109 protein-coding genes, 1 tRNA gene and 3 pseudogenes (2 of these 113 only partly in view) are annotated in these 110,699 nt (G+C 65.1%); 78 read left to right on the forward strand and 35 right to left on the reverse strand.

Annotation, left to right across the window (positions count from 1 at the left end):
- On the forward strand, positions 1 to 35 hold the end of the coding sequence (locus P7644_RS04165; protein ID WP_404301772.1) for a sulfite oxidase heme-binding subunit YedZ. Its footprint begins 589 nt before the window's first position; the window shows 35 of its 624 coding nt (coding positions 590-624); the start codon falls outside the window, past its left edge; the stop codon is at positions 33 to 35.
- Between the two features lie 323 nt (positions 36 to 358).
- On the opposite strand, the gene lysA is transcribed toward P7644_RS04165, so the two are convergent.
- Together lysA and P7644_RS04175 are read right to left on the reverse strand one after the other, a co-directional pair.
- The gene (gene lysA, locus P7644_RS04170) at positions 359 to 1,639 is read right to left on the reverse strand and encodes a diaminopimelate decarboxylase (protein ID WP_404301774.1); all 1,281 of its coding nucleotides are present in this window, start codon (positions 1,637 to 1,639) and stop codon (positions 359 to 361) included.
- Complete coding sequence (locus P7644_RS04175; RefSeq protein ID WP_404301775.1) at positions 1,636 to 1,842, reverse strand: lipoprotein; 207 nt, start codon at positions 1,840 to 1,842, stop codon at positions 1,636 to 1,638. Before P7644_RS04175 ends, lysA begins: the two co-directional genes overlap by 4 nt.
- A gap of 12 nt (positions 1,843 to 1,854) precedes the next feature.
- Between P7644_RS04175 and cyaY the strand changes: the two genes are divergently transcribed.
- The gene (cyaY, locus tag P7644_RS04180; RefSeq protein ID WP_404301777.1) at positions 1,855 to 2,184 is read left to right on the forward strand and encodes an iron donor protein CyaY; all 330 of its coding nucleotides are present in this window, start codon (positions 1,855 to 1,857) and stop codon (positions 2,182 to 2,184) included.
- A gap of 56 nt (positions 2,185 to 2,240) precedes the next feature.
- Here cyaY and P7644_RS04185 read toward each other — a convergent pair whose 3' ends face one another.
- On the reverse strand, positions 2,241 to 4,616 hold the full coding sequence (locus P7644_RS04185; protein WP_404301778.1) for a penicillin-binding protein 1A: 2,376 nt from the start codon (positions 4,614 to 4,616) through the stop codon (positions 2,241 to 2,243).
- Between the two features lie 262 nt (positions 4,617 to 4,878).
- Between P7644_RS04185 and P7644_RS04190 the strand changes: the two genes are divergently transcribed.
- The 13 genes from P7644_RS04190 to P7644_RS04250 all read left to right on the forward strand — a co-directional run bounded on the left by P7644_RS04190 (position 4,879) and on the right by P7644_RS04250 (position 22,614).
- Complete coding sequence (locus P7644_RS04190; RefSeq protein ID WP_404301779.1) at positions 4,879 to 5,958, forward strand: pilus assembly protein PilM; 1,080 nt, start codon at positions 4,879 to 4,881, stop codon at positions 5,956 to 5,958.
- Entirely contained in the window at positions 5,955 to 6,566 is a 612-nt protein-coding gene (locus P7644_RS04195) for a PilN domain-containing protein (protein ID WP_404301781.1), read from the forward strand. Before P7644_RS04190 ends, P7644_RS04195 begins: the two co-directional genes overlap by 4 nt.
- Before the next feature lie 2 nt (positions 6,567 to 6,568).
- A complete protein-coding gene (locus P7644_RS04200; protein WP_404301783.1) occupies positions 6,569 to 7,246 on the forward strand; it encodes a type 4a pilus biogenesis protein PilO in 678 nt (225 codons plus the stop codon).
- Positions 7,243 to 7,800, forward strand: coding sequence for a pilus assembly protein PilP (locus P7644_RS04205; RefSeq protein ID WP_404301785.1), 558 nt, complete (start codon positions 7,243 to 7,245; stop codon positions 7,798 to 7,800). The genes P7644_RS04200 and P7644_RS04205 overlap by 4 nt, the downstream gene beginning before the upstream one ends.
- Complete coding sequence (gene pilQ, locus P7644_RS04210; protein WP_404301786.1) at positions 7,797 to 9,947, forward strand: type IV pilus secretin PilQ; 2,151 nt, start codon at positions 7,797 to 7,799, stop codon at positions 9,945 to 9,947. The genes P7644_RS04205 and pilQ overlap by 4 nt, the downstream gene beginning before the upstream one ends.
- 2 nt (positions 9,948 to 9,949) lie before the next feature.
- The gene (locus P7644_RS04215) at positions 9,950 to 11,368 is read left to right on the forward strand and encodes a hypothetical protein (RefSeq protein ID WP_404301787.1); all 1,419 of its coding nucleotides are present in this window, start codon (positions 9,950 to 9,952) and stop codon (positions 11,366 to 11,368) included.
- A 66-nt stretch (positions 11,369 to 11,434) separates the two neighbouring features.
- Entirely contained in the window at positions 11,435 to 12,553 is a 1,119-nt protein-coding gene (gene aroB / locus P7644_RS04220; protein ID WP_404301789.1) for a 3-dehydroquinate synthase, read from the forward strand.
- Between the two features lie 56 nt (positions 12,554 to 12,609).
- A complete protein-coding gene (locus P7644_RS04225; protein ID WP_404301790.1) occupies positions 12,610 to 13,779 on the forward strand; it encodes a deoxyguanosinetriphosphate triphosphohydrolase in 1,170 nt (389 codons plus the stop codon).
- 34 nt (positions 13,780 to 13,813) lie between these two features.
- Positions 13,814 to 14,446 (forward strand): DUF1415 domain-containing protein, encoded by a 633-nt coding sequence (locus P7644_RS04230; protein ID WP_404301792.1) that lies wholly within the window; start codon positions 13,814 to 13,816, stop codon positions 14,444 to 14,446.
- A complete protein-coding gene (locus P7644_RS04235; RefSeq protein ID WP_404301794.1) occupies positions 14,443 to 15,318 on the forward strand; it encodes a class I SAM-dependent methyltransferase in 876 nt (291 codons plus the stop codon). The genes P7644_RS04230 and P7644_RS04235 overlap by 4 nt, the downstream gene beginning before the upstream one ends.
- A gap of 51 nt (positions 15,319 to 15,369) precedes the next feature.
- Entirely contained in the window at positions 15,370 to 16,074 is a 705-nt protein-coding gene (locus P7644_RS04240; protein ID WP_404301795.1) for a transposase, read from the forward strand.
- Between the two features lie 175 nt (positions 16,075 to 16,249).
- On the forward strand, positions 16,250 to 20,977 hold the full coding sequence (locus P7644_RS04245) for a glutamate synthase-related protein (protein WP_404301796.1): 4,728 nt from the start codon (positions 16,250 to 16,252) through the stop codon (positions 20,975 to 20,977).
- Positions 20,978 to 21,135: 158 nt separating this feature from the next.
- Positions 21,136 to 22,614: a glutamate synthase subunit beta gene (locus P7644_RS04250; RefSeq protein WP_404301797.1), complete on the forward strand. Its 1,479-nt coding sequence runs from the start codon at positions 21,136 to 21,138 to the stop codon at positions 22,612 to 22,614.
- A 92-nt stretch (positions 22,615 to 22,706) separates the two neighbouring features.
- Here P7644_RS04250 and P7644_RS04255 read toward each other — a convergent pair whose 3' ends face one another.
- Positions 22,707 to 24,212 carry a CoA-acylating methylmalonate-semialdehyde dehydrogenase gene (locus P7644_RS04255; protein WP_404301798.1) on the reverse strand — a complete coding sequence of 502 codons (1,506 nt, stop codon included), beginning with the start codon at positions 24,210 to 24,212 and terminating at the stop codon, positions 22,707 to 22,709.
- Between the two features lie 15 nt (positions 24,213 to 24,227).
- Positions 24,228 to 25,442, reverse strand: a complete 1,215-nt coding sequence (locus tag P7644_RS04260) for an ABC transporter substrate-binding protein (protein ID WP_404301799.1) — start codon at positions 25,440 to 25,442, stop codon at positions 24,228 to 24,230.
- Between the two features lie 138 nt (positions 25,443 to 25,580).
- On the opposite strand from P7644_RS04260, the gene P7644_RS04265 reads away from it, so the two are divergent.
- The 4 genes from P7644_RS04265 to P7644_RS04280 all read left to right on the forward strand — a co-directional run bounded on the left by P7644_RS04265 (position 25,581) and on the right by P7644_RS04280 (position 28,925).
- Positions 25,581 to 26,510: a LysR family transcriptional regulator gene (locus tag P7644_RS04265; RefSeq protein ID WP_404301800.1), complete on the forward strand. Its 930-nt coding sequence runs from the start codon at positions 25,581 to 25,583 to the stop codon at positions 26,508 to 26,510.
- Positions 26,511 to 26,621: 111 nt separating this feature from the next.
- On the forward strand, positions 26,622 to 27,416 hold the full coding sequence (locus P7644_RS04270) for an amino acid ABC transporter substrate-binding protein (RefSeq protein ID WP_404301801.1): 795 nt from the start codon (positions 26,622 to 26,624) through the stop codon (positions 27,414 to 27,416).
- An 83-nt stretch (positions 27,417 to 27,499) separates the two neighbouring features.
- Complete coding sequence (locus tag P7644_RS04275; RefSeq protein WP_404301802.1) at positions 27,500 to 28,153, forward strand: amino acid ABC transporter permease; 654 nt, start codon at positions 27,500 to 27,502, stop codon at positions 28,151 to 28,153.
- Positions 28,134 to 28,925: an amino acid ABC transporter ATP-binding protein gene (locus P7644_RS04280; protein ID WP_404301803.1), complete on the forward strand. Its 792-nt coding sequence runs from the start codon at positions 28,134 to 28,136 to the stop codon at positions 28,923 to 28,925. The genes P7644_RS04275 and P7644_RS04280 overlap by 20 nt, the downstream gene beginning before the upstream one ends.
- A 58-nt stretch (positions 28,926 to 28,983) precedes the next feature.
- Here the strand turns inward: P7644_RS04280 and speE are convergent, their stop codons facing one another.
- Both speE and speD read right to left on the reverse strand, forming a co-directional pair.
- Positions 28,984 to 29,943, reverse strand: coding sequence for a polyamine aminopropyltransferase (gene speE / locus P7644_RS04285; RefSeq protein ID WP_404301804.1), 960 nt, complete (start codon positions 29,941 to 29,943; stop codon positions 28,984 to 28,986).
- The gene (gene speD / locus P7644_RS04290) at positions 29,943 to 30,353 is read right to left on the reverse strand and encodes an adenosylmethionine decarboxylase (protein WP_404303113.1); all 411 of its coding nucleotides are present in this window, start codon (positions 30,351 to 30,353) and stop codon (positions 29,943 to 29,945) included. The genes speE and speD overlap by 1 nt, the downstream gene beginning before the upstream one ends.
- A 378-nt stretch (positions 30,354 to 30,731) precedes the next feature.
- Between speD and P7644_RS04295 the strand changes: the two genes are divergently transcribed.
- The 12 genes from P7644_RS04295 (at position 30,732) to hisD (ending at position 39,974) form a co-directional block, all read left to right on the forward strand.
- On the forward strand, positions 30,732 to 31,592 hold the full coding sequence (locus tag P7644_RS04295; protein ID WP_404301805.1) for an ABC transporter ATP-binding protein: 861 nt from the start codon (positions 30,732 to 30,734) through the stop codon (positions 31,590 to 31,592).
- Positions 31,589 to 32,371, forward strand: a complete 783-nt coding sequence (gene mlaE, locus P7644_RS04300; RefSeq protein WP_404301806.1) for a lipid asymmetry maintenance ABC transporter permease subunit MlaE — start codon at positions 31,589 to 31,591, stop codon at positions 32,369 to 32,371. Before P7644_RS04295 ends, mlaE begins: the two co-directional genes overlap by 4 nt.
- 34 nt (positions 32,372 to 32,405) lie before the next feature.
- Positions 32,406 to 32,888, forward strand: coding sequence for an outer membrane lipid asymmetry maintenance protein MlaD (mlaD, locus tag P7644_RS04305; protein ID WP_404301807.1), 483 nt, complete (start codon positions 32,406 to 32,408; stop codon positions 32,886 to 32,888).
- Positions 32,885 to 33,616: a VacJ family lipoprotein gene (locus P7644_RS04310; RefSeq protein WP_404301809.1), complete on the forward strand. Its 732-nt coding sequence runs from the start codon at positions 32,885 to 32,887 to the stop codon at positions 33,614 to 33,616. The genes mlaD and P7644_RS04310 overlap by 4 nt, the downstream gene beginning before the upstream one ends.
- 94 nt (positions 33,617 to 33,710) lie before the next feature.
- On the forward strand, positions 33,711 to 34,373 hold the full coding sequence (locus P7644_RS04315; RefSeq protein WP_404301811.1) for a phospholipid-binding protein MlaC: 663 nt from the start codon (positions 33,711 to 33,713) through the stop codon (positions 34,371 to 34,373).
- Between the two features lie 16 nt (positions 34,374 to 34,389).
- Positions 34,390 to 34,659 carry a lipid asymmetry maintenance protein MlaB gene (locus tag P7644_RS04320; RefSeq protein WP_404301813.1) on the forward strand — a complete coding sequence of 90 codons (270 nt, stop codon included), beginning with the start codon at positions 34,390 to 34,392 and terminating at the stop codon, positions 34,657 to 34,659.
- 77 nt (positions 34,660 to 34,736) lie between these two features.
- Positions 34,737 to 35,654: an ABC transporter ATP-binding protein gene (locus P7644_RS04325; RefSeq protein ID WP_404301814.1), complete on the forward strand. Its 918-nt coding sequence runs from the start codon at positions 34,737 to 34,739 to the stop codon at positions 35,652 to 35,654.
- Entirely contained in the window at positions 35,651 to 36,406 is a 756-nt protein-coding gene (locus P7644_RS04330) for an ABC transporter permease (RefSeq protein ID WP_404301816.1), read from the forward strand. The genes P7644_RS04325 and P7644_RS04330 overlap by 4 nt, the downstream gene beginning before the upstream one ends.
- Positions 36,407 to 36,419: 13 nt before the next feature.
- Positions 36,420 to 36,665, forward strand: coding sequence for a BolA family protein (locus P7644_RS04335; RefSeq protein ID WP_404301817.1), 246 nt, complete (start codon positions 36,420 to 36,422; stop codon positions 36,663 to 36,665).
- Between the two features lie 72 nt (positions 36,666 to 36,737).
- Positions 36,738 to 38,015 carry a UDP-N-acetylglucosamine 1-carboxyvinyltransferase gene (gene murA / locus P7644_RS04340; protein WP_404301818.1) on the forward strand — a complete coding sequence of 426 codons (1,278 nt, stop codon included), beginning with the start codon at positions 36,738 to 36,740 and terminating at the stop codon, positions 38,013 to 38,015.
- Positions 38,012 to 38,653: an ATP phosphoribosyltransferase gene (gene hisG, locus P7644_RS04345; protein ID WP_404301819.1), complete on the forward strand. Its 642-nt coding sequence runs from the start codon at positions 38,012 to 38,014 to the stop codon at positions 38,651 to 38,653. Before murA ends, hisG begins: the two co-directional genes overlap by 4 nt.
- Positions 38,654 to 38,657: 4 nt before the next feature.
- The gene (hisD, locus tag P7644_RS04350) at positions 38,658 to 39,974 is read left to right on the forward strand and encodes a histidinol dehydrogenase (protein WP_404301820.1); all 1,317 of its coding nucleotides are present in this window, start codon (positions 38,658 to 38,660) and stop codon (positions 39,972 to 39,974) included.
- 378 nt (positions 39,975 to 40,352) lie between these two features.
- On the opposite strand, the gene P7644_RS04355 is transcribed toward hisD, so the two are convergent.
- The gene (locus tag P7644_RS04355; protein ID WP_404301821.1) at positions 40,353 to 41,774 is read right to left on the reverse strand and encodes an NAD(P)/FAD-dependent oxidoreductase; all 1,422 of its coding nucleotides are present in this window, start codon (positions 41,772 to 41,774) and stop codon (positions 40,353 to 40,355) included.
- A gap of 771 nt (positions 41,775 to 42,545) precedes the next feature.
- Here P7644_RS04355 and P7644_RS04360 point away from each other — a divergent pair.
- Both P7644_RS04360 and P7644_RS04365 read left to right on the forward strand, forming a co-directional pair.
- Positions 42,546 to 43,499, forward strand: a complete 954-nt coding sequence (locus P7644_RS04360; RefSeq protein WP_404301822.1) for a GlxA family transcriptional regulator — start codon at positions 42,546 to 42,548, stop codon at positions 43,497 to 43,499.
- A gap of 546 nt (positions 43,500 to 44,045) precedes the next feature.
- Positions 44,046 to 44,444, forward strand: coding sequence for a nuclear transport factor 2 family protein (locus P7644_RS04365; RefSeq protein WP_404301824.1), 399 nt, complete (start codon positions 44,046 to 44,048; stop codon positions 44,442 to 44,444).
- Between the two features lie 618 nt (positions 44,445 to 45,062).
- On the opposite strand, the gene P7644_RS04370 is transcribed toward P7644_RS04365, so the two are convergent.
- The 3 genes from P7644_RS04370 to P7644_RS04380 all read right to left on the reverse strand — a co-directional run bounded on the left by P7644_RS04370 (position 45,063) and on the right by P7644_RS04380 (position 49,340).
- Positions 45,063 to 46,067 carry a Bug family tripartite tricarboxylate transporter substrate binding protein gene (locus P7644_RS04370; protein WP_404301826.1) on the reverse strand — a complete coding sequence of 335 codons (1,005 nt, stop codon included), beginning with the start codon at positions 46,065 to 46,067 and terminating at the stop codon, positions 45,063 to 45,065.
- Between the two features lie 407 nt (positions 46,068 to 46,474).
- Positions 46,475 to 47,458, reverse strand: a complete 984-nt coding sequence (locus P7644_RS04375) for a Bug family tripartite tricarboxylate transporter substrate binding protein (protein WP_404301828.1) — start codon at positions 47,456 to 47,458, stop codon at positions 46,475 to 46,477.
- A gap of 16 nt (positions 47,459 to 47,474) precedes the next feature.
- Positions 47,475 to 49,340, reverse strand: a complete 1,866-nt coding sequence (locus tag P7644_RS04380; RefSeq protein ID WP_404301830.1) for an amidohydrolase — start codon at positions 49,338 to 49,340, stop codon at positions 47,475 to 47,477.
- Positions 49,341 to 49,501: 161 nt separating this feature from the next.
- Between P7644_RS04380 and P7644_RS04385 the strand changes: the two are divergent.
- A pseudogene (locus P7644_RS04385) lies at positions 49,502 to 49,632 on the forward strand (hypothetical protein); the annotation flags it as partial.
- 33 nt (positions 49,633 to 49,665) lie between these two features.
- Positions 49,666 to 50,209, forward strand: a pseudogene (locus tag P7644_RS04390) (transposase); the annotation flags it as partial.
- A 48-nt stretch (positions 50,210 to 50,257) separates the two neighbouring features.
- Here the strand turns inward: P7644_RS04390 and P7644_RS04395 are convergent.
- Positions 50,258 to 50,440 (reverse strand): annotated as a pseudogene (locus tag P7644_RS04395) (IS481 family transposase); the annotation flags it as partial.
- Between the two features lie 113 nt (positions 50,441 to 50,553).
- On the opposite strand from P7644_RS04395, the gene P7644_RS04400 reads away from it, so the two are divergent.
- The 6 genes from P7644_RS04400 to hisA are packed head-to-tail and all read left to right on the forward strand — an operon-like array spanning position 50,554 to position 54,547.
- Positions 50,554 to 50,823, forward strand: coding sequence for a DUF6364 family protein (locus P7644_RS04400; RefSeq protein WP_404301831.1), 270 nt, complete (start codon positions 50,554 to 50,556; stop codon positions 50,821 to 50,823).
- The gene (locus P7644_RS04405; protein WP_404301832.1) at positions 50,820 to 51,263 is read left to right on the forward strand and encodes a PIN domain-containing protein; all 444 of its coding nucleotides are present in this window, start codon (positions 50,820 to 50,822) and stop codon (positions 51,261 to 51,263) included. Before P7644_RS04400 ends, P7644_RS04405 begins: the two co-directional genes overlap by 4 nt.
- 20 nt (positions 51,264 to 51,283) lie before the next feature.
- Entirely contained in the window at positions 51,284 to 52,390 is a 1,107-nt protein-coding gene (gene hisC / locus P7644_RS04410) for a histidinol-phosphate transaminase (RefSeq protein ID WP_404301834.1), read from the forward strand.
- A complete protein-coding gene (hisB, locus tag P7644_RS04415) occupies positions 52,387 to 53,019 on the forward strand; it encodes an imidazoleglycerol-phosphate dehydratase HisB (protein ID WP_404301836.1) in 633 nt (210 codons plus the stop codon). The genes hisC and hisB overlap by 4 nt, the downstream gene beginning before the upstream one ends.
- 49 nt (positions 53,020 to 53,068) lie before the next feature.
- Positions 53,069 to 53,746: an imidazole glycerol phosphate synthase subunit HisH gene (hisH, locus tag P7644_RS04420; RefSeq protein WP_404301837.1), complete on the forward strand. Its 678-nt coding sequence runs from the start codon at positions 53,069 to 53,071 to the stop codon at positions 53,744 to 53,746.
- A gap of 57 nt (positions 53,747 to 53,803) precedes the next feature.
- Positions 53,804 to 54,547: a 1-(5-phosphoribosyl)-5-[(5-phosphoribosylamino)methylideneamino]imidazole-4-carboxamide isomerase gene (gene hisA / locus P7644_RS04425; RefSeq protein ID WP_404301838.1), complete on the forward strand. Its 744-nt coding sequence runs from the start codon at positions 53,804 to 53,806 to the stop codon at positions 54,545 to 54,547.
- Positions 54,548 to 54,556: 9 nt separating this feature from the next.
- Here hisA and P7644_RS04430 read toward each other — a convergent pair whose 3' ends face one another.
- The 8 genes from P7644_RS04430 to P7644_RS04465 are packed head-to-tail and all read right to left on the reverse strand — an operon-like array spanning position 54,557 to position 68,030.
- Positions 54,557 to 55,435, reverse strand: a complete 879-nt coding sequence (locus tag P7644_RS04430) for a spherulation-specific family 4 protein (RefSeq protein ID WP_404301839.1) — start codon at positions 55,433 to 55,435, stop codon at positions 54,557 to 54,559.
- A 54-nt stretch (positions 55,436 to 55,489) separates the two neighbouring features.
- Positions 55,490 to 56,863 (reverse strand): exopolysaccharide Pel transporter PelG, encoded by a 1,374-nt coding sequence (gene pelG / locus P7644_RS04435; RefSeq protein WP_404301840.1) that lies wholly within the window; start codon positions 56,861 to 56,863, stop codon positions 55,490 to 55,492.
- Entirely contained in the window at positions 56,863 to 58,395 is a 1,533-nt protein-coding gene (gene pelF / locus P7644_RS04440) for a GT4 family glycosyltransferase PelF (RefSeq protein WP_404301841.1), read from the reverse strand. Before pelF ends, pelG begins: the two co-directional genes overlap by 1 nt.
- Positions 58,392 to 59,390 carry a hypothetical protein gene (locus P7644_RS04445; protein ID WP_404301842.1) on the reverse strand — a complete coding sequence of 333 codons (999 nt, stop codon included), beginning with the start codon at positions 59,388 to 59,390 and terminating at the stop codon, positions 58,392 to 58,394. Before P7644_RS04445 ends, pelF begins: the two co-directional genes overlap by 4 nt.
- The gene (locus P7644_RS04450; protein WP_404301843.1) at positions 59,383 to 60,768 is read right to left on the reverse strand and encodes a PelD GGDEF domain-containing protein; all 1,386 of its coding nucleotides are present in this window, start codon (positions 60,766 to 60,768) and stop codon (positions 59,383 to 59,385) included. The genes P7644_RS04445 and P7644_RS04450 overlap by 8 nt, the downstream gene beginning before the upstream one ends.
- A gap of 7 nt (positions 60,769 to 60,775) precedes the next feature.
- Positions 60,776 to 61,333: a penicillin-binding protein activator LpoB gene (locus P7644_RS04455; RefSeq protein WP_404301844.1), complete on the reverse strand. Its 558-nt coding sequence runs from the start codon at positions 61,331 to 61,333 to the stop codon at positions 60,776 to 60,778.
- Between the two features lie 21 nt (positions 61,334 to 61,354).
- The gene (locus P7644_RS04460; RefSeq protein ID WP_404301845.1) at positions 61,355 to 65,176 is read right to left on the reverse strand and encodes a tetratricopeptide repeat protein; all 3,822 of its coding nucleotides are present in this window, start codon (positions 65,174 to 65,176) and stop codon (positions 61,355 to 61,357) included.
- A gap of 31 nt (positions 65,177 to 65,207) precedes the next feature.
- Entirely contained in the window at positions 65,208 to 68,030 is a 2,823-nt protein-coding gene (locus tag P7644_RS04465) for a bifunctional glycoside hydrolase 114/ polysaccharide deacetylase family protein (protein WP_404301846.1), read from the reverse strand.
- A gap of 163 nt (positions 68,031 to 68,193) precedes the next feature.
- Here P7644_RS04465 and galE point away from each other — a divergent pair, with 163 nt between their 5' ends.
- The 10 genes from galE to tatC all read left to right on the forward strand — a co-directional run bounded on the left by galE (position 68,194) and on the right by tatC (position 74,431).
- Complete coding sequence (galE, locus tag P7644_RS04470; RefSeq protein WP_404301847.1) at positions 68,194 to 69,207, forward strand: UDP-glucose 4-epimerase GalE; 1,014 nt, start codon at positions 68,194 to 68,196, stop codon at positions 69,205 to 69,207.
- A 49-nt stretch (positions 69,208 to 69,256) separates the two neighbouring features.
- Positions 69,257 to 70,036, forward strand: a complete 780-nt coding sequence (hisF, locus tag P7644_RS04475; RefSeq protein WP_404301848.1) for an imidazole glycerol phosphate synthase subunit HisF — start codon at positions 69,257 to 69,259, stop codon at positions 70,034 to 70,036.
- Between the two features lie 104 nt (positions 70,037 to 70,140).
- Positions 70,141 to 70,530, forward strand: a complete 390-nt coding sequence (gene hisI / locus P7644_RS04480; protein WP_404301849.1) for a phosphoribosyl-AMP cyclohydrolase — start codon at positions 70,141 to 70,143, stop codon at positions 70,528 to 70,530.
- An 8-nt stretch (positions 70,531 to 70,538) separates the two neighbouring features.
- Complete coding sequence (locus tag P7644_RS04485; protein ID WP_404301850.1) at positions 70,539 to 70,916, forward strand: phosphoribosyl-ATP diphosphatase; 378 nt, start codon at positions 70,539 to 70,541, stop codon at positions 70,914 to 70,916.
- The gene (locus P7644_RS04490; RefSeq protein ID WP_404301851.1) at positions 70,913 to 71,299 is read left to right on the forward strand and encodes a DUF4870 family protein; all 387 of its coding nucleotides are present in this window, start codon (positions 70,913 to 70,915) and stop codon (positions 71,297 to 71,299) included. Before P7644_RS04485 ends, P7644_RS04490 begins: the two co-directional genes overlap by 4 nt.
- Entirely contained in the window at positions 71,292 to 72,320 is a 1,029-nt protein-coding gene (locus P7644_RS04495) for a patatin-like phospholipase family protein (protein ID WP_404301853.1), read from the forward strand. Before P7644_RS04490 ends, P7644_RS04495 begins: the two co-directional genes overlap by 8 nt.
- A 31-nt stretch (positions 72,321 to 72,351) precedes the next feature.
- Positions 72,352 to 72,708, forward strand: a complete 357-nt coding sequence (locus tag P7644_RS04500) for a histidine triad nucleotide-binding protein (protein WP_404301854.1) — start codon at positions 72,352 to 72,354, stop codon at positions 72,706 to 72,708.
- A 101-nt stretch (positions 72,709 to 72,809) separates the two neighbouring features.
- The gene (tatA, locus tag P7644_RS04505; protein WP_404301855.1) at positions 72,810 to 73,055 is read left to right on the forward strand and encodes a Sec-independent protein translocase subunit TatA; all 246 of its coding nucleotides are present in this window, start codon (positions 72,810 to 72,812) and stop codon (positions 73,053 to 73,055) included.
- Between the two features lie 30 nt (positions 73,056 to 73,085).
- On the forward strand, positions 73,086 to 73,568 hold the full coding sequence (gene tatB, locus P7644_RS04510; RefSeq protein WP_404301856.1) for a Sec-independent protein translocase protein TatB: 483 nt from the start codon (positions 73,086 to 73,088) through the stop codon (positions 73,566 to 73,568).
- 68 nt (positions 73,569 to 73,636) lie between these two features.
- Positions 73,637 to 74,431 carry a twin-arginine translocase subunit TatC gene (gene tatC / locus P7644_RS04515; RefSeq protein WP_404301858.1) on the forward strand — a complete coding sequence of 265 codons (795 nt, stop codon included), beginning with the start codon at positions 73,637 to 73,639 and terminating at the stop codon, positions 74,429 to 74,431.
- Between the two features lie 74 nt (positions 74,432 to 74,505).
- Here tatC and P7644_RS04520 read toward each other — a convergent pair whose 3' ends face one another.
- A complete protein-coding gene (locus P7644_RS04520; protein ID WP_404301859.1) occupies positions 74,506 to 75,645 on the reverse strand; it encodes a Do family serine endopeptidase in 1,140 nt (379 codons plus the stop codon).
- Positions 75,646 to 75,741: 96 nt separating this feature from the next.
- On the opposite strand from P7644_RS04520, the gene P7644_RS04525 reads away from it, so the two are divergent.
- Together P7644_RS04525 and pdxA are read left to right on the forward strand one after the other, a co-directional pair.
- Positions 75,742 to 76,494, forward strand: a complete 753-nt coding sequence (locus P7644_RS04525) for a Nif3-like dinuclear metal center hexameric protein (RefSeq protein ID WP_404301860.1) — start codon at positions 75,742 to 75,744, stop codon at positions 76,492 to 76,494.
- Positions 76,495 to 76,574: 80 nt separating this feature from the next.
- Positions 76,575 to 77,615 (forward strand): 4-hydroxythreonine-4-phosphate dehydrogenase PdxA, encoded by a 1,041-nt coding sequence (gene pdxA, locus P7644_RS04530; RefSeq protein WP_404301861.1) that lies wholly within the window; start codon positions 76,575 to 76,577, stop codon positions 77,613 to 77,615.
- Between the two features lie 71 nt (positions 77,616 to 77,686).
- Here the strand turns inward: pdxA and mscL are convergent, their stop codons facing one another.
- Complete coding sequence (mscL, locus tag P7644_RS04535) at positions 77,687 to 78,118, reverse strand: large conductance mechanosensitive channel protein MscL (RefSeq protein ID WP_404301862.1); 432 nt, start codon at positions 78,116 to 78,118, stop codon at positions 77,687 to 77,689.
- Between the two features lie 140 nt (positions 78,119 to 78,258).
- On the opposite strand from mscL, the gene petA reads away from it, so the two are divergent.
- The 6 genes from petA (at position 78,259) to P7644_RS04565 (ending at position 82,451) form a co-directional block, all read left to right on the forward strand.
- On the forward strand, positions 78,259 to 78,858 hold the full coding sequence (gene petA, locus P7644_RS04540) for a ubiquinol-cytochrome c reductase iron-sulfur subunit (protein ID WP_404301863.1): 600 nt from the start codon (positions 78,259 to 78,261) through the stop codon (positions 78,856 to 78,858).
- A gap of 15 nt (positions 78,859 to 78,873) precedes the next feature.
- Complete coding sequence (locus tag P7644_RS04545; protein ID WP_404301864.1) at positions 78,874 to 80,295, forward strand: cytochrome bc complex cytochrome b subunit; 1,422 nt, start codon at positions 78,874 to 78,876, stop codon at positions 80,293 to 80,295.
- 16 nt (positions 80,296 to 80,311) lie between these two features.
- The gene (locus P7644_RS04550) at positions 80,312 to 81,067 is read left to right on the forward strand and encodes a cytochrome c1 (protein ID WP_404301865.1); all 756 of its coding nucleotides are present in this window, start codon (positions 80,312 to 80,314) and stop codon (positions 81,065 to 81,067) included.
- A 94-nt stretch (positions 81,068 to 81,161) separates the two neighbouring features.
- Positions 81,162 to 81,773: a glutathione S-transferase N-terminal domain-containing protein gene (locus P7644_RS04555; protein ID WP_317701513.1), complete on the forward strand. Its 612-nt coding sequence runs from the start codon at positions 81,162 to 81,164 to the stop codon at positions 81,771 to 81,773.
- Between the two features lie 22 nt (positions 81,774 to 81,795).
- On the forward strand, positions 81,796 to 82,308 hold the full coding sequence (locus P7644_RS04560) for a ClpXP protease specificity-enhancing factor (RefSeq protein WP_404303114.1): 513 nt from the start codon (positions 81,796 to 81,798) through the stop codon (positions 82,306 to 82,308).
- A gap of 67 nt (positions 82,309 to 82,375) precedes the next feature.
- A tRNA-Thr gene (locus P7644_RS04565) sits at positions 82,376 to 82,451 on the forward strand.
- A 44-nt stretch (positions 82,452 to 82,495) separates the two neighbouring features.
- Here P7644_RS04565 and P7644_RS04570 read toward each other — a convergent pair.
- A complete protein-coding gene (locus tag P7644_RS04570) occupies positions 82,496 to 82,795 on the reverse strand; it encodes a hypothetical protein (RefSeq protein ID WP_404301866.1) in 300 nt (99 codons plus the stop codon).
- 243 nt (positions 82,796 to 83,038) lie between these two features.
- Between P7644_RS04570 and secA the strand changes: the two genes are divergently transcribed.
- The 4 genes from secA to P7644_RS04590 all read left to right on the forward strand — a co-directional run bounded on the left by secA (position 83,039) and on the right by P7644_RS04590 (position 88,463).
- On the forward strand, positions 83,039 to 85,801 hold the full coding sequence (secA, locus tag P7644_RS04575; protein WP_404301867.1) for a preprotein translocase subunit SecA: 2,763 nt from the start codon (positions 83,039 to 83,041) through the stop codon (positions 85,799 to 85,801).
- 74 nt (positions 85,802 to 85,875) lie between these two features.
- Positions 85,876 to 87,105, forward strand: coding sequence for a bifunctional glutamate N-acetyltransferase/amino-acid acetyltransferase ArgJ (gene argJ, locus P7644_RS04580; RefSeq protein WP_404301868.1), 1,230 nt, complete (start codon positions 85,876 to 85,878; stop codon positions 87,103 to 87,105).
- 51 nt (positions 87,106 to 87,156) lie between these two features.
- The gene (locus P7644_RS04585; protein WP_404301869.1) at positions 87,157 to 88,029 is read left to right on the forward strand and encodes an ATP-binding protein; all 873 of its coding nucleotides are present in this window, start codon (positions 87,157 to 87,159) and stop codon (positions 88,027 to 88,029) included.
- Positions 88,026 to 88,463 carry an NUDIX domain-containing protein gene (locus tag P7644_RS04590; RefSeq protein ID WP_404301870.1) on the forward strand — a complete coding sequence of 146 codons (438 nt, stop codon included), beginning with the start codon at positions 88,026 to 88,028 and terminating at the stop codon, positions 88,461 to 88,463. The genes P7644_RS04585 and P7644_RS04590 overlap by 4 nt, the downstream gene beginning before the upstream one ends.
- A gap of 63 nt (positions 88,464 to 88,526) precedes the next feature.
- Here P7644_RS04590 and P7644_RS04595 read toward each other — a convergent pair whose 3' ends face one another.
- From P7644_RS04595 to P7644_RS04625, 7 genes are all read right to left on the reverse strand, one after another.
- Positions 88,527 to 88,748, reverse strand: a complete 222-nt coding sequence (locus P7644_RS04595) for a DNA gyrase inhibitor YacG (RefSeq protein WP_404303116.1) — start codon at positions 88,746 to 88,748, stop codon at positions 88,527 to 88,529.
- Between the two features lie 8 nt (positions 88,749 to 88,756).
- Positions 88,757 to 89,512, reverse strand: coding sequence for a cell division protein ZapD (gene zapD, locus P7644_RS04600; RefSeq protein ID WP_404301871.1), 756 nt, complete (start codon positions 89,510 to 89,512; stop codon positions 88,757 to 88,759).
- Positions 89,513 to 89,539: 27 nt separating this feature from the next.
- Positions 89,540 to 90,175 (reverse strand): dephospho-CoA kinase, encoded by a 636-nt coding sequence (gene coaE / locus P7644_RS04605; protein ID WP_404301872.1) that lies wholly within the window; start codon positions 90,173 to 90,175, stop codon positions 89,540 to 89,542.
- Positions 90,176 to 91,060 carry a prepilin peptidase gene (locus P7644_RS04610; RefSeq protein WP_404301873.1) on the reverse strand — a complete coding sequence of 295 codons (885 nt, stop codon included), beginning with the start codon at positions 91,058 to 91,060 and terminating at the stop codon, positions 90,176 to 90,178.
- A complete protein-coding gene (locus P7644_RS04615) occupies positions 91,060 to 92,277 on the reverse strand; it encodes a type II secretion system F family protein (protein WP_404301874.1) in 1,218 nt (405 codons plus the stop codon). The genes P7644_RS04610 and P7644_RS04615 overlap by 1 nt, the downstream gene beginning before the upstream one ends.
- Before the next feature lie 21 nt (positions 92,278 to 92,298).
- A complete protein-coding gene (pilB, locus tag P7644_RS04620) occupies positions 92,299 to 94,038 on the reverse strand; it encodes a type IV-A pilus assembly ATPase PilB (RefSeq protein ID WP_404301876.1) in 1,740 nt (579 codons plus the stop codon).
- A gap of 145 nt (positions 94,039 to 94,183) precedes the next feature.
- Positions 94,184 to 94,408, reverse strand: a complete 225-nt coding sequence (locus tag P7644_RS04625; RefSeq protein ID WP_404301877.1) for a twin transmembrane helix small protein — start codon at positions 94,406 to 94,408, stop codon at positions 94,184 to 94,186.
- A gap of 15 nt (positions 94,409 to 94,423) precedes the next feature.
- On the opposite strand from P7644_RS04625, the gene P7644_RS04630 reads away from it, so the two are divergent.
- From P7644_RS04630 to P7644_RS04650, 5 genes are read left to right on the forward strand one after another with little or no spacing between them, the layout of a single operon-like run.
- Positions 94,424 to 95,188 (forward strand): SURF1 family protein, encoded by a 765-nt coding sequence (locus P7644_RS04630; protein ID WP_404301878.1) that lies wholly within the window; start codon positions 94,424 to 94,426, stop codon positions 95,186 to 95,188.
- On the forward strand, positions 95,130 to 95,828 hold the full coding sequence (locus P7644_RS04635) for a hypothetical protein (RefSeq protein ID WP_404301879.1): 699 nt from the start codon (positions 95,130 to 95,132) through the stop codon (positions 95,826 to 95,828). Before P7644_RS04630 ends, P7644_RS04635 begins: the two co-directional genes overlap by 59 nt.
- Entirely contained in the window at positions 95,825 to 97,000 is a 1,176-nt protein-coding gene (locus P7644_RS04640; RefSeq protein WP_404301881.1) for a heme A synthase, read from the forward strand. Before P7644_RS04635 ends, P7644_RS04640 begins: the two co-directional genes overlap by 4 nt.
- The gene (cyoE, locus tag P7644_RS04645) at positions 96,997 to 97,941 is read left to right on the forward strand and encodes a heme o synthase (protein ID WP_404301882.1); all 945 of its coding nucleotides are present in this window, start codon (positions 96,997 to 96,999) and stop codon (positions 97,939 to 97,941) included. The genes P7644_RS04640 and cyoE overlap by 4 nt, the downstream gene beginning before the upstream one ends.
- 9 nt (positions 97,942 to 97,950) lie before the next feature.
- Positions 97,951 to 98,562 (forward strand): SCO family protein, encoded by a 612-nt coding sequence (locus tag P7644_RS04650; protein WP_404301883.1) that lies wholly within the window; start codon positions 97,951 to 97,953, stop codon positions 98,560 to 98,562.
- A 28-nt stretch (positions 98,563 to 98,590) separates the two neighbouring features.
- Here the strand turns inward: P7644_RS04650 and P7644_RS04655 are convergent, their stop codons facing one another.
- Both P7644_RS04655 and rpoH read right to left on the reverse strand, forming a co-directional pair.
- Positions 98,591 to 99,595 (reverse strand): Bug family tripartite tricarboxylate transporter substrate binding protein, encoded by a 1,005-nt coding sequence (locus P7644_RS04655; RefSeq protein ID WP_404301885.1) that lies wholly within the window; start codon positions 99,593 to 99,595, stop codon positions 98,591 to 98,593.
- Positions 99,596 to 99,673: 78 nt separating this feature from the next.
- On the reverse strand, positions 99,674 to 100,609 hold the full coding sequence (rpoH, locus tag P7644_RS04660) for an RNA polymerase sigma factor RpoH (protein WP_404301886.1): 936 nt from the start codon (positions 100,607 to 100,609) through the stop codon (positions 99,674 to 99,676).
- Positions 100,610 to 100,889: 280 nt separating this feature from the next.
- Here rpoH and P7644_RS04665 point away from each other — a divergent pair, with 280 nt between their 5' ends.
- From P7644_RS04665 to cutA, 5 genes are all read left to right on the forward strand, one after another.
- Positions 100,890 to 101,030, forward strand: coding sequence for a hypothetical protein (locus tag P7644_RS04665; RefSeq protein WP_404301888.1), 141 nt, complete (start codon positions 100,890 to 100,892; stop codon positions 101,028 to 101,030).
- Positions 101,027 to 101,299, forward strand: a complete 273-nt coding sequence (locus P7644_RS04670; protein WP_404301889.1) for a VF530 family DNA-binding protein — start codon at positions 101,027 to 101,029, stop codon at positions 101,297 to 101,299. Before P7644_RS04665 ends, P7644_RS04670 begins: the two co-directional genes overlap by 4 nt.
- A 49-nt stretch (positions 101,300 to 101,348) precedes the next feature.
- Complete coding sequence (locus tag P7644_RS04675) at positions 101,349 to 101,747, forward strand: hypothetical protein (RefSeq protein ID WP_404301891.1); 399 nt, start codon at positions 101,349 to 101,351, stop codon at positions 101,745 to 101,747.
- Between the two features lie 217 nt (positions 101,748 to 101,964).
- Positions 101,965 to 103,032 (forward strand): alcohol dehydrogenase, encoded by a 1,068-nt coding sequence (locus P7644_RS04680; RefSeq protein WP_404301893.1) that lies wholly within the window; start codon positions 101,965 to 101,967, stop codon positions 103,030 to 103,032.
- 50 nt (positions 103,033 to 103,082) lie between these two features.
- Positions 103,083 to 103,412, forward strand: coding sequence for a divalent-cation tolerance protein CutA (gene cutA, locus P7644_RS04685; protein ID WP_404301894.1), 330 nt, complete (start codon positions 103,083 to 103,085; stop codon positions 103,410 to 103,412).
- 73 nt (positions 103,413 to 103,485) lie between these two features.
- Here cutA and ftsY read toward each other — a convergent pair whose 3' ends face one another.
- Positions 103,486 to 104,601, reverse strand: a complete 1,116-nt coding sequence (gene ftsY, locus P7644_RS04690; RefSeq protein ID WP_404301895.1) for a signal recognition particle-docking protein FtsY — start codon at positions 104,599 to 104,601, stop codon at positions 103,486 to 103,488.
- A 29-nt stretch (positions 104,602 to 104,630) separates the two neighbouring features.
- Here ftsY and P7644_RS04695 point away from each other — a divergent pair, with 29 nt between their 5' ends.
- The 4 genes from P7644_RS04695 to coaD all read left to right on the forward strand — a co-directional run bounded on the left by P7644_RS04695 (position 104,631) and on the right by coaD (position 108,670).
- Positions 104,631 to 106,061 carry a M16 family metallopeptidase gene (locus tag P7644_RS04695; RefSeq protein WP_404301897.1) on the forward strand — a complete coding sequence of 477 codons (1,431 nt, stop codon included), beginning with the start codon at positions 104,631 to 104,633 and terminating at the stop codon, positions 106,059 to 106,061.
- Positions 106,062 to 106,075: 14 nt separating this feature from the next.
- Complete coding sequence (locus P7644_RS04700; protein ID WP_404301898.1) at positions 106,076 to 107,434, forward strand: M16 family metallopeptidase; 1,359 nt, start codon at positions 106,076 to 106,078, stop codon at positions 107,432 to 107,434.
- A complete protein-coding gene (rsmD, locus tag P7644_RS04705; protein ID WP_404301900.1) occupies positions 107,431 to 108,051 on the forward strand; it encodes a 16S rRNA (guanine(966)-N(2))-methyltransferase RsmD in 621 nt (206 codons plus the stop codon). Before P7644_RS04700 ends, rsmD begins: the two co-directional genes overlap by 4 nt.
- A gap of 130 nt (positions 108,052 to 108,181) precedes the next feature.
- Complete coding sequence (gene coaD / locus P7644_RS04710; RefSeq protein WP_404301901.1) at positions 108,182 to 108,670, forward strand: pantetheine-phosphate adenylyltransferase; 489 nt, start codon at positions 108,182 to 108,184, stop codon at positions 108,668 to 108,670.
- A gap of 49 nt (positions 108,671 to 108,719) precedes the next feature.
- On the opposite strand, the gene P7644_RS04715 is transcribed toward coaD, so the two are convergent.
- Together P7644_RS04715 and P7644_RS04720 are read right to left on the reverse strand one after the other, a co-directional pair.
- Positions 108,720 to 109,034 (reverse strand): BON domain-containing protein, encoded by a 315-nt coding sequence (locus tag P7644_RS04715; RefSeq protein WP_404301903.1) that lies wholly within the window; start codon positions 109,032 to 109,034, stop codon positions 108,720 to 108,722.
- A 72-nt stretch (positions 109,035 to 109,106) separates the two neighbouring features.
- Positions 109,107 to 110,465: a CHASE3 domain-containing protein gene (locus tag P7644_RS04720; protein ID WP_404301905.1), complete on the reverse strand. Its 1,359-nt coding sequence runs from the start codon at positions 110,463 to 110,465 to the stop codon at positions 109,107 to 109,109.
- Between the two features lie 113 nt (positions 110,466 to 110,578).
- Between P7644_RS04720 and P7644_RS04725 the strand changes: the two genes are divergently transcribed.
- Positions 110,579 to 110,699 carry the 5' portion of a response regulator gene (locus P7644_RS04725; protein ID WP_404301906.1) on the forward strand. It continues 512 nt past the right edge of the window, so only the first 121 of its 633 coding nucleotides appear in the window; its start codon is at positions 110,579 to 110,581; the stop codon falls past the right edge of the window.

Consider the following 110,699-nt stretch of genomic DNA (forward strand, 5'->3'; position numbering starts at 1 on the left):
GGGGTCGATTCAAGGTTAGATCACTATCATTGTGATAGCTATTGACGCTTGTGTATTGGCTGTTTGGGCCTGATTTGGTTCAAATTCTCTGGGCGGTTGCGGCAGTGGCTCCATAGCCGCCGTCGGTATCCGCTAGGCACGCTTGTCGAACAGATTGATGCTGATGCCGCACACCAGGCCGTAGAAGGGGTTGCCCTCACGGAATGCATGCACTACGCGGGCAGCGGCGCCAGCTCGTGGCGCCCCAGCGGCAGGCGCGGCCACCGGCGTCGGGTAAGCCGAGGCGCTAGATGAGCAGCCGCCATACGAATGGCCCCTCCATGGTGCTGGCTTGCTGTCTGGCGGGCAGAAACAGGTGTCAGGGGAGCAGTTTCTCGCTGCGGTAGATGTCGCTCACGCTTTCGCGAGCCCGGATCACATGCACGCTGGCGCCATCGACTAGCAGCTCGGCCGGACGCGGCCGGGTGTTGTAGGTGCTGCCCATGGAACTGCAGTACGCCCCCGTGGACAGCACGGCCAGCAGCTCGCCTGCGGCCACGGCCAGGCTGCGCTCGCGCCCGAGCCAGTCACCGCTTTCGCAGATCGGGCCGACCACGTCGTAGACCTGCGGCTCGTGGGCAGTGCCCGCATCCAGCGGCACGATGCCGTGGTAGGCCTGGTACATCGCCGGGCGCGGCAGGTCGTTCATGGCGGCATCGACGACGCAGAAGTTCTTCTGCTCGCCGGGCTTCAGGTACAGCACCTCGGTCAGGCACACGCCGGCATTGCCCACCAGGGAGCGGCCCGGCTCAATCATCAGCTGGCGCTGGCCATAGCCGCGCGCATCCAGCTTGGCCAGCAGCTTGGCCCACAGGGCATCGGCCGCGGGCGGCGTATCGCCGTTGTAGTCGATGCCCAGGCCGCCGCCGAAATCAATGTGGTGGATGTTGATGCCCGCCGCCTCGATGGCCTGCACCAGGTCCAGCAGGCGGTCCATGGCGTCCAGATAGGGCGTCTCCTCGGTGATCTGCGAGCCGATGTGACAATCGATGCCCACCACGCGCAGGCCGGGCAGTTGTGCCGCGCGCCGGTAGGTGTCCACGGTGCGCTCGTGGGCGATGCCGAACTTGTTGCCCTTCAGGCCCGTGGAGATATAGGGGTGGGTCTTGGCATCCACGTTCGGGTTCACGCGGATGCTCACTGGCGCGCGCAGGCCCATGGCCTGGGCAACCTCGCTCAGCACCTCCAGCTCGGCCTCGCTCTCCACGTTGAAGCAGCCGATGCCGGCCTCCAGCGCCTGGCGCATCTCGGCGCGTGTCTTGCCCACGCCCGAGAAAATGACCTTGGATGGGTCGCCGCCGGCGGCGAGCACGCGCGCCAGCTCGCCGCCCGAGACGATGTCGAAGCCGCAGCCATGGCGCGCAAACAGCTGTAGCACGGCCAGCGACGAATTGGCCTTCATGGCGTAGCAGATCTGCACCTTGCGCCCGGCAAAGCCGCGCTGGTAGGCCGCCAGCGCCTGCAGCATGGAGGCCTGCGAATAGACATACAGCGGCGTGCCGTGCGCGCGCGCCAGATCCGACAGGCGCTGGTCTTCGAGGTAGAGGGCTTGGTCGCGGTAATGCAGCTGGGGATGGCCGGGCAGGGAGCGGGAGGTCATGGATGGGACGATGGTGCGGTGGATGGTGTGGCAGGCATCGGCGCGCGCGAGGCGGCCGGGTTGAGTGTCTCGGGCAGGGTGGCGCGCTGCACCGCCGCCGGATCGGTCGGCAGATACAGCGGACCACGCTGGCCGCAGCCCAGGGCCGCCGCGCTCAGAGCAAGGGCAATCGTCCTGACTAGAATTTGGCGAGCTCTCAACATATGCAAATTGTAATGATCGACCTTGAATTCATGGACCGTGCCGAGCAACTGCTGCTGGCGGTGGAGCAGGGCTGCGACCGTATCAACGACGATACCGATGCGGACCTGGACAGCCAGCGCTCGGGCGGCATGCTCACCATAGTCTTCGCCAACCGCAGCCAGATCGTCATCAACCTGCAAAAGCCGCTGCACGAGGTCTGGATGGCCGCGCAGTCCGGTGGCTATCACTACCGCTTTGACGGCACTCGCTGGATGGATACCAAGGGCGACGGTGAATTCTTCGCGGCCCTGAGCCGCGATGCCAGCCGGCAGGCGGGCCAGGCGCTGCAGTTCACGGCATAACCTGGCGGCCCCGGGGCGCCGCCGTAGCGGTGCCACCGCAGCCGTAGCAGCGCCAATCAGTTGCGGAACAAATCGAGGATGCGGCTGCGCTCCTCCTGCGCCGGCGCCACGGCGGGCGCGGTGGCAGCGGGCGCATCCATACCCAGGCTGGGGATGCCGGCGCTGCGAGCGTACTCGTCGTAGAACCACTCGCCGCTCACGTTCACCACGCCGGGGGGCACGGTGGGCTCGGCCACGGGCACGCCCTTGAGCGCCTTGTCCATGAAGCTGATCCAGATGGGCAATGCCAGGCCGCCACCGGTCTCGCGGCTGCCCAGGTTGCGCGGCTGGTCGTAGCCAATCCAGGTCACGGCCGTCAGCGTGGGCTGAAAGCCGGCGAACCAGGCATCCACCGAATCGTTGGTGGTGCCGGTCTTGCCGTACAGATCGGGACGCTTGAGCGTGGCCTGCGCACGTGCGGCCGTGCCCGAGCGCGTGATCTCCTGCAGCAGGCTGTTCATGATGAAGGCGTTGCGCGCGTCGATGGCGCGCGGGTTGTCCTCGGTGGCCGGCGGCTGGAAGTTGGACAGGATGCGGCCCTTGTGATCGGTCACGCGGGTGATCAGGTAGGGGTTGACGCGGTAGCCGCCGTTGGCAAACGCCGAATAACCCGTCGCCATCTGCATCGGCGTGACCGAACCCGCGCCCAGCGCCATCGTCAGGTAGGCCGGGTGCTTGTCGGCGTCAAAGCCGAAGCGGCTCACCCATTCCTGTGCGGTCTTGGGGCCCACGGCCTGCAGCACGCGGATGGAGACCATGTTCTTGGACTTCGCCAGGCCCGTGCGCAAGGTCATCGGGCCGTCGTATTTGCCGTCGTAGTTCTTGGGCTCCCAGGGCTGTGCGCCCGTCGCACCGGCGCTGAAAAATATCGGCGCATCATTGACGACCGTGGCCGGCGTGAAGCCTTTTTCGAGAGCCGCGGAATAGATGAAGGGCTTGAAGGACGAGCCCGGCTGGCGCCATGCCTGGGTGACATGGTTGAACTTGTTCTTGTCAAAGTCGAAGCCGCCCACCAGCGCGCGTATGGCGCCCGAGCGCGGGTCAATGGCCACGAAGGCACCCTCCACCTCGGGCAGTTGGGTGATCTCCCAGGTCTTTTTCGGCGTCTGTAGCACGCGAATGACGGCGCCGCGGCGCAGCTTGATGTTCGGCGGGGCCTTGTCGCTCAGCCCCGACTGGGCGGGCTTGAGGCCCTCGCCGGTGATCTCGATCTGCTCGCCATCGGCGCGTGCGGCAACGATCTTCTTGGCGTTGGCCTCGAGCACCACGGCCGCCAGCACATCGCCGTTGTCGGGGTGGTTGGCCAGTGCGTCATCAATCGCGTCCTCGACCTCGGCGGCGCTGCTGGGCAGGCTCACGAAACGCTCGGGGCCACGGTAATGCTGGCGTCGCTCGTAATCCATGATGCCCTTGCGCAGGGCGGCGTAGGCCACCTCCTGCTCGCCCGCATTCAGGGTGGTGTAGACGTTCAGGCCGCGGGTATAGGCCTCGGCGCCGTACTGGGCAAAAATCAGCTGGCGCGCCATCTCGGCGACATATTCGGCATGCACGCGGGTGCTGTCGGTGGACGAGCGCAGCCTGAGATCTTCCTGCTTGGCTGCGGCGGCCTGTGCAGCGGTGATGAAGCCGTTGTCCAGCATGCGCTCGATGATGTAGAGCTGGCGCACGCGGGCGCGCTTGGGGTTGCTGATCGGGTTGTAGGCCGAGGGGGCCTTGGGCAGGCCGGCCAGCATGGCGGCCTCGGCGATGGAGATGGACTTCAGCGGCTTGCCAAAATAGGCCTCGGAGGCGGCTGCAAAACCGTAGGCGCGATTCCCCAGATAAATCTGGTTCATATAGATCTCGAGAATCTGATTCTTTGTCAGCAAATGCTCAAGCTTAAAAGTTAACAATATTTCATATATTTTTCGCGTCAATGTTTTTTCTGATGAGAGATAAACATTGCGCGCCACCTGCATGGTGATGGTGGAGGCGCCCTGGCTTTTCGCCCGGCCCAGGTTGGCCAGGGCCGCGCGCAGCACGCCCTTGTAGTCCACGCCGCCATGCTCGAAAAAGCGCGCGTCCTCAATGGCCAGCACGGCCTGGGTCATCACGGCCGGAATGTCCGCGATGGGGGTGAGGTTGCGGCGCTCTTCGCCAAATTCGCCGAGCAATGCGCCCTCGGTGGAGTACACGCGCAGCGGCAGCTTGGGGCGGTAGTCGGCCAGATCGGAAACGTCGGGCAGATTGGGGTAGGCCATGGCCAGGCCTACGCCCACCACCAGCATGGCCGCCAGCGCACCCGCTGCGCCCAGGCCTGCGAGCCAGACCACAGCGCGCAGCAGCCAGCGTAGCCAGCGTGGCGAATGGGCGGGGGGTTTGGGGGAGGGGGCTTTTTCTCGTGAATGCGGCATAGGGCTCAATCGGCAAGCAACCTCACATTATAAAAATTCGAGGCTTGCCCATCCCTGATGGGATGTGTCAGATGGTGTTGGTAGGCAGACCTGAAAGCGACTCGAAAATTCCCTTATCAATAACAGAAAAATCGTCGGCTTTTGACAACGCAACAGATGTATCAGTGGCGTAAAACTCTTTGCTGGTGTAGGAGCATACTGATAGGATTCATGTGAAGTGTTAGGTTTTGTTGCGTCATATCGGTAAGTTACGGGGGGAGCCGTGATCTCAATGGGGTCGTTGTTCAGTCGTCAGCCGGCTCCATTGTTAGGGGTCGACATCAGCTCTTCCAGCGTCAAGCTGGTGGAGCTTGGGCGTGATAAGGGAGGTGCCCTGGTTCTCGAGTGCTGTGCCATCGAGCAACTGGAACGAGGGTGGATCACCGATGGCAACATCGAAAAATTCGACGAGGTTGCCGACGCCTTGCGCCGGCTGGTGAAAAAAAGCGGCACCAAGACGAAGAACGTGGCGCTGGCCTTGCCTCCGTCCGCGGTGATCACCAAGCGCATCAGCCTGCCTGGCGGCATGACCGAGCAGGAGTTGGAGGTGCAGGTCGAATCCGAGGCCAACCAGTACATCCCGTTTTCACTCGATGAGGTGAGCCTGGATTTCTGCGTCGTCGGCCCGAGCAAGAATGCGCCTGGCGATGTGGATGTGCTGATTGCCGCATCGCGCAAGGAAAAGGTCCAGGATCGCCAGGGCCTGGCGGAAGCCGCCGGCCTCAAGCCCGTGATTGTGGACATCGAGTCCCATGCCGCGCGCCTGGCCGTCGGTCGCCTCATCGAGGCCCTGCCGAACCGCGGCACGGATGCGGTGGTGGCCCTGTTCGAGGTGGGTGCGCTCACCACCAGCATGCAGGTCATCCGCAACGACGACGTGCTGTATGAGCGCGACCAGGCCTTCGGCGGCGCGCAGCTGACGCAGCTCATCGTGCGCCAGTACGGCTTTTCCCAGGAGGAGGCCGAGAGCAAGAAGCGCAACGGTGATCTGCCGGAAGACTATCAATCTGCCGTGCTGAGCCCCTTCGTGGACAGCCTGGCCCAGGAGGTCGGGCGCGCCCTGCAGTTTTTCTTCACCAGCACGCCCTATCACCGGGTGGATCACATCATGCTGGCCGGCGGCTCCGCTCCGCTGCATGGCCTGACCCAGGCAGTGACCGAGAGCACCGGCTTTGCCTGCAGCATCATCAACCCGTTTGAGGGCATGGACGTAGGTGGCGCGGTACGTCTCAGGAAAATGGCGCGCGAGGCGCCGTCCTATCTGACGTCCTGCGGACTGGCGATGCGGAGGTTCGTGCAGTGATTCTGATCAACCTGCTCCCGCACCGGGAAGTTGCACGCAAACGCCGGCGCGAGACGTTTCAGGCCATCATGATGGCCTCGGCTTTGGCTGGCCTGGTCATTGCCGCGGTGATTTACTGGTGGTTCCAGATGATGATCACCGATCAGCAGGACAGGAACAGTTTTCTGCGCGGCGAGATTCAGGTGCTGGAGCGCCAGATCAAGGAAATCGCCAACCTCGAAGAGGAAATCACCGCGCTTCAGGCACGTCAGAGGGCCGTGGAAGACCTGCAGTCCGATCGCAACCTGCCGGTTCACCTGCTCAACGAAATGGTCAAGCAACTACCTGACGGCGTGTACGTGACCAGCCTCAAGCAGGCCGACCAAATCGTCACCATGCAGGGTATGGCGCAGTCCAATGAGCGGGTTTCCGAGATGCTGCGCAACCTGAGCAACAACACGCCCTGGCTTGCCAAGCCCGAGTTGGTGGAAATCATTGCCGCCAATGTGTCCTTGTCCCCCAAGGACCAGCGCCGCGTGGCGTCGTTCAATCTGCGTTTCCGCCTGGTGCGCAGCTCCGAGGCGCAAAAGGCGATGGGCGCTGCAAGTGAAGCGGCGGCAGGGAAATAGACATGGCCAAGAAGAAAGCGCCGAAGGTTGACTTCGCCAGGCTGCAAGGGGATTTGCAGCATCAGTTCCAGAACCTGGATCCCAAGGATCCGTCGCAATGGCCGGTATTGCCGCGCACCTTGCTGTGCGTGCTGATCGCCGTCGGTGTGGCCACGTTTCTGTGGTTCTTCAAGCTCTCTGAATTTGAAGAGGAGCTGACCGCAGAGCGCAATACCGAACAGACCTTGCGTGCCGACTATCAGAAAAAACTCGTGAAGGCAGTCAGCCTGGATGCCTTGAAGCAGCAGCGTGAGCAGATTCAGCAATACGTGATCCAGCTCGAAAAGCAATTGCCCAGCAAGGCGGAAATGTCGGCCCTGCTGTCCGATATCAACCAGGCCGGCCTGGGGCGCAGCCTGCAATTCGAACTGTTCCGCCCGGGCCAGGTGGTGGTCAAGGATTACTACGCCGAACTGCCCATTGCGATCCGCGTGGTGGGCAAATACCACGACGTGGGTGCATTCGCATCCGATGTGGCCAATCTCTCGCGCATTGTGACCCTGAACAATCTTTCGCTGGCTCCTGCCAGCAAGGATGTGCATGGCAACCTGACCATGGAGGCCACGGCCAGAACCTTCCGCTACCTCGATCCCGAGGAGATACAGGCCCAGAAGGCCGCAGCGAAAGGAGCCAAGAAATGATGCGCTTTTGCTGCAGGCCGTTCATCGCGGTGATGGGCGTGTTGATGCTGGCTGGTTGTAGCGGCAATGACGAAGACGAACTGCGCCAGTGGATGGCCGATCTGCGTGCCACCACCAAGCCACGCGTCACGCCGCTCTCCGAGCCCAAGCAATTTCTTCCGCAGGATTACAACGGGGACGGCAAGATGGAGCCATTCAATCCGTTGAAACTGACGCAGGTCTTGCGTCGGGAGTCATCGGAAAATGTGGCCAATGCCTCCCTGATTGCGCCCGAGATGAGCAGGCGCAAAGAGCCGCTGGAGGCTTATCCGCTCGATACCGTGAAGATGGTCGGCAGCCTGAATAAAACCGGGGTTCCGACCGCATTGGTCAGCGTGGACAAGCTGCTATACCAAGTGCGCACAGGTAATTATCTCGGCCAGAACTACGGAAAAATTATCGGAATATCGGAAACGAATATCCGTTTGCGCGAGATAGTCCAGGACTCCACGGGGGATTGGGTGGAGCGCATGACAACACTGGACCTGCAAGAGGGAAATGAGGTGAGGAAATGATTCAGCAGCAATCTCGTTTGCCCCGGCATCTTTGGCTGGCCGGCGCAGCCATCGTGGCAGTCCTGGGCGCCACGGCATCGCATGCGCGGGGTTCCATTGAATCGATCTCGGGTTTCCTGCAAGGCGGCGCCGAGGTGCTGCGCATCGAATTTTCGGAACCTCAGACCGAGCTGCCCACGGGATTTTCCATTCAGACCCCGGCGCGTATTGCCTTGGACTTTCCCGGTACTACCAATGCCTCGGGCCGCTCCTTGGTGGAAATCAACCAGGGCAACGTCAAGTCAGCCAACCTCGTCGAGGCCGGCGAACGCTCGCGCATCGTCTTGAACCTTAAGCAGCCCACGACGTACCGCACTGAGCTGCATGGCAAGACGGTGCTGGTGCTGCTCGATGCCGTCACCGGCGGCGCGCGTGTCGCCAGTGGATCATCGGCCGTGTTTGCCGAAAGTCAGAATGCCGACATGCTGCCGCTCAAGGACCTGGACTTCCGCCGTGGCACCGACGGCGCCGGCCGCATCGTCGTGGGCCTGGCCAACAACCAGGTGGGCGTGGACCTCAGGCTTCAAGGCAAGGGCCTGGTGATCGATTTCCTGCGCTCGTCGCTGCCCGAGGGGCTGCGCCGGCGGCTTGATGTGTCGGACTTCGGCACCCCGGTGCAGATCATCACCGCCGCCCAGCAGGGTGAGCGCGTGCGCCTGACCATAGATCCCGTGGGCGACTGGGAGCACAGCGCCTACCAAAGCGATAACCAGTTTGTCGTCGAGGTGCGCCCCAAGAAGGTCGACCTGTCCAAGCTGACCCAGGGCCCCAACTACACCGGCGAAAAGTTGTCGCTGAACTTCCAGAACATCGAAGTGCGCTCGCTGCTGCAGGTGATCGCCGACTTCACCAATTTCAACATCGTCACCTCCGACACCGTCACGGGCGCGCTGACCCTGCGCCTGAAGGACGTGCCTTGGGACCAGGCCCTGCAGATCATCATGGACGCCAAGGGTCTTGGCATGCGCAAGTCCGGCACCGTGCTGTGGATTGCGCCCAAGGACGAGATCGACGAGCGCACACGCAAGGACTACGAAGCCGCCCAGGCCATTGCCAAGCTGGAGCCCCTGCGCACGCAGGCCTACCAGCTGAACTATGCCAAGGCGGCTGATATGGTGGTGCAGCTGACCACCAACACCTCTTCGGGCAGCGGCGGCGGCAGCTCCAGCCAGAACACGCGCTTTCTGTCGCAGCGCGGCAATGCCATCGCCGAGCCGCGCACCAACCAGCTGTTCGTGACCGACACGCCCGCCAAGCTGGAGGAGGTGCGCCAGCTGCTGCAGACGCTGGACGTGCCGGTGCGCCAGGTCATGATCGAGGCCCGCATCGTCGAGGCGCGCGACACCTTTGGCCGCTCCCTGGGCGTGCGCCTGGGCGGCGGCGACCTGCGCGCCAACCGCGGCGGCGACGGCGGCTACGGCATAGGCGGGGACAACCGCGTGGCCTGGGGTACCAATTACTCCAACGCCACCAATTCCAGCGGGTTTGGTGGTCCTGTGAACGTGGGGGGCAATTTCGTCAACCTGCCGGCGTCGCTGTCCAGCGGCCAGGCGGTGGGCTCGTTTGCCCTGTCCATCTTCAACTCGGCCGCCAACCGCTTCCTGACCCTGGAGTTGTCCGCCATGGAGGCCGACGGCCAGGGCAAGGTGGTATCGAGCCCGCGCCTGATCACCGCCGACCAGACCAAGGCCCTGATCGAGCAGGGTACCGAGTACCCCTACACGGTCACCGCCCCCAACGGCGCCACCACCATCGCCTTCAAGAAGGCGGTGCTCAAGCTGGAGGTCGTTCCGCAAATCACGCCCGAGGGCAACATCATCCTCGACCTGGACGTCAACAAGGACAGCCGCGGCGAGAGCACTACCCAGGGCGTCGCCATAGACACCAAGCACATCAAGACCCAGGTGCTGGTGGAAAACGGCGGCACCGTGGTGATTGGTGGCATCTTCGAGATGGAAGAAACCAATCAGGAAAACAAGATACCCGTGCTGGGTGATGTGCCGGTGGTGGGCAACCTGTTCAAGAGCCGCACCAAGGAATCCATGAAGCGGGAGATGCTGGTGTTTATTACGCCCAAGGTCATTACGGATCGCGGGCCTGTGCGGTGATTATGGAAAGTAAGAACGTCATGAAAATTTTGAAAGCAATATTCGTCTTCGCGGTTTTTTTGGGCGCTTTGGCTGCATGTGGTGGTGGCGGTGGTTCCCCTGGTGGTCAGCCCGGTAAGACATTGCTAACCACGGCGCCCTCGCCGGTAACCTTGCTGCCAGGCTCCAGTGGCCAGTATGAAATATCGGGTGGCGTACCACCGTACCGGGTTGGTAATAGCGACACGGCGATCGCCGTGGGGGCTGTCAATGGGACGAGGTTGCTGATTGGTGCCGTAAATACCGGTAACTCTGTAGTCAACGTGATGGACAACGCAGGAGCTATGGTGGGAGTAGCGGTAAACGTAGGCTCTAGCATTCCGCTGACCAGCACGGCACCGGAGGCGCTCACCATTGGGGTGGGACCGGCATCGATGCGTACCTTCACGATCCGCGGCGGTGTTCCGCCTTATATGGTTGAGGGCTCCAACGCCAATGCGTTCACAGCCGCCAAGATCGGTGGGAATCAGTTCAGCGTGACGGGCATGGCCATTGGCGCAGGTGTGGTGACGGTGACCGATGCGGCCAACACCAAGCTGGGTGTGGCAGTGACGGTGGGGGCACCTGAGTTGCGCGTGTCGCCTACAGAGCTGAAAATTTTCCCTGGCATTGATGCGGTGGTGAAAATCTCTGGTGGTCAACCGCCCTATCAAGTGGCGGGCGGCATCCCATCGGCCATCCAGCTCACCATCTCGGGTGACGAAATGCATATCAAAGGCCTGTTGGCATCCAAGCTTGAGGTTGGAGTTGCCGATGCCACGGGACAGACCGTCAAGGTAACTGTTGAGGTGACCAATGGCACCGGGGTGTTCAATATCATGCCAGGCGCCCTTTCGATTACCGAAGATGACAACCAGGATATTCGTCTGAACATCTATGGGGCTGCGTCTGGTCCGGTGTGCTTCTTTACCGACCGCACTCAGTTGCAGCCTCAAGTTGGCGGTTGCCCCACCAATCCGTCATCCGTAACCTTGGTGACAGGTTCCGCTGGCTCGCGTTGCGTGAATGGCAATACAGATGTCACTTTGACGGCAGTGGACTCCTTGGGTGCAGTGGCTACGGCCGTGGTTACGATCGTGGATAACGGTGGATGCGCTATGCAAGCCCCTCCCGTGACTGCCTCGACGACTGCGGTGACACTCAACCGCGCCAATCCGGGAGCTATTCCACCGGTGCCTGCGTCCACGGCGCAGATTCTGATTAGGGGTGGTTCCGGCGAATACACCGTGACGGCGGATAATTCGAGCCTGGCAACCGCAACCATGAACGGGAACGTGCTTTCAGTCACAAGTGGAACCCAGGCGGGCAATACAGCTGTGCGGGTCTATGACCAGCGACAGCTCAATGCCGCACCTGTAACTATCAATGTGACCATCCAATAGCAATAAATTCGCTTATCCTCAATCCCCGGCCTGTCCGGGGATTTTGTTTTCTGTAAGGCTTTGATGATGCAATCGTCCTATCAGACTACGGCTTGCGTGCCCATTGAGCTGCAAGAGCGTAGTTACGCTATCGACATCGGTGCGGATTTGCTGCACGGCATGGCTAGGCAGGCGGCCCTGCCAACGGGCACGGCTGCCTTGGTTGTTACTAACGACACTATCCAACCGCTTTACGGCGCAGCACTGGTTGCCACGCTGCAGGAGCGTTACCCCGCCGTCCACACCGTGGTCCTCCCCGACGGCGAAGAGCACAAAACCTGGCAAACCCTGAACCTGATCTTCGACGCCCTGCTCACCCATGGCTGCGACCGCAAGACCGTGCTCTACGCCCTGGGCGGCGGCGTGATCGGCGACATGACCGGCTTTGCCGCCGCCTGCTACATGCGCGGCGTGCCCTTTGTGCAGGTGCCGACCACGCTGCTGGCGCAGGTGGACTCCAGCGTGGGCGGCAAGACGGCCATCAACCACCCGCTGGGCAAGAACATGATCGGCGCCTTCTACCAGCCGCGGCTGGTGGTGTGCGACCTGGCGACGCTGGACACGCTACCCGCGCGCGAGCTGGCCGCCGGGCTGGCCGAGGTCATCAAGTACGGGCCCATTGCCGACATGGAGTTGTTCGCCTGGCTGGAGCAGCACATGGACGCGCTGCTGGCGCGCGACCGGGCCGCGCTGGCCCATGCCGTCAAGCGCAGTTGCGAGATCAAGGCGGCGGTGGTGGGTGCCGACGAGCGCGAGGCCGGCCTGCGTGCCATCCTGAATTTCGGCCACACCTTCGGCCACGCCATCGAGGCCGGCATGGGTTACGGTGTGTGGCTGCATGGCGAGGGCGTGGCGGCGGGCATGGTGATGGCGGCCGAGCTCTCGCGCCGCCTGGGCCTGGTGGATGCGGCGTTTGTGGAGCGCCTAACGCGCCTGATCGCGCGCGCCGGCCTGCCCACGCGCGCGCCGGTGCTCGATGCGCAGGACAACGCGGGCCGCTACCTGGAGCTGATGCGCGTGGACAAGAAGGCCGAGGCTGGCGAGATCCGCTTCGTGCTGATCGACGGCCCGGGCCAGGCCGTCATGCGTGCGGCGCCCGATGCGCTGGTGCGCGGGGTCATAGATCAGTGCTGCGCAGTCGCGTGAAGCTATATTTACGCTAGCTGCTTTCGCTTGCTGGAAAAGCCTTGAAGGCCAATTTGATGCTTGATACTGTGCTGGCCCCCTACGCCTGTGATCCGGCGCATAGCCGTGGCCGCCGCTGCTCCGAGCCGCCCGCGCCCACGCGCACCGAGTACCAGCGCGATCGCGACCGCATCGTGCATTCCACGGCCTTCCGGCGCCTGGTCTACAAGACCCAGGTGTTCCTGAACCACGAGGGTGACCTGTTTCGCACGCGGCTCACGCATTCGCTGGAGGTGGCGCAGCTGGGCCGCTCCATCGCGCGCTCGCTGCGCCTGAACGAGGACCTGGTCGAGGCCGTGTGCCTGGCTCATGACCTGGGGCACACGCCTTTCGGCCATGCGGGGCAGGATGCACTGAACGACTGCATGGCCGACTTCGGCGGCTTCGAGCACAACCTGCAAAGCCTGCGCGTGGTGGACCGGCTGGAGGAGCGCTACCCGCAGTACGACGGTATTAACCTGACATTCGAGACGCGCGAGGGCATCCTCAAACACTGTTCGCGGCGCAACGCCGAGTGGTTGCAGACGCGCGAGCCCGGCGGGGTGGGGCAACGCTTTCTGCTGGGGCATCAGCCCAGCCTGGAGGCGCAGCTGTGCAACCTGGCCGACGAGATCGCCTACAACGCGCACGACATCGACGACGGCGTGCGCTCCGGCCTCATCACCCTGGCGCAGCTGCGCGACGTGCCGTTGTTCGACCGCTACCGCGCCCAGGCCGAAGCCGAATATCCCCATTTGATGCAGCCCGCGTGCCGGCGCCGGCTGCTGGCCGAGGCCATACGCCGCATGCTCAGCGACCAGGTCTACGACGTGATCGCCGCCACGCGTACCGCCCTGGCCGCGCATGCCCCAGCCGATGTCGATGCCGTGCGGCGGCTGCCCGCGCTGGTGGGCTTCTCGCCGGACATGTGCGCGCAGTCGCGGGAGCTCAAGCGCTTTCTGTTCCGGGCGCTGTATCGCCACCCCCAGGTGATGCAGACCACGGACCGTGCGCGCCAGGTGGTGCGCGAGCTGTTTGCCATCTACCAGGCCGACCCGCGCGAGATGCCGTCCGCACAGGCTGGCCAGGCCCTGGAAGGAGACGCGCAGCAACATGCGCGCACCGTGGCCGACTTCATTGCCGGCATGACCGACCGGTACGCCGCGCGCGAGCACGAGCGCCTTACGGGCCAGCGCCTGCTGGGCTGATAATGCCTGCCCCTTCGATGAAACGAGCCGCAGCATGACCACCGCCCCCACCCACGATCAGCCAAACCCCTCTGCCTGCGACGATGCGGTGGTGGTGCAGGACATGGTGCGCTGGCTCGAGCGCGCCGTCATCGGCCTGAACCTGTGCCCGTTTGCCAAGAGCGTGCACACCAAGGACCAGATCCACTATGCCGTGAGCCACGCCACCGACGCGCGCGCGTTGCTACAGGATTTGCAGCGCGAGCTGGAGGCGCTGGCCGAGGCTTCGCCCGAGAAGCGCGACACCACGCTGCTGATGGCGCCGCTGGCCATGCCGGACTTCCTGGACTTCAACGACTTCCTGGAGCTGGCCGACGAGCTCGTCGAGGCCATGGACCTGGCTGGCATCCTGCAGGTGGCGGCGTTCCACCCGCGCTTTCAGTTCGAGGGCACGCTGGCTGATGACGTGAGCAATGCCACCAACCGTGCGCCATACCCCGCGCTGCACCTGCTGCGCGAGGAGAGCATAGACCGCGCGGTCGAGGCCTTCCCCGAGGCCGAGGAAATCTTCGAGCGCAACATCGAGGTGCTGGAGCGCCTGGGAGCCCAGGGCTGGGCCGACCTGGACGTGGGGCCGCGCTGCCCCGTGGGGCATGGCGCCAAGGGCGACGACAAGGGCCAGGCGTGAGCCGCGCCCAGTCCAAGGCCGATGCCGCCCAGGCGGCCCAGGCGGCGGTATTGGCCGAACTGCGTCCCGGCCAGTCGATAGAACTGCTCAAGGAACTGCACATCCTCACGCGCGAGGGGCGGCTGAACCAGGACTCGCGGCGCAAGCTCAAGCAGGTCTACCACCTGTACCAGTTCATCGAGCCGCTGCTCGCCGAGCTGTCGCAGGACGGCCATGCACCGCTGCTGGCCGACCACGGCGCCGGCAAGTCCTACCTGGGCTTCATCCTCTACGACCTGTTTTTCAAGCAGCTCGGGCGTGGCGAGATCTACGGCATCGAGTGGCGCGGCGAACTGGTGCAGCGCTCGCGTGACCTGGCGCAGCGCCTGGGCTTCGAGCGCATGCGCTTCCTCGACATGTCCGTGGCCGACGCGGCGGGGGCGGCGCAATTGCCCGAGCGCTTCGACATCGTCACCGCGCTGCACGCCTGCGACACCGCCACCGACGACGCCATTGCCTTCGGCCTGCAGAAACACGCGCGCTTCATGGTGCTCGTGCCCTGCTGCCAGGCCGAGGTGGCGGCCTGCCTGCGCCAGACCAAGGCACTGAGCCTGGCGCGTACGCCGCTGGCCGAACTCTGGCGCCACCCGATCCACACGCGCGAACTGGGCAGCCAGATCACCAACGTGCTGCGCTGCCTGCGCCTGGAGGCCTCGGGCTACCAGGTCACCGTGACCGAGCTGGTGGGCTGGGAGCACAGCCTGAAGAATGAACTGATCCTGGCGCGCTGGACGGGGCAGAAGAAGCGCAGCGCGCAGGAGCGGCTGGTGGCCATCCTGGAGGAGTTTGGTCTTGCCCAGGCGCTGGGAGGGCGGTTCGGACCGTTGAATTAATTGGGGTCGGATTCCAATTAAAATCGAGCTCCTGTCCTGCCAGGAGCTCCCATGGCCCGTCTGCCCCGCCTCACTCTTGCGGGCTATCCGCACCACATCATCCAGCGCGGCAATAACCGCCAGGCCATCTTTGTCGACCGGCAGGACTTCGAGGCCATGCTGGCGCTGCTGGCCGAGAACGCGCAGAAGTTCGGCGTCGCCGTCCATGCCTATGTGCTCATGGACAACCATTTCCACCTGTTGGCCACACCCACCACGGCCGAGGCGCTGCCGCTGATGATGCAGGCCGTGGGCCGCAGCTATGTGCGCTATTTCAATGATCGCCACGGCCGCAGCGGCACGCTGTGGGAGGGGCGCTACCGCTCCACGCTGATCGAGACCGATCGTTACCTGCTCGCCTGCATGGCCTACATCGACCTCAACCCGGTGCGCGCCGGCATGGTGGCGCAGGTGCTGGACTGGCCCTGGTCCAGCCATGCCCATTACCTGGGCCAGCGCAGCGACAGGCTGGTCACGCCCCATGCGCTGTACTGGGCTCTGGGCAATACGCCGTTCGCGCGCGAGGCCGCCTATGCCGCGCTGGTGCAGGCCGGCATAAGCAGCGCCGAGCAGGCCGCGCTGACCGAGGCGACGCTGCGCGGCTGGGCGCTGGGCGACGCCGATTTTGTGGCAGAGCTGCAAAAGAAGTCGTCGCGCCGCGTGAGCAAGGCCAAGCCCGGACGGCCCGTCGTGGCGCCTGAAAATAACGACAAATAAGCCTGAAAGCATTGTACATAAATGGCATGATGCTCTCAAATTTAATGTGTCCCTAATTTAATTAAGATTCAATAGTATGGTAATAAATTAGAATCTGACCCCCATTAATATGCTTGTCATGCATGGATTCATGCCTTATTCTGCGCATCCCTGCGAAATTTTGAGAAAGCGCGCGATGACCAAGGCTGCCGAAATCCAGCACCTGCAACAGCACGGCCTGTATGCCTCCAGTAACGAACATGACGCCTGTGGCCTGGGCTTCGTGGCCCATATCAAGGGCGTGAAGCGCCATGACATCGTCACCGGTGCGCTGAAGATCCTGGAGAACCTGGACCACCGTGGCGCCGTGGGCGCGGACAAGCTCATGGGCGACGGCGCGGGCATCCTGATCCAGATCCCGGACCAGCTGTACCGCGAAGAAATGGCCAAGCTCGGCGTGGAGCTGCCCCCGGCCGGCGAGTACGGCGTGGGCATGGTGTTCCTGCCCAAGGAGCACGCCAGTCGCCTGGCCTGCGAGCAGGAGCTGGAACGCGCCATCAAGGCCGAGGGGCAGAAGCTGCTGGGTTGGCGCGACGTGCCGGTGAACCGCGACATGCCGATGTCGCCCACGGTGCGCGAGAAGGAGCCCATCCTGCGCCAGCTGTTCATCGGCCGCGGCGCGGACGTGATCGTGCAGGACGCGCTGGAACGCAAGCTCTACGTGATCCGCAAGACCGCCAGCGCCGCCATCCAGGCGCTCAAGCTCAAGCACAGCAAAGAGTATTACGTGCCCAGCATGAGCAGCCGCACCGTGGTCTACAAGGGCCTGCTGCTGGCCAACCAGGTGGGTGTGTACTACAAGGATCTGGCGGACGAGCGCTGCGTCTCAGCCATCGGCCTGGTGCACCAGCGCTTCTCGACCAACACCTTCCCCGAGTGGCCGCTGGCCCACCCCTACCGCTACGTGGCGCACAACGGCGAGATCAACACCGTGCGCGGCAACTACAACTGGATGCTGGCGCGCGAGGGCGTGATGGCCTCGCCCGTGCTGGGCGAAGACCTGAAGAAGCTCTACCCCATCAGCTTCGCCGGCCAGTCCGACACCGCCACCTTCGACAACTGCCTGGAACTGCTGACCATGGCCGGCTACCCGATCAGCCAGGCCGTGATGATGATGATCCCCGAGCCCTGGGAGCAACATGAGGGCATGGACGAGCGCCGCCGCGCCTTCTACGAGTACCACGCCGCGATGATCGAGCCGTGGGACGGCCCGGCCTCCATCGTCTTCACCGACGGGCGCCAGATCGGCGCCACGCTGGACCGCAACGGCCTGCGCCCCTCGCGCTACGTGGTGACGGACGATGACCTGGTGATCCTGGCATCCGAGGCCGGCGTGCTGCCCGTGCCCGACAGCCGCGTGCTGCGCAAGTGGCGCCTGCAGCCGGGCAAGATGCTGCTCATCGACCTGGAGCAGGGCCGGCTGATCGAGGACGACGAGCTCAAGGCCAACATCGTCAACACCAAGCCCTACAAGCAGTGGATCGAGAACCTGCGCATCAAGCTCGACGATGTGCAGGCGCCGCCGGCGGCGCCCGTGGCGTCCGACCTGCCGCTGCTGGAGCGCCAGCAGGCCTTCGGCTTCACGCAGGAGGACATCAAGTTCCTGCTCGCCCCCATGGCCGCCAATGGCGAGGAGGGCATCGGCTCCATGGGCAACGACAGCCCGCTGGCCGTGCTGTCCGAGCGCAGCAAGCCGCTGTACAACTACTTCCGCCAGATGTTCGCGCAGGTGACGAACCCGCCGATCGACCCGATCCGCGAAGCCATCGTCATGAGCCTGGTGTCCTTTGTCGGCCCCAAGCCGAACCTGCTGGACATCAACCAGGTGAACCCCCCGATGCGGCTGGAACTGCAGCAGCCCATCCTGGACTTCCACGGCATGGCCAAGCTGCGCCAGATCGAGCAGCACACGCACGGCAAGTTCAAGAGCGCGACCATCGACATCACCTACCCGCTGGCCTGGGGCAAGCAGGGCGTGGAGGCCAAACTGGCCTCGCTGTGCGCGCAGGCCGTCGATGAGATCAAGGGCGGCGCCAACATCCTGATCATCAGCGACCGCCACCTGAGCGCGACCCAGGTCGCCATCCCCGCGCTGCTGGCGGTATCAAGCATCCACCAGCACCTGGTGCGCGAGGGGCTGCGCACGACGACGGGCCTGGTGGTGGAAACCGCCACGGCGCGCGAGGTGCACCACTTCGCCGTGCTCGCCGGCTATGGCGCCGAGGCCGTCCACCCCTACCTGGCGCTGGAAACCCTGGTTGCCATGCACCACGAGCTGCCGGGCGCGTTGTCTGCCGACAAGGCCATCTACAACTACGTCAAGGCGATCGGCAAGGGCCTGTCCAAGATCATGTCCAAGATGGGCGTGTCCACCTACATGAGCTACTGCGGCGCGCAGCTGTTCGAGTGCGTGGGCCTCTCCAGCGACACCGTGGCCAAGTACTTCACCGGCACCGCCAGCCGCGTCGAGGGCATGGGCGTGTTCGAGATCGCCGAGGAATCCATCCGCACCCACGTCGCCGCCTTTGGCAACGACCCGGTGCTGGCCACCATGCTTGACGCCGGCGGCGAATACGCCTGGCGCACGCGCGGCGAGGAGCACATGTGGACGCCCGACGCCATCGCCAAGCTGCAGCACGCCACGCGCGCCGGCAACTGGAGCACCTACAAGGAATACGCACAGCTCATCAACGACCAGACCAAGCGCCAGATGACGCTGCGCGGCCTGTTCGAGTTCCAGTTCGACCCAGCCAAGGCGATTGCCCTGGAAGAGGTCGAGCCGGCCAAGGAGATCGTCAAGCGCTTTGCCACCGGCGCCATGTCGCTGGGCTCGATCAGCACCGAGGCGCACGCCACGCTGGCCGTGGCCATGAACCGCATCGGCGGCAAGAGCAACACCGGCGAGGGCGGCGAAGACCCGGCGCGCTACCGCAAGGAACTCAAAGGCATACCGATCGTGCAGGGCGAGACCCTGGCGTCCATCATCGGAGCCGACAAGGTCGCGGCCGACATTGACCTGCAGGACGGCGACAGCCTGCGCTCGAAGATCAAGCAGGTGGCATCCGGGCGCTTTGGCGTCACGGCCGAATACCTGGCCTCGTCGGACCAGATCCAGATCAAGATGGCCCAGGGTGCCAAGCCCGGCGAGGGCGGCCAGCTGCCGGGCGGCAAGGTGTCCGAGTACATCGGCCAGCTGCGCCACAGCGTGCCCGGCGTGGGCCTGATCAGCCCGCCGCCGCACCACGACATCTACTCCATCGAAGATCTGGCGCAGTTGATCCACGACCTGAAGAACGTGGCGCCGCACGCCGACGTCTCGGTCAAGCTGGTGTCCGAGGTCGGCGTGGGCACCATCGCCGCCGGCGTGGCCAAGTGCAAGAGCGACCATGTGGTCATCGCCGGCCATGACGGCGGCACGGGCGCCTCGCCCTGGTCCAGCATCAAGCACGCCGGCTCGCCCTGGGAAATTGGCCTGGCCGAGACCCAGCAGACCCTGGTCTTGAACCGCCTGCGCGGGCGCATCCGCGTGCAGGCCGACGGCCAGATGAAGACCGGCCGCGACGTGGTCATCGGCGCGCTGCTGGGCGCGGACGAGTTCGGCTTCGCCACCGCGCCGCTGGTGGTCGAGGGCTGCATCATGATGCGCAAGTGCCACCTGAACACCTGCCCGGTGGGCGTGGCCACGCAGGACCCGCAGCTGCGCGCCAAGTTCTCGGGCAAGCCCGAGCATGTGGTGAACTATTTCTTTTTCGTCGCTGAGGAGGTGCGCCAGATCATGGCGCAGCTGGGCGTGCGGAAATTTGACGAGCTCATCGGCCGCACCGAGCTGCTCGATATGCGCAAGGGCCTCTCGCACTGGAAGGCCCAGGGCCTGGACTTCTCGCGCCTGTTCGCCCAGCCCCAGGTCGGTCCGGAAGTGGCGCGCTACCACGTCGAGGCGCAGGAGCATGGCCTGGAGAAGGCGCTGGACGTGAAGCTCATCGAGCGCTGCCAGCCCGCCATCCGCAAGGGCGAGCAGGTGCGCCTGATGGAGGTGGCGCGCAACGTCAACCGCTCGGTGGGCGCCATGCTCTCGGGCGCGGTGACCAAGGTGCACCCCGAGGGCCTGCCCGACGACACCATCCGCATCCACTTCGAGGGCACGGGCGGGCAGTCGTTTGGCGCATTTTTGTGCAACGGCATCACGCTGAACCTGACGGGCGAGGCCAACGACTACACCGGCAAGGGCCTGTCGGGCGGGCGCCTCATCGTGCGCCCCAGCCACGAGTTCCGCGGCGAAACGACAGCCAACACCATCGTCGGCAACACGGTGCTGTTCGGTGCCACCAGCGGCCAGGCCTTCTTTGCCGGCGTGGCCGGCGAGCGCTTCGCCGTGCGCCTGTCGGGCGCCACGGCCGTGGTCGAGGGCGTGGGCGACCATGGCTGCGAATACATGACCGGCGGCACCGTGGTGGTGCTGGGCAGGACCGGGCGCAACTTCGCCGCCGGCATGAGCGGCGGCGTGGCCTATGTCTATGACGAGGACGGGCGCTTTGATGGCCGCTGCAACCTGGCCATGGTGGCGCTGGAGCGCATCCTGCCCGCCGACGAGCAGATCGCCAGCATGGATCCCGGCCACTGGCACCGCGGCCAGACCGACGAGGAGCAGCTGAAAAAGCTGCTGGAGGAGCACAGCCGCTACACCGGCAGCCGCCGCGCGCGCGAACTGCTCGACAACTGGGCCGCGGCGCGCAGCCGCTTCGTCAAGGTCTTCCCCACCGAGTACAAGCGCGCCCTGGTCGAGATGTATGAGCAAAAAGTGCTTGAAGAGCAGGCCACGCCTGCGCAGGCAGCTCCTAAAAATGAAACTGTAGCCGCGAAGTAGCGAACAGCTCCCTCCCCCTCTGGGGGAGGGCAGGGGTGGGGGCCAGCGACGCCAGCCTTGCCGGCCAGCCCCCATCCCCGCCTTCCCCCAGTGGGGGAAGGAGTGAATACCCAGATACCCACGAGCAAAGACACGAACACGAGCTAAGGACCAGCACCATGGGCAAGACCACCGGTTTCATGGAATACGAGCGCATCGAGGAGGGCTACCCGGCTCCGGCAGAGCGCGTCAAGCACTACAAGGAATTCGTCATCGGCCTGACGGGCGAGCAGGCCAAGATCCAGGCCGCACGCTGCATGGACTGCGGCACGCCGTTCTGCAACCACGGCTGCCCGGTGAACAACATCATTCCGGACTTCAACGACCTCGTGTACCACCAGGACTGGAAGAGCGCGAGCGCGGTGCTGCACAGCACCAACAACTTCCCCGAGTTCACCGGCCGCATCTGCCCCGCGCCCTGCGAGGCCGCCTGCACGCTCAACATCAACGACGATGCCGTGGGCATCAAGAGCATCGAGCACGCCATCGTCGACCGCGCCTGGGCCGAGGGCTGGCTGCCGCCCCAGCTCCCTAAGCACAAGACGGGCAAGAAGGTGGCCGTCGTCGGCAGCGGCCCGGCGGGCCTGGCGGCGGCGCAGCAACTGGCGCGCGTGGGCCACGCCGTGACGGTGTTCGAGAAGAACGACCGCGTGGGCGGCCTGCTGCGCTACGGCATCCCCGACTTCAAGCTCGACAAGGGCCATATCGACCAGCGCGTGGCGCAGCTCGTGGCCGAGGGCGTGGTGTTTCGCACCGGCGTGTTCGTCGGCAGCGAGAAGGACGGCCTGGGCAAGGATGCCAAGGTCACCAACTGGGCCAAGGAAACCGTCACCCCGGCGCAGCTGCAGAAGGACTTCGACGCCATCGTGCTCACCGGTGGCGCCGAAGCCTCGCGCGACCTGCCCGTGCCCGGGCGCGACCTGGCCGGCATCCACTTCGCCATGGAGTTTCTGCCGCAGCAGAACAAGGTCAATGCCGGCGACAAGCTCAAGGGCCAGATCCGGGCCGATGGCAAGCATGTCATCGTCATCGGCGGCGGCGACACCGGCAGCGACTGCGTGGGCACCAGCAACCGCCACGGCGCGGCCAGCGTGACGCAGTTCGAAGTGATGCCCATGCCGCCCCTGGCCGAGGACAAGCCCCTGGTCTGGCCCTACTGGCCGATCAAGCTGCGCACCAGTTCCAGCCACGACGAGGGTTGCCAGCGCGAATTCGCCATCGCCACCAAGGAATTCATCGGCAAGGGCGGCAAGGTCACGGGCCTGAAAACCGTGCAGGTGGAGTTCAAGGACGGCAGGTTCGTCGAGATCCCCGGCACCGAGAAGGAATACAAGGCCGACCTGGTGCTGCTGGCCATGGGTTTCGTCAGCCCCGTGGCCGCCGTGCTCGATGCCTTCGGCGTGGGCAAGGACGCCCGCGGCAACGCCCGCGCCAGTACCGACTTCACGGGCGGCTACGCCACGAATGCGCCCAAGGTGTTTGCCGCCGGCGACATGCGCCGGGGTCAGAGCCTGGTGGTCTGGGCCATCCGCGAGGGACGCCAGGCGGCGCGCGCGGTGGATGAGTTCCTGATGGGCGCCAGCGACCTGCCACGTTGATAAAAAAAGGCCTGCAGGCCTTGTTTAGAAAGCGCTGATAGCTATGTTTTCAATAGCTTCCAGCGCTTTCTTCTTGGCTCGATGCCGCGGCCTTACTTCATCGTGATGGTCGTGTTCACGCCATCACTGGCGCTGCCGTGGTCTTCATACCAGCGTGCGGTCACGGTCTTGGTCTGGGTCCAGAACTGCACCGCCTGCTTGCCGTTGGGGCCCAGGTCGCCCAGCTTGGAACCGCGCGAGCCGGTGAAGCTGAAGTAGGCCACGGGCACGGGAATCGGCACGTTGATGCCCACCTGGCCCACGTTGATGTCGTGCTGGTACTTGCGCGCCGCCCAGCCGCTGCTGGTGAAGATGGAGGTGCCGTTGCCGTTGGGGTTGCGGTTGATGAAGGCAATGGCGTCCTCCAGCGTGTCCACGCAGACCACGTTGAGCACCGGGCCGAAGATCTCCTGGCTGTAGATGTCCATGGCCTCGGTCACGTCGGCAAACACCGTGGGGCCGACGAAGTTGCCTTTTTCATAGCCCGGCACCACGCAGTTGCGGCCGTCCAGCAGCAGCTTCGCTCCTTGGGCCACGCCGGAGTCGATCAGGCCCAGCACGCGCTCCTTGGCGCGCGGGTTGACCAGGGGGCCCAGGTCGGCGCTGCGGTCGGTGCCAGGGCCTACCTTCATGGCCTGGGACTTGGCCACCAGATCGGGCAGCCAGTCGCGCGCGGCACCCACGAACACGGCCACCGAGTTGGCCATGCAGCGCTGGCCTGCGGCGCCAAAGGCCGAGCCCAGCAGGTTGTTCAGCGCATGCTCCTTGGGCGCGTCGGGCATGACCACGCAGTGGTTCTTGGCGCCCATCATGGACTGCACGCGCTTGCCGGCCTCGCTGGCGCGGCGGTAGATATGCGTGCCCACATGGGTGGAGCCGATGAACGACAGCGCCTTGATGTCCGGGTGATCGCAGAGCATGTCGGCCACCTCGGGGCCGCCGTGGATCACGTTGAGCACGCCGGGTGGCACCCCCGCCTCGTGCGCCAGCTCCACCAGGCGCATGGTGGAGCTGGGGTCCTGCTCGGAGGGCTTGAGCACGAAGGTGTTGCCGCAGGCAATGGCCATGGGGAACATGAAGCAGGGCAGCATCACCGGGAAGTTGAAGGCCGTGATGCCCGCGCCCACGCCCAGGGGCTGCAGCAGGTTGTACACGTCCACGCCGGTGGCGGCGTTCTCGGCGATCTCGCCGAGCTGCAGCGTGGTGATGGAGCAGGCATGCTCCACCACCTCCAGGCCGCGCCCGACCTCGCCCTCGGCATCGGGCAGGGTTTTGCCATGCTCGCGCGTGATGAGCTGGGCCAGCTCGGCCTGGTGCTCGCGGATCAGCTGCTGCAGCTTCAGCATGATGCGCATGCGCGCCGACAGCGAGGTGCTGCGCCAGGTCTGGAAGGCCTCCTGCGCGTTGGCGACCGCCAGCTCCACCTCTTCGCGCGTGGCAAAGGGAACGCGCGCCACGACCTCCTGCGTGGCGGGGTTGGTGACGTCGCGCCACTGGCTGGTCTTGGACGGATAGGGCTTGCCGGCGATGAAGTGGTGGATGGTGGTGGGGGTGGTCATGGAGTGCTCCTGGACTTATTTCTTCACGAGGGGGCAGCTGGACTGGGCCAGCGGCTTGAAGGCGGTTTGCGCGGGGATGGTGCTCACGGTCTTGTAGTAGTCCCATGCGCCCTTGGACTCGGCCGGGCTCTTCACCTGGAACAGGTACATGTCGTGGATCACGCGGCCGTCGGGGCGGATGCTGGCGTTGCGCATCACCGGGTCGTCTATGGGCAGTTCGCGCATCTTTTGCGCCACCACCTTCCAGTCATCGGTCTTGGCCGCGGCCACGGACTTCAGGTAATGCAGCACGCTGGAATACACGCCCGCCTGCACCATGGTGGGCTTGAAGCCCTTGTGCAGCTTCTCGAAGCGCGTGGCGAAGGCGCGCGTCTTGTCGTCCATGTCCCAGTAAAAGCCCTCGGAGAACATCAGGCCCTGGGCCTGGCGCAGCCCCAGGGAGTGCACGTCGGTCAGGAACATCAGCAGCGACGCCACCTTCTGGCCCTTGCCGCTGCCGATGCCGAACTCGCGCGCGGCCTTGATGGCGTTCACCGTGTCCTGCGCGCCGTTGGCCAGGCCTATCACCTGGGCCTTGGAGTTCTGTGCCTGCAGGATGAAGGAGGAGAAATCGCTGGCGTTGAGCGGGTGGCGCACGCTGCCCAGCACCGCACCGCCATTGGCCTTGACCATGTCGGAGGCGTCCTTCTCCAGCGAATGGCCGAAGGCGTAGTCCACGGTAACGAAGAACCAGTTCTTGTCGCCGTTCCTGGTCAGTGCCGCCGCCGCGCCGGAGGCCGAGGAATAGGTGTCGAACATCCAGTGGAAGCCGTTCTCGGCGCAGTCCTCGTCGGTCAGGCGGGTGGTGGCGGGCCCGCTGTACATGGCGATGCCGCCCTTCTCCTTGATCAGCTTCTGCACCGCCAGCGCGCCGGCGGAGTTGGTGAGGTCGGCCATGGCATCGACCTTGTCGCGATCCAGCCATTCGCGCGCCTTGGTGGCGGCGATGTCGGCCTTGTTCTGGTGGTCGGCGCTCACCACCTCAATCTTCATGCCCTTGCACTCGGCCTTCAGGCAGTCGTCGATGGCCATCCTGGCCGCCACCACCGAGCCGGCGCCGCCCATGCCCGAATACGGGCCGGCCATGTCGGTCAGGATGCCGATCTTCACCATGTCGTCGGAAATCTGGGCCTGTGCGCCGGCGCAGAGCGCGAAAGCGGCGAGGGCGAGGGAATGTCGAATGGGTTGCATGCATGTCTCCTGGGTTATCGATCTCGGGCTGCGGCCAAAGCCACGCGCCGGATCACTCTAAGCCAACAGTTATGCAAAGGGGTAGGGCATTTGGGCATATGCTCAATGCAAATTTGCACCACTACTTTTCTTGCAGGCATGGCCATAGACCGTATCAACTGGGACAACCTGCGCCTGTTCCTGGCCGTGGTCCGCGCCCAATCGGCCCAGGAGGCGGCACGGCGCATGGAGGTGGACCACTCCACCATCACGCGCCGCCTGCACCGGCTGGAAAAGGAGCTCGGGGCCCAGCTGTTCGAGCGCACGCCGGCCGGCCACCTGCTCACGCCGGCGGGTCAGCGCCTGCTGGAGCATGTGGAGCGCATGGAGAGTTCCATGGTGCGGGTGGGCGAGGCGATCGGTGGCGACAGCCACATGCTCACCGGCCATGTGCGGCTGGGCGCGACGGAGGGTTTTGGCAGCTTCTTCCTGGCGCCCCACCTGAGCCATTTCTGCGAGCGCCATCCGGGAATACAGGTGGAGCTGCTGATCGTGCCGCGCTTCATCAACCTCTCGCAGCGCGAGGCCGACCTGGCCGTGAACATCGAGCGCCCCCACCGGACGGGCCAGGTGTGCAGCAAACTCACCGACTACCGCCTGCGCCTGTATGCGAGCCGGCGCTACCTGCAAGAGCACCCGTCCATCCGCCGGCTGCAGGACCTGGCCGAGCACCGCTTCTTCGGCTATGTGGAGGAACTGGTCTTCAGCCAGGAGCTGCGCTACCTGAGCGCCATCGCCCCCGATGTGTCCAGCTCCCTGCGCAGCACCAGCGTGGTGGCCCAGTACAACGCAGCGCGCGAAGGGCGCGGCCTGGCGGTGCTGCCCTGCTTCATGGCTGCGCAGAGCGACGAGCTGCTACCCGTGCTGCCTGGCGAGGTGGACCTGCGGCGCACCTTCTGGCTCGCCGCGCCCGCCGACCGGCGCGAACTGGCGCGGGTGCGCGCCCTATGGGACTACCTGCGCGAGCTGGTGGAGTGCAACCAGGCCTTCCTGCTCGGCGACTCGCCGATCTGGCACACGCTGCCATAGACCATGGCATGCCGGCAACGGACTGCCATCGTGGGACAATGCCGGGTTTGCCCGCAATGGCATTGCCGTTGCGATTGTCATCCCTGCTTGTTCTAGAGAGAAACGCTCACCATGAAGAAGATTGCCGCCGTAGCCCTGCTGACCCTGGGTGCCGTGCTTGCCGGTTGTTCCAAGCAAGAGCCCGCCGCTCCCGCCGCCGCGCCGGCACCGGCCGCCGTGACCAAGATCGTGGTCGGCCTGGACGACAACTTCCCGCCCATGGGCTTTCGCGACGAGAAGAACGAACTGGTGGGCTTTGACATCGACATGGCCAAGGAGGCCGCCAAGCGCCTGGGCCTGGAGGTCGAGTTCAAGCCCATCGACTGGAGCGCCAAGGAGGCCGAGCTGTCGGGCAAGCGCGTGGACGCGCTGTGGAACGGCCTGACCATCACCGAGGAGCGCAGGAAGAACATCGCCTTCACCGCGCCCTACATGGAGAACCACCAGATCATCGTCGTGCCCGCCGGCTCCGCCATCAAGGCCAAGGCCGATCTGGCCGGCAAGGTGGTGGGCGCGCAGGAGGGCAGCAGCGCCGTGGACGCCATTAAGAAGGAAGAGGCCGTCTTCAAGTCGTTCAAGGAACTCAAGACCTTTGGCGACAACGTGACGGCGCTGATGGACCTCTCCACCGGCCGCCTGGAGGCGGTGGTGGTCGACGAGGTCGTGGGCCGCTACTACGTGGCCAAGAAGCCGGATCAGTACGCCGTGCTGGACGACAACTTCGGCACCGAGGAATACGGCGTGGGCGTGCGCAAGGACGATGCCGAATTGCTTGGCAAGCTGGACAAGGCCCTGGGTGAGATGAAGGCAGACGGCGCCGCCGCCAAGATTGCGGAACAGTGGTTCGGCAAGAACATCATCAAGTAAGCTCACCCGCCACGCCCGCCGTGGCCCGCACCGGCAGTGCCTTGCCTGGGCCTGCCGGTGTTTTGCGTTCATAAGGCGATTGCATGGACTACCTTCTCTCCCTTCTGGGGCCGCTGGCGCAGGGCGCTGCCGTCACCCTGAAGCTGTTCTTCATCACGCTGGCGCTGGCCGTGCCGCTGGGCCTGGTGCTGGCGTTGGCGCGTGTGTCGCACTGGAAGGCGCTGTCGGGCGCGGTGAATGGCTACATCTGGCTCATGCGCGGCACGCCGCTGATGCTGCAGATGCTGTTCATCTACTTCGCGCTGCCCTTCGTGCCGGTGATCGGCGTGCGCCTGCCGGACTTTCCGGCCGCCGTGGTGGCGTTTGCGCTCAACTACGCGGCCTACTTCGCCGAGATCTTCCGCGCCGGCATCCAGTCCGTCGATCGCGGCCAGTACGAGGCCGCCAAGGTGCTGGGCATGAACTACGGCCAGACCATGCGCCGCATCGTGCTGCCGCAGATGGTGCGCTCCATCCTGCCGCCCATGAGCAACGAGACCATCACGCTGGTCAAGGACACCTCGCTGATCTACGTGCTGGCCCTGAATGACCTGCTGCGCGCCGCGCGCGGCATCGTGCAGCGCGACTTCACCACCACGCCCTTCATCGTCGCCGCGGCCTTCTACCTGATCATGACCCTGGTGCTGACCTGGGGCTTCCAGCGCCTGGAGCAACGCCATGCCAAATATGACCAGTGAATCGACCGCTGATGCGCTGATGATCGAGGCGCGCGCCGTGAAGAAGCGCTTTGGCCACAACGAGGTGCTGCGCGGCGTCTCGCTGTCGGTGGCGCGCGGCGAGGTGGTGGCCATCATCGGCCCCTCGGGCTCGGGCAAGAGCACCTTCCTGCGCTGCCTGAACCACCTGGAGACCATAGACAGCGGCCATATCGCCATCGAGGGCGAGGCGCTGGCCACGACCGATGCCCAGGGCCATTGCCGCTATGTGGCCGAGGCCGAGCTGCGCCGCATCTGCGCCAAGACCGGCATGGTGTTCCAGCATTTCAACCTGTTCCCGCACCTCACGGTGCTGGAGAACCTGATCGAGGCGCCCATGGTGGTGCAGGGCGTCAAGCGCGACGAGGCCGTGGCCCGGGCCGAGGCGCTGCTGGCCAAGGTAGGCCTGTCACCGAAGCGCGACAACTACCCCGCGCGCCTGTCGGGCGGGCAGAAGCAGCGCGTGGCGATTGCGCGCGCGCTGTGCATGCAGCCCGACATCATGCTGTTCGACGAGCCCACCTCGGCGCTGGACCCCGAGCTCACCGGCGAGGTGCTGCGCACCATGCGCGAGCTGGCCGACGAGCGCATGACCATGCTCGTCGTCACGCACGAGATGGGCTTTGCGCGCGAGGTGGCGCACCGCGTGGCCTTCATGGATGGCGGCGAGCTCATCACGGCGCGGCCCGCAGCCGAATTCTTCGCCGACCCGGGGCACGAGCGCGCGCGCGCCTTCCTGCAACACATGCTGTGATGTTTTTGGGCGCTATCGCTTGCTGGTATTGCGTGGGCAGCTCTTATTTTTGAGCCTATCAGCCCGTCGTGACCAGCACCGGCGGCAGCTCGGCCGGATCACGCAGGTCGGCCAGCACATCGCCGCTGCGCAGTGGCTCGGCCGCCTGGGCGAAGATGGCGCGCACGAAATTGGGCTGGGCCAGCAGCGCGTGGTGCGTGGCGCCGTTGTACAGCTGCAGGTCGGCAATGCCGCGCTGGGCAATGCGTGCGTCCACTTCTTCGGTGCTGAGCAGCGCCGGGTCGGTGCTGTCCGAGGCCATGGCCATGCACCACAGCGTGCCGTACAGCGGCACGTATTGCAGATAGGGGCGGAAGATGGGGAACACCGCGCGCACCGATGCGCCTATGCGGCGCATGCTTTCCTGCAGGTGGATGGGCGAGCCCAGGTGCAGCGAGACCACGCCGCCGGGGTTCAGGATGCGGCGGCAGGCGGCATAGAACTCCACCGTGTACAGCTCCACCGCCGGGCCGAAGGGGTCGGTCAGATCGAGCACGATCTGGTCGAAGCGCTCCTCGGTCTGGGCAATGAAGTCGCGCGCATCCCCCACGCGCAGCGTGCAGCGCGCATCGTCGAATGCGCCGCGGTGGATGCCGGGCAGCCACTCGCGCGCCATGGCGATCACTTCGCCGTCGAGCTCGGCCAGCACGACTTTTTCCATGCCGGGCAGCTTGAGCAGCTCCTCGGCCGCGCCGCCGTCGCCGCCGCCCACGACGAGTGCCGTGCGCACGCCGGGGTGGGCGATGGCCGGCAGGTGCACCATGGGCTCGTGGTAGAAGAATTCGTCGCGCTCGCTGGTCATGAAGCAGCCGTCGATGCGCATCACGCGCCCGAACTGCGCGTTGTCAAAGACCTCGATGTGCTGCCAGGCCGACTGGCGCTCGGCCAGCAGGCGGCGGTTGCTCAGGTAGAAGCCGAAGTCGGCATTCAGGCGCTCGGCCAGGTAGCGCGTGGCCTGCGTGGTGGGCTCGCCGCTCATCAGGCGCGATCGACGCGGTGCAGATGCGGGTCGGCCGGGTTGAAGGCCGCCTGCAGGTCGTCGAACAGCTTTTGCGCCTTGGGGCGGTTGTTCTCGGTGTAGTTGCAGACGTAGACATCGAGCGTGACGTAGCCCGATTCGGGCCAGGTGTGGATGGCCAGGTGCGACTCGGCCAGCACCACCGCGCCGGTGACGCCGCCGCCCTCGCCAAAACTGTGAAACAGCGAGCCTACGGTGGTCAGGCCTGCGCTGGCCACGAGCTCCCGGCAAAAATTCTCAAGATGCTGGGCGTCCAGCATCAGGCGGCTGTCGCACAGGCAGCCATACAGGTCGCCGATCAGGTGCAGGCCGGTGGCGCTGCGTGCCACTGCAGGGGGCTGGATGGGGACGACGGATTGGTAGTTCTTCATTGCACTCAGGCCCTTCTTTTGTTGGGACATGACAAAAAACGGCATGCGCGGTGGATGAGAATCCACCGTGCACGCCACCCGGTGCGCTGTCTGGCTGGGGTGCCTGCCGCCAAGGGGAGGGGGAATGCCGCTGGCCCGTGCAGGCCATTGCCGCGCCTTCGCTTGTGCTGGATGCGCCGCGACACCCCTTGCACCACCGACAGCAATCCGCCCGGATAAACCCGGGCGTGACATTTCACTCAAACCCATGATTATAACCAATGAAAATATGTAATCGTGTTGAAATGCATAAACCCGCCCAAAGGCCATTAGGTTTTACCCCTATGATGTGGGGCTTTGCCATCTTCCAATCTGGGCGGGCAGTGTCCGGTCCATCCCATGTCCTCTGACGCACCTTCCTTTGCCGACGCTCTCGTGCAGCTGCGCAACGTCACCTTCGGTTACGGCGAGCGTGTGATCCTGCGCGACCTGTCGCTGGCCGTGCCGCGCGGCAAGGTCACGGCCATCATGGGGGCCTCGGGCGGCGGCAAGACCACCATCCTGCGCCTGATCGGCGGGCAGCAGCGCGCCCAGCAGGGGCAGGTGCTGGTCAACGGCCAGGATGTGGGGGCGATGGATATGCAGCAGCTCTATGCCGCGCGCCGGCGCATGGGCATGCTGTTCCAGTTCGGCGCGCTGTTCACCGACATGAGCGTGTTCGACAACGTGGCCTTCCCGCTGCGCGAACACACCGACCTGCCCGAGGAGCTGATCCGCGACATCGTGCTCATGAAACTCAACGCCGTGGGCCTGCGCGGCGCGCGCGACCTGATGCCGAGCCAGATCTCGGGCGGCATGGCGCGGCGCGTGGCGCTGGCGCGGGCCATCGCGCTCGATCCCGAGCTCATCATGTACGACGAGCCCTTCGCCGGGCTGGATCCGATCTCGCTGGGCACGGCGGCGCAGCTGATACGCCAGTTGGGCGACGCCATGGGGCTGACCACCATCGTCGTCTCGCACGACCTGGAGGAGACCTTCCGCCTGGCCGACCATGTCATCATCCTCGGCCCCGGCAGCGTCGCCGCGCAGGGCACGCCCGAAGAGGTGCGCGCCAGCGCCGACCCGCTGGTGCACCAGTTCGTGCATGCGTTGCCCGCGGGCCCGGTGCCGTTCCATTACCCCGGCCCCGGCGTGGCGCAGGACTTTGGCCCGCCTGGCGCCTCGGGTGGCGCGCAGCACCAGGGGGCAGGCAGACCATGAGCTGGTGGCGGCCCTCGCGGCTGGGCTATGCCGTGCGCAGCAAGCTGGCCGATATCGGCTTGGGCGCGCGCCTGTTGTGGCGTCTTGTGGCCCTGTTCGGGCCGGTGCTGCGGCGCTTTGGCCTGGTGCGCGATCAGGTGCACTTCCTGGGCAACTATTCGCTGTCCATCATCACCATGTCGGGCCTGTTCGTGGGCTTCGTGCTGGCGCTGCAGGGCTACAACGTGCTGCAGCTCTATGGCTCGTCCAATTCGCTGGGCCTGGTGGTCACGCTGGGCCTGGTGCGCGAGCTCGGGCCGGTGATCACGGCGTTGCTGTTCGCGGGCCGCGCGGGCACCTCGCTCACGGCCGAGATCGGCCTGATGCGCGCGGGCGAGCAGCTCTCGGCCATGGAGATGATGGCCGTGGACCCGGTGCAGCGCATCCTGGCGCCGCGCTTCTGGGGCGGCGTGATCGCCATGCCGCTGCTGGCGGCGGTATTCAGCGCCGTGGGCGTGATCGGCGGCTGGCTGGTCGGCGTGGTGCTGATCGGCGTGGACGCCGGCGCCTTCTGGGGCCAGATGCAAGCCGGCGTCGATGTCTGGAAGGACGTGGGCAACGGTGTCGTCAAGAGCCTGGTGTTCGGTGTGGCCGTCACCTTCATCGCCGTGCTGCAGGGCTTCGTGGCCAAGCCCACGCCCGAGGGCGTGTCGCGCGCCACCACGCGCACGGTGGTGATGGCGTCGCTCACCGTGCTGGGGCTGGACTTTGTCCTCACGGCACTGATGTTCAGTATTTGAGGGGCGGCAATCACAGCCGCCAAGGAAATTCACCATGCAGCATTCCAAAAACGATCTCTGGGTCGGCCTGTTCGTCCTGCTCGGGGGCGCGGCGCTGGTTTTTCTGGCCCTGCAGTCGGCCAATCTGCTCCAGCTCAACTTCCGCTCGGGCTATGTGGTCACGGCGCGCTTTGACAACATCGGGGGCCTGAAGCCCAAGGCCGCGGTGCGCAGCGCCGGCGTGGTCGTGGGGCGTGTGCAGTCGATCTCCTTCGACGACAAGACCTACCAGGCACGCGTGGCGCTGGAGATCGACAAGCGTTACGTTTTTCCCAAGGACAGCTCGCTCAAGATCCTGACCAGCGGCCTGCTGGGCGACCAATATGTCGGCATGGAGGCCGGCGCGGACGAGCACAACCTGGCCGATGGTGATACCGTCACGGCTACGCAGTCCGCCGTGGTGCTGGAAAACCTCATTGGCCAGTTCCTCTATGGCAAGGCGGAAGAAGGCGCTGCTGGTGCAGGAGGCAAAAAATGACCACCGAGGCACGCATCAACAAGCACAGGGCAGCCCGCTGGGCGGCGCTGGTGGTGGGGGCAGCGCTGCTTGCCGGCTGCGCCAGCGGCCCCAATGCCAACCCGGCCGACCCTTTCGAGCCCTACAACCGCAGCATGACCCGGTTCAACGACAACCTGGACAAGGCCGTGCTCAAGCCCGTGGCCACGGCGTACCGCGACGTGACGCCGCAGCCCGTGCGCACCGGCGTGGGCAATTTCTTTGCCAACCTGGGCGATGCCTGGTCCTTCGTCAACAACCTGCTGCAGCTGCGCGGGCTGGAGGCCTACGAAAGCATGGTGCGCTTCAGCGTCAACACCGTCTTTGGCCTGGGCGGCCTGCTGGACATCGCCAGCGAGGCAGGCATAGAGCGCCACAAGCAGGACTTCGGCCTGACACTGGGGCGCTGGGGCGTGCCCACCGGCCCGTACCTGGTGTTGCCGCTGCTGGGGCCCTCCACCGTGCGCGACACGGCGGCCCTACCGGTGGACTTCTATGTGGGCGACCTGGTGGACTATGGGGGCGACGTGCCGCTGCGCAACTCGTTCCTGGGCCTGCGCATCATCGACAAGCGCGCCAGCCTGCTGGGCGCAACCACCGTGCTCGACGAGGCCGCTCTCGACCGTTACAGCTTCACGCGCGACGTGTATCTGAAGCTGCGCGGGGGCGCCGACAACACAGAGGGCGGCAAGCTGCCCGAAGACTATTGACCGCTGCTGGCATTGGTTTGCATTCATACACACAAGCGACACAAGGCGTGCATGCACGGTCTTCACCATCCAAAGAAATGACAAGGATCATTCCATGATGAATCGCCGCACCCTGACACAAACAGCCGCCGCCCTGGCCGCAGGTGTCTGGCTGTCCTGGGCCCCGGCCGCGCTGGCCGCCGATGAGGCCCCTGATGCGCTGATCAAGCGCCTGTCTACCGATGTGCTGGAGACGGTGAAGAGCGACAAGTCCATCAAGGCCGGCGACGTGGACAAGATCATGGTGCTGGTGAACAAGAGCATCTTGCCGCATGTGAACTTCCGTCGCATGACGGCCGCCGCCGTCGGGCCGGCCTGGCGCAGCACCACGCCCGGGCAGCAGCAGCGCCTGCAGGAGGAGTTCAAGATCCTGCTGGTGCGCACCTATTCCGGCGCCCTGAGCCAGGTGAGCGACCAGACCATCGTCGTCAGGCCGCTGCGCATGGCGCCCGAGGACAAGGACGTGCTGGTGCGCACCGAAATCCGCGGTCGCGGCGACCCGGTGCAGCTCGATTACCGCCTGGAAAAGACCCCGGGCGAGGGCAGCGGCTGGAAGATCTACAACTTGAACGTGCTGGGCGTGTGGCTGGTGGAAACCTACCGCAGCCAGTTCGCCCAGGAGATCAACGCCAAGGGTGTGGACGGCCTGATCGAGGCCCTGGCGGCGCGCAACAAGGCCAATGCCGGCACCACTTCCGGTGTCGCCGGTGCCAGGTAACGGCGCGGGCGCACGCATGCTGGTCCTGCCCACCGAACTCACGCACCGCCAGGCCTCGGTCACCCTGCGCATGCTGCTGCAGGCGCAGAAGGCTCAGCGCGAGCCGCAGGTGGTGGTCGATGCCGGGGCGCTTACCACCTTCGATTCCTCGGCCCTGGCCGTGCTGCTGGAATGCCGCCGCGCGGCCCTCTTCGAGGGCCGGGGCTTCATGGTCAAGGCCCTGCCGCCGGCCCTGGCCAGCCTGGCGGGGCTGTACGGAGTGCAGGAGCTGCTGCCCTCGGTCTAAGAGCGTTTTCATGGACATGCTCTAAGTATCCCCAGGGAAGCTTCAAAAGAGGGCCGCCCTTAGAATGCCCGGTTCCCATGTCCGCCGTATCCTTCCAATCCGTCTCCAAGACCTTTCCCACCCCCAAGGGGCCCTTCCAGGCCTTGGCCGATGTCAGCCTGGACATCGCCGAGGGGGAATTTTTCGGCCTGCTGGGGCCCAATGGCGCCGGCAAGACCACCTTGATCAGCATCCTGGCCGGCCTGGCGCGCCCCAGCCAAGGGCGCGTGACCGTGCTGGGCCATGACGTGCAAGCCGACTTCGCGGCCGCGCGCCGCCTGCTGGGTGTGGTGCCGCAGGAGCTGGTGTTCGATCCGTTCTTCAACGTGCGCGAGACGCTGCGCCTGCAGTCAGGCTATTTCGGCGTCAAGAACAACGACGCCTGGATCGACGAACTGCTGGAGAACCTGGGCCTGGCCGACAAGGCCAGCGCCAACATGCGTCAGCTCTCGGGCGGCATGAAGCGGCGCGTGCTGGTGGCGCAGGCGCTGGTGCACAAGCCGCCCATCATCGTGCTGGACGAGCCCACGGCCGGTGTGGACGTGGAGCTGCGCCAGACCCTGTGGCAGTTCGTCGCGCGCCTGAACAAACAGGGCCACACCGTGCTGCTGACCACGCATTACCTGGAGGAGGCCGAGGCGCTGTGCACGCGCATCGCCATGCTCAAGCGCGGCCAGGTGGTGGCGCTGGCCAGCACCTCGGAGCTGCTGCAGTCGGCCTCCACCAATGTGCTGCGCTTCAAGAGCGATGATGCGCTGCCCGAGCCGCTGGCGCAGCAGGCGCGCGTCACGGGCCGCGTGGTGCAGCTGCCGGCGCAGAACGTGCAGGAGATCGAGCAGCACCTGGCCACCCTGCGCGCCGCCGGCGTGCGCGTGGAGGATGTGGAGATCCGCAAGGCCGACCTGGAGGATGTGTTCCTCAACGTTATGGCCGGCGTGCAGGAGGTGCAGGCATGACCGGCTGGCAGACCCTGTTCTACAAGGAAATCCTGCGCTTCTGGAAGGTAAGCTTCCAGACCGTGGCCGCGCCCGTGCTCACCGCCGTGCTGTACCTGCTGATCTTTGGCCATGTGCTGGAGGATCACGTCAAGGTCTACGGCAGCCTGAGCTACACCGCCTTCCTGGTGCCCGGCCTGGTGATGATGAGCGTGCTGCAGAACGCGTTTGCCAACAGCTCGTCCAGCCTGATCCAGAGCAAGATCATGGGCAGCCTGGTGTTCGTGCTGCTCACGCCGCTGTCGCACCGCGCCTGGTTTGCCGCCTACGTCGGCTCGTCCGTGGTGCGTGGCCTGGCCGTGGGGCTGGGCGTGTTCCTGGCTACGCTGGCGTTTGCCGCGCCGCAATTTGCCGCTCCGCTGTGGATCCTGGTGTTTGCGCTGCTGGGCGCGGCGCTGCTGGCCACGCTGGGGGTGATTGCCGGGCTGTGGGCCGACAAGTTCGACCAGATGGCGGCGTTCCAGAACTTCATCATCGTGCCCATGACCTTTCTGTCGGGCGTGTTCTATTCCATCGCGTCGCTCCCCCCCTTCTGGCAGGGCGTGAGCCGGCTGAATCCGTTTTTCTACATGATCGACGGCTTTCGCTACGGCTTTTTCGGCGTGAGCGATGTCTCGCCTTGGCTGAGCCTGACCATCGTCGGCGGCGCCTGGGCCGTCGTCAGCCTGCTGGCGCTGCGCCTGCTGCGCACCGGCTACAAAATCCGCAACTGATTGACCTTTTGCCATGACTGCAGACCACATCAAAGACATCATCCGCGCCGGCCTGGCCTGCGAGCACATTACGCTGGAGGGCGACGGGCGCCACTGGTACGCCGTCATCGTCTCGGCCGAGTTCGAGGGCAAGCGCCCGATTGCGCGCCACCAGCGCGTCTACGCCACGCTGGGCGAGAAGATGGCGCGCGACGAGGTGCACGCGCTGTCGATGAAGACCTTCACGCCGGCCGAATGGGCCGCGGCGCAGCAGGGCTGACAACTGTTTTGATAGCGGCTGACGCTTGATGGAAAAGCGTTGCAGCCCATTTTTATTTAAAGAATAGCCCCCATGGACAAGCTACTGGTACGCGGCGGCCGCCCACTGCACGGCGAGGTCGTCATCTCCGGCGCCAAGAACGCGGCCCTGCCCGAGATGTGCGCCGCCCTGCTCACCCACGAGCCGGTGCACCTGCTCAACGTGCCGCGCCTGCACGATGTGCGCACCATGCGCCGCCTGCTCGACAACATGGGCGTGGCCAGCGAGACCCATGGCGAGCGCGGCGGCATCAGCTTCGTCGCGGCCGACGCGCTCCACCCCGAGGCGCCCTACGAGCTGGTCAAGACCATGCGCGCCTCGGTACTGGCGCTGGGCCCGCTACTGGCGCGCTTTGGCGAGGCCACGGTGTCCCTGCCCGGCGGCTGCGCCATTGGCTCGCGCCCGGTGGACCAGCACATCAAGGGCCTGCAGGCCATGGGCGCGCACATCATCGTCGAGCATGGCTACATGATCGCCAAGCTGCCCGCGGGTCAACAGCGCCTGCGCGGCGCGCGCATCACCACCGACATGATCACCGTGACCGGCACCGAGAACCTGCTCATGGCCGCCACGCTGGCCGAGGGCGAGACGGTGCTGGAGAACGCCGCCCAGGAGCCCGAGGTCAGCGACCTGGCCGAGATGCTGATCAAGATGGGCGCCCGGATCGAGGGCCATGGCACGAGCCGCATCCGCATCCAGGGCGTGCAGCGCCTCGCCGGCTGCACGCACCAGGTGGTGGCCGACCGCATCGAGGCCGGCACCTTTTTGTGCGCCGTGGCCGCGACCGGAGGCGAGGCTTATCTGCGCCATGCGCGCGCCGACCATCTGGATGCGGTGATCGACAAGCTGCTGGAGGCCGGCGCCCAGGTCGTGGCGCAAGAAGGCGGCATCCGCATCCAGAGCCCGGGCGGTGCGCGGCTGAAGGCGCAAAGCTTTCGCACCACCGAATACCCGGGCTTTCCCACCGACATGCAGGCGCAGTTCATGGCGCTCAACTGCGTGGCCCAGGGCACGGCCACGGTGGCCGAGACGATCTTCGAGAACCGCTTCATGCACGTCAACGAGCTCGCCCGCCTGGGCGCGCAGATCGCCATCGACGGCCGCGTGGCCACGGTGACGGGCGGCGCGCAGCTCTCGGGCGCCACCGTCATGGCCACCGACCTGCGCGCCTCGGCCAGCCTGGTGATCGCCGGCCTGGTAGCCGGCGGCGAGACCCTGGTGGACCGCATCTACCACCTGGACCGCGGTTACGACCGCATGGAAGACAAGCTGCGCGGCCTGGGCGCCGACATCGAAAGAATCACCGCATGATCACCCTTGCCCTGTCCAAAGGACGCATCTTTGATGAAACCCTGCCGCTGCTGGCCGCTGCCGGGATTGTGGTCACGGAAGACCCGGAGAAGTCGCGCAAGCTCATCCTGTCCACCAACCAGCCGCAGGTGCGCGTGGTGCTGGTGCGCGCCACCGACGTGCCCACCTACGTGCAGTACGGCGGCGCCGACCTGGGCGTGGCGGGCAAGGATTCGCTCATCGAGCATGGCGGCCAGGGGCTGTTCCGCCCGCTGGACCTGCAAATCGCCAAGTGCCGCGTGAGCGTGGCGGTGCGCGCGGGTTTTGACTACCAGGACGCCGTCACCCAGGGCTCGCGCCTGAAGGTGGCCACCAAGTACACCAGCATCGCGCGCGACTTTTTCGCCTCCAAGGGCGTGCATGTGGACATGATCAAGCTCTACGGCAGCATGGAGCTGGCGCCGCTCACCGGCCTGGCCGACGCCATCGTGGATCTGGTCTCCACCGGCAACACCTTGAAGGCCAACAACCTGGTGGAGGTGGAGCAGATCATGGACATCAGCAGCCACCTGGTGGTGAACCAGGCGGCGCTGAAGCTCAAGCAGGCGCCGCTCAAGCGCATCATCGACGCCTTCGCCTCCGCCCTTGCTCGGGGTTGATACTATGCAATTCGTAGCTGCTCCCGCCCGTCTGTCAACCGTTTCAGCCAATTTCGAGGCTGATTTTGCGGCCCGCCTGCACTGGTCGGCCGAGCAGGACGCCGCCATCGAGGAGCGCGTCGCCGCCATCCTGGCCGATGTGCAGGCGCGTGGCGACGCGGCCGTGCTGGATTACACCCGGCGCTTCGACGGTCTGCAGGCGGACGGCGTGGCCGCGCTGGAACTCACCCAGGCCGAACTCAAGGCCGCCTACGACGGCCTGCCCGAGGCGCAGCGCGATGCCCTCAGCGCCGCCGCCGCGCGCGTGCGCAGCTACCACGAGGCGCAGAAGAAGGCCTGCGGCGAGAGCTGGAGCTACCGCGACGCGGACGGCACCCTGCTGGGCCAGAAGGTCACGCCGCTGGACCGCGTGGGCATCTACGTGCCCGGCGGCAAGGCCGCCTACCCGAGCAGCGTGCTGATGAACGCCATCCCTGCCCATGTCGCGGGCGTGCCTGAGATCATCATGGTCGTGCCCACGCCGAAGGGGGAAAAGAATCCGCTGGTGCTGGCTGCCGCCCATGTGGCCGGCGTCACGCGCGCCTTCACTATCGGCGGCGCCCAGGCCGTGGCCGCGCTGGCCTACGGCACGGCTACGGTGCCGAAGGTGGACAAGATCACCGGCCCCGGCAACGCCTACGTGGCCAGCGCCAAGAAACGCGTGTTCGGCACCGTGGGCATCGACATGATCGCCGGCCCGTCCGAGATCCTGGTGCTGGCCGACGGCAGCACGCCCGCCGACTGGGTGGCCATGGACCTGTTTTCCCAGGCCGAGCATGACGAGCTGGCCCAGTCCATCCTGCTGTGCCCCGACGCCGCCTACATCGCCGCCGTGCAGCGCGAGATCGACCGCCTGCTGCCCCAGATGCCGCGCGCCGAGATCATCGTCAAGAGCCTCAGCGGCCGCGGCGCGCTGATCCACACGCGCAGCATGGAGGAGGCCTGCGCTATCAGCAACCGCATCGCGCCCGAGCACCTGGAGGTCAGCAGCCGCGAGCCGCACCGCTGGGAGCCGCTGCTCAGGCACGCCGGCGCCATCTTCCTCGGTGCCTACACCAGCGAGAGCCTGGGCGACTATTGCGCCGGCCCCAACCACGTGCTGCCCACCAGCGGCACGGCGCGCTTTTCCAGCCCGCTGGGCGTGTACGACTTCCAGAAGCGCAGCAGCCTCATCGAGGTCAGCGAACAGGGCGCCCAGGTGCTGGGCAAGATCGCCAGCGTGCTCGCACATGGCGAGGGCCTGCAGGGGCATGCGCGGGCGGCGGAGATGCGGTTGAAGTAGGGCACTTCCCGGCTGCCATGGAATAGCCATCCCGGGGGGGACTTGTACCCTAAAGATGCATAGTTTTCTATTGAGCCTAAAACCGGCAGCTCGCCCCGCCACGAGCCCCATTGACAACCGTGGCGGGCCAGCTTGTGGCGCAATGCGCTCGCAGATGTAGCGCAGCATGCAGGCCCACGGGTCTATCGTGGGTAACTGCCGCGCAGTTGTCTTTACATGCGGCAAAGCCGCACCAATATTGGCCAGAAGCTTCTTGAGCACATCCATGCGCCCATGCATGGGCGTCAGATAGAGCAGCGTCTGGTTGCCATGCGAGACGGCCCGCCCCACGGCAGCCAGTAGCAGCGGCCGGCTGGTTCCGCCCGCAGACCGACGCTGTCAGCGCTTCTCGTCGTTCATGTGGTACCAGTGATAAAGGAAGCGCTGGCCCACCCGTCGGAAGGGTGCGAAGGCGCGGGATGACACCATGTTGAAAACGTTCGGATAGGTCAGCTCCGAGTTGTAAATAGGCAATTCAAAGACCTTGGACTGCTTTCCGGCGATGCGCTCGGCCATACGCCGGCCTGCGTGGGCGGAAAAGCTCACGCCATTGCCGCCGTAGCCCAGCGCATAGAACACCGTCTCCATGGGGTCCGGTTGCGCGATGCGCGGCATCATGTCGTGGCTCACATCGACCCAGCCCCACCAGGAGTAATCGATCTGAATGCCTTTGAGCGCGGGGAACTTGCGATGCAGGCCCTGCACCAGCGCCTGCATGTGACGCGGGTTGGTCGCATCGGCGCCGGTGATGGAACTGCGGCTGCCAATCTGGACCCGGTTGTCGGGCAGCTTGCGGTAGTAAAACCGCAGCGTGCGCGTGTCGGTGATAAAAACGGTGGACTTGAAACCGGTCGCCTCGATCTCGGCCGGCGTGAGCGGGCGCGTGACGAGGGAATTCGACAGGATGGGCATGATCTTCGAGTCCAGGCTCTTGTGCAGGCCATTGGACGTGTAGCCGCCGGTGGCAAAGCCCACGGACCGCGCGCGCACCGAGCCGCCGGGGGTCTTGAGGTAGTGCACGCCATTGCGCGTTTCCATGCCGGTGACGGGGCTGGCCGGGTGCACCTTGACGCCCAGTGCACGGGCCATGCGCAGATAGCCATGCGCTAGCTTGAGCGGGTGCACGCCGACGCCGTCAGGCTCGAGCAAGGCGCCGCAACTCTCGGCATCGTTGACATAGCGACGTTTGAGCTCCTCGGTGCTGAGCATGTGCGTGTCGTAGCCAAAGACTTCGCGCATGACCTTGGCCTCTTTGCGCAGGAAGTCCATCTTCTGCTCGCGGTGGGCAATGTAGAGGTGTCCACCCGGCTGTGCATCGCACGGCACCTCGGCCACCAGGCTTTTGAAAGTCTCGAAGCCATCGCGCACCTCGGCGTCAAGCTTGATGGCCGTTTCCTTGCCCCAGCGCTCTATCCATTGCGAACGATAGAGCCGGCCGGTGGCGTTCAGGCCCTGGCCGCCGTTGCGGCTGGTGCAGCCCCAGATACTCTGGTTGGCCTCCAGTACGGTGGCCTTGATGCCGTGTTCGCGCGCCAGGAAAAGTGCCGTGGCCAGACCGGTGAAACCGGAACCGACAATGACCACGTCGGCATCGGTGTCCTGTAGGATAGGACCATCATCCTCGGGCGGCGTACCCGCCGTTTCCACCCAGTAGGTGGGCGCGTAGTCGCGTCCGTGCCCCGGGGTGCGAGCTACCAGGGGGTCGTAATGGGGATCGTAGGCCGCAAGCGGTTCTCCGTATCGTTTGCTTGGTATGTCCATGCTATGAATCTATGGTTAGTTGGGTGCTTGAAAGTTATTCGGAATCTGTGCTGCCCGTGCGTCAATTTCATACTGATTTAGGTCAGCACTGGAGCGTCCATAACTTAATCGAGATAATGCTCACGCCCAGCAGCATCTCGGTTCGCGTCTAGCCTCCGCCATCAATAGTGATGACGTACAGTGCAGAAATTTGATGTCAGCGACATTGACGTGAATCGATGCTCATCTGGACCCTCGAAAAATTTCTATTTTCAAAGGCGTCATGAGTATTTGTAGTGCTGAACTATTCCAAGTAGAACTCCGGCACTCATGGGAAAACAAAAAATATTCAAATAACGCGTTAAGTAATGCCGCGCTGGCGGAAAATTGCGCCCATGCGGAAAATGCTAGTACACGTTTCGCTTAAGCGTGTCGCACTGGAAGCGTTGATTTTGCATTAAATCCAGACTTGGTGGCGAGAGCATGATCCAAGGAAACTCCTCGCCAAGCAGTCCGGGCTCGAATAGCAACATCAGTCGCCGGATATTGTTTGTGCGTCGTTTTAATGATTCGAATTGGACTGCTCGTCATCCGGGCGTCTCCCTCCCCTTGGAAATAAAATACGTGGCGCCAGTGCGCTCAAGTGCGTATTCTGGAGTGTATGCTTATATGGCAGTGTTCATTTTCCGCCAATTAATTGACAATAAATGCCATCTGCAACATATTTAATTAGCCATGTCTAGCCCAAATTCAATCTCTGCCAAACCGCTATTGCGCGGCCCCATAGGATTTGTGCTGATCCCTCAGTTCGCGATGATGGCGCTGGCGTCAGCGATAGAGCCACTGCGTATTGCCAACCGCTATCTGGAGACACCCTACACTTGGCGATTGTTGTCGTTGGATGGTGCGGCAGTAGTTGACGGCAATGGCATCCCAATTCTTCCACACGGGTCCATCTTGGATACGGAAGAACTTGGAGCTGTCATCATTTGCGCTGACATCCAGCCTGAACGCTATTACTCGCGTGAATTACGCCGTTGGCTGCATCAGATGAACGCCACGGGAGCCACGCTAGGGGCTCTTGACACCGGATGCTTCCTGTTGGCGCGTGCCGGACTACTGGACGGCTGCCGTGCCACGATGCACTGGGAGGTGGTCGAAGCGTTTCGCGAACGCTTCCGCAAGACCACCGTCGCGCAGACGCTATTCGAAGTCGACTCCCGGCGACTGACTTGTGCCGGCGGAACCGCCGCGATTGACATGATGCTCAGTGCTATCGCGATCGACCATGGGGTTGAACTCGCGAACCGAGTCGCCGAGCATTGTCTGCATGGCGGCATTCGACCAGGAGATGTAGCTCAACGCATGTCACTGACGAGGCGTAGTCGCATTCACCACCCATCCGTTGCAGCCGCAATGCAACTGCTTGAAGAATCACCCGAGCGTGCGATCGGCGTGCCAGAGCTTGCGAATTCCGTCGGCTTGTCTTCTCGTCAGCTACTGCGCTTATTTTCTCAGTTCGTTGGCGAAGGTCCTAGCCACTACCACCGACGCCTTCGGCTCGAACATGCACGTAGCCTGTTGCGTTATACAGCGATCACTGTGACCGAGGCGTCGGTGGCTGCGGGATTCCAGACGTTGGCACACTTTTGCCGTGCCTACCGGCAGCAGTATGGACAGCCGCCCGGCGTGGATCGGACGAGCGAAGCTAGAAGAACTCCACTATTGCGTGACCGTGCGAAATAGCCGCCCTGCAACGCTTATCACCATCTCGTTATACACAACTCACACCTGCCCCGATCTTTCACATGTAGCGGCGAGCCTTCGACGAAGGTGAGTACGCTCTTCAAGATCAGGCGCCGCACCGTATTGAGCTGTTCCCCTCCCTCCCTCACGTCAGAATGGTTTTCGCCCTTATAAATTCAAGACAGGGTCGGCGATGAAGGGCGAGATTGGCTCGATAGGGGCAGCATTCAAGGACTCGACAAGGTGGAAAGTCCGCACACTTGTCTCGGCGTATGACAGAAAATGTCAATTAAATGGCGTAAATTACATGTCAATCAATCAAAAATTTCGCAAAAATACTGATTGACGCTTCCAGCGTTAATCCGCGTCGACTTTTCTTGCTGCCATTTCTTGATGTGCGAATCTGAATGCTGCCTGGCTCGCGTTGGAACCTCAATGCGGTATGCGGGTGGTGTTCAAGACAATCGCAATTAGATCAAAGCCTCGCAAATCGCAGTGTCGCGCTGCTGGCGCAATCGACAAAAAGTTTTTTCATTAGGAGTTAGTATGAATTCACCCCCAGCCATCATCAATGAAGCCACGTTAGAAGAATTCAGCGCAGCGTGGAATCGTCACGACATTGACGCGATCATGTCCTTCATGAGCGACGATTGCGTATTCGAAACACCTGCAGGACCAGATGCCTGTGGCACCCGCCATGTGGGAAGGGAAGCGGTGCGCAAGGCATTTGCAGCGGTTTGGGATGCAATGCCCGATGCTCTTTGGAGCGAAGGCCGCTACCTCGTGCAGGGCAATCTCGGTCTCTCGCAATGGCGATTCACTGGCACGAATGCCGATGGCAGTCGGGTCGACGTGGACGGTGTCGACGTGTTCACTCTTAAGGACGGAAAAATCCAAGTGAAAAATGCATTCAGAAAAAATCGCTTCCAGGTAGGAACGCCATAGAAATAGATGAAGCGGTGCCCTAACGTGGCGACCTTGAGCATGGCGGCGAACTTTGCCAAATAAGCGGCAGCCGTGGCGTCGGTGGCTGGCACTGTCCCGCCATGCTGGAAGAAGTGCTGCATGTCGTTGGGATAGACACATTTGATAACCTGGGACGTGGCTGCTGTCTTATGCGGACACCTCCGCGATGTAGCAGCCCAGGGCCTCCACCGTGCTGCTTGACATCTTGCTGCCCACCTCGGAAGAAGCTTGGGCTGGAACCGTCCCGATTGCAGCTAGGCCCAAGTTGATGGTGTGCATCACCGTTTCCGTATTGCCGGCCAGTTGCACCAGCAGTATGTGGGCAACAGGGCAAGTGAAGCACCAGGCCCCGCATGGACCGAAGAGAGGCTGGAATGACAGTAGTCTGATGGCAGCAAGAGGGTCGTTACCGAGCGCTCCCGCTCGGTGATGATCCAGAGCTTGGCGGGCTTTGCCGCCGCATCTGCGGCGGCGAGGTGGAACGCGGTCAAGATGCGCGCACCGGCCGACGGTTGGACTCATGATCTCCTGCGCACAGTTCACGCAGTCCCTGGCCTGGTAACGATTCATCAGTTGGGAGATGGATGCCCCGCGCTGCTAGTCTAGTTTTACCCCGGACTCCTTGACCAGCTTCCCGTAACGAACCGTCTCACTTTTAATGTAGGCAGCTGCTTCCGAAGGCGAACTGAATACAGCATCACTCATCAATTTGGCCAGCAAGGCCTGATACTCCGGGTCCTTGGCTGATTCCCGGATGACCTGATTGAGTTTTTGAATGCGGTCTGTAGGCGTGCCAGATTTGGTGACGATCGCCACGAAGCTTTGCACCCGTGGGCCTTGACTGCCGCCTTCCAAGATAGCAGGGACATCCTTCATTGCCGGGCTGCGTTTGTCTTGCAAAATGCCCAATGGTCTGACTTTGCCACTGCTGACATGCGGGTAGGATGAGCCAGGAAAATCAACCGTGGCAGTTACCTGTCCACCAATCAAGTCTGTAATGGCTGCAGGACTGCCGCGATATGGAACTACGGTGAAATCCAAGCCAGATGCTTTTTTCCAAGTTTCAAGGCCTAGCTGCGCAGCGCCCCAAGTCGCATTAACACCAATGGAGACCTTGCCGGGATTCGCGGCAATTTTTTTGACCAAATCATCGAAGTTCTTCTCCGGGCTATCGGCTTTCACGATGAGCCAGTTAGGCGACGTGTAGAGGATAGTGACGGGGCTCAGATCCTTGGCCGGAGAATAAGGTGCGGATGGCATGAGGACTGGATTAATGCTCAAAGTTACATCCGATGTGATGAGCATCGTATGACCATCGGCCTCGGATCGAAGCAAATTTTGAACGGCAGGGACTGTTGCCCCGCCGCTGACATTTTCCACAACTACTGGTTTTCCAAGGCGTTTTCCCAAGTGGATCGCCAGGGAGCGAGCCAAAACATCGACCGATCCTCCGGGTGGAAAGGCAACGATCAAGCGCATGCTCTTGGACGGCCATTCAGACTGCTGCGCCATAACCGGCATTGCCGTCGCCGCCATCAGCATGGGCGCCAGGGCCAAGGAGGCCAGCTTCTTCAGTATAAATTTACGATTTCTGTTAATCATGATATTTATTTTTTAGTAAAAAACAGGTGGTGAGCTCATGGGTTTGTGATGAGAAATGACTGCTTCACAATTTCTCAGAGAGGAGGATTCGATCCCTCTTTGCTCTTTAAGTGGGTGATGGCGAAAAGCACCATCGCGTAGATGTCAAGCGACGCGCGGCTGCGTTCCGTAGAAGGTCCATTGCCTGCGCCTTTGACCGTCAGGCCACGGAGCTGCATCTCCGTGTGACCTCACTCAGTCTATTTATGCAGTTGGAACGCCCAAAAAAGGTGGCCCTTGCACAAATCAGTCTGCGGCCAGGGCGCCTCATTCACAAACCGATTTATGCAACAAAGCCGTCAACACCATTTAGAACCTGTTTGCCTGAAACGTAAGCAACTCAGGGCGCCCCACTTCCCAGAATAAGATTATTTGATCGGACGGACCTTCCCATTCACCTTCATCAAATATTTTGTCGCTTCCTCCTCGGCCCTATTCCAGAGCTCGGAATATTGTTCCGGGGTTGAGTACTCCAAAATCAAGGCCATGGCATCCATTTTTTGCTTTAAATCCTGATCATCCAAAACTTCCTTGATCATCGCGCTCCATTTCGAAACTATTGCTGGGGCGGTGCCTGCGGCGAGCGTTAAGCCGGTGCCAAAACTTGAAGCATCAACTCCTAGGGAGTTGGCGGTCGGTACATCCGGGAAAAATTTGAATGGCTTATCGCCACTGATCATGACGACCCTGATTTTTCCGGAATTGAAAAACGGCAATGCAGTTGTTGCATTGATCATCCCCAGATCTATATGCCCGCCCATAAGTCCATTCATCATTGATGGCCCATCATTGAACGGAATGTGATTGAATTTTGCGCCGAATTTATTCTGGATATTTTCAGCATAAATTACGGCGGGGCCGCGGCTGCTTGGAGATCCAAAATTGATCTTTTCCGGGTTGGCCTTTGCCGCCTCCAGTACATCCTTCATTGATCGGTAAGGGCTGTCGGACTTGACAATCCACACGGCCGGCGTGCGCTGCGTCATGGCCACGGGAATTAAATTGCTGCGAGAATACGGTGCATTTGCCTCAGTGTTCAGATATGTCATCTGGGCATCGAACCCCTGAGTAAAGGCAATGGTGTACCCATCATTGGGCTGCCGAAGCAATTCACTCAAGGCAATTTGACCGCTTGCCCCGGTTTTGTTCAAAACGATGGTTTGAGTTCCCCACTTCTTGTCCCACACAGGCGCCATGGCCCGCGCCATGATGTCAATCTGTCCTCCCGCACCGAAAGGCACAAGAAGATTGATTCGCTTTCCTTTCTCTGGAAAATCTGCTGCTATCGCATGGCCTGTAGCCAGAGAAATGGTGAGCATGCCGAAGCATTTGAAAAATTGCCTGAGTTTCATGATGTCTCCTGGTTGGTTAATTTTTTGGCGGCGAATTAATCAAAGAAATAAGCTGTCGAAGGAAAACACAAGGGTCGCCATCCGTGTTGCAGCACGCATTAGCAACTTGTTTGTAAATGGCTTTCGAAGGAGGGCTGGGTTTGAAGGTGTGATCTGCCAGAACACTGGAGACCGATTCTTCCAAAAGGTGAATCTCCCCCTCAAAGACAGTGCCCGCAACCCGGATGTTTTTCAAATTCTCAGCACCTAATTCGAAGGGATCGTCATCAAGAATCGCAAAATCCGCCTTCTTCCCAGCGGAGATGGAGCCAATCTCATCGTCAAGGCGCAGAGCGAACGCCGCATCGATCGTGATTCCCTTGAGGGCTTGATGGATATCCAGCATCTCATCGGGTGAAATCTGCCGACCTGAACGAGTGGTTCGGGTGGCGGCACACCAAGCAAGCATCAATGGCTCCATGGGTGCCATCATGAAATCCGAATGGAACGACACCCGCATGCCATTGCGCACCATAGAGCCTGCGCGAACGATCTGATCTGCACGCTCTCTCCCCAGGCCGAGCAGACCGTAGTTGTCTGCCAATGCATGGATGTAATAGGAATTGACCGAAGCATGGGCGCCCAGCGCCGCCAGCCGGCGCGACTGCGCATTGGTGTGAAAGCCCACATGGTGCACGGTAAAACGGTGGTCGAAACGGGGTTTGCGCTCCTGCGCGGCGCCAAGCGCAGCGAGTACCGCATCCATGCCGCCGTCACCGTTCACGTGCACATGAACCTGGTAGCCGGCATCCCAGAACACCCGCACGCCTTCGGCGAGCACTGCAGGGCTCATCAGCCACTCACCATGGTGCCCATCGATGTAGCCGGGCGGGTTCATCTGCATCAGCTGCGAGAACATGGCTCCATCGGCAAAAAGCTTGATGCCTTTAGAAAAGCGCACACGCCGGCTTCCGCGAGACTGCATGGCCTCGATGGCCTTGAGTCCTTCCTCGAACGGCGGGCACTCGTCGGGCGCGCCCATGACCTTGCGGCCAATGGCACGGTTGGAAAACCCACGTGCATCGGCAATATTGACGACGCGCAGCGGTCGGTTCTTGCGCTCGATGCAGGCCTCCAGGGCGGCGAGCTCGAACTCCGGATCGATGGCACCGAACAGCATGTCGCCCGCCGTCGTGATGCCTCCCTGGCGCATCAATTCGGCCGTGATGTCCAGGCCACGGTGGTACCACTCGGGGCGCAGCATCATGGGCAAGAGCTTGGCCATCACCAGCTTGTTGCCTGTTTCAAAGAAGTGGCCTTTGGGCAAGTTAACCTGTGGATGATTTCCCACTTCATCTTCGGTCAGACCGAGCCGCTCAATGGCTGCGGTGTTCAAGTAGGTCTCGTGGAACGACCGCTGCCAGAGAATCACCGGTCGGTCGGGGCACAGGCTGTCGAGTTCCGCACGGTTCCACTGACCATGCTCGGAGGGCTGGTAGCCAAAGGAGATGAAAATTTCGCTGTGATCCGTCCGCGCCGCCAGCCGAGCCTTGAGCAACTCCAGGTAGCGCTCGGGGGAGTTTGCCGCAGGCGCAATGCGGCCGCCTTCCATGCGCCAGGCCTCCGGAGCAATGATCTCCATTGGCGTCAACAGCGCCCCCAGGAAAGGATGGAGATGGTTGTCGATAAAACCCGGCAACAGCACCTTGTCGCGCAGGCTCTCGTCAATCACGACCTCGCGGCCCTCGCGCCAAGGGGCCATAGATTCGAGATCGCCGACAGCGACGATCCGGTCGCCGATCACGCCGACGGCCGTGGCGTGCGGTAACGATTCATCCATGGTGTGGATGCGCCGAGCTAAGTAGATGCGCATCGGCGCTTGCGCTGGTGTGGATGTATTCATGGCGACTCTGTATGACTAACTGCGGGTCTCTACCTTACCGCCTACACATCAATCGATATTGCAAAAAAAGCCACCCAATTGCCAAACTGCGCCATTCGCGATCAAGCTTTTAAATTGCGGATTCAAAAGTGAAGTGAAGCGCAACCCCCTGGGCTCAATGAATGGCGGATTCAAGTCCAAGTGCAGCGAGTGTTAAGAGCCATCCATCCCTTTCAAGGTCTTTTCCCCGCCGCCTGTTTGAGCACACGCGCATCCCCACCACGGGCCTGCTGGCCCAGGTGCTGGTGGCCAAGTACGCTGACCATCTGCCTTTGTTCCGCCAGGAAGCCACGCACGGCGCAAGTTCTTCGACCTGCATGCGGCCCACAAAAGCCAGATCGCCGGGTTCGCGCTGGAGCAGTTCGCCAAGGTCTACGACATCGAACGCGAGGCCAAGGCGCTGGATGCTGATCAGCGTCAGGCCATTCGGCAGCAGCACAGCAAGCCCGTGCTCGATGCATTGCACGAGTGGATGACGCTGCAGCGGCAGAAACTGCCAGACAGCTCGACCACCGCCAAGGCACTGAATTACAGCCTGCGGCGCTGAACTGCGCCCACGTGCTTCGTCGATGACGGGCAATTGCCCGGGTAACAACTGGATTGAGAACCAGATCCGGCCGGTAGCCATTGGACGCAATAACTGGCTGTTCGCCGGCAGCTTGCGCGCGGGCCAGCGAGCGGCCGGCGTGATGAGTCTGGTGCAGTCAGCCCGCATGAACGGGCATGACCCCTATGCGTATCTGAAGGATGTGCTTACGCGGCTGCCCACGCGCAAGGCCAGCCGGGTGCAGGAACTGCTACCGCATCGCTGGCAAGCTGCGAGCGCCTGAGCAATCACCGGGGGACGGGCGGAGTCAACGCGGGATCACCGAGCCTTTAGGCGTGGTGGGCTTCAAGGCATGCAAGTTCCCCACACCATGACGACGCAGGCAGCGATCGAGCCCCGAGCGCGAGACCGTGGGGCACAAGAACTCCCGCGTGACGGCCAGCAGCTCATCCAGGGGCAACAGCAAGGTGCGCCGCAGGTGAACCAACACCGTCTCTTGAGCAGGCGTGAGTAACTATGTATCGATTGTTGGGGGGGAATAACCGGGGGATGGTTTTTTTGTCAGCGCCAAGGCGATGAATTTGACACGAATTTCGTGCAACACGAATTTCGTGTACTATCGGCGCCGTGAAAAACCTCACCATCACCGTGGAAGACAGCGTGCTCGAATGGGCGCGCATCGAGGCGGCGCGCCGCGGCACGAGTGTGTCGCGCATGGTGGGCGATTTCATGGCCGAGATGCAGCAGCGCGAAGACGCTTACGAGCGTGCCTATCTCGCCTGGCGCACGGACGAGCGCAGCTGGCAGGCCCAAGGTTTGGAAGAAACCATAGCGCGTAGCGCAAGTCCAGCAAGGGCTAATTGCCAAAATAACCCAGAAACCGGGACGGGCGCATGAACCCGGTGTTTATCGATACCTCGGTGCTGATCGCCGCGGAAGACGTGGCGGGCGGTGACTTGTACGCCGCCACGCTGGCCTGGCTGGACGCGCTGTGGCGCACGCGCGCGGGCCGCACCGGCAATCAGGCACTGGTGGAGTTCTACGACCAGGTGACCAGCGCCACGAATCCCATGCCCCAGGGCGACGCGCGCGCCGCCATCCGCCGCTACCAGACCTGGACGCCCTGGCGCACCGACGCCGCGACGCTGGAGACCGCCTGGGCCGTGCAGGCGCGCCACCAACTGGCCTTTGGAGACTGCCTGGCTGTGGCCTGTGCCCAGCACAGCGGCTGCAGCCACATGCTCAGCCTGCACCTGCCCCATGGTGCGGAATTTGGCGGCGTGACGGTGCTGCACCCGCTGCGGCAGCCGGCACCCGCGCCGGAAAAAGGCGCCTGACTCCGAGAAAGAGAAGATCCATGACCGATTCCACCCCCCAATCCCCGGCCCTGCAGCGCATCCGCCCCGACGTGCGCGCCATGCACGCCTATGCCGTGCACGACGCCACCGGCTACCTGAAGATGGACGCGATGGAGAACCCCTTCGGTCTGCCGCCCCTGCTCCAGGCCGCGCTGGGCCAGCGCCTGGGGCAGCTGGCGCTGAACCGCTATCCGGGCACGCGCCAGAATGACCTGAAGGCGGCGCTGGCCGCCCATGCGGGCGCGCCCGAGGGCAGCGCGCTCATCCTGGGCAATGGCTCGGACGAGCTCATCAGCCTGGTACAACTGGCCTGCGCGCAGCCCGGTGCCGTGGTGCTGGCGCCCGCGCCGGGCTTTGTGATGTACGCCATGTGCGCGCAGCAGCATGGCCTGCGCTATGTGGGCGTGGAGCTGGATGACGAGTTCCAGCTGCGCGAGCAGGCGATGCTGGCCGCGATCGCCGAGCACCGCCCGGCCCTGACCTTCATCGCCTACCCCAACAACCCCACGGCCACGCTGTGGGACGAGGCCGTGGTGCAGCGCATCGTCGATGCCGTGGCCGCCGTGGGCGGCATCGTGGTCATGGACGAGGCCTACCAGCCCTTCGCCAGCCGCAGCTGGATCGACCGCATGCGCGCCGAGCCCGCGCGCAACCAGCATGTGCTCTTGATGCGCACGCTCTCCAAGTTCGGCCTGGCCGGCGTGCGCCTGGGCTACCTGATCGGCCCGGCCGCGCTGGTGCAGGAGGTGGACAAGCTGCGCCCGCCCTATAACGTGAGCGTGCTCAACTGCGAGGCGGCGCTGTTCGCACTGGAGCATGCCGAGCTGTTCGCCGCCCAGGCCGCCGAGCTGCGCGCCGCGCGCACCGAGCTGCTGGCCCTGCTGCGCGCCATGCCGGGCGTTGACAAGGTGTGGGACAGTCAGGCCAACATGGTGCTGGTGCGCGTGGCGCACGCCGCCCACGCCTACGAAGGCATGAAGGCGCGCAAGGTGCTGGTCAAGAACGTTTCTACAATGCATCCATTGCTGGCCAACTGCCTGCGTCTGACGGTGGGCAGCCCTGCCGAAAACGCCCAGATGCTCGCCGCGCTCCAGGCATCCCTATGACTTCCTCTGCACTCGTTCCCTCTTCCCTTGAAACCCTGGCCGACCGCACCGCCGAGGTCAGCCGCACCACCGCCGAGACGCGCATCAGCGTGCGCGTGAATCTCGACGGCACGGGCCAGGCCAGCCTGCACACCGGCATAGGCTTCTTCGACCACATGCTCGACCAGATCGCGCGCCATGGCCTGATCGACATGGAGGTGCGCTGCGACGGCGACCTGCACATCGACGGCCACCACACGGTCGAAGACGTGGGTATCACGCTGGGCCAGGCCTTCGCGCGCGCGGTGGGCGACAAGAAGGGCATACGCCGCTACGGCCATGCCTATGTGCCGCTGGACGAGGCGCTGTCGCGCGTGGTGGTCGATTTCTCGGGCCGCCCGGGCCTGCACCTGCACATTCCGTTCACGGCGGCGAGCATCGGCGGCTTCGACACCCAGCTCACCTACGAGTTCTTCCAGGGCTTCGTGAACCACGCGGGCGTGACGCTGCACATCGACAACCTGAAGGGCATCAACGCGCACCACCAGTGCGAGACGGTGTTCAAGGCCTTTGCGCGCGCGCTGCGCGCGGCGCTGGAGCGCGACCCGCGCGCGGCGGGCGTGATCCCGTCCACCAAGGGCTCCCTGTAATTTCAAGCCAAATCGGACTCTAACGCTTATCTTGCAAGCGACGGCAGCTATGAATAATGAAGTAAAAACCGTCGTCGTCGTGGACTACGGCATGGGCAACCTGCGCTCCGTCTCGCAGGCCGTGCAGGTCGCGGCGCAGGGCAGCGGCTTTCATGTCACCGTGACCGCGCGGCCCGACGAAGTGCGCGCCGCCGACCGCGTGGTGCTGCCGGGCCAGGGCGCCATGCCCGACTGCATGCGCGAGCTGCGTGAATCCGGCCTGCTCGAATCGGTGCTGGAGGCCGCGGCCGCCAAGCCGCTGTTCGGCGTGTGCGTGGGCATGCAGATGCTGCTCGATCACAGCGCCGAGGGCCCGGACGGTGGCACGCCCTGCCTGGGCCTGATCCCCGGCGAGGTGCTCAAGTTCGACCTGGCCGGCCGCACCCAGCCCGACGGCAGCCGCTACAAGGTGCCGCAGATGGGCTGGAACCGCGTGCGCCAGCTGCGCCATGGTGGTGCGCTCCACCCTGTGTGGGCGGGCGTGCCCGACGACAGCTACTTCTACTTCGTGCACAGCTTCTATGCGCGGCCGGCCAACCCGGCGCATGTGGCGGGCGAGGCCGACTACGGCCTGCCCTTTGCAGCGGCCATCGCACGCGATAATATTTTTGCCACCCAGTTCCATCCCGAAAAGAGTGCCGAACATGGGCTGGCGCTGTACCGCAACTTTTTGCACTGGAACCCCTGATTTTTCAACCCGGTGGGGCCGAGTTCTTCCGGCTCGCCCCTTCTCTCGCTCCTCATCATGCTGCTCATCCCCGCCATCGATCTCAAGGACGGCCACTGCGTACGCCTCAAGCAAGGTGACATGGACCAATCCACCACCTTTGGTGAAGACCCCGCCGCCATGGCGCGCAAATGGGCCGATGCCGGTGCGCGCCGCCTGCACCTGGTGGACCTGAACGGCGCCTTTGCCGGCCAGCCCAAGAACAAGGTGGCCATCAAGGCCATCCTGGCCGAGGTAGGCGCCGACATTCCGGTGCAGCTCGGCGGCGGCATCCGCGACCTGGACACCATAGAGCGCTACATCGACGCGGGCTTGGAGTACGTCATCATCGGCACCGCCGCGGTGAAGAACCCGGGCTTTTTGAAGGACGCCTGCAGCGCCTTCGCCGGCCACATCATCGTGGGCCTGGACGCCAAGGACGGCAAGGTGGCCACCGACGGCTGGAGCAAGCTCACCGGCCACGAGGTGGTGGACCTGGCGAAGAAGTTCCAGGACTGGGGCGTGGAATCCATCATCTACACCGACATCGGGCGCGACGGCATGCTCTCGGGCATCAACGTCGAGGCCACGGTCAGGCTGGCGCAGGCCCTGACCATCCCCGTGATCGCCTCGGGCGGCCTGGCCGGCATGGCCGACATCGAGAGGCTCTGCGAGGTCGAGGGCGAAGGCGTGGAGGGGGTGATCTGCGGGCGCGCCATCTATTCGGGCGACCTGGACTTTGCCAGCGCCCAGGCACGCGCCGACGAACTGGCCGGCGTGTAAAAGCGGCCCTCAGCAGGCGGGCAGGTCCTGGCCCTTGTTGAGGGCATCCACCGTATCCAGCAGGCGATTCCAGTAAGCCGGCAGCCCTGCCCAGGGGTTGCCGGTGTTGCGCGCGAAGTCGTAATGCCGATCGGTGGCATACACCCAGCCGGCGTGGCCGCGTGCACTTGCCGCGGTGCGCAGGCTGGCCTGCATGGTGCTGCAATCGCTGGCGTCATGCACCAGCATGGCCTGCTTGCCGTTGCTGTGCTGATAGACCCAGCCGTGGCTGGGTTGGGGGTCGAAGCGGCTGTAGGCGCCGGCCTGGCCTTCGAAGGTCACCAGGGTGTCGGCCACGGCGGCATAGTCGGCCACCGGCAGGGTGCCGGGGTTTCCCACCACCTGCAAGCCTGCGTCCAATCCCTTGATGTAGCCGTAGATCTGGCGATAAAAGCCCAGCGCTGCGCTGGTGGCGGCCATTTCGTCGATGAAAAAGCCGCTGATGTGTGCGCGGCCGTAGAACGCCAGGTAGCGGTCGATGTGCAGCCGGATGTCGGACTGCGCAGATGCGCCGTAGCCCGTCGGCACATAGCCTATGACCTTGCCGCCGGCCTGCGTGAACGCGCCGATGGCCTGCGTGAACTGGGCATCGGCCTGCTTGCCCGCCCCATTGCTGGGGTTCACGATGGCGGTGATGCCCACCGAGGGCTGGGCCTGGGCGCTGCGGGCCAGCTGCTCCCAGGGCGAGCCGGGCAGCGGGTAGAAGTATGCCGGCACCAAGACCCGCAGCGGCTCGGATGGGGGGCGCGGGATGGCCGGGCTATCACCGCCGCCGCCGCAACCAGACAGGGCGCCGATCAGGCTCGCAACGACGGCAACAAGGCATAGAGGCAGGCGGCTGGCGGGCATGAGGAATCGAGGGTCAAATGGCAAGCCGGCGATTGAGCATGCGCCGGCCGTGCCTTATTGCAGCATGAAGGTCTGGTATTCCAGCCGGTGCAGGCGTTTGGACAGCAGCAGCAGGCCGGCAGCCAGGGTCAGCAAGGTAGCCAGCGCAAAGCCGTAGCCATACAGGGCCGCGCCAAATGCCAGCGTAACGCTCGTGAGCAGGATGTTGAGCAGCACGAACATGCTGCACAGCAGCAGCACGGTGCGCCGCTGGTCGAGGTAGAAGAACACGTTGAGCACCGCCATCAGTCCCACCTGCAGGCCCACGCCTATGACCTGCACCTGCAGCAGCGGCAGGTACAGGCGCGAGATGCCCAGGGCATCGAGCAGCCAGGGGCCGGCGACGAAGGTCACGAGCACGGCCAGGGTCTGGATCTTGGCGATCTCGCCCAGGCCCTGCTGGATGGAGTAGACCATTTCGTCGCGCATGGTTTCTATGTATTCGAGCGAGCCGCCGCTGCGCACCGCGTCGTAGAACTTATCGTAGTACTCGACGAAGTCGGTCTCGATGCGCACCAGGAACACAGCCATGCCGGGAATGATGGACAGGTAGGACAGGAACACCGGCAGGTCGTAGATCAGCGAGGCGCGCAGCTGGCCGATGATCGGCTGCGAGGTGGGCGGGAAGAACCAGAACATGAACTTGTCGGCCCAGATGCCCAGGTTGTAGAGAAAGCCGATCGCCATCAGCGAGGGGTACAGCTTGTCCCACTGCAGGAAGTCAAAGGCGATGATCTGGTGCTTGGGGTGAAACTCCTGCACCACCAGCAGCCACATGCCGGCCAGCAACACATAGTGGCCCAGCACGAAGGCGCCCAGCAGCCCTTCCAAGCCCCAGGGGCGCAGCAGGAGTGCGCACACCACGATCAGGGTGTAGCTCAGCCCAAACAGCCCGACGATGGCCTTGTAGCGCTTCATGCCCGACAGCAGCACGGTGAGCACCCATACGCCGCACAGCAGCATGAAGCCGGCGAGCATGAGCAGCCGGTAGGCCAGCCCCAGGCCTGGCAGAGCCACGAACAATGCCAGGGTGGCGAGTACCGCGGCACCGAGCAGGACGATGGTCATCAGCCCGTGCAGATTGGGCAGGACCAGGCGCCGCTGTTTTTCGAACAGCCGATCGGCGATGAAGCGCGTGAAGGCCAGCTGCACCAGCCCGGTATAGATCAGGCTGCAGGCCACGAGGTAGGTGACCGAGGTCTGGAATTGCGTCACCAGGGAGGCCGGCACCACCACGCTGGCGCTGAAGATGCCGACCAGCAGGATGCCGACGATGGACAGCACCCAGGGCCCGGAGCCGATTACGCCGGCGTAGGCGTAGGCCTGCACCAGACTCAGCAGGGTGTTCTTGCGCAGCATGTGGCGCAGTTCGAATCCTATGCCGGCCATCAGGCTGCTCCCGGGGCGCCGGCCAGTGCGCGTTCGTAGACCTGGCGGTAGCGATCAAACATCAGGCGGTCGCTGTAGTAGCGCTCCACGCGCGCAATGGCCGCGCGGCTTGCGGCCTGCCAGCGGGCGGTATCACCGAGCAACTGCAGGGCCGCGTCGGCCAGCTGCTGGGGCTCGGTAATGGGGACCACCACGCCCGAGGGGCCGAGCGCGCGGTCTTCCTCATCCAGCCCTTCGATCAACTGGCGGCACGAGCCGACATCGGTGGACACGGCGGGCACGCCGGCCGCATAGCCCTCCAGCAGCACCAGCGGCAGGGCCTCGCTGATGGAGGACAGCACCACCAGGCCGATGCGCGGCATCAACTCCTCTACGCGCTGCATGCCCAGAAAGCGCACATGCTCCTGCAGCCCCAGGCTGCGCACGAGGTTGCGGGATTCTTCGGCGTAGGCCGGGTCTTCCTCGGCCGGGCCGGCAATCCAGCCCTGGGCGTCGGGGCGCTGGTTGGCCACCCGGCGCATGGCGCGGATGAAGGTCTTGATGTCCTTGATCGGCACCACGCGGCCAATCAGGCACAGCACCGGCGGCGGCTCGGATGGGCGCTGCGCGCGCAAGGGGGCGAAACGTTCCAGCCTGATGCCGTTGGGGATGCTGCTGGTGCGCTCGGGCGGCGCGCCGTCGCTGATCTGGCGCTGGCGGTTGGCCTCATAGAGCGCAATGATCGGGTCGGCATGCTGGTAGCAGTAGCGCCCCAGCCACTCGAAGAAATGGATCCACATCTGGCGGAAGTACGACAGCTCGGTCGGGTCGCGCTGGAACACGTTGCGGTTGTCGCGTATCCACTCGCTCTTGAACAGGTCGATCTTGCGCTCCTTGGTGTAGATGCCATGTTCGGACAGGATCAGCGGCGTGCCGCGCGTTTGCGCCAGCAGAGCGCCCAGAAAGCCCGCGTAGCCGGTGGAGGCGCAGTGCACGGCGCGTACCGCAGGCAGCTGTTGCGCCACCCGCGCCAGCAGCCACAGGGGCTGCAGCATGATGCGCACGGTCCAGAAAAAATCGACGAACGAAGGGTCGGCGCAATGCTCGCGGTACACCTCGCAAATGAGGTCCCAGGCGCGCTTGCTGTAGAGAAAGTCCCCCAGTTGCACGCTGCCGCCGGGCAGCATCTGCCGCGTTACCGCTTCAAATGCCGCCATGACCTCGGGGCTGGCCGGTCCGTGCCGGAAAGCATCCAGCAGGTTCTGCACCAGCGCCTGGCCTTGCGCGTCGCCCCTGCGGGCCGCCGGCTGCGGGCGCCATTGGCCTGGGTCGTGCAGGTAATGCTCTTCGAAATGCACCACGTTGTCGGGCAGCGGGTATTTGAATGCACCGTAGTCCTCGCGCCGGCTGCCCAGAAAGACGATGGCATAGCGATATTCGGGGTAAGCGCGCACGATCTGGTTGATCCAGCTCGACACCCCCCCGCTGACGTAGGGGAACGTGCCCTCCAGCAGCAGGGCGATGTCGGCCGACTGTGCCTTGGGATGGCTCATGAATGGTTCCAATAGTCGATCACGGGCCGCAGGCGCGGCAGCGCCCCCCATTGGTGCAGTTCGCGCATCAGCGTGCGTGTCTGGGCGTAGTCACGCCGCTCGAAGGCCAACTGCGCCTGGTAGGGCAGCACCCGGGAGGCGGGCAGGCCCAGCGTGCGGGCCATGGCATAGGCCTGTTCGGCCTCCTGCAGCTGTCCCTGTTCGTGCAACAGGCGCCCGCGGCGCAGGTGCAGGGCGGCATTGCCGTGGTTGTGCTGCAGCGCCATGGAGCAGTACTGCAGGGATTGCTCCATCGCGTGCTGGCGCAGGTCGCCCTGCACCAGGTCGTGATACACCAGCTCCCAATACAGGTCGGACAGGCGCTGCGCACATTGCGGCTGCTGGCCGCTCGCTGCGGCACCCGCCTGCAGGATGGTGAGCTCGTGGTCTATGGCGCGGTTGATGCGCTTTTCCAGGTTGTCGAGCATGCCGTGCGCGAGCAGACGCAGGTCCTCGCTGGGGTCGTTGAGCACGCCGCGCAGCAGTGGCGATGCCGTGCGCCCGGAGACATATTGCAGCGCTGCCATGGCGCGCATGCGCGCCTGTACCGGAACCTTGGCATTGCCCAGGAACGCGCCCAGTCCGGCATGGCGAAACTGGCTTTGCCGGCGCTGGTGCTGGTCAAATTCGGGCAATTGCACGGAGTCGAAGTCGTCCCCGGCCGGCTTGCGGCGGTAGATGCGCAGGATGGCAAAGGCCGCCAGCACGCCGAAAAAGCCCGCCACGGGCACGGCGTAGCTGCAGGCCGCGATGAGCAGCACGGTGGCCCAGCGCGGCCTGGACAGGCGCCCGGGCAGCAGTGGCAACAGTGCCAGCGACAGCAATCCGCTGGCCGCAGCGTGCAGCAGCAGATAGCTGACCAGGGCCGCGTCGGAGCGCTCGGCCAGCAGCCATGTGCCGCCCCAGGCGCCGAACTCCAGCCCCAGCGCGGCCAATCCCCATTTGAAATTAAGCATGGGCAATGCTGTGCAGGCGTTGCAGGATGCGCTCGGGTTGCGCGCTGTCCAGCGGCACCACGTGCGGAAAAATGCCGGCCTGCGCCAGCGACTGCTGGCTCTTTTGCTGCATCCAGGCTTCCAGGCGGCGGACATAGCCCTCGGCCGTAGTTGCATTGCCCAGCGGCATGAGCACGGCCAGCACCTGGCGCTGGGGTGCGCGGATCAGCCAGGCCTCGTCGAGCTCGCGCTTGAGGCGCTCCACCTGGGCCGGCAGGTCCTGCTCAAGCGCCCGTGGCTGGCATTCGAGCGCTACGACGATGCTGGGCACCTGGGCGCTGGCGTGGATGTGCGCCAGGCGCTGGAGCTCGAAGGCAAAGAGCGGCGGGCAGTCGGGAAACTGTTTCACGATGGGCCGGGCCAGGGCGTCCATCGACAGGCCGTCGGTGTAATAGCCGAGCAGCAGTTGCAGGGTCTGCAGGTTTTCCTCCTGCAGTGCGAAAAACGGCATCTCCTGCACCACCAGCAGCCCATACATCTCGCCGTCCAGATCCAGCAAGGGCGCAGCCACCAGGTAGCGTGTCCCCGGCGGCCCGTTCTGCACCTGGCGGATGTGGCACAGCCTGTGCGTCTGTAGGGCCTGCCGCAGGAGCGGGTCGTCGGCTTGCAGCGGGTCGTGGGCGCCGATGCTGGCGGATGCTTGCGCGGCAACATGCCCTTTGGTCACGGTATGGATGGCGGCGCATTCCAGCTGGCAATACTGCGCCAGCAGCCGCAGCAGCGCCTGGGGGGCTTGTTCTTCGCCGCGACCGGCCTCGCGCAGGCCGGACAGCGCGTCGCGCATGGACATGGGGCGGCCGATCAGCTCCTGCTCCAGCCGGTCGTGCGACAGGCGCAGCAGGTAATGCTGGCGCACCAGGTGTTCCAGGCGTTGGTCCAGGTACAGCTGCAGGGTTTCGGCGCGGCGTGCGCGTGCCTGCCACAGGCTGGAGAATTCGCCCACCAGCATCACCAGGATCAGGCCGCCCAGGAAGTACAGCTGCGGGAAGATGTCCCAATGGCCGGCGTTGAGTGCCAGCCAGCCGATCAACAGCACGCTGGCGCCCACCAGGCCAGCCATGGGGCCGTAGCGCAGCGCCAGCACCACCGGCGCCAGCCAGGGCCAGGGAAACGATGTCTGCACCTGCAAGGGGTCTTGCGGTGCCCAGATGAGGCCCAGGCCCACGGCCAGCAAGGGCAGCAGCAGGGTTTCGGCCAGTATGACGGCGGGATGGGTGGCCTTGGTGGCCAGCTTGCCCAGCAAATGAACGGGCAAGCCCATGCCTGGGCGCGCCTGCGGATCGTCGTCGCCACGGCCCATCTGGCGGCGCACGCCGGGGTTGTCGGAGAGGGTGGCCATGGGGCGTTCAGCGGCTGCCGGCCAGGCCCGATTGCAGCAGCTTGCGCATCAGCTTGTGCGCCACGGCCGACAGTGCCTCGCGGCTCCAGCCGCTTTGGCCGCCCGAGCCGCTCCACAGGGTTTCGCCGCTGGCCACGTCCAGGATGTGCAGGGTGATGCCGGCGGCGGGCTCGCCGTCCACGCCGACCTTGTAGCGCCACTCCTGCACGCTGCCGGCCAGGGCGTAGCGCAGCTTTTGCTCGCGCGCCCAGGCCAGGGCGTCCTGCATGCGCTGGCTGTCGCCGCTGTTGAAAAGCGCCTCCTGCTGCGTGACCACCGGCGCGCTGCGCACTTTGGCCCCCATGCCTTGCGCGCTCAAGAGCGCCTGGGCAATGGCCTCGGCGCGCTGGCCGGCCAGCGGCGTTTCCGTGTGGTTGGCAAAGGGCAGGACGACCCAGCTGGCTTGGGCGTCGAGCTGCGGGCTCTGGCCCTGGTCCAGGGTGGAGCAGGCGGCCAGCAGGCTTAAGGCGCCCATGGCGGCCAGCAGTCGCAGCCGGTGCGCAAGAGTGGGGCGGTGGGGGAGCATGTGCGTTTCTCCTCAATGGTTTTAAAAGTGCAGGCGGTAGGACAGGTCCAGCAGGCGCGTCAGACCCAGGGATTGCAGGCCCGATTTGCCCAGGCCGAGGCTCAGGCGCAGGTGGTCCGGTCCGAGCATGCTGCCGGCCAGGCCCAGGCGCAGGTCATAGCCCATGCCCAGCTGGCTGTGCCGCGTCAGGCTCACGCTGGCGTAGGGGCGCAGCGCGCGCGTGTAGTCCTGCTCGTAGCGCATATTCGTCGACAGGCGCAGCCCATAGAACTGGAAGCTTGCGGGCAGAAAATAATCGATGCCCATGGCACCCACGCCGGCGGGCAGGAAGCGTTGCTGGAAATCCAGCCCCTGCTGGCCCAGGAACACCGGGTGGCGGCGCTCGAAGCGGTGGTCAGACCAGAAGGCGCCCAACTCCCAGGTCGGGGCGTCCTGGCGATAGGTGTGCGTGTACTCAATGGCCGTGTGCCGGCCCCTGCCGACCTCGGCGCCGGTCTGCAGCCGGTATTGCTCGCTCCACTGCGACAGCAGCAGGCTGTCCTGGCGCGTGGCCTGGTAGCGCAGGTGGGCGGCCACGCGCGTCTTCATGCCACCCATGCGCAGCGCCAGGCTTTCCTCGCTGGGCAGGTGCCAGCCGAGCTCGCCGCGCAGGGACAGGCGGTTGTCGATGCGCTGCTCGTGCTCCAGGCTCAGGGGTGTGGTGTGCGCGTAGCCGCTGCGGCTGGCGGCGCGTACCAGGGTGGCGCCGTCGGCATGGCGCCAGCGCAGCAACAGGGCTGCGATGTCTTCATGGGCGGCGCTCTGCAGCTGATCCTGCGCCGTGACGCTGCGGCGGATGCGTGACAGGTCCAGCTCCAGGGACAGGCGCGGGCCGATGGCCCAATGCAGCTGGGCATCCACCTGGCTTTCGTCGATGGCCCCCAGTTGCCTGTGCGCCAGGTGTGCTCCCGCATGGTCGCTGAAGGCCAGCAGGTTGTCGGTGAGCTGCAGGTGCAGCGGGTTGTCGTCGGGCTGGCTCTCCTGTGTTTCGAAGGCGGCGCTCTGGGCCAGGCGCATGTCGCCCACCGCGGCGGCGGCGTTGATGCGGTCGTAGCGCGGCAGGCGTTCGTCAAATTCCTGCAGCAGCTGGCCGGTGCTGGCCTTGTCGTCCTCGGCCAGGGCCACGGTGATCTCGGCCCATAGCGGACGGTTGGCGCGCTGGGCCTGGCTGCGTGCGTATTGGTGGCGCAGGAAGCCGCGCTCCGCCGTGTACTCGCCCGCATCCTGCAGCCAGCCTATGGCGGTCTCGGCCGCGGCGTTGGAGAAGTTGCCCTGGGCGTCACCATCCAGGCGCAGCAGCTCGCGCAGCACCTCCTGCGCCGGGTCACCCGGCCTTTGCATGAGGGTGAGGCGCGTGCGGGCGATGCGCTGGGTGGCGCTGAGGCCTTCTTCGCTCAGCCACCGCTGCTGTGCCTGGCTGCGACTCAAACGGGTGGTGCCTTGCTGCATTGCCTGCCATTGCTGCGACAGCAGATGGCGGCGCAGGCGCCAGGCGCGGTCGGCCTCCTGGTTTTGCTCCAGCGCGTCGGCGTAGTTCATGAGCCACAGGAAATCACCCTGGCGCTCGGCCACATGGGGCGTGAGGTAGCGCGTCAGCGCCACCTGCGGCAGGGACAGGGCCTGGTATGCCCCGGCCAGGGCCTCGTGCAGGTCTTCGTCGGTGCTCCAGGCCGGCTCGTGCAGCGCCAGCAGTTCGCGGATGGCGCTGGCGTCATTGCCATCGATGAGCAGCCATAGCAGTGCCTGGCGCATGTCGGAGGACTTGGGATCGGCCTTCAACCCCTCTTCGTAATACTGGCGTGCCTGCGCAAAGCGTCCGGCATTGTGGTGGTAGCCGCCCACCAGGCGCAGGAACTGGGGTGAGCGGTGCAGCCTGGCCAGGGAATTGCGGGTGGCGTCGGGTGCGGGATCGAGCTGTTCCAGTACGCGTGCGAATGCGCTCCACTGGTGGTGGCTGGAATACAGGGTCAAGGCCTGGATCAGGTGGCGCGGCTCGTCGTGCTGGCGCCAGGCCAGCAGGGCGACCCCGGCAGCCTCCAGGGGCTGGTCCCGCTGCAGCAGACGGATGAGGGCGTCGTAGTCGCCGATGCTGGCGTTCTGCGTGGCCACGAGCCTGCGGTAGGCGGCAACGGCCAGCTGGTTGCGCTCGCGGTTCTCGGCCAGCTCGCCCGTGAGGCGCCACAGCTCGGCGGTGCTATCGGTAGATGCAAGCGGGCGGTCCTGCACGGCCTGCAGCCATTGCAGGCCCAGCTCGGGCTGGCGGTGCTGCAGGGCCAGCACGGCGCCATGCATGGCGCGCTCAGCGGTGAGCTGGGCGGGGTCGGCGAGCAGCTGGCGCCAGGCGTCCAGGGCCAGGTCGGGCTGGCCTGCGCGTTCGGCCAGCTGGGCCAGCAGCTCCAGGCTGGCCGCGCTGCGTGCATGCTGGCGCAGGTAGTCGATGGCCGGCTGGGGTTCGCCCAGGCGTTCCTGCGCCTCGACCAGGGCGCGCACCAGGCGCAGATCGTCGGGGCGGCTGCGCAGCTGGTGGCGCAGGGCCTGCACCAGCGCCACATCGTCGAATTGACCTGGCGCCAGGCGTAGCACGGCCTGCCAGGCGGCTTCCTGGTGGGTCTGGCGCGCGAGGATGAGCCAGTTTTCCAGCGCCATGCCGGGGCGCTGCGTCCACTCCGACACCTGCGCCAGGCGGCCGCGCCAGCGCATGTCGGCGGGGTTCTGGCGCACGGCGGCGCTGGCTATGGCCCAGGCGTCTTCGAGCTTGCGGTTCTCAAGGAATACCTCGTAGCCCAGGGTGTAGATCTTGTCGTCAAAGGGCAGGGCGGGCGGCTGCGGGGCGGGGGGCTTGTCTGCCACCGGCAGGGCCAGGCGCTGCGCCGGGTGCACGAGCAGGCTGGCGCCATCGTCAAACAAGGCGGCGGCAGATGGCACGGCGGGTGCTGCACGCCAGGCGATGGGCTGCAACGCCCAGTCCCGGGCTGCGCCGGCCCATTGCGTGGCCTGTCGCTCCAGGGCCATGCGCAGGAGGCGGCGCACATAGTGTTCGGCCACGTCGGGGCGGCCCGCAGAGCGGGCCAGCTGCGTCAGCATGAACAGGGTTTGCGGATCGTCGGCCAGGGGGCCGAGCTCGCGCTCGGCGAGTAGCAGGGCCGCCTGGGGCCGGTTGCCCGAGCGCAGTGCGGCCACGGCCGCGTTGTAATAGGTCTTGGCCCGCTCGGGGTCGGGCGTGCTGCCGCGTGCGGACAGGTAGGACTGGGCGCAGCCCTCGTAGTCGCCGCGGGCCAGCGCCTCCTTGGCCACGCGTTCGTAAAACAGGGCGGCCTCGTGCGGATCCTCGGGAGCCTTCTGGCGATTGAGCGCCAGGGCGATGTCCTGCTGATCAAACTCGCTGGCCAGGGCGGCCAACCGTCTTTGCCGCTCCAGGGGCCAGCTCTCCTGCGACAGCTGGCGTATGTGCTGCTGCAATGCATGGAGCAGCGCAAGGCGCTTGTCGGGCTCACGCTCGGGTGCATGCTGGTATTCGGTATACAGCAGTTCCCATTGCGCCCACAGGGCTTCCTTGCGCAGTGCCGGGACGGAAGAATCCAGGGCGGGCTGCAGCGTGGCGCGGGCGCTGACCGTATCGCCATGGTTGATCTGGCGCTGGGCCAGCAGCAGGCGCAGGCGCGGGTTGTCCGGGTCGCTGCGCAGCAGGTTATGCAGGTAGGCCGTGGACAGCTCGCTCTCGCCGCTGGCGGCCAGGCGCAATTCCAGATCCTGGCGTGGATACAGCAGCCACAGGGCTCCGCACATCATCGCGGTGAGCAGCATGATCAGCCAGGTGGGCGCAAGTATGGGGCGCTCAACGCTCGGGGCAGAGGATCTGGATCTGAGCGGCGGCATGAGGCAGCTTGAATTGTTGCACTGCGGAAGGGGGTTGCACCGCGGGGCGCAGGGCGGTGAGGGTGCGCTGGTCGGCACGCACCTGGCAGGTCTGGGTGCCGACCAATGCGAACTCCAGTGGCACATGGCCCCGGAGCTCGAATTGCACGCGCCGGCCAGCGTCCTGGACTTGCCAGTCAGCGAGGCGGGCATTGGCCTCCAGCAGGTAGGGCGTCGTCACCTGGGGCTGTTCGTCGGTCTGCAGCCAGGCCGCGGGGCCGGCGAGGTGCACATAGCTGCCCTCGCCGCCCTGGCGCCAGCCGGCCACGGCCTGGCTTGTGGCTGGCTGCGGTTGGCCCAGGATGGCTGGCAGGCGCACGGTGCGCAGCGCGCCATTGCTGCTGCGCAGGCGCCAGCCTGTACCGTCGCGCGCCACGGCGTAGTCGTAAAAGTCCTGCACCTTGGCGATGAACTCCGAGGTGCGCACGGGGTGCAAGGGCTGCGCCAGGGCCCAGTCATAGACCTTCTTCAGGGCCTTGAGGGCGGCGGGCTTGGAGGTGGAATACACATGGTAATAAATGCCCACGGGTTTGATGCGCCGTGGGCTGTCCGTCATCTCGAAGGTTTCTATGGCGCGCTCGAAGCCGTAGAACGGGCCGGTCCACAGGTTGGTGTAGAGGTTCTCGTTGGTGATCGGGGCATAGACCTGCAGGAAACCATGTTTACGGATGCCCAAGCCCTTCACCGCCGTGAGCGTGGGGTTGGCGCGGCTGATGGAGGTGTCGCCGCCGTTGATGTTCAGCAGCCCGGCGCGATAGCTGATCTCCAGCGCCTGGGCGCTGGGCGCGGTGTCGCCGGTCCATTGCAGGATCCTGACGGGCTTGTCCTTGGGCGCCAGTCGCTCGTTGATGTAGCGGCTGGAGCCCATGATTTCGCGCTCCAGGTCCATGGTGTAGCCAGGAACCTCCAGGGACAACGCGGCCTCCGCGTCTTCCTGGAAAAGACCGTGCCGCACGTTCGTGTCCCATAAGAAGGGATGGGAGTAGGAGTGGCTCGCAACCTCGATGTGGGGCAGGCGGAACATCTTGCGCGCTATCTCTTCCATGCGCGGGCTCAGATCCGGGTGCAGGCCCTCGGGCGCCACCTCGGCCTCGATGATGGACATGGTCTGGGGAATGCGGTACTTCTCGAAGACCTCCTTGAGCAGCACCTGGGCGGCCAGCGGGCTGCCGGGAAACTCCGCCAGCGAGGGAAAACCGTCGCCGTCCACATGCGCCAGCAGCAGGCGCCGGCCGTTTTCCGTCGTCGTGTCGGGCACGGGGATGGCGGGCAGGCGCAGGGCCTGCTGCAGGAAGGCAAACGGGTCGACCACCCAGCGCGTGTCGTCCGTGCCCGGGATTTCGTACAGCACGTTGGGATCCAGGATGAAGCCGCCCCAGGGCGTGATGGCTCCGCCCACGAAGGCGTGGTCGCGCGTGTCGCGCAGCTCGATCAGGGCTTGCGCCCGGTGCGCCATGTCGGGCGCCAGCTGCTCCAGGCTGGTTTGCCGTCCGGGCGGGGGGGGCGGGTTTTCCAGTCCCATCATGGAGGCGAGCTGCGTCTGGCGCAATGCACCCTGGGGCTCGGCCTTGTCGATGGCCAGGCCCAGGCTGCGCGTGAGGGCGCGGTCTGGCTCCAGGCCCCAGTCGCCCAGAACGGCCAGCGGCATGCCTTCGCGGATGCGCGCCTGCAGCCATCGGCTCAGGTGGGTGCGCCTGACCGCAGGCACGTACCCGGAGAACCAGCTCACCACGCCGGCATAGCGGCCCGGCGCCACCCGATCGGGCAGACCGGCGCGCACGTCCACATAGTCGGTCACATAGCCCATGTGGTTGAGCGGCATTTGCAGGAAGCGGTGGGCGTTGGCGTAGTTGAGAGCCGGTGACTCATCGCCGTTGTAGAGCACCAGCACCCGGCGTGGTACGGCCTCGATGCTGCCGATGCCCATGGTGGACAACTGCGCATCCGTGACCCAGGGCAGGAATCCGTCCTGCGCAATTTTTGCGGCAGTGCTGCGTGTGAGCGCACGGTCGTGCGGCGCAACATAGTCAATCACCAGCACGGGCAGGCCGTCGCGTTGCTGGATGCTGCGCAGCTGCCCCAGCAGCCATTGGCGATCCGCCTCGGGCACTTGTTCGTAGCGCTGCGCCTTGGCGTTCCAGCGCCGGTAAAGCGATTCGGCGGCCACCATCTCCACCTTGCCTCGCACCCGGGGCAGGATGTCAAAACCCCGGTTGAGGATCAGCCTGATGCCGGGAAAACGCTGGTGCAGGGTCTCGATGACGCGCACCAGGCCCTGCTGCTGGGCCTGCTCGTCGAATTTTTCCGCCAGGCGGTAGGAATCCAGGGTGTCGAGAAAGAAACCCCTGAAGCCACGCTCCCACAGGGGGGCGACGACGCGGCTGGCGAAGAAGTCGGGCCATGCGGCCACGCTTTGGTCGACGACGTCGGACTGCCAGTCCTGGTTGCGCGCCAGCTTCCAGTCTGCCGCGATGTCCGGATAGTAGGCGCGCGAGGCTTGCACCTCGGTCACCGAGACGTAGGCATAGACCTGGGTGGCGGGCTGCAGGGTGGCGGGCTGATGCGTGGTGTGGTCGGGGTCGATGACCAGCAGATCGAAGGCGCGGAACTCGCCCAGGGGAAGGTCATGGCCGTAGTACAGCGCCACCGCCGGTGTGGCCCCCTGGGCGCCCCAGGCCAGCAACAGGCAGAGCAGACCCCACACCAGGCGTTGGCACAGTTGCGAAAAAGGGCAGGCGAGCATGGGAGTGAAGGATTTCGCTGCAGCTGGCGGTGCGGCATGACAGCTGGAATCTGGAAGTATCCAAGTGTAATCAATTAATTTAGTCAATCGGTTATTGATATGTGGTAGTTAATGCTTGGTCTGCCACAATGCAGAGCATGGCAATAGCCGCAGGAGAGTGGTTTTGATCTTGGTGACCGGAGGCGCGGGCTATATTGGCTCGCATATGTGTGTGGCGCTGGCGCAGGCGGACGAGCCATATTTGGTGCTGGACAACTTCAGCAACAGCCACCCCTCGGTGCTGCCGCGCATAGGGCGCATCACGGGGCGCACGCCCGAATGCGTGCACGGTGACGTGCGCGACGTGGCCTTGCTGCAGCAGTTGTTTGCGCGCTATCAATTCACGGCGGTGATCCACTTTGCCGCGCTCAAGGCCGTGGGCGAATCGGTGCGCGAGCCCCTGGCCTACTACGACAACAACGTCGCGGGTACGGTCACGCTCTTGCAGGCGATGCGCCAGGCGGGCGTGCGCCAACTGGTGTTTTCTTCCTCGGCCACGGTGTATGGCGAGCCGGCCAGCTTGCCGATACGCGAGGATTTTCCGCTCATGGCCACCAACCCCTATGGCTGGAGCAAGCTGATGATGGAGCAGATGCTGGCCGATGTGGATGCCAGCGCGCCCGGCCAGTGGCGCATCGCGCGGCTGCGCTACTTCAACCCCGTGGGCGCGCACGAGAGCGGCCTGATCGGCGAGGACCCGCAGGGCGTGCCCAACAACCTCATGCCCTACGTGGCGCAGGTGGCCAGCGGCCGGCGCGAGTTCTTGAACGTCTGGGGCAACGACTACCCCACGCCCGACGGCACGGGCCAGCGCGACTACATCCATGTCTGCGACCTGGCCGAGGGCCATGTGGCGGCGCTGCGCTACCTGCGCCAGCACCCGGGCCTGCTGACGCTGAACCTGGGCACGGGCCGGCCGGTGTCGGTGCTGGAGATGGTGCGCGGTTTCGAGCAGGCCAGCGGCCGCCCCGTGCCCTACCAGGTCGGGCCGCGCCGCCCGGGCGACGTGGCGGCCTGCTGGGCCGACCCCCGCCTGGCCGAGCGGCTGCTGGGCTGGCGCGCCCGGCGCGACGTGGCGGCCATGTGCCAGGATGTCTGGCGCTGGCAGGATGGCGTGGCGCGCCAGCTTGCCGATTGACCCGCGCTGGCGTGGTATCTTGCACGCCCCAGCCGTGAAACAAATCCCCATGCTTGCCAAACGCATCATCCCCTGCCTGGACGTGACCGGTGGCCGCGTCGTCAAGGGCATCAACTTCGTCGAACTGCGCGACGCGGGCGACCCGGTGGAGATCGCCGCGCGCTACAACGAGCAGGGCGCGGACGAGCTCACCTTCCTCGACATCACCGCGACGAGTGACGGGCGCGACCTGATCCTGCCCATCATCGAGGCCGTGGCCAGCCAGGTCTTTATCCCCCTCACCGTCGGCGGCGGCGTGCGCACCGTGGCCGACGTGCGCCGCCTGCTCAACGCGGGCGCGGACAAGACCAGCTTCAACTCCGCCGCCATCGCCGCCCCCGAGGTCATCAACCAGGCCTCCGACAAATACGGCGCGCAGTGCATCGTCGTGGCGATCGACGCCAAGCGCCGCCAGGGCCAGGAAGTGGCCGAGCGCGGCGAGGGCTGGGACGTGTACAGCCACGGCGGGCGCAAGAACACGGGCCTGGATGCCGTGCGCTGGGCCGAGGAGATGGCGCGCCGCGGCGCGGGCGAGATCCTGCTCACCAGCATGGACCGCGACGGCACCAAGAGCGGCTTTGACCTGCGGCTCACGCGCGCCGTGAGCGACGCCGTGGGCGTGCCCGTGATCGCCTCGGGCGGCGTGGGCAACCTCGATCACCTGTCCGATGGCGTGACCGTCGGCGGGGCCGATGCCGTGCTCGCCGCCAGCATCTTCCACTATGGCGAATTCACCGTGCGCCAGGCCAAGGAGCATATGCGCGCGCGTGGTATTCCCGTGCGGCTGTGAACAGTTTTTGAATCAAATAGGGCGGAAACGCTTGTTGAACAAGCGTGAGTAGCTATCAAAATAATTAGCCTGCCGCGTTGCGGCAAAGCTCCGACAATGGCGCCATGAACTGGCTTGATCAAGTGAAATGGGACGCGCAGGGCCTGGTGCCCGTGATCGCGCAAGAGGCCGCCACGGGCGACGTGCTGATGTTCGCCTGGATGAACCGCGAGGCGCTGGCGAAAACGGCGGAGCTGGGCCGCGCCGTGTACTTCAGCCGCTCGCGTGGCAGGCTGTGGTTCAAGGGCGAGGAGTCGGGCCATGTGCAGCAGGTGCACGAGATGCGCCTGGACTGCGACCACGATGTGGTGCTGCTGAAGGTCACGCAGCTTGGGCACGAGCCCGGCATCGCCTGCCATACCGGGCGCCACAGCTGTTTCTTCAGCGTCCTCAGGGCTGGCGCCTGGCAGGCCGTCGATCCGGTCCTGAAAGCCCCCGAATCCATCTACAAGTAGTAACGCCCATGTCCAGCAATGATTCCCTCGCACGCCTGGCCGCCGTGATCGAGAGCCGCAAGCCCGCGAGCGGCGGCGACCCGCAGGCCAGTTACGTCGCACGCCTGCTGCACAAGGGGCCGGACGCCTTTCTGAAAAAGATTGGCGAAGAGGCCACCGAGGTGGTGATGGCGGCCAAGGACGTGGACCATGGCGCGGCCCCGGCAAAGCTGGTCTACGAGGTGGCCGACCTGTGGTTTCACTCCATGATTGCGCTGGCCCACTATGGCCTGAGCCCGGCCGACGTGATCGCCGAGCTCGAGCGCCGCGAGGGCACCAGCGGGATCGAGGAAAAGGCGCTGCGCAAGCTGGCGGGCCGGGCCCTGGAGGAAGGAGAGGCGCCGTGAGCAACGACGTCATCGACGTAGAGCCGGATGCTCGTGCCGAGGGCCTGAAGGCCTGGGGCTGGGTCAGCTACATCCTGCATCTGATCGTGGCCGTGGGCGCCGTGCTGCCCGGGGCACAGCCCGGCGTGGCCCTGCTCATCGTGGCCCTGGTCATCGACCTGGTGAAGAAGGGCGACGCCGAAGGCACCTGGCAAGCCAGCCATTTCTCCTGGCGCATCGGCACCGTGTTGTGGGTCGGCGTGCTGTACGTGGTGACCGCGCCGCTGTGGCTGTTTTTCCTGTTTCCGGGCTGGGTGGCCTGGGGCCTGATCTCCATCTGGTTCCTGTACCGCATCGTGCGCGGCATGGTGGCCATGAACAAGGGCCAGGCCATCGATGGCTGAAGCCGGCGCGCAGCCGCCCCTGAATCTGGCCCTGCAGGGTGGCGGCTCGCATGGCGCGCTCACCTGGGGCGTGCTCGATGCGCTGCTCGAAGACGGCGGTTTTGCCTTCGAGGGCATCAGCGGCACCAGCGCCGGCGCCATGAACGCCGTGGCGCTGGCCCATGGCTTTGCCCAAGCGGCGCTGCAGCACAAGGATGCGCGTGAGGCGCACCAGGCCGGCTGCGCGCTGGCGCGCACAGCGCTTACCCGCCTGTGGGAGGGCGTGGGCGCCATGGGCAGCCTGATGTGGGGCGTGCCGCTGCAGGGCAATCCCTTGCTGGGCATGCTGAGCCAATGGCTCTCGCCCTACCAGACCAATCCGCTGGGCATCAATCCGCTGCGCAGCCTGCTCGAGCGCGTGGTGGACTTCGATGCCCTGTGCCACGCACGCCATGCGCATGTGCCCAAGGTGTTCGTGTGCGCGACTAATGTGCGCACCGGCCGCGGCGAGATTTTTTCGGGCGTGCGCCTGTCGGCCGACGCCGTCATGGCCTCGGCCTGCCTGCCGCTGATGTTCAAGGCGGTGCAGATCGACGGCGAGCATTACTGGGACGGGGGCTTTTCCGGCAATCCGGCGCTGTACCCGCTGATCTACCAGACCGAATGCGCCGATGTGCTGCTGGTGCAGATCAATCCCATAGAGCACCGCGACCTGCCCGATACCGCGCAGGAGATCATGGAGCGCATGAACGAGGTCACCTTCAACGCCAGCCTGCTGGGCGAGCTGCGTGCCATCGACTTCGTGCGCCGCCTGCTGGCCGAGGGGCGGCTCGATCCTCAGCACTACAAGAGCATGCGCATGCACCGCATCGACGGTGGCCGCGTGCTGGCCGTGTTTGGCGAGGCCAGCAAGACGCGCGCCGACATGGGCTTTGTGCGCCAGTTGTTTGAACTCGGGCGCGCCGAGGGCCAGCGCTGGCTGCACCGTCATCGCCATGACGTGGGCGTGCAGCACACCTTGCATTTGACCGACAATCACTGACCGTTACTGCCTCCTCCCCTTCGCCTGTTTCATGCACGATCCCAACTGCCTCTTCTGCAAGATCATCGCCGGCCAGATCCCGTCCAAGAAGGTGTTCGAGGACGAACATGTCCTCGCCTTCCACGACATCCACCCCTGGGCGCCGGTGCACTTTCTCATCGTGCCAAAGCTGCACCTGCACTCCATGGCGGCCGTCGCGCCCGAGCATGCGGGCCTGCTGGGCCACATGATGCTGCTGGCCCCGAGGCTGGCCATGGAGCAGGGCTGCAACCCCTATCCGGACGGGGGCTATCGCATCGTGGTCAACACCGGCGCGGAGGGCGGGCAGGAGGTGCACCATCTGCACCTGCACGTCATCGGCGGCCCGCGCCCCTGGCTCAGGGGTTGAACCATCACGCCTTGTCATGCATCCAACGTGTGTCAAGGGTTATCGCAGGTTTGGCATATCTGGCGACGTCTAAAATGGGTCGCATTCGTTAGGAGATTTTCATGGGATCGTTTTCCATCTGGCACTGGCTCATCGTGCTGCTCATCGTCGTCATGGTGTTCGGTACCAAGAAGCTCAAGAACATAGGCTCCGACCTGGGCGGCGCCGTGAAGGGCTTCAAGGACGGCATGAAGGAAGGCTCCAGCAGCGATGACCAGGCGGCCACCAACACCCCCGCCGGCCAGGTGACCAACGCCGCGGCAGCCGACAAGACCACCATCGACGTCCAGGCCAAGCAAAAGAGCTGAGTGCTTCAGCGCATTGCCTGAGCGTTTTTCATGATCGACATTGGCCTGTCCAAGATGGCGCTGATCGGCGCCGTGGCTCTCATCGTCATCGGCCCCGAGAAGCTGCCACGCGTGGCGCGCACCGTAGGCACCTTGCTGGGCAAGGCGCAGCGCTATGTGTCGGATGTGAAGGCCGAGGTGAACCGCTCCATGGAGCTTGACGAGCTGCGCAAGATGAAGGATACGGTGGAGAACGCCGCGCGCGATGTGGAGCAGAGCATCCAGACCAGCGCCAGCGACTTCCAGAAGGACATGGAGCAGAGCCTGGGGGAGGACTTCACCCCTTTGGGCGATGGCGCCGGCGCCTCGCAGGAGCTGTCCACCATCGTCCCCGCCTACAAGCACCCGGGCAAGAACTGGCGCCTCAAGCGCGGTGCCGTGCCGCAGTGGTACAAGGCGCGTGCCGGCGTGCGCACCAGGGCGCAGTCGGGCGCGGCGCGCGTGGCGCGCTTTCGGCCCCGGAAATTCCATTGATCCCATGACTTCCAAGGCTGCGCCCACCGCGTAGCCCCGGTGGGCACCATGTCCGCCACACTCCCACCATGTCCGAAACACCCAATCAAGAAGACGAGCTCGCCGGTACCGAGCAGCCTTTCGTGCAGCACCTGATGGAGCTGCGCGACCGCCTGGTGAAGGCGATGATCGCCGTGGGCATCGCCGCGGCCGCATTGTTCTTCTACCCCGGCCCGGGGCAACTGTATGACCTGCTGGCCGCGCCGCTGGTGGCGCACCTGCCGCAGGGGGCGACCATGATCGCCACCTCGGTGATCTCGCCCTTCATGGTGCCCCTGAAGATCCTGCTGATGTCGGCCTTCCTGATCGCCCTGCCAATCGTGCTGTGGCAGGTCTGGGCCTTTGTCGCGCCGGGGTTGTACTCGCACGAAAAGCGCCTGGTGCTGCCGCTGGTGGTCTCCAGCACGGTGCTGTTCTTCATTGGCGTGGCGTTCTGCTACTTCTTCGTGTTCGGCCAGGTGTTCAGCTTCATCCAGGGCTTTGCGCCCAAGAGCATCACCGCCGCGCCCGATATCGAGGCCTATCTGGGCTTTGTGATGACCATGTTCCTGGCCTTTGGCCTGGCCTTCGAGGTGCCGATCGCCGTCGTGGTGCTGGCGCGCCTGGGCGTGGTAAGTGTGGACAAGCTGAAGAGTTTTCGCGGCTACTTCATCGTCATGGCCTTCGTGATCGCCGCCATCGTCACGCCGCCGGACGTGGTATCCCAGCTGGCCCTGGCCATCCCCATGTGCCTGCTGTATGAAGTCGGCATCTGGGCGGCGCAACTGTTCATGCGCCACACCCAGGCGCCCGAGGATGAGGATGGGCAGGAATCCACTTCCTGATGGATTTCAGTAAAAATAGCTGCCAGCGCCCGTGTATCAAGCGCTGGCAGCTATTTTTTTGAGAGAGTAAAACGTCAGCGGCGCTGTGGCATGCGCGGGCGGGTTCCTGCCACTACCGACAATTTCAGCTGCCTGTCGCCGCGCTGCAGCTCGAAGCTCGCTGCCTTGCCCGGCGGCAGTGCGGCCACGGCCGTGAGCAGTTGCGAGACATTGTCGGTGGGCTTGCCCGCCACGCGCAGGATGACGTCGCCGGGGCGTATGCCGGCCTGCGCGGCGGGGCCGCCCTGCAGCACCCCGGTGATGATCACCCCCTGCGTGGCTTGCACGCCGAAGGTCTGCGCCAGCTCGGGCGATAGCTCATTGGGCTCCACGCCTATCCAGCCGCGCGTGACCTGGCCGTCGCGCACGATGCCGTCCAGTACCAGCTTGGCCGTGGAGACGGGGATGGCAAAGCCAATGCCCATGCTGCCGCCCGAGCGCGAGTAGATGGCGGTGTTGATCCCCATCAGGCTGCCATTTACATCCACCAGCGCGCCGCCGGAGTTGCCGGGGTTGATGGCCGCATCGGTCTGGATGAAGTTCTCGAACGTGTTGATGCCCAGCTGGCTGCGCCCGAGTGCCGAGACGATGCCGCTGGTGACCGTCTGGCCGACGCCAAAGGGGTTGCCAATGGCCAGCACCTGGTCGCCCACGGCGAGGTGGTCGGAGTCGCCCAGCACGATGACGGGCAGCTTGTCCAACTGCACCTTGAGCACGGCCAGGTCGGTGTCCGGGTCCGTGCCGATCACGGTGGCGCGGGTACGCCGGCTGTCGGTGAGCGTGACCTCGATCTCGTCGGCGCCCTCGACCACATGGTTGTTGGTCAGGATATAGCCATCGGGGCTGATGATGACGCCGCTGCCCAGGCCCGTCTGCGCCTGCGGACCCTGGTCGCCAAAGAAGAACTGGAACCACGGGTCGTTGCTGCGCGGGTGGCGCACCTCCTTGCTGGTGTTGATGCTGACCACGGCCGGCGCCGCCTTGCGCGCTGCCGCGCTGAAGCTGCCGGCCGCGGGTTGGGAGCCGGTGGAGGGAGGTGCCTCGATGAGCGAAATGCCCGCGCCGCTCGTGGTCGTGCCGCGTTGCAGCCAGCCGGGCTGCAGGGTGGCGACGACGAAGTAGGCGGCGACGAGCACCGTCACGGCTTGGGAGAACAGCAGCCAGTAGCGTTTCATGATGCAGAGATGGGGCGGCACAGGGGCGCGGCGATGAAAGGGTGATTGTCGCGTGTTTGCGGCATCGGCCCGCGGCGCTTGGGCACAATTGGCGCCATGAGCATCGAGCGACACGACCTACTGGCCCACTTCGACAACCTGCTGCAGCCCGAGCGCTTCAAGGACTACGGCCCCAACGGTCTGCAGGTGGAGGGCAAGGGCCGGATCACGCGCATCGTCAGCGGGGTCACGGCCAGCCGGGCGCTCATCGACGCTGCTATTGACCAGCGTGCCGACGCCATCTTCGTGCACCACGGCCTGTTCTGGCGCGGCATGGATGGCCGCGTCACCGGCTGGATGAAGCAGCGCCTGCAGCGCCTGCTGGCGCACGATATCAATCTGTTTGCCTATCACCTGCCGCTGGACGCGCATGCAGAGCTGGGCAACAACGCCCAGCTGGGCCTTGTGCTGGGCTGGCAGGCCGACCAGCGCTTTGGCGAGCAGGATCTCGGCTTTGCCGCGCCGGCCACCTTTGCCGGCGCCGCCGACCTGGCAACCCATGTGCGGGCGGTGCTGGGGCGCAGCGTGACCCTCGTGGCTCCCGAGGAAGCGCGCCCCATCCGGCGCGTGGCCTGGTGCACCGGCGGCGCGCAGGGCTTTTTTGAAGCCGCCATCGCCGCCGGCGCCGATGCCTTCATCACCGGCGAGATCTCCGAGCCCCAAACCCACCTGGCGCGCGAGACCGGCGTGGCCTTCATCGCTGCAGGCCACCACGCGACGGAGCGCTACGGCGCGCCCGCCGTCGCCGCCCATGTGGCGCAGCAATTGGCGCTGGAGCATAGTTTCATCGATATCGACAATCCCGCCTGACAGGCGTTGGTAGCTATAAATAATATAGCTTGTTGCGCTTTTTGGACGGGCGTTAGGCCCATTTTTGATACATATCTCCCATGCATCCATCCCTTCCAATTGCCATCACCCAGGGCGACCCGGCGGGCATAGGCCCGGAAATCGTGGCCAAGGCCTTTCGCGATGCGCCGCAGGATTTGCACGGCTGTTTTGTCGTGGGCGATGTGGCCACGCTGCGCCGCGCCGCGGCCTGCATCGAGCGGCCCGGTGAGACCAGCCTGCCGGTGGCGCGGCTGGACAAGCTGGGCGATCTGGCACAGGTGCCGCCGCGCTGCCTGCCCGTGTGGCAGCTACCCGAGCTGGCCGGCCCCCTGGTGCCCTGGGGGCAGGTGAGCGCCGATGCGGGCCGTGCGGCAGCGGCCTGCGTGCTCTGGGCGGCGCGCGCGGCGCTGCGCGGCGAGATCGCGGCTCTGGTGACCGCACCCCTGCACAAGGAGGCGCTGGCCGCCGCGGGCGTGTCCTTCCCGGGCCACACCGAGCTGCTGCAGGCCGAGGCAGCACGCCACGCCGGCGTGGCCGTCGCGCAGATGCCGGTGCGCATGATGCTGGCCAGCGATGAGTTGCGCACGGTGCTTGTCAGCATCCACATGTCGCTGCGCGAGGCCATTGCCGCCGTGACGCCGGACAACCTGCTGCAGACGCTGCGCATCACGCAGGCCGCGCTCTCGCGCAGCCTGGGCCGGGCGCCGCGCATCGCCGTGGCGGGGCTCAATCCCCATGCGGGCGAAGGCGGCCTGTTTGGGCGCGAGGAGCTGGAGATCATCGCCCCGGCGATTGCTCGGGCGCGCGCCGAGGGCATCGACGCCCTTGGCCCCTATGCGCCCGATACCGTCTTCATGCGCGCGCGCTCCACGGCCGGGAAACCGGGTGAGTTCGATGTGGTGCTGGCGATGTACCACGACCAGGGACTGATCCCCGTGAAGTACCTGGGCCTGGACAAGGGCGTGAATGTCACCCTGGGCCTGCCCCTGGTGCGCACCAGCCCGGACCATGGCACGGCCTTCGACCTCGCGGGGCGCGGCGTGGCCGATGCCGGCAGCCTCATCCAGGCCGTGCGCATGGCGCGCAGCCTGGGGCGTTGAGCCGATAAAAATCGTCAAAAAGCACACGCCTGTGGCGCGGATGCCACGGGCGTGCGAGCAGGGGCAAAAAATCAGCGCTTCAGGCTGTCGCGGATTTCGCGCAGCAGCACGATGTCTTCGGGAGTCACCGGCGCGGGTGCCGGTTCGGCAGCCGGTGCCTCGCGCTTGAGGCGGTTGAACTGCTTGACCATCATGAAGATGATGAATGCCAGGATGAGGAAGTTCACCGCCACGGTGATGAAGCTGCCATAGGCAAATACCGGCACACCGGCCTTCTTCAGTGCATCCAGCGTTCGGGCCGTGCCCTCGGGGATGCTGCCCAGCACGATGAAGAGATTGGAGAAGTCGAGCTTGCCGAACACCAGGCCGACCACCGGCATGATGAGGTCGGCCACGACGGAGTCGACGATCTTGCCGAACGCGGCGCCGATGATCACGCCGACGGCCAAGTCAATCACGTTGCCCTTGATGGCAAATTCCTTGAATTCTTTGGTAATGCTCATTTTGAAGGACCTTTGAAAAGAGAAAAACACGAAGAACCGGCGGGTGAGTTAGCTTAAGTGCGAGCACAACATTGAAGCAAGCATTTCCGGTCCGCTACAATTTACGGTTGACCCCATAGCGAAGCATACCGAGGATCCCCATGAGTCAAACTCAGATCGACTCCAGCAAGCGGACGTGGCTCATTGCGTCCAGCTGTGCTGGTGCGGTGGGCGGAGTGGCCGTTGCCGTCCCATTTGTGAGTACGTTCCAGCCTTCCGAGAAGGCCAAGGCCGCAGGTGCCGCCGTCGAGGTGGATATCTCCAGCCTCAAGCCCGGCGAGAAGATCACCGTCGAGTGGCGCGGCAAGCCCGTGTGGATCGTCAAGCGCACCGCGGAGCAACTGGCCGAGCTGCCCAAGCTCGACGGCCAGCTGGCCGACCCCCAGTCGATGCGCAATCCGTCGGAGCTCACGCCCGAGTACGCGCGCAACGAGTGGCGCTCCATCAAGCCCGAGATTCTGGTGGCCGTGGGCATCTGCTCGCACCTGGGCTGCTCTCCCTCCGACAAGTTCACGCCCGGCCCCCAGCCTTCTCTGCCCAATGACTGGCAGGGCGGTTTTCTGTGCCCCTGCCATGGCTCCACGTTCGATATGGCGGGCCGCGTGTTCAAGAACAAGCCTGCGCCCGACAACCTCGAGGTGCCGCCGCACATGTACCTGTCGGACACCAAGCTCCTGATCGGTGAAGATAAAAAAGCCTGAGGGAGGCACTGACAAATGGCTGCTTACCGCGAATTCAAGGACATTTCACCCAATGCCTCGGCTGGGGCGAAGACGATGAACTGGCTGGAAAACCGTTTCCCGACGGCTTTCGACGCCTATCGTGTCCACATGTCGGAGTACTACGCTCCGAAGAACTTCAACTTCTGGTACATCTTTGGTTCGCTGGCGCTGCTGGTGCTGGTGATCCAGATCGTCACCGGCATCTTCCTGGTGATGCACTACAAGCCCGACGCCGCCAAGGCCTTCGAGTCGGTCGAGTACATCATGCGCGACGTGCCCTGGGGCTGGCTGATCCGCTACATGCACTCCACGGGTGCCTCGGCCTTCTTCGTCGTGGTCTACCTGCACATGTTTCGTGGCCTGCTGTACGGCTCGTACAGGAAGCCGCGCGAGCTGGTGTGGATCTTCGGCTGCGCCATCTTCCTGGCGCTGATGGCCGAGGCCTTCATGGGCTACCTGCTGCCCTGGGGTCAGATGTCGTACTGGGGCGCCCAGGTGATCGTGAACCTGTTTTCGGCCATCCCCTTTATCGGCCCTGACCTGGCGCTGCTGATCCGTGGTGACTACGTGGTGGGCGACGCCACGCTGAATCGCTTCTTCAGCTTCCACGTCATCGCCGTGCCGCTGGTGCTGCTGGGTCTGGTGGTGGCTCACTTGCTGGCGCTGCACGACGTGGGCTCCAACAACCCCGACGGCATCGAGATCAAGGGCCCCGGCAAGCCGGTGGACGACAAGGGGCACCCGCTGGACGGCGTGCCTTTCCACCCCTACTACTCGGTGCACGACATCTTTGGCGTGAGCATCTTCCTGTTCATCTTCTCGGCCGTGATCTTCTTTGCGCCCGAGTTCGGTGGCTACTTCCTGGAGTACAACAACTTCATCCCCGCCGATCCGCTGAAGACGCCTTCGCACATCGCTCCAGTCTGGTACTTCACGCCGTTTTACTCGATGCTGCGCGCCATCACCAGCGAGATGATGTATGCACTGATCGCCTGCGTGGTGCTGGGTGCCGGCTTTGGCGTGTTCAAGGCCCGCCTGCCCGGCTTCGTCAAGGGCGGCATCGTGATTGCCGCCGCCGTGGCCATTGCCCTCATGCTGGCAATCGATGCCAAGTTCTGGGGCGTGGTGGTGATGGGCGGTGCGGTCATCATCCTGTTCTTCCTGCCCTGGCTCGATTGCAGCCCGGCGCGCTCGATCCGCTATCGCCCGAGCTGGCACAAGTACCTGTATGCCGTGTTTGTGGTCGTGTTCGTGATCCTGGCCTACCTGGGGGTGCAGCCGCCGTCGCCGATCGGCGAGCGCGTGTCGCAGGTGGGGACGCTGTTTTACTTCGGCTTCTTCCTGCTCATGCCTTGGTGGACGCGTCTTGGCACACCCAAGCCCGTGCCTGACCGCGTGACTTTCAAGCCCCATTGAGCCGGAGACCACAACAATGAAAAAACTGCTTCTCTCGCTGATTGCCGCCCTGGGTCTGGCTGCGGGTGCACATGCCGCCGGTGGCGGTATGGCCTGGGACAAGGCGCCCGTGAATATCACGGACACGGCTTCGCTGCAAAACGGCGCCAAGCTGTTCGTGAATTACTGCCTGAACTGCCACTCCGCAGCCTTCATGCGCTTCAATCGTTTGAAGGATATCGGCCTGACGGATCAGCAGATCAAGGACAACCTGCTGTTCACCACCGACAAGATTGGTGAGACCATGAAGTCGGCCATTGACCCCAAGCAGGCGTCAGAGTGGTTCGGTGCCAATCCGCCTGACCTCACCGTGATCGCGCGCTCGCGCGCGGGCTCCGGTGGTTCGGGCGCCGACTATCTCTACACCTTCCTGCGCACCTTCTACCGCGATGACACCAAGGCTACCGGCTGGAACAACCTCGTGTTCCCCAGCGTCGGCATGCCGCACGCGCTGTGGCAGCTGCAGGGCGAGCGCAGTGCCATCTTTGAGCAGCGAGAGAGCCACGGTCAGACCGAGCAGGTGTTCAAGGGCTGGGAGCAGCTGTCTCCCGGCAGCATGACGCCTCAGCAATACGACCAGGCCGTAGGTGATCTCGTCAACTACCTGCAGTGGATGGGCGAGCCGGCGCAAAATACGCGCGTTCGCATTGGCGTGTGGGTACTGCTCTTCCTGGCAGGCTTCACCTTCATTGCCTGGAGGCTGAATGCAGCCTACTGGAAGGACGTCAAGTAACCCAGGAGTCGTTGCGCTGCAATTTTTGCCGTGCAAACCTGTACAGAGTGGGCGCCTTGGCTCCCACTCTTTTGATTTTTAGGAGCCGTTCACCATGATGGTGCTTTACTCGGGCACGACCTGCCCCTTCTCCCATCGTTGCCGTTTCGTCCTGTTCGAAAAGGGTATGGACTTTGAAATCCGCGATGTGGATCTGTACAACAAGCCCGAAGACATCAGCGTGATGAACCCCTATGGCCAGGTGCCCATCCTGGTTGAGCGCGATCTGATCCTGTACGAGTCCAACATCATCAACGAGTACATCGACGAGCGCTTCCCGCACCCGCAGCTGATGCCGGGCGACCCCGTCGATCGCGCGCGCGTGCGCCTGTTCCTGCTCAACTTCGAGAAGGAATTGTTCGTGCACGTAAATGCCCTTGAGTCGCGTGCCACCAAAGGCAACGAAAAGGCACTGGAGAAGGCGCGCGCCCACATCCGTGACCGCCTGACACAGCTGGCCCCCGTGTTCCTGAAGAACAAATACATGCTCGGCGAGGGTTTTTCCATGCTGGATGTGGCCATTGCACCGTTGCTGTGGCGCCTCGATTACTACGGTATCGAGCTCTCCAAGAATGCTGCGCCGCTACTCAAGTACGCAGAGCGCATCTTCTCGCGCCCGGCCTATATCGAGGCGCTGACGCCCTCGGAAAAGGTCATGCGCAAGTAAGCCAACCTCACTTTTGCGCATGATGAACGCTCAGGATCTTCCCTCCACGCGCCCCTATCTGGTGCGTGCACTTTACGAATGGTGCACGGACAATGGCTTCACGCCCTATCTGGTGGTGCGCGTGAACGAATCCGTGCAGGTGCCGCGCGAGTATGTCAACAATGGTGAGATTGTGCTCAATGTGAGCTATGACGCCACGAGCGGGCTGCACATAGGCAACGATTTCATTGAGTTCAAGGCACGCTTTGGTGGCAAACCGCGTGACATCCTGGTCCCCGTGCGCAGGGTGGTTGCCATTTATGCACGCGAGAATGGCCAGGGTATGGCCTTTCCCTTGGAGGAGGATGCGGGCCTCGCTCCGGGCCTTCCGCAGCCTGCAGCAGGGGCGGCAGACTCCGGTGAGCATCCTGAGCGCGCTCCCGTGCAACTGCAGTCTATCGACGGCAGTGCGGGCGAGTCGCAAGACGATGACGCGCCGCGCCCACCGCAGCATCCTGCGGGTGGCGGGCGTCCTTCGCTCAAGCGCGTCAAGTAAATGATCAGGGCGCGCTGTCCGGCGACTGGGCGCGCCCGCTGTTTTTGGCGGCTAGAATGCAGCCTTCGCCGGTTTAGCTCAGTTGGTAGAGCACCCGCCTTGTAAGCGGTAGGTCGTCAGTTCGAATCCGACAACCGGCACCATTCCCCAGGAGTTTGCGCCACTCAATCTTCCTGCCTCATCTGGGTCAGGATTGAATTTTCAGGCGTATGGAATCCACCTCCCACCCCCGCCTGCGCAGATGGGCCTGAAAGGCGGGCAGCAGCTGCCGTAGCTTCGCAGCGGCAGCGTTGCTCTTGACCAAGAGGCACCAACAGCCACCCTCGATCGGACCGGCCTGCACGGCAGGGCGCAGCATGGGCGGTATCAAGCCCTCTATGGCCTTGAGCCGCTCGCTGGAATCTCGGGTCAGCGCGGCGAGTCGGGCCAGCATGGGGGACTCCAGGGTGGCTTGTTGCAGTGGAATGGCGTAATGGCGGCGGTTCATGGCAGGTGGTAGAGCGTGCACGCCGAGCGGTTCGTGCGGGGGGATTATTGCGGATGCCGTAGCCTCCCGCAGCCGTAGATCCTGGCCGCCCATGGGGCAAAGGTAGAATGCCCGGTTTTGGACCTGCCGCGATGCTTGCAAGCACTTGCAATTCGATGCTGCGGGCCCCAGCTGGTTTCACTTCATCTTAGGGATTTCGGTCGCTCTGCCGCTTTGCTTGGCGTGTGGCGCGGTCCTGCTCGCATGGCCACCAATTTCCTCACCAAACTCTTCGGCAGCCGCAATGACCGGCTGCTCAAGCAATACCGCAAAACCGTGGCTCGCATCAATGCGATGGAGCCGGAATACGAAAAGCTCAGCGACGAGGCGCTGCGCGGCAAGACACAGGAATTCAAGGAGCGCATTGCCAAGGGCGAAACGCTGGACGCACTGTTGCCCGAGGCCTTTGCCGTGGTGCGCGAGGGCTCCAAGCGCGTCATGAAGATGCGCCATTTCGACGTGCAGCTGATTGGCGGCATGGCCCTGCACTACGGCAAGATCGCCGAGATGCGCACGGGCGAGGGCAAGACGCTCACCGCCACGCTGCCCGTCTATCTGAATGCGCTGTCGGGCCAGGGCGTGCATGTGGTCACGGTGAACGACTACCTGGCCGGGCGCGACGCGCAGTGGATGGGCCGGCTGTACAACTTCCTGGGCCTCTCGGTGGGCATCAACCTGCCGCAGATGCCGCGCGAGGAAAAGCAGGCTGCCTACCAGTCCGACATCACCTACGGCACGAACAACGAGTACGGCTTCGACTACCTGCGCGACAACATGGTGTATGACGCGCGCGAGCGCGTGCAGCGCGGCCTCAACTACGCCATCGTGGACGAGGTGGACTCCATCCTGATCGACGAGGCGCGCACGCCGCTCATCATCAGCGGCCAGGCCGAAGACCATACGGCCGTCTACCTGTCGATCAACAAGGTCGTGCCGCTGCTCGTGCGCCAGGAGGGCGAGGCCGATCCCCGCACGGGCGAGGGCGTCACCAAGCCCGGTGACTTCACCGTGGACGAGAAGACGCACCAGGTGTTTCTGACCGAGCAGGGCCATGAAAGCGCCGAGCGCATTCTTGCGCAGGCGGGCCTGATCGCCGAAGGCGCATCGCTCTACGACCCGGCCAACATCACCCTGGTGCACCACCTGTATGCGGCCCTGCGCGCCAATCACCTGTATCACCGCGATCAGCATTACGTGGTGCAGAACGGCGAGATCGTCATTGTCGACGAGTTCACCGGCCGCCTGATGGCCGGCCGCCGCTGGAGCGAGGGCCTGCACCAGGCCGTGGAGGCCAAGGAGGGCGTGCAGATCCAGGCCGAGAACCAGACCCTGGCCTCGATCACCTTCCAGAACTACTTCCGCCTGTACGGCAAGCTTTCGGGCATGACCGGCACGGCCGATACCGAGGCCTATGAGTTCCAGGAGATCTACGGCCTGGAGACCGTCATCATCCCGCCCAACCGTCCGAGCAAGCGCGACGACCAGCTCGACCGGGTGTACAAGACCACGCGCGAGAAGTACGAGGCGGCGATCGCCGACATCCGCGAATGCCACGGGCGCGGCCAGCCGGTGCTGGTGGGCACGACCTCGATCGAGAACTCCGAGATCATCGACGACCTGCTGAACAAGGCCGGGCTGCCGCACCAGGTGCTCAACGCCAAGCAGCACGCGCGCGAGGCCGACATCGTGGCCCAGGCGGGTCGCCCCGGCATGATCACCATCGCCACCAACATGGCCGGCCGCGGCACCGACATCGTGCTCGGCGGCAACGTGGAAAAGGCCGTGGCGGCGCTGGAGGCCGACGAGTCCCTCACGCCGGATCAGCGTGCGGCCAAGGCCGAGCAGCTGCGCGCGCAATGGAAGCTCGATCACGAGAAGGTCACCGCGCTGGGGGGCCTGCGCATCATCGCCACCGAGCGCCACGAGTCGCGCCGCATCGACAACCAGCTGCGCGGCCGCTCGGGGCGCCAGGGCGACCCTGGTTCCTCGCGCTTTTACCTGAGCCTGGACGATGCGCTGATGCGCATCTTTGCGGGCGACCGGGTGAAGGCCATCATGGACAAGCTGAAGATGCCCGACGGCGAGGCCATCGAGGCGGGCATCGTCACGCGCAGCATCGAGAGCGCGCAGCGCAAGGTCGAGGCGCGCAACTTCGACATCCGCAAGCAGCTGCTCGAATACGACGACGTGGCCAACGACCAGCGCAAGGTGATCTACCAGCAGCGCAACGAGATCCTGGACGCGCCCGATCTCGCGACCCTGATCGCCGCCATGCGTGACGACTGCATGGCCGATCTGGTGCGCCAATACGTGCCGGCGGAATCGGTCGAGGAGCAGTGGGACCTGCCAGCCCTGGAAAAGGCCCTGGCCACCGATTGGCAGGTGCAGATCGCGCTGCAGCAGGAGGTGGCGGGCTCCGAGGCCATTACCGACGACGACATTCTGGAGAAGGTGCAGCAGGCCGCACGCGAGGTGTACGAGGCCAAGCTGGCGCTGGTGGGCAACGAGAATTTCGCCCCCTTCCAGCGCGCCGTGCTGCTGCAGAGCTTTGACACCAACTGGCGCGACCACCTTTCCGCGCTGGACTACCTGCGCCAGGGCATTCACCTGCGCGGCTATGCGCAAAAACAGCCCAAGCAGGAGTACAAGCGCGAGGCCTTCGAGCTGTTCCGCCAGCTCATCGACCAGGTCAAGAACGAGGTCACGCGCGTCATGCTGACGGTGCAGGTGCAGTCCAACGCTCAGCTGGACGAGGCCACGCAGGCCATGGAGGAGCGCGGCGAAAACGTCAGCAACGTCACCTACACCTCACCCACCGAGACCGGCGAGGTAGAAACCGTGCTGGATGCGCAGACCGCCAAGGCGGCTCGGGCGCAGGCCATGCCCGGTGTGCGCGTGGGCCGCAACGACCCCTGCCCCTGCGGCAGCGGCAAGAAGTACAAGCAGTGCCACGGCAAGCTGGCCTGATGCTGCAGCGCTGAACGACACGGGCTGCGGCCCGTGTTTGCTTTTCAATCCCTTGTTTGTCCCAGGAGCGTTCCATGCCCGTCAATCTCTCCGCCCCTATCGCCCAAGACCTGCATCCCGTCGCTGGCGTGCGCATCGGTGTCGCCGAGGCCGGCGTGCGCAAGGCCAACCGCAAGGACCTGACCGTGTTCCTGCTCGACGAGGGCACGACGGTGGCCGGCGTGTTCACGCAGAACCGCTTCTGCGCCGCACCGGTGCAGGTCTGCCGCGAGCACCTGGACGGTGGCCAGGCGATCCGCGCCATGGTGATCAACACGGGTAACGCCAACGCCGGCACGGGCGCCGACGGCCTGGCGCGCGCGCGCGCCACCTGCACGGCGCTGGCCGAGCAGCTGGGGCTGGATGCCAGCCAGGTGCTGCCGTTCTCCACCGGCGTGATCATGGAGCCGCTGCCGCACGAGCGCATCGCCGCGGCCCTGCCCGCGGCGCTGGCCGACGCGCAACCTGGCCACTGGGCGCGCGCGGCCGAGGGCATCATGACCACGGACACGCTGCCCAAGGCCTTCAGCACGCAGGTACACATTGGCGGGGCCACCGTGTCCGTCACCGGCATCTCCAAGGGTGCGGGCATGATCCGGCCCAACATGGCGACCATGCTGGGTTTCCTGGCCACCGATGCCTGCATCGCCCCCGCGCTCATGCACCAGCTGGTGCGCGAGCTCGCCGACCAGTCCTTCAACCGCGTGACCATCGACGGCGACACCAGCACCAACGATTCCTTCGTGCTGATCGCCACGCACCAGGCCATGCACGCGCCCATCACCTCGCTCGACAGCCCCGAGGGCCGCGCGCTGAAGAGTGCGCTGCTGGAGGTGGCGCAAAAGCTGGCCCAGGCCATCGTGCGCGACGGCGAGGGTGCGACCAAGTTCATCACCGTGCGCGTGGAGGGCGGCAAGACCGGCGAGGAATGCCGCCAGGTGGCCTACGCCATCGCCCATTCGCCGCTGGTCAAGACGGCGTTCTTCGCCAGCGACCCGAACCTGGGGCGCATCCTAGCGGCCGTGGGCTACGCGGGCATCGCCGACCTGGACCAGACGCTGATCGACCTGTACCTGGACGACGTGCATGTGGCCGTGCAGGGCGGGCGCAACCCCGCCTACCGCGAGGAGGACGGCCAGCGCGTGATGCAGCAGCAGGAAATCACCGTGCGCGTGGTGCTGGGCCGTGGCGAAGCTGTGGACACGGTCTGGACCTGCGACCTGAGTCACGACTACGTGACCATCAACGCCGACTACCGCTCCTGACTGCATTTTTTATAGCCTCCAGCGCTTGCTGGATAAGCGTTTGAGCCTGAAATGACTGATAAGTTTGACCAGCTGATCGCACGCGCCGAACAGCTCATCTCCCGCATCGAGGCCGTGCTGCCCCAGCCGTTGTCAGCGCCCGATTGGTCGGCCGCCATCGCCTGGCGCTACCGCCGGCGCAGCGGCGGCCATGGCGCGCTGGAGCCGGTGCGCCATGTGGCCGGCATGCGCCTGTCCGACCTCAAGGAGATCGACGCGCAGAAGGAAAAGATCCAGCGCAACACCCAGCAGTTCGTCGATGGCAGGACGGCCAACAACGTGCTGCTCACGGGCGCGCGCGGCACGGGCAAGTCCTCGCTCATCAAGGCCTGCCTGAACACCTATGCGCCCCAGGGCCTGCGGCTGATCGAGGTGGACAAGGCCGACCTGACGGACCTGCCCGACATCGTGGAGGTGGTCTCGGACCGGCCCGAGAAGTTCATCATCTACTGCGACGACCTGAGCTTCGAGGAGGGCGAGGGCGGCTACAAGGCGCTCAAGTCCATCCTGGACGGCTCCGTGGCGGCAAGCACGCCCAACGTGCTGGTCTACGCCACCAGCAACCGCCGCCACCTGCTGCCTGAGCAGATGAAGGACAACCTGAGCTACACCACCGCGAGCGACGGCGAGATCCACCCCGGCGAGGTGGTGGAGGAGAAGATCTCGCTGTCCGAGCGCTTTGGCCTCTGGGTCAGCTTCTACCCGTTCAGCCAGGACGAATACCTGGCCATCGTGGCGCAGTGGTTGTCGGCCCTGGGCGTGGCGCAGGAGGACATAGCGGCTGCGCGGCCCCAGGCCCTGGTCTGGGCGCTGGAGCGCGGTTCGCGCAGCGGCCGTGTGGCCTACCAGTTCGCGCGCGATTTCGCCGGACGGCGGGGCACATGAGCGGGCAGGGCGGGCGCAAGCACACCGAGGTTGCGGTCGGCATCCTGCTGCGTGCCGACGGCGCCATGCTGCTGTCCACCAGGCCCGAGGGCAAGCCCTACGCGGGCTACTGGGAGTTCCCGGGCGGCAAGATCGAGGCCGGCGAGAGCGTGGAGCAGGCGCTGCGCCGCGAGCTCATCGAGGAACTGGGCGTGACCATCGGGCCGGCCGAGGTCTGGAAGGTGACCGAGCACGACTACCCCCATGCCCTGGTGCGCCTGCACTGGTGCAAGGTGCACGCGTGGAGCGGTGACTTCGAGATGCGCGAGGGCCAGGCCATGGCCTGGCAGCACTGGCCGTTGCAGGTGCGGCCCGTGCTGCCCGGCGCCTACCCGGTGCTGCAGTGGCTGGCCGAGGAGCGCGGTCAGGCGTTCGACGCGTCGCAGCTGGAATAGCTTTCAAAAAAAATAGCGTCTGACGCTTGCTGGGTGCGTGTCAGCAGCGTATTTCATTTAAATTCAAGACTGGCGCTTGGGATCCCCGAACTCGGCGTCCTCGGGCGGTGCCTCGGCCGGCATGCGAAAGTCCTCGGCCGCCCAGGCTCCCAGGTCGATCTGCTTGCAGCGCTCGCAGCAGAAGGGGCGGAACGGGTTCGCCGGGCTGAACAGACTGGATCCGCCACAGGTGGGACAGATCACCTGTTTGCCGGCCGTGCCATGCGGCGGATGCTCGGTGTTCATGGTGGAAATCAGGCGCACAGCGTCAACTCGAAGGCCGCATCCTCGTTGCTCGGCACCAGCTTGCCGCCTTCTTCCTGGCGCATCAGGCGCACGGAGACGATGAGGCGGTTGCCGCTGATTTCGGGCACCAGCTCCAATTCAGGATCTATGCGCAGCCGCAGCAGCTGGAAGATACGGCCCGGGGGCAGGTTTTGCTGGAACTGGCCGCGATCGGCCGCCACCTTTTGCGGCACGCCGGAATCGCGCATCAGGCGCAGCAGCAGGTAGACGGACTCGGCCAGCGGCGCCAGCGTGGCGGCCCAGTGGTGCAAGTCGTTCTGGCGCTGCTCGGGCGCATGGTGCTGCCAGGCGTAGTAGGCGGGCAGATCGAAGCCGCAGGTGCCGCCGGGAATGCCCACGCGGCTGCGTATGCCCATGAGCCAGTCGTTCTCGGTCAGCGACTGGCCGGCCTTGCCGGTTTGGGCGTTCAGGGCGGCGAAGCACTGGTCGAGCTGGGCGATCACGCCATCGAGCGCCGCCTCCGAGATCGAGGGATTGCCGCGGTAGGCGTCGAACTGGTGCTTGTGCTTTTCCAGATCCTTGAGCACATCGGCCTTGAGGTCGGCGCGCGCCGCCACGTCCATCACCTCGAACATGGTCACCAGCGCGTAGTGGTGATCCAGCGGGTGCGCGCGCGCGATGAGCTCGCCCAGGCGGCGAAACAGCTGCTCAAGGCGCAGATAGGTTCTCAGGCGTTCGTTGAAAGGATATTCGTAAAGGATCACGCTGCGGGTTTCCTGAGTGCGCACGCATCATAGCCCGAACCAGGCAGCCACCTGGCGCGCCTTGGTTTGCAAATCCGGCAGCGTCAGGCCATCGTTGTAGACGACAAAATCTGCCGCCGCACGGCGTACGGCACGGCTGCTTTGCGTGGCCATGATGGCGTGGATGGCATCCACCGTCAGTCCACTGCGCGCCTGCACGCGGGCCAGCTGCGTTTCCTCGCGGCAGTCCACCACCAGCACGGCATCGAGCTGGCGCGGCCAGCGATCCGATTCGGTCAGCAGCGGGATGTCGAACACGATGAGCCGCTTGCCCGCTTGGGCGGCGGCTGCCGCGGCTTGGGCGATGGCGTTGCCCACCAGGGGGTGGACTATGGTCTCCAGCCGCTCCTTGGCCTGCGGGTCGGCAAATACCAGGGCGCGCATACGGGCACGATCCAGGGCGCCATGGCGGTCCACATAGTCAGGGCCGAATTGATGGCGGATGGCGGCCATGGCCGCCCCCCCGCTCTGCGTCACCGAACGGGCAATCGCGTCGGCATCGATCAGCGCCGCGCCGCAGTCGTGCAGCATGGCGGCAAAGGTGCTCTTGCCGCTGCCTATGCCGCCGGTCACGCCCAGGCTTGCCGGGCGTGGGTGGGCTGCGTGAGTGGGCGTGGCAGTCATCTACAGCAGCCCCAGGGTGGCATAGATGGCCTGCATGATGCGCCCCGGCCCCCACAGCATGGCCGCCAGGCCGCCGCCCGCCAGAAACGGGCCGAAAGGCACGTATTTGCCCTCGCGCAGGTTGCTGGCGAACTTCATGCCAATGCCCACGATGGCGCCTATCACCGAGGCCATGAGGATGATGGGCACCAGGGCCTGCCAGCCAAACCAGGCGCCCAGGGCGGCAAACAGCTTGAAGTCGCCATAGCCCATGCCCTCCTTGCCCGTGGCGAGCTTGAAGCCCCAGTACACGGTCCATAGCGACAGATAGCCCGCGGCTGCGCCGAGCACCGCGTCCACCGGCGGCACCTCCGTCCAGTGCAATACGGCGGCCAGCAAGCCGGCCCACAGCAGGGGCAGGGTGATGTCGTCGGGTAGCAGCGTGGTGTCCCAGTCGATGAGGGCGAGGGCCACCAGGGCGGCAGAAAAACCGCACCAGGCCAGCGTCGCCAGGGACCAGCCCCAGCGCATGGCGCAGGCATAAAACAGGGCTGCCGTGGCCAGCTCGACCAGCGGGTAGCGTGCACTGATGCGCGTGCCGCAGCCCGAGCAGCGGCCACGCAGCCCCAGGTAGCTGAGCACGGGAATATTTTCATACCAGCGCACCTCATGCCCGCAGGCGGGGCAACGCGAGCGCGGGGTCCACAGATTGAACGTCTCAGGTGCTGGCGTGTCCTGCTTGCCCGGCTTCAACAGGCCCGTGTCTTGCGCGTATTGCGCGCATTCGGCCGCCCATTGCCGCTCCATCATGCCCGGCAGGCGATGGATCACCACGTTCAAAAAGCTGCCAATCAGCAATCCCAGGACGCCAACCAGCGCGGCGTCGGCAAGCATCGACCCCGTCATCAGACTACCTGCCCCAGCTTGAAGATGGGCAGGTACATCGAGACCACGATGCCACCGATGAGGGTGCCCAGGAACACAATGATGATGGGCTCCATCAGGCTGGACAGGCCGGCCACCATTTCGTCGACCTCGGCCTCGTAGAAGTCGGCCGCCTTGCTCAGCATGTGGTCGATGGAGCCCGATTCCTCGCCGATGGCGCACATCTGCAGCACCATGGACGGGAACACATTGGCATTGCCCATGGCCGCCGTCAGGCTGGTGCCGGTGGAGACTTCCTGCTGGATCCTGTCGGTCGCCAAGGCATAGACCGAGTTGCCGGAAGCGCCACCGACCGAGTCCAGCGCCTCCACCAGCGGCACGCCCGCAGCGAACATGGTGGACAGGGTGCGTGTCCAGCGCGCCACGCAGGATTTGTTGATCAGGGCGCCAAAGATGGGCATCTTCAGCAGGAAGCGATCCATCGCCTGCTGCATTTTTTCGCTGCGCTTCCAGGCCTGCATGAAAAAATAAAAACCGCCGCCAATCACGCCGAAGATCAGCCACCAATAGTCCACAAAAAACTCGCTGATGGCCATGACGAACAGCGTGGGCGCCGGCAAATCGGCGCCGAATGAGGTGAAAACCTCCTTGAATGCGGGAATCACAAAGATCATGATGACGGTCACCACGACGAAGGCAACGATAATCACAGAAACGGGATACATCAAGGCCGAACGGATCTTGGATTTAATGGCCTCTGTTTTCTCCATATAGAGCGCCAGACGATCGAGTAATGCCTCCAGAATGCCGGCCGCCTCGCCTGCCTCCACCAGGTTGCAATACAGGCTGTCGAAATGCATGGGGTATTTGCGGAACGCCGCATTCAGCGAGGTGCCGGTTTCCACATCGGCGCGAATATCGTTGAGAAGTTTGGTCACGCTGGGGTTGGTATTGCCCCGCCCCACGATATCAAAGGCCTGCAGCAACGGCACGCCGGCCTTCATCATGGTTGCCATCTGGCGCGTGAACAGGGCGATGTCCTTGGGTTTGATTTTCTTGCCCGCGCTCATGCGGCGCTTCTTGATCCTGGTCGGCAAGACACCCTGGCGGCGCAGCGTGGCCTTGACCTGGTTCTCGCCAGCCGCCCGAACCTCGCCACGCACGATTTTGCCGCTGCGATCCTTGCCCTCCCATTCAAAGACAAAGTCCTTGATGCCCCTCGATGCCACGGTCGCCATGGTGCTTTCTCGCTGGTACGGTTATTCGTTGGTCACGGCCAAAACCTCTTCCAAAGAGGTCAGGCCCATCTTGGCCTTGTGCAGGCCTGCCTCGCGCAGCGTGCGCACACCTTCGCGACGTGCCTGCTCGGCAATGTCCAGGGCACTGCCGTCGCGCAGGATGATGCGCTGGATTTCTTCGGAAACCGGCATCACCTGGTAGATGCCAAGCCGGCCCTTGTAACCATTGTTGCAGGCGGAGCAGCCCACGGGCCGGTAGGTCACCCAGGAGCCGTCGATCTCCTCCTCCCGGTAGCCAGCCTCCAGCAAGTTCCCACGCGGTATGTCGGCGGGCGCCTTGCATTGCGGGCAGAGCCTGCGCGCCAAGCGCTGGGCGGTGATCAAGATCACGCTGGAGGCGATGTTGAAGGGCGCGATGCCCATGTTGCGCATGCGCGTGAGAGTGGTGGGCGCGTCATTGGTGTGCAGCGTGGACAGCACCAGGTGACCCGTCTGGGCGGCCTTGATGGAAATATCGGCGGTTTCCAGGTCGCGGATTTCACCCACCATGATGATGTCCGGATCCTGGCGTAGAAAGGCTTTCAGGGCGGTGGCAAATGTCAAGCCCGCCTTTTCATTGACGTTCACCTGATTCACGCCCGGCAGGTTGATTTCCGACGGGTCTTCGGCCGTGGCGATATTCACGCCCGGCTTGTTGAGCAGGTTCAGGCAGGTGTAGAGCGAGACGGTTTTTCCTGAGCCCGTGGGGCCGGTCACCAAAATCATGCCGTAGGGCCGGCTGATGGCGCGCAGCAGGCGTTCCTTTTCTTCTGGCTCGTAGCCGAGGGCATCGATACCCATTTTGGCGCTGCTTGGATCCAAGATGCGGATCACGATTTTTTCGCCAAACAGCGTGGGCAGTGTGCTGACGCGAAAATCAATGACGCGATCGGCCCCCACCTTGAGTTTCATGCGTCCGTCCTGGGGTACGCGTTTTTCCGATATATCCAGACGGGAAATCACCTTGATGCGCGAAGCCAGCTTGTCCTTGATGGCAATCGGCGGAGATACGATTTCACGCAGCTCCCCGTCAATGCGAAAACGCACACGGTAGTTATGCTCATAAGGTTCAAAATGCAGGTCGGATGCACGCATGTTGAATGCATCCAGCAGCATCTTGTGCAAAAACCTGACGACCGGGGCGTCTTCTACCTCATTCGTTGCGGATTCCGAGTTGTCTTCGGCGGCTTCCTCGATGGAAATATCGCCAAATTCAAAATCCCCATCATCGACAATGCTGTCCAGGGTTTCGCGGTTTTTTTTGGCGGTGGCATCCACCAAATGAATCAGCTTGTCGTATTCCGCAATGATCCAGTCCACGCCCATTTGCGTTGTGAACTTGATCTTTTCCGCCGCCTCCTGGTTCGTGGGGTCGGCCGTGGCGACGATCAGGCGATTGTTGCGTTTGCTCAGAACAACCACATGGTAGGCCTGGCACAGCTTCTGATCCAGCAAACCCTGAGGCAGGCGCCCACGATCCAGCGCATCGACATCCAGCAGTGGCGCACCAAAGATGGAGGACAGCGTGTGGGCCAGATCGTTGGAGGTGACTACATTGGTTCCGATCAATTCGGCAATGAAACTGGAACGCGCGGATTGTGATTTTTTGTAAATTTCTTCGGCGGTTTTCTGATTCAGCTTGCCCACAGACATTAATGCCCGAGCCAAACCCGGCAAGGCAACGGGTTGAGCGGCTTTCTGTGTGCTGTCTGCGGTGACCATGTAACCAGTGGATTCTTATGGGAAAAAACGAAACGATCCTATCATCGCCGATAGCCTGGGGCATGTACAGAATTTGCCTGGCCGATGGGCCGGTCGGTAGTGCCAAAGCAGCCAGAGGTGTTTTCCTGTCGCTGAGGTGGCTCATTCAGTGGGTGCTGACGGGCAGGCCCGTGGGCTGGATATAGCCCAGCTTCCAGGCCAGCAGCAGGCATAGAAACAGCACAATCGACAGCCCCACGCGCAGAGCCAGAGCCTGGACCATATGCTTGCTGCGTCGCCGGTCTTCGCCTTCGCCGCGCATCATGAAAAATAGCGCCGAGCCCAGACTTGCGATGATGGCGAGAAACGCCAAAGCCACCAGTATCTTCATGGAGCCCATTATCCGGTGAACCCCGCACAAGCTCGTTTCGGTTGGCGCTTTTGGCTGCTCACGCTGGTCTCTGTAGTGGTCATGGGGGGCACTGCAGCACTGGGGTTCTGGCAGCTGTCGCGTGCCACGCAAAAGCAGGCCATGCAGGCGGCCATTGACGAGCGTCAGCGCATGGCCCAATTGGTCGATGGTGACTTGTTGCGCGCCCGCGCTGGCGGTGTGACTGCGCTGCTGCACCGCAGTGTGCTGCTGAGCGGCGAATGGTTGCCTGAGGCGACGGTGTTTCTGGACAACCGCCAGATGCAGGGGCGAGCGGGTTTTTGGGTGCTCACGCCACTGCGCCTGCGCGGCAATCAAGGCGTGGTGCTGGTGCAGCGGGGCTGGGCGCCGCGCAATTTCCTGGAGCGCACGCAACTGCCGGGCATCGTTACGCCGGCTGGCGATGTGCAGCTGCAGGGGCGGATTGCAGGCAATGTGGCGCGGCTTTATGAGTTTGCACCCGCCGGCAAGGGCGAGGGGGCTTCGCGCATCCGGCAGAATCTGGACCTGGGTGCCTATGGCGCAGAGCTGGGTCTGCCCCTGCTGCCGCTGATCGTGATCCAGACCGATGCCGCCAGCGACGGGCTGCGGCGCGACTGGGCGCCGGTCGATACCGGCGTCGATAAGCATTACGGTTATGCGTTTCAATGGTTTGGGCTTTGCGGCCTGGTAGTAGTCCTCTATGTTTGGTTCCAATTCGTCCGACGTTTACCCTTCCATGGCGCCCGGCCCGGGGCCTGAGCCCGCAGGGCGGCCAGCGCGGCGTTCGCGCCGCATGGGGCGCTGGCAGTTGCTGGGCCTGCTCCTGGTGTGTGCAGCGCCGGTGCTGGCTTCGTATTTCACCTATTACGTGATCCGTCCCGAAGGCCGGCGCAACTTCGGCCAGCTGGTCGAGCCGCAGCGGCCCATGCCGGCGCAGGCGCTGTTGACCACGCTGGATGGCCGGCAGCAGCCCCTGGGCGAGCTGCGCGGCCAGTGGTTGCTGGTGAGCGTGGCCAGCGGTGCCTGCGACGCGGATTGCCGCGACAACCTGTACCTGCAGCGCCAGCTGCGTGAGGGCATGGGCCGCGAGAAGGAGCGCATGGACTGGGTCTGGCTGGTGACCGACGATGCCGCACTGCCCGTGGACATCACCGCCGGACTTTCTCAGGCCACGGTGCTGCGCGCCGATGGCGCCATGTTGGAGTCATGGCTGGCGCCTGAGGCCGGCCATGCCTTGTCCGAGCATCTGTACGTCGTCGATCCCGGCGGAAACTGGATGATGCGCTTTCCCGCGCGCCTGGAGGGCGCCGGCGCGGCCCAGGCCAGGCGCGACCTGGAGCGCCTCCTGCGCGCCTCGTCTTCCTGGGATCAGGCGGGCCGAACGAAGGAGCAGCCATGAACAGCACGCAATCTCTCTACGATCTGGCGCCACTGATCGAGATCATGGCCCTGGGCCTGGTGATCGCGCTCGGGCCATTGACCTGGGTATGGTGGAGGAGCCGCGGCGGCACGCCGGTGCGGCGCCTGCAGGCGCTCACCGTGCTGACGCTGTTCCTTACCTTTGACCTGGTCATGTTCGGCGCCTTCACGCGTCTCACGGACTCGGGCCTGGGCTGCCCCGACTGGCCGGGCTGCTACGGCAGCGCCAGCCCTGTGGGCGCGCACTCCGAGATCTCCGCGGCGCAGCAGGCCATGCCCACCGGCCCGGTGACCCATGGCAAGGCTTGGGTGGAGATGATTCACCGCTACCTCGCCACCGGCGTGGGCGTGCTCATCATCGCGCTTACCGTGGGGGCGTGGCGCCAGCGTGGCGCCAACCGCGTGCTGAGTCCCTGGTGGCCAACGGCCACGCTGGTCTGGGTCTGTCTGCAGGGCGCCTTTGGCGCGCTCACGGTGACCATGAAGCTGTTCCCGGCCATCGTCACGCTGCACCTGATCGGCGGGCTGGTGCTGCTGGCGCTGCTGTGCCTGCAGGCCGTGCGCCAGACGCAGCACACCCGCGGCGTAGCCCCAGAGGCCCTGCCGCACGGACTGCGCTGGCTGCTGGCCGGCGCGGCTGCCCTCGTGGCGCTGCAAAGCGTGCTCGGCGGCTGGGTCAGCACTAACTATGCGGTGCTGGCCTGCACCACCTTCCCGCAGTGCCAGGGCAGCTGGTGGCCGGAGATGGCCTTCGGCGAAGGCTTCCAGATCTGGCGCGAGCTGGGCCATCTGCAGGATGGCAGCCTGATCAGCTTTGCGGCCCTGACCGCGATCCACTATGTGCACCGGCTGGCTGCCTATGGAGTGTTGCTGGTGCTGGCGCTGCTGGTGTGGCGCCTCATGCGTGCGCGCGTGCTCGGGGACCAGGCACGCTGGCTGGCGGGTCTGGCGCTGCTGCAGCTGCTCACCGGCCTGTCCAACGTGATCCTGGACTGGCCCCTGGTGGCGGCGGTGCTGCATACGGGCGGTGCGGCCGCCCTGATCGTGGTGCTGACCTGGGCCCTGGCCGCCAGCCGCACCGCCACGGCCGATGCCAGGGCGGTTCACGCGCAGGCACGGGCTTCGGCATCCAAGAGGAGGGTGTCTGCATGAGTATCGCGCCCGCTCCGGCCCCCGGGCCCGCTCCCGCAGGCCCCTTTGGCATGACCGGGCCCGGGGCACTGCCCTCGCGCCTGTTCCAGTTCTACGCGCTGACCAAGCCGCGTGTGGTGCAGCTGATCGTGTTCTGTGCCTTCATCGGCATGGTGCTGGCCGTGCCCGGCCGGCCCAGCGGCGTGCAGTGGGGGCTGATGGCGCTGGCCAGCGTCGGCATATGGCTGGTGGCGGGTGCGGCTGCGGCCTTCAACTGCCTGGTGGAGCGGCACATAGACGCGAAGATGAAGCGCACCGCCTGGCGCCCCACGGCCAAGGGCGAACTCTCCAGCGCGCAGGCGTTGGCATTTTCCGCGCTGCTGTGTACGGCCGGCTCGGCGCTGCTGTATTGGTGGGTCAACCCGCTGACCATGTGGCTCACCTTTGCCACCTTCGTGGGCTATGCGGTGGTCTACACCGTGATCCTCAAGCCACGCACGCCGCAAAACATCGTCATCGGCGGGGCCTCCGGCGCCATGCCGCCGGTGCTGGGCTGGGCCGCCATGGCCGGCGACGTGGGCGCCGAGGCCCTGATCCTGTTCCTCATCATTTTTTTGTGGACGCCGCCGCATTTCTGGGCCCTGGCGCTGTATCGCGTGGAGGACTACCGCAAGTCCGGCTTACCCATGCTGCCCGTCACGCATGGCAGCGAGTACACGCGGCTGCAGGTGCTCCTGTATACGCTGGTCCTGTTTGCCGCCTGCCTCATGCCCTTCGCCTATGGTATGAGCTCGTGGATCTACCTGGCAGCCGCCGTGCTGCTGGGCACGGGCTTTTGCCTCTATGGCTATTGGCTGTGGCGGGATTATTCCGACGCGCTGGCGCGCAAGACCTTCCGCTTTTCGCTCATCCATCTGAGCCTGCTGTTTGCGGCGCTGCTGGTGGATCACTATGTGTTCTGATCTCAAGCCATGTTCAAACGTACTGCTCTTAAAAATATAGCTATTGGCGCATTGTGGGTGGGCTCTGCAGGTCTTTTTTCTGCTTGCTCACCGAAAGGCCCGAAGTTTCAGGGCGTGGACCTGACGGGGGCCGAGTACGCACGCGACCTGCCGCTGACCGACCACAATGGCCAGGCACGCACCCTCAAGGACTTTGCGGGCAAGGTGGTGGTGGTGTTCTTCGGCTATACGCAATGCCCGGACGTATGCCCCACCTCCATGTCGGAGCTGGCCGAGGTCAAGCGTGCCCTGGGCGCCGACGGTGAGAAACTGCAGGGCATCTTCGTCACCGTGGATCCTGAGCGCGACACGGCCGAGATGCTCAAGGCCTATATGGCCGGCTTTGACCCGAGCTTCATCGCCCTGCGCGGCACGCCCGAGCAATTGGTCGCCGTGGCCAAGGACTTCAAGATCTACTTCAAGCGCGTGGACGGCCAGACGCCCACGAGCTACACCATGGACCATTCGGCTGGCAGCTATGTCTACGACACCAAGGGCCGGCTGCGCGTCTACCACCGCTATGGCGCCGGCGCGCAGAGCCTGGCGGCCGACGTGCGCGCGCTGCTGGACGAGGCGCGCTGAAGAGTGCAGGGACTTCTCCCTGCAACCCTCACTCGGCCCGGATACCCTGCTCGCGGATCACGCGGGCCATCGCGGCCGTGTCCGCCTGGATGCGGTTGGCCAGGCCTTCGGCCGAGGAGCCCACGGCCTGCCAGCCCTGCTGGAACAGCTTGGCGCGCACCTCCGGGCTGCGGGCAATCTCACCGATCAGTACCGATAGCCGCGCGCGCACTGGCGCCGGCATGGCCGCCGGCGCGGCAAAGGCGTTCCAGATTTCCAGCTGAAAGTCGCGCACATCGGCCTCCGCCAGGCTGGGCACATGGGGCGCCAGCGCGCTGCGCCCGGCCGAAGTCACGCCGATCAGGCGCAGCTTGCCGGCGCGCTCCTGGGCCTGTGCCAGCGCCGGCGGCAGCAGCGCCATCTGCAGCTGGCCGCCCAGCATGGCCGTGACCACCTGCGGGTAGCCGGGGTAGGGGATGTGCACCGGGGCGATGCCCGTGCGCGCCTTGAGCAGCTCCGTGCCCAGGTGGCCCACGGTGCCCACGCCGGGCGTGCCATAGCTCCAGCGGTTGCCGGCCTGGCGCGCGGCCTGCACAAAGGCGCGGGCGTCCGCGGGAGCATCGCCCTGGCCCACGGGTGCGCTGAGCACCAGCGGCGACACCCCGATCAGCGACAGCGGCGCCAGGTCGCGCGCGGGGTCGTAGGGCAGCTGCGGGTTGAGCAGCCTGGCAATCGTCAGGTTGCCGTTGATGAACAGGCCGATGGTGTGGTCGTCCCGCGCCTTGGCCACGGCGTCGGCGCCGATATTGCCGCCCGCGCCTACCTTGTTCTCAACGATCACCGGCTGGCCCAGGGCCTGGGACAGCGGCTCGGAGAAGGTGCGCGCCGTCAGGTCGGGCGAGGAGCCCGGGGGAAAGCCCACGATGATGCGCAGGGGCTTGGCAGGCCAGCCCGGCGTGGCGGGCGCGGCGCCCTTGCCGGCCACGGCGGCGCCGCAGATGGACGCCAGGGCCAGCGCCAGCAGGCCGCGGCGGGCGGGGGAGTGACGGTACATGGGAAATCTCCTGGAACAAAAAAGCGCGCGGCCTGTGTGGGCCGCGCGCCTGGATTATCTGCCTGCGGCGCAAACCGCTCAGGCGTACTCGACCAGCGCCTTCTTCATCTTCTTCATCGCCGCCACCTCGATCTGGCGGATGCGCTCGGCGCTCACACCGTACTCGGCGGCCAGCTCGTGCAGCGTCATGCCGCCCGAGCCGTCGTCATTCACCTGCAGCCAGCGCTGCTCCACGATGCGGCGGCTGCGCGCGTCCAGCCCGTCGAGCGCCGCGGCAATGCCGTCGCTGGCCAGCGCATCGCGCTGGCGCGACTCGATCATGGCCGTGGGTTCGTGCGCCGTGTCGGCCAGGTAGGCAATGGGGCCGAAGGCCTGCTCGCCGTCATCCGATGGTGCAGGGTCCAGCAGCACGTCGCCGCCGGACAGGCGTGTCTCCATCTCGATGACCTCTTCGCGCTTGACGTTGAGCTGCTCGGCCACCAGGTCGATCTCCTGCTCGGACAGGGTCTCGCGGTGCGTGTCGGCATCCAGCGCATCGGCCTTGAAACCATGCTTCATGGAGCGCAGGTTGAAGAACAGCTTGCGCTGGGCCTTGGTGGTCGCCACCTTGACCATGCGCCAGTTCTTCAGGATGTACTCGTGGATCTCGGCCTTGATCCAGTGCATGGCGTAGCTCACCAGGCGCACGCCCTGGTCGGGATCGAAGCGGCGCACGGCCTTCATCAGGCCCACGTTGCCCTCCTGGATTAGGTCGCCATGCGGCAGGCCATAGCCCAGGTACTGGCGCGAGATGGATACCACCAAGCGCAGGTGCGACATGACCAAGCGGCCGGCTGACTCCAGGTCGCTGTCGTCCTTGAGTTGGTGCGCATAGCGCTGCTCCTCCTCCAGTGTGAGCAGGGGCAGGCGGTTGACGGCGGAGATATAGGCGTCCAGGTTGCCCAACGGCGGAACCAGGGCCCACGGATTCACGGGCGCCAGCGTCGTCACGGTAGATGCAGTCTGGAGTGCCATATCCATAGTCCTTTCTTGCATAAATCTCATATTAGCACTCCATTGGAGCGAGTGCCAAAACCAAAGTTCCCGTGGGCGAATACCCGCCGCCAGGCTGCAGCTAACATCCGGTAGCCACCGCTCAAAGACCGTTGCAACTGTCCACGAATGCTCGAAGATATTAAGAAAACCCTCTGGGCCGCCGCCGACAGCCGTACCCACATTGAATCGCAATCACGCTCATGGACTGCCGTATCTGGTTCCTGCCGGGCAGTGCATTCAGGCTTATGAGTCAGTTGTGATGCCGATGCATGTGCGCGCCAAGCACAACGAGCTTCGCGCCCAAACCCTCTCCACCCTCCGCGACACCCAGTTCCCCCGCCTGATCTTCGGCCAGCTGCGCCTGCCCGCAGCGGCCTCCTATGAAGTTGCCACGCCATGACCTCACCTCACCCACCCGCTGCACCCGCCCAGCCACGCAACCCCCTGCACGGCCTCACCCTGGAGGCCATCGTCACGGCGTTGGTGGCGCACTATGGCTGGCAGGAGCTGGGCAGGCGCATTCCTGTGCGTTGCTTCACCAGCGAGCCCAGCGTGTCGTCCAGCCTGAAGTTCCTGCGCAAGACGCCCTGGGCGCGCGAGAAGGTGGAGGGGCTGTACCTGTTCATGCTGCGGGACCAGCGGCGTGACCAAATGCATCAAAATTCATAGCTCATACCGCTGGATTCCGGAGTGCGTGAACATGAAGGGGCCGCACCACATGGCCGCATCCCAATGTTTCTTTCACCCGATGCGTACCACCGGCACCCCCATCACTTCCAACACGCTGGGCGAATCGGTCAAGGCGTTTGTGCCGCACCCCTTGCCGCCCAGCCAGCCGCCGCTGGCGCCCGAATCCTTTGCGGCGGCCAACCGCGCGGCGGAGACGGCGCTGGCCCAAGATGGACTATTACCGCCACCTCTCCCACATTCGCACGCAGGGCGATTGGGAAGGGGGGACTTCTTTCTGCTAGGCGTGGAGCGTGTGCGGCAAAAGCTGGGCACGAGCTTCCCGACCGCCAACGCTGCGGTGCAACTGCTGGCGGAGTTGGGCATCGTGACCGAGTTGACGGGCCAGAAGAAAACCGCAGCTACAGCTACCAGCGCTACATTGAGTTGATGAAGCTGTAGCCGGAAAAGAGAGAGGGAGCCATGACCGAAGAGCAACTCGAATGCGACAACCGGGGCGAACCGCTGGGCCTGAGAGCGTGCCCCATGAAAAGCCTTTGAACAGGCTCTAAACTGCGGCGTTGCCAGCCGGGCGTGGGTGAGGAAGCAATCCCCAGGCATCGTCGCCCGGGCCTGGTACTGTTGCCCCATGCACCCAAGGAGACCCGATGATCAGCTATGACGTGACCGAATGTGGCCAGCCCCTGGTGCGCAATGAGCGCGCCACTCCCCAGCCCGTGGACGACCAAGTGCTGGTGCGCATCGAGGCGGCGGGCGTGTGCCACTCCGACCTGCACATCTGGCATGGCTCCTACGACCTGGGCCATGGCAAGAAGATGTCCATGGCCGATCGCGGCCTGAAGCTCCCCCTGACCATGGGCCACGAGATCGCCGGCGAGGTGGTCGCCGTGGGCGATGCCGCCAAGGGCGTGACCGTGGGCAAGCGCTACCTGGTCTTCCCCTGGCATGGCTGCGGCGAGTGCAGCGTGTGCCGGCGCGGCGACGAGAACCTGTGCCTGGCCGGCAGGTCCATGGGCGTATTCCAACCGGGCGGCTATGCCGACCATGTGCTGGTGTCCCACGCGCGCTATCTGGTGGACATTGGCGACATGCCGCCCGTGCAGGCCGCGCCCTATGCCTGCTCCGGCCTGACCACCTACAGCGCCCTGAAGAAGATACCCGCCCAGGTGCTCAGGGATGAAAGGCTGGTCATCTTCGGCGCCGGCGGCCTGGGCCTGATGGCCGTGCTGCTGGCCCGGGCCATGGGCAGCGCCGGTGTCATCGTCATCGAGCCCGACCCAGCCAAGCATGCCGCCGCGCTGCAGGCCGGTGCCCAGGCCGTGTTCAGCCCCGCGCAGGACGGTTGCATGGCCCAGGTGCGCCAGGCCGCCGGTGGCGCGGTGTGGGCCATCATCGACTGCGTGGGCTCCAGCCAGACCGTGCAGGCCGGCATCGACCTGCTGACCAAGGGCGGGCAGCTGGTGCAGATCGGCCTGTTCGGCGGCCATGTGGACCTGCCCACGCCCTCCATGGCCCTGCGCGCCATCACCTACCAGGGCACCTACGTGGGCAGCCTGCGCGAGCTGCAGGAGTTGATGCGGTTGGTCAAGGAGAAAAACCTGCCGCCCGTGCCCAGCACCTGCATGCATTTCAGCCAGGCCTTCACGGCCCTGCTGGCGCTGGAAGAGGGCAAGGCCGTGGGGCGGCAGATTTTGACGCCGCAGGGCGCGGGCTGAAGTCTTTTGCGTCGTGGCCAGTACCAGCCTGACTCTGCCAGACTCGCGCCATGCACAGCACCGCAACCCCCCTGATCGCCGTTGTGACCACCACCGTCGCCAGCGCGGCCGACGCGAAGCAGCTGGCCGCCGGCGCCGTGCAGGCGCGCCTGGCCGCCTGCGTGCAGGTGGAGGCCATCAGCTCGCACTATGTCTGGCAGGGCGCGCAGCATGAGGACGAGGAATGGCGCCTGGTCTGCAAGACGCTGCCCGCCGCCGTGCCCGCACTGCGCGCCTGGCTGCGCGCGCAGCACCCCTATGAGGTGCCGCAGCTGCTCACCCACCAGGTCGAGGCCGAGGCCGACTATGCGCAGTGGGTGGGGCAGCAGGTGGATAGGTGATGCAGCACCCCTGGGCCCCGGCTTTCGCCGGGGTGACGGTGATGTTTTTGGGGGGCAACTGGGCTAACACCCCTCAAGCCAGCAGCGCCTGCGCGAATTCGCGCGCGTTGAAGGTTTCCAGGTCTTCCATCTTCTCGCCCACGCCGATGAAGTAGACCGGCACGGGCCGGTCCTGGGCGATGGCCGCCAGCACGCCGCCCTTGGCCGTGCCGTCTAATTTTGTGACGATCAGGCCGGTGAGCTGCAGCGCGTCGTCGAAGGCGCGCACCTGGGTCAGGGCGTTCTGGCCGGTGTTACCGTCGATGACCAGCAGCACCTCGTGCGGGGCGCCGGCGTCGGCCTTGGTGACCACGCGGCGGATCTTCTTCAGCTCCTCCATCAGGTGCAGCTGGGTGGGCAGGCGCCCGGCCGTGTCCACCAGCACCACGTCCTTGCCGCGCGCGCGGCCGGCGGTGACGGCGTCAAAGCTCACGGCGGCCGGATCGCCACCCTCCTGGCTCACGATCTCCACCAGGTTGCGCGTGGCCCAGACGCCCAGCTGCTCGCGCGCCGCGGCGCGGAAGGTGTCGGCCGCGGCCAGCAGCACGCTCTCGCCGTGATCAGCCAGGTGCCGGGTGAGCTTGCCGATGGAGGTGGTCTTGCCCGCGCCGTTCACGCCCGCCACCATGATCACGGTGGGGGTGTGCTCGCCGATCACCAGGGGCTTTTCCAGCGGGCGCAGCAGGTCGGCCAGGGCGTCGGCCAGCAGGGCCTTGACGGCGGCGGGCTCTGTCGCCTTGGCCTCCTTTACGCGGCGTTTCAGGTCATCGAGCAGGTGCTGCGTGGCCTTCACGCCGGTGTCGGCCATCAGCAGCGCGTCCTCCAGCTCCTCGTACAGCGCGTCGTTGATCTGCGTGCCGGTGAAGACGGTGGCGATGGAGCTGCCGGTCTTGCGCAGGCCGGATTTCAGGCGCTCCATCCAGCCCTGGCGCTGGCCCTCGGGCTTTGGCGTTGGCTCGGGCACGGCGGGCGGGGCCTGGTCTGCCGCGGGTTCGGCCTGCGCCATGGCTGCGGCGGGCTCGTCCGCGCCGCCCAGGGACTTGCGCAGCCAGCCAAAGGCGCCGCCGCTGGCGGGTGCCTCGGCCTGCGGCGCCGGCGCGCTGGCGGGTTCGGCGGGGGAGGGGGATTTTTTCTTGAAAAAACTGAACATTGCTAGGTTCTTAGAATCGCAGCCATTCTATGAAACGCGCTATCACCCTTTTGGGCCTGCTGGCCTGCCTGCATGCGGGGGCGCAGACCGCACCGGCTTCCTCCACCCTTGCGCCGCTGGCCACCACGGCGACGGGGGCGCAGCAGTTCACCCTCAGAAACGGCATGCAGCTCATCGTGCAGCCCGACCGGCGCGCGCCCACGGCGGTGCACATGGTCTGGCTGCGCGTGGGCTCCATGGATGAGGTCGATGGCCGCTCGGGCGTGGCCCATGTGCTGGAGCACATGATGTTCAAGGGCACGAAGAAGCTGCCGCCGGGCGAATTCTCGCGCCGCGTGGCGGCCCTGGGCGGGCAGGAGAACGCCTTCACCAGCCGCGACTACACGGGCTATTACCAGCAGATTCCAGCCAGCCGGCTCGCCGACGTGATGCGGCTCGAAGCCGACCGCTTCGCCCACAACCAGTGGCCCGATGCCGAGTTCGGCAAGGAGATCGAGGTGGTCAAGGAAGAGCGCCGCATGCGCACCGAAGACCAGCCGCGCGCCGCGCTCATCGAGCAGCTGTATGCCACCACCTTCATCGCCTCGCCCTACCGCCGCCCGGTGGTGGGCTGGATGAGCGACCTGGACTCGATGACCCCGGCCGATGTGCGCCAGTTCCACCGCCAGTGGTATGCGCCGGGCAACGCCGCGGTGGTCGTGGCCGGCGACGTGGATCCGGCCCAGGTGCTGGCCCTGGCGCAGAAGACCTATGGCGCTATTTCCCCGCGCGCCCTGCCAGCGCGCAAGCCGCGCACCGAACCCGTGCAGCAGGGCCTGCGCCGCATCGATTTCAAGGCGCCGGCCGAGCAGGCCTATGTGGCCCTGGCGTTTCGCGTACCTGGCATCGCGCGCATCGAGGACATGCAGGACAGCGACCGCGACGGCCTGGCCCTACTGGTGTTGTCGGCCGTGCTCAGCGGCTATGACGGCGCACGCCTGGAGCGCGCGCTGACCCAGGGCGCCGAGCGTGTGGCCGACAGCGCCGACAGCCATGCCTCGGTCGTGGGGCGCGGGCCGGCGCTGTTCCTGCTCACGGGCGTGCCCGCCGCGGGCAAGACGGCGCAACAGGTCGAGGACGCGCTGCGCGCCGAAGTGGCCCGCGTGGCGCGGGACGGCGTGAGCGAGGCGGAACTGTCGCGCGTGAAGACGCAGTGGGCGGCCTCCACCATCTACGCGCGCGACTCGCTCTACAGCCAAGCCAGCGATCTGGGCAGCAACTGGGTGCAGGGCCTGCCGCTGGATGCGGACGAGCGCCTGCTGAAACTGCTGCGCGCCGTGACGCCCGAGCAGGTGCAAGCGGTGGCCGCACGCTACTTTGGCGACGACCAGCTCACCGTGGCCACGCTTGTGCCCCAGCCGCTCGCGGCCGGTGCCAAGCGCGCCGCACCCGCGCCCGCTGCTGGCGAGCGCATGCATTGAGCCCAATGACTCCCATGAACAAAAATATAAAAAACATAGCTGTTCGCGCTTTACTGATAAGCGCTGGAGCCATTTTTTGTATGCAAAACGCATGGGCGCTGCTGCCCATACAGCACTGGACCGAGGCCAGCGGCGCGCGCGTCTGGCTGGTGCACAGCCCGGCGATTCCGATGGTGGATGTGCAGGTGGACTTCGACGCCGGCTCGCGCCGCGACCCGGCACCGCAGGCGGGCCTGGCCGCGGCCGCGGCGCTCATGAGCTCCAAGGGCGTGACGGCCGCCGGCGCCGGGGAGAGTGCGCTCGATGAAAACGACCTGGGCGAGGCCTGGGCCGACCTGGGCGCGAGCTTTGGCGCCCAGGCCGGGCGCGACAGCTTCCAGTACGCCCTGCGCTCGCTCACCGAGCCCGACTTGCTGGAGCGCGCCGCCCAGCTGGCCGCGCGCCAGATCGCCCAGCCCAGCTTCCCTGCGCCGGTGTGGGCCAGTGAGCGCGCGCGCTGGAGCGCGGCCATCAAGGAGTCCTACACCCGCCCCGGCCCGGTGGCGAGCAAGGCCTTTGGTAGCGCCGTCTACGGCAGCCACCCCTATGGCCAAAAGCCCGATGAGCAGACGCTGGAGCGCATCGCGGTGGCCGACCTGCAGGCCTTCCACCAGCGCGCCGTGGCCGCCTGCCGCGCGCGCGTGAGCATCGTCGGCGCACTGGACCGCGCCCAGGCCCAGACCCTGGTGCGCCAGCTGCTGGCCAGGCTGCCTGAGCGCAGCGGCGCCGACTGCGCCCCCCTGCCCGCCGTGCCCGACCCACAGCCGCTGCAACAGTCCGTGCAGCAGGCCATCCCCTTTGCCGCCGCGCAGGCCCAGGTGCTGATCGGCCAGCTGGGCATAGCCCGGCGCGACCCCGACTTTCTGGCGCTGCTGGTGGGCAACCACATCCTGGGTGGCGGCGGCTTCACCTCGCGCCTGACGCAGGAGGTGCGCGAAAAGCGCGGCCTGAGCTACAGCGTGTACAGCGACTTCTCGCCCGGGCTGAACCGGGGCGCCTTCGTCGTCGGCTTGCAGACCCGCCCGGACCAGGCGGCGCAGGCCGTGCAGGTGGCGCATGACACGCTGGCGCAGTTCGTCGCGCAAGGCCCCACCGAGGCCGAGCTGCGGGCCGCCAAGGACAACCTCATCGGCGGCTTTGCGCTGCGCATCGACAGCAACCGCAAGCTGCTGGCCAACGTGGCCAACATCGCCTGGAACGAGCTGCCACTGGACTACCTTGAGCACTGGACCGAACGCGTCAACGCCCTGACCCTGGCCGAGGTGCGCGCCGCCATGCAGCGCCACCTGCAGCCCGAGCGCATGGCCACCGTGGTCGTCGGGGGCCAGCCTTGAGCCGCGGCGCCGCCCGGCCTGGCGTGCGCAAGCCCGCAGCCGCGCGTGGCGCGGGCGAGGTGCGCATCATCGGCGGCCAGTGGCGGCGCACGCGCCTGCCCGTGGCCGACCGCCCCGGCCTGCGCCCCACGCCGGACCGCGTGCGCGAGACCCTGTTCAACTGGCTGGGCCAGGACCTCACCGGCTGGCGCTGTCTGGACGCCTTTGCCGGCACGGGCGCCCTGGGGCTGGAGGCCGCATCGCGCGGCGCGGCCAGCGTGCTGCTGGTGGAGGGCGACGCCGGCCTGGTCCGGCAGCTGGAGCTGCTGCGCGAGCGCCTGCAGGCGACCAGCGTGCGCGTGCAGCGCGGCGACGGCGTGGCCGCGCTGCGCCAGTGCCAGCCCGCCAGCATGCACCTGCTGTTCATCGACCCGCCGTTCGATGGCGCGCTGTTCGCCCCGGCGCTGCAGGCCGCGGCGCAGGCCGTGGCGCAGGGCGGCTTCATCTACCTGGAGGCGCCCGCCGCCTGGACGGATGCCGAGCTCAAGCCCCTGGGCCTGGCCTTGCACCGCCACCTGAAGGCCGGCACGGTGCATGCACACCTGTTGCGCCGCTCATCGGATGCTACTGATATGTGAGCTACTTGCGCTTGTCGTATAAGCGCTGGAGGCTTGTTTCGCATCAGGCTGCTGCATGGGTCACGGCGCTGCATAATCGGCCCCAAGGGGCCCGCGCCGGGCGCCACCCACTGCAAGGAGAAGCCACGCCATGGCGCATGTAGTTGCCGTTTATCCCGGAACCTTCGACCCCATCACGCTGGGCCATGAAGACCTGGTGCGCCGCGCGGCGCAGCTGTTCGAGCGCGTGATCGTGGCCGTGGCCATTGCCCATCACAAGAAGACGATGTTCAGCCTGGACGAGCGCATGGACATGGCGCGCGAGGCCCTGCAGGACTGCCCCCAGGTCCAGGTCGAGCCCTTCGAGGGCCTGGTGACCGAGTTCACGGCCGCGCGCGGCGGCACGGCCATGGTGCGCGGCCTGCGCTCGGGCACGGATTTCGACTATGAATTCCAGCTTGCCGGCATGAACCGCGCGCTGGTGCCGCAGATCGAGACCGTGTTCCTGACCCCCAGCAGCCAGTACCAGTTCATCAGCAGCACCCTGGTGCGCGAGATCGCCACTCTGGGCGGCGACGTGGCGCAGTTTGTCTCGCCCGCCGTGCTGCGGCGGCTGCAGGCCAGGGTGGGGAAGGCATAAACGCGCCGCCTGTCATCGGGCGGCGCGTGTTCTGGGGGCGCGCCTGGGATCAGGGGCGCACGACGATGCTGTTGCGCACCTCGCGCACATGCCGGGTGGTGCGGGCGATGGATTCGGCCCGCTCCTTTTCGGCCTGCGACTTGGCAAAGCCCGACAGCTGCACGGTGCCGTTGAGCGTCTCCACGCTGATGGCGGTGGCCGATACGCCCTTGTCCTCGGCCATCTTCGCCTTCACGGCGGTGGTGATGGCCGCGTCGTCCACGTAGGAGCCCACGGTCTGCTGGTCGCGGGCCACGGAGCAGCCGGTGGAGACGAGGGTGGCGCCCGTCAGCAGGGCGAAGGCGATCGCAGTGGCGTATTTCATGGTTGTCCTTCGAGGGTGGCTGGAGGGTGGCTGAGAAACTGGGTCATAGCGTCGGCGCGTCGCGCCGCTTTGTCAAGCACCCGGCATATCGCTGGCACTGTGCGGCAGCACGGCGCTGACCAAGGTGCCGGCGCCGGGCGTGGAGTGCACGCTGAATTGCCCGCCCGCAGCCTCCACGCGGTGGCGCATGCCCAGCAGGCCGTGGGCATCCGGGGCGATGCGCCGGGTGTCAAAGCCGACTCCGTCGTCGCGCACCTGCACCGAGACATGGTCCGGATGGTTGTGCACGCACACCAGCACCTTGCCCGCGTTGGCATATTTGCTGATGTTGGTGAGCGACTCCTGCACCAGCCGGTACACCGTGAGCTGCGCGGACTCGGACAGCGGCACATCCTCCAGCAGGGTGTCCACCTGCAGGTTGCTGTGCCGGGCAAAGTCGCGCGTCAGAATCTCCAACGCCGCCGTCAGCCCCAGGTTGGACAGGGAGGAGGGGCGCAGGTTCTCGATGATGCGGCGCTTGAGCGCAATGCCGCTGTTGAGCGTGTCCGTCAGGTGCTGGATGCGCTCGGCGTTGTCGGGCAGTTGCATGTCCACGCGCGACTTGAGCCGTGCCAGGTCCAGTTTGGCGGCCGTGAGCAGCGCGCCCAGCTCATCGTGCAGCTCGCGCGCCAGGTGCGCGCGCTCGTCCTCGCGCACCTGCTGCAGGTGGTTCGCCAGCTGTGACAGCGAGGCCGTGCGCTCGCGCACCAGCTGCTCCAGCCGGTCACGCTCGCGCGCCAGCACCTGCTGCTCGCGTTCATTGGCCGCCTGCAGGGCATGGGTCTGGCGCAGGTACATGTAGAAGGCCAGCAGGCCGATCAGGGCCACGGCGGCAATGCCCATGCGCGACAGTCTCAGCGAGTGCACGATTTCCTGCGCGCTGCCTTGCGCCTGCTGCTCGCTGAGCGCCACCAGCCGGGCGGCGATGCTGCGGATGGCATCCATGCTGTCCTTGCCGCTATCGGTGGACAGCACGACGCGCCAGGACTCGTCATGGTTCTTGCGCCGCAGCTCCAGTATCAGATTGAGCTCCGACAGCTTGCGCGCGACCTGCTGCGACAGCCGTGCAAACTCCTCGCGCTCCTGGGGCTGCTGCTGGTAGGTCTGGCTCAGTTCTTCGAGGTTGGCGGTGATCGTGGCCACGGCCTGGTCGTAGGGCCGCAGATAGTGCTCGTCGCCGGTCAGCAGATAGCCGCGCAGGCCGGTCTCGGCATTCAGCATGTTCTGCAGCAGCCGGTCCAGCGCATTGCGCGTGGTGTGGGAGTGGGCCAGCTCGGCGACGGCGCTGCGCGAGCCCATGTAGCCGATTTCGTTGATGCCCACCAGCAGCAGCGCTGCCAGCAGTGCCAGCGGCAGGCTGAAGGCCATTTTGCGCAAGCGCGACCAATTCATGTACGGGCTTCTCCTGGGCCGGTGTGGCGCGGCCGAAATGCATATCATCGGTCCGTGACACCCTGTGAGCGCCATTATGGGCGCCTGGCCCTGCACCCCTGAAGGATGGCTTGATGATCAAGATCGGCATTGTGGATGACCATGCAATAGTGCGTTCCGGCCTGCGCCAGTTCCTGTCCGACTATGTGGACCTGCGCGTGGTGGGCGAGGCCGCGAACGGCCGCGAGGCCATCG

This window comes from Alicycliphilus denitrificans (assembly GCF_044792555.1).
Taxonomy (GTDB): domain Bacteria; phylum Pseudomonadota; class Gammaproteobacteria; order Burkholderiales; family Burkholderiaceae_C; genus Alicycliphilus; species Alicycliphilus denitrificans_A.

Excerpts from the sequence above, each read along its gene's own strand:
- lysA (WP_404301774.1), bottom strand. The coding sequence starts at position 1,639 with ATGACCTCCCGCTCCCTGCCCGGCCATCCCCAGCTGCATTACCGCGAC.
- P7644_RS04175 (WP_404301775.1), bottom strand. The coding sequence starts at position 1,842 with ATGTTGAGAGCTCGCCAAATTCTAGTCAGGACGATTGCCCTTGCTCTG.
- cyaY (WP_404301777.1), top strand. The coding sequence starts at position 1,855 with ATGATCGACCTTGAATTCATGGACCGTGCCGAGCAACTGCTGCTGGCG.
- P7644_RS04185 (WP_404301778.1), bottom strand. The coding sequence starts at position 4,616 with ATGCCGCATTCACGAGAAAAAGCCCCCTCCCCCAAACCCCCCGCCCAT.
- P7644_RS04200 (WP_404301783.1), top strand. The coding sequence starts at position 6,569 with ATGGCCAAGAAGAAAGCGCCGAAGGTTGACTTCGCCAGGCTGCAAGGG.
- P7644_RS04205 (WP_404301785.1), top strand. The coding sequence starts at position 7,243 with ATGATGCGCTTTTGCTGCAGGCCGTTCATCGCGGTGATGGGCGTGTTG.
- pilQ (WP_404301786.1), top strand. The coding sequence starts at position 7,797 with ATGATTCAGCAGCAATCTCGTTTGCCCCGGCATCTTTGGCTGGCCGGC.
- P7644_RS04215 (WP_404301787.1), top strand. The coding sequence starts at position 9,950 with ATGGAAAGTAAGAACGTCATGAAAATTTTGAAAGCAATATTCGTCTTC.
- aroB (WP_404301789.1), top strand. The coding sequence starts at position 11,435 with ATGCAATCGTCCTATCAGACTACGGCTTGCGTGCCCATTGAGCTGCAA.
- P7644_RS04225 (WP_404301790.1), top strand. The coding sequence starts at position 12,610 with ATGCTTGATACTGTGCTGGCCCCCTACGCCTGTGATCCGGCGCATAGC.
- P7644_RS04230 (WP_404301792.1), top strand. The coding sequence starts at position 13,814 with ATGACCACCGCCCCCACCCACGATCAGCCAAACCCCTCTGCCTGCGAC.
- P7644_RS04240 (WP_404301795.1), top strand. The coding sequence starts at position 15,370 with ATGGCCCGTCTGCCCCGCCTCACTCTTGCGGGCTATCCGCACCACATC.
- P7644_RS04245 (WP_404301796.1), top strand. The coding sequence starts at position 16,250 with ATGACCAAGGCTGCCGAAATCCAGCACCTGCAACAGCACGGCCTGTAT.
- P7644_RS04250 (WP_404301797.1), top strand. The coding sequence starts at position 21,136 with ATGGGCAAGACCACCGGTTTCATGGAATACGAGCGCATCGAGGAGGGC.
- P7644_RS04255 (WP_404301798.1), bottom strand. The coding sequence starts at position 24,212 with ATGACCACCCCCACCACCATCCACCACTTCATCGCCGGCAAGCCCTAT.
- P7644_RS04260 (WP_404301799.1), bottom strand. The coding sequence starts at position 25,442 with ATGCAACCCATTCGACATTCCCTCGCCCTCGCCGCTTTCGCGCTCTGC.
- P7644_RS04265 (WP_404301800.1), top strand. The coding sequence starts at position 25,581 with ATGGCCATAGACCGTATCAACTGGGACAACCTGCGCCTGTTCCTGGCC.
- P7644_RS04270 (WP_404301801.1), top strand. The coding sequence starts at position 26,622 with ATGAAGAAGATTGCCGCCGTAGCCCTGCTGACCCTGGGTGCCGTGCTT.
- P7644_RS04275 (WP_404301802.1), top strand. The coding sequence starts at position 27,500 with ATGGACTACCTTCTCTCCCTTCTGGGGCCGCTGGCGCAGGGCGCTGCC.
- P7644_RS04280 (WP_404301803.1), top strand. The coding sequence starts at position 28,134 with ATGCCAAATATGACCAGTGAATCGACCGCTGATGCGCTGATGATCGAG.
- speE (WP_404301804.1), bottom strand. The coding sequence starts at position 29,943 with ATGAGCGGCGAGCCCACCACGCAGGCCACGCGCTACCTGGCCGAGCGC.
- speD (WP_404303113.1), bottom strand. The coding sequence starts at position 30,353 with ATGAAGAACTACCAATCCGTCGTCCCCATCCAGCCCCCTGCAGTGGCA.
- P7644_RS04295 (WP_404301805.1), top strand. The coding sequence starts at position 30,732 with ATGTCCTCTGACGCACCTTCCTTTGCCGACGCTCTCGTGCAGCTGCGC.
- mlaE (WP_404301806.1), top strand. The coding sequence starts at position 31,589 with ATGAGCTGGTGGCGGCCCTCGCGGCTGGGCTATGCCGTGCGCAGCAAG.
- mlaD (WP_404301807.1), top strand. The coding sequence starts at position 32,406 with ATGCAGCATTCCAAAAACGATCTCTGGGTCGGCCTGTTCGTCCTGCTC.
- P7644_RS04310 (WP_404301809.1), top strand. The coding sequence starts at position 32,885 with ATGACCACCGAGGCACGCATCAACAAGCACAGGGCAGCCCGCTGGGCG.
- P7644_RS04315 (WP_404301811.1), top strand. The coding sequence starts at position 33,711 with ATGATGAATCGCCGCACCCTGACACAAACAGCCGCCGCCCTGGCCGCA.
- P7644_RS04320 (WP_404301813.1), top strand. The coding sequence starts at position 34,390 with ATGCTGGTCCTGCCCACCGAACTCACGCACCGCCAGGCCTCGGTCACC.
- P7644_RS04325 (WP_404301814.1), top strand. The coding sequence starts at position 34,737 with ATGTCCGCCGTATCCTTCCAATCCGTCTCCAAGACCTTTCCCACCCCC.
- P7644_RS04330 (WP_404301816.1), top strand. The coding sequence starts at position 35,651 with ATGACCGGCTGGCAGACCCTGTTCTACAAGGAAATCCTGCGCTTCTGG.
- P7644_RS04335 (WP_404301817.1), top strand. The coding sequence starts at position 36,420 with ATGACTGCAGACCACATCAAAGACATCATCCGCGCCGGCCTGGCCTGC.
- murA (WP_404301818.1), top strand. The coding sequence starts at position 36,738 with ATGGACAAGCTACTGGTACGCGGCGGCCGCCCACTGCACGGCGAGGTC.
- hisG (WP_404301819.1), top strand. The coding sequence starts at position 38,012 with ATGATCACCCTTGCCCTGTCCAAAGGACGCATCTTTGATGAAACCCTG.
- hisD (WP_404301820.1), top strand. The coding sequence starts at position 38,658 with ATGCAATTCGTAGCTGCTCCCGCCCGTCTGTCAACCGTTTCAGCCAAT.
- P7644_RS04355 (WP_404301821.1), bottom strand. The coding sequence starts at position 41,774 with ATGGACATACCAAGCAAACGATACGGAGAACCGCTTGCGGCCTACGAT.
- P7644_RS04365 (WP_404301824.1), top strand. The coding sequence starts at position 44,046 with ATGAATTCACCCCCAGCCATCATCAATGAAGCCACGTTAGAAGAATTC.
- P7644_RS04370 (WP_404301826.1), bottom strand. The coding sequence starts at position 46,067 with ATGATTAACAGAAATCGTAAATTTATACTGAAGAAGCTGGCCTCCTTG.
- P7644_RS04375 (WP_404301828.1), bottom strand. The coding sequence starts at position 47,458 with ATGAAACTCAGGCAATTTTTCAAATGCTTCGGCATGCTCACCATTTCT.
- P7644_RS04380 (WP_404301830.1), bottom strand. The coding sequence starts at position 49,340 with ATGAATACATCCACACCAGCGCAAGCGCCGATGCGCATCTACTTAGCT.
- P7644_RS04405 (WP_404301832.1), top strand. The coding sequence starts at position 50,820 with ATGAACCCGGTGTTTATCGATACCTCGGTGCTGATCGCCGCGGAAGAC.
- hisC (WP_404301834.1), top strand. The coding sequence starts at position 51,284 with ATGACCGATTCCACCCCCCAATCCCCGGCCCTGCAGCGCATCCGCCCC.
- hisB (WP_404301836.1), top strand. The coding sequence starts at position 52,387 with ATGACTTCCTCTGCACTCGTTCCCTCTTCCCTTGAAACCCTGGCCGAC.
- hisH (WP_404301837.1), top strand. The coding sequence starts at position 53,069 with ATGAATAATGAAGTAAAAACCGTCGTCGTCGTGGACTACGGCATGGGC.
- hisA (WP_404301838.1), top strand. The coding sequence starts at position 53,804 with ATGCTGCTCATCCCCGCCATCGATCTCAAGGACGGCCACTGCGTACGC.
- P7644_RS04430 (WP_404301839.1), bottom strand. The coding sequence starts at position 55,435 with ATGCCCGCCAGCCGCCTGCCTCTATGCCTTGTTGCCGTCGTTGCGAGC.
- pelG (WP_404301840.1), bottom strand. The coding sequence starts at position 56,863 with ATGGCCGGCATAGGATTCGAACTGCGCCACATGCTGCGCAAGAACACC.
- pelF (WP_404301841.1), bottom strand. The coding sequence starts at position 58,395 with ATGAGCCATCCCAAGGCACAGTCGGCCGACATCGCCCTGCTGCTGGAG.
- P7644_RS04445 (WP_404301842.1), bottom strand. The coding sequence starts at position 59,390 with ATGCTTAATTTCAAATGGGGATTGGCCGCGCTGGGGCTGGAGTTCGGC.
- P7644_RS04450 (WP_404301843.1), bottom strand. The coding sequence starts at position 60,768 with ATGGCCACCCTCTCCGACAACCCCGGCGTGCGCCGCCAGATGGGCCGT.
- P7644_RS04455 (WP_404301844.1), bottom strand. The coding sequence starts at position 61,333 with ATGCTCCCCCACCGCCCCACTCTTGCGCACCGGCTGCGACTGCTGGCC.
- P7644_RS04460 (WP_404301845.1), bottom strand. The coding sequence starts at position 65,176 with ATGCTGCTCACCGCGATGATGTGCGGAGCCCTGTGGCTGCTGTATCCA.
- P7644_RS04465 (WP_404301846.1), bottom strand. The coding sequence starts at position 68,030 with ATGCTCGCCTGCCCTTTTTCGCAACTGTGCCAACGCCTGGTGTGGGGT.
- hisF (WP_404301848.1), top strand. The coding sequence starts at position 69,257 with ATGCTTGCCAAACGCATCATCCCCTGCCTGGACGTGACCGGTGGCCGC.
- hisI (WP_404301849.1), top strand. The coding sequence starts at position 70,141 with ATGAACTGGCTTGATCAAGTGAAATGGGACGCGCAGGGCCTGGTGCCC.
- P7644_RS04485 (WP_404301850.1), top strand. The coding sequence starts at position 70,539 with ATGTCCAGCAATGATTCCCTCGCACGCCTGGCCGCCGTGATCGAGAGC.
- P7644_RS04495 (WP_404301853.1), top strand. The coding sequence starts at position 71,292 with ATGGCTGAAGCCGGCGCGCAGCCGCCCCTGAATCTGGCCCTGCAGGGT.
- P7644_RS04500 (WP_404301854.1), top strand. The coding sequence starts at position 72,352 with ATGCACGATCCCAACTGCCTCTTCTGCAAGATCATCGCCGGCCAGATC.
- tatA (WP_404301855.1), top strand. The coding sequence starts at position 72,810 with ATGGGATCGTTTTCCATCTGGCACTGGCTCATCGTGCTGCTCATCGTC.
- tatB (WP_404301856.1), top strand. The coding sequence starts at position 73,086 with ATGATCGACATTGGCCTGTCCAAGATGGCGCTGATCGGCGCCGTGGCT.
- tatC (WP_404301858.1), top strand. The coding sequence starts at position 73,637 with ATGTCCGAAACACCCAATCAAGAAGACGAGCTCGCCGGTACCGAGCAG.
- P7644_RS04520 (WP_404301859.1), bottom strand. The coding sequence starts at position 75,645 with ATGAAACGCTACTGGCTGCTGTTCTCCCAAGCCGTGACGGTGCTCGTC.
- P7644_RS04525 (WP_404301860.1), top strand. The coding sequence starts at position 75,742 with ATGAGCATCGAGCGACACGACCTACTGGCCCACTTCGACAACCTGCTG.
- pdxA (WP_404301861.1), top strand. The coding sequence starts at position 76,575 with ATGCATCCATCCCTTCCAATTGCCATCACCCAGGGCGACCCGGCGGGC.
- mscL (WP_404301862.1), bottom strand. The coding sequence starts at position 78,118 with ATGAGCATTACCAAAGAATTCAAGGAATTTGCCATCAAGGGCAACGTG.
- petA (WP_404301863.1), top strand. The coding sequence starts at position 78,259 with ATGAGTCAAACTCAGATCGACTCCAGCAAGCGGACGTGGCTCATTGCG.
- P7644_RS04545 (WP_404301864.1), top strand. The coding sequence starts at position 78,874 with ATGGCTGCTTACCGCGAATTCAAGGACATTTCACCCAATGCCTCGGCT.
- P7644_RS04550 (WP_404301865.1), top strand. The coding sequence starts at position 80,312 with ATGAAAAAACTGCTTCTCTCGCTGATTGCCGCCCTGGGTCTGGCTGCG.
- P7644_RS04555 (WP_317701513.1), top strand. The coding sequence starts at position 81,162 with ATGATGGTGCTTTACTCGGGCACGACCTGCCCCTTCTCCCATCGTTGC.
- P7644_RS04560 (WP_404303114.1), top strand. The coding sequence starts at position 81,796 with ATGAACGCTCAGGATCTTCCCTCCACGCGCCCCTATCTGGTGCGTGCA.
- P7644_RS04570 (WP_404301866.1), bottom strand. The coding sequence starts at position 82,795 with ATGAACCGCCGCCATTACGCCATTCCACTGCAACAAGCCACCCTGGAG.
- secA (WP_404301867.1), top strand. The coding sequence starts at position 83,039 with ATGGCCACCAATTTCCTCACCAAACTCTTCGGCAGCCGCAATGACCGG.
- argJ (WP_404301868.1), top strand. The coding sequence starts at position 85,876 with ATGCCCGTCAATCTCTCCGCCCCTATCGCCCAAGACCTGCATCCCGTC.
- P7644_RS04585 (WP_404301869.1), top strand. The coding sequence starts at position 87,157 with ATGACTGATAAGTTTGACCAGCTGATCGCACGCGCCGAACAGCTCATC.
- P7644_RS04590 (WP_404301870.1), top strand. The coding sequence starts at position 88,026 with ATGAGCGGGCAGGGCGGGCGCAAGCACACCGAGGTTGCGGTCGGCATC.
- P7644_RS04595 (WP_404303116.1), bottom strand. The coding sequence starts at position 88,748 with ATGAACACCGAGCATCCGCCGCATGGCACGGCCGGCAAACAGGTGATC.
- coaE (WP_404301872.1), bottom strand. The coding sequence starts at position 90,175 with ATGACTGCCACGCCCACTCACGCAGCCCACCCACGCCCGGCAAGCCTG.
- P7644_RS04610 (WP_404301873.1), bottom strand. The coding sequence starts at position 91,060 with ATGACGGGGTCGATGCTTGCCGACGCCGCGCTGGTTGGCGTCCTGGGA.
- P7644_RS04615 (WP_404301874.1), bottom strand. The coding sequence starts at position 92,277 with ATGGCGACCGTGGCATCGAGGGGCATCAAGGACTTTGTCTTTGAATGG.
- pilB (WP_404301876.1), bottom strand. The coding sequence starts at position 94,038 with ATGGTCACCGCAGACAGCACACAGAAAGCCGCTCAACCCGTTGCCTTG.
- P7644_RS04625 (WP_404301877.1), bottom strand. The coding sequence starts at position 94,408 with ATGAAGATACTGGTGGCTTTGGCGTTTCTCGCCATCATCGCAAGTCTG.
- P7644_RS04635 (WP_404301879.1), top strand. The coding sequence starts at position 95,130 with ATGTTTGGTTCCAATTCGTCCGACGTTTACCCTTCCATGGCGCCCGGC.
- P7644_RS04640 (WP_404301881.1), top strand. The coding sequence starts at position 95,825 with ATGAACAGCACGCAATCTCTCTACGATCTGGCGCCACTGATCGAGATC.
- cyoE (WP_404301882.1), top strand. The coding sequence starts at position 96,997 with ATGAGTATCGCGCCCGCTCCGGCCCCCGGGCCCGCTCCCGCAGGCCCC.
- P7644_RS04650 (WP_404301883.1), top strand. The coding sequence starts at position 97,951 with ATGTTCAAACGTACTGCTCTTAAAAATATAGCTATTGGCGCATTGTGG.
- P7644_RS04655 (WP_404301885.1), bottom strand. The coding sequence starts at position 99,595 with ATGTACCGTCACTCCCCCGCCCGCCGCGGCCTGCTGGCGCTGGCCCTG.
- rpoH (WP_404301886.1), bottom strand. The coding sequence starts at position 100,609 with ATGGCACTCCAGACTGCATCTACCGTGACGACGCTGGCGCCCGTGAAT.
- P7644_RS04665 (WP_404301888.1), top strand. The coding sequence starts at position 100,890 with ATGCCGATGCATGTGCGCGCCAAGCACAACGAGCTTCGCGCCCAAACC.
- P7644_RS04670 (WP_404301889.1), top strand. The coding sequence starts at position 101,027 with ATGACCTCACCTCACCCACCCGCTGCACCCGCCCAGCCACGCAACCCC.
- P7644_RS04675 (WP_404301891.1), top strand. The coding sequence starts at position 101,349 with ATGGCCGCATCCCAATGTTTCTTTCACCCGATGCGTACCACCGGCACC.
- P7644_RS04680 (WP_404301893.1), top strand. The coding sequence starts at position 101,965 with ATGATCAGCTATGACGTGACCGAATGTGGCCAGCCCCTGGTGCGCAAT.
- cutA (WP_404301894.1), top strand. The coding sequence starts at position 103,083 with ATGCACAGCACCGCAACCCCCCTGATCGCCGTTGTGACCACCACCGTC.
- ftsY (WP_404301895.1), bottom strand. The coding sequence starts at position 104,601 with ATGTTCAGTTTTTTCAAGAAAAAATCCCCCTCCCCCGCCGAACCCGCC.
- P7644_RS04695 (WP_404301897.1), top strand. The coding sequence starts at position 104,631 with ATGAAACGCGCTATCACCCTTTTGGGCCTGCTGGCCTGCCTGCATGCG.
- P7644_RS04700 (WP_404301898.1), top strand. The coding sequence starts at position 106,076 with ATGAACAAAAATATAAAAAACATAGCTGTTCGCGCTTTACTGATAAGC.
- coaD (WP_404301901.1), top strand. The coding sequence starts at position 108,182 with ATGGCGCATGTAGTTGCCGTTTATCCCGGAACCTTCGACCCCATCACG.
- P7644_RS04715 (WP_404301903.1), bottom strand. The coding sequence starts at position 109,034 with ATGAAATACGCCACTGCGATCGCCTTCGCCCTGCTGACGGGCGCCACC.
- P7644_RS04720 (WP_404301905.1), bottom strand. The coding sequence starts at position 110,465 with ATGAATTGGTCGCGCTTGCGCAAAATGGCCTTCAGCCTGCCGCTGGCA.